At 59.0% G+C, this 84213-nt stretch carries 70 protein-coding genes and 1 tRNA gene; 25 read left to right on the forward strand and 46 right to left on the reverse strand.

All coding sequences use genetic code 11. From position 1 onward, the window contains the following. Positions 1 to 354: 354 nt before the first annotated feature. From WMO44_RS07925 to WMO44_RS07970, 10 genes are all read right to left on the reverse strand, one after another. Positions 355 to 1029, reverse strand: a complete 675-nt coding sequence (locus WMO44_RS07925) for a sigma-70 family RNA polymerase sigma factor (protein ID WP_349152258.1) — start codon at positions 1027 to 1029, stop codon at positions 355 to 357. Positions 1030 to 1050: 21 nt separating this feature from the next. Next, a complete protein-coding gene (spoIIAB, locus tag WMO44_RS07930) occupies positions 1051 to 1491 on the reverse strand; it encodes an anti-sigma F factor (RefSeq protein WP_349152259.1) in 441 nt (146 codons plus the stop codon). Beyond that, positions 1488 to 1811 carry an anti-sigma factor antagonist gene (locus WMO44_RS07935; RefSeq protein ID WP_349152260.1) on the reverse strand — a complete coding sequence of 108 codons (324 nt, stop codon included), beginning with the start codon at positions 1809 to 1811 and terminating at the stop codon, positions 1488 to 1490. The genes spoIIAB and WMO44_RS07935 overlap by 4 nt, the downstream gene beginning before the upstream one ends. Before the next feature lie 100 nt (positions 1812 to 1911). Next, the gene (locus tag WMO44_RS07940; RefSeq protein ID WP_349152261.1) at positions 1912 to 3177 is read right to left on the reverse strand and encodes a folylpolyglutamate synthase/dihydrofolate synthase family protein; all 1266 of its coding nucleotides are present in this window, start codon (positions 3175 to 3177) and stop codon (positions 1912 to 1914) included. Continuing rightward, on the reverse strand, positions 3174 to 3683 hold the full coding sequence (locus WMO44_RS07945) for a VanZ family protein (protein WP_349152262.1): 510 nt from the start codon (positions 3681 to 3683) through the stop codon (positions 3174 to 3176). Before WMO44_RS07945 ends, WMO44_RS07940 begins: the two co-directional genes overlap by 4 nt. A 5-nt stretch (positions 3684 to 3688) precedes the next feature. Further along, complete coding sequence (locus tag WMO44_RS07950; RefSeq protein ID WP_349152263.1) at positions 3689 to 6394, reverse strand: valine--tRNA ligase; 2706 nt, start codon at positions 6392 to 6394, stop codon at positions 3689 to 3691. A 322-nt stretch (positions 6395 to 6716) separates the two neighbouring features. Further along, positions 6717 to 7703, reverse strand: coding sequence for a glycosyltransferase family 2 protein (locus tag WMO44_RS07955; RefSeq protein WP_349152264.1), 987 nt, complete (start codon positions 7701 to 7703; stop codon positions 6717 to 6719). Beyond that, on the reverse strand, positions 7700 to 9229 hold the full coding sequence (locus tag WMO44_RS07960) for a lipopolysaccharide biosynthesis protein (protein ID WP_349152265.1): 1530 nt from the start codon (positions 9227 to 9229) through the stop codon (positions 7700 to 7702). The genes WMO44_RS07955 and WMO44_RS07960 overlap by 4 nt, the downstream gene beginning before the upstream one ends. 18 nt (positions 9230 to 9247) lie before the next feature. Further along, positions 9248 to 10237, reverse strand: coding sequence for a glycosyltransferase family 2 protein (locus tag WMO44_RS07965; RefSeq protein WP_349152266.1), 990 nt, complete (start codon positions 10235 to 10237; stop codon positions 9248 to 9250). Continuing rightward, positions 10234 to 12018, reverse strand: a complete 1785-nt coding sequence (locus tag WMO44_RS07970; protein ID WP_349152267.1) for a bifunctional homocysteine S-methyltransferase/methylenetetrahydrofolate reductase — start codon at positions 12016 to 12018, stop codon at positions 10234 to 10236. Before WMO44_RS07970 ends, WMO44_RS07965 begins: the two co-directional genes overlap by 4 nt. A gap of 150 nt (positions 12019 to 12168) precedes the next feature. Here WMO44_RS07970 and WMO44_RS07975 point away from each other — a divergent pair, with 150 nt between their 5' ends. The 4 genes from WMO44_RS07975 to WMO44_RS07990 all read left to right on the forward strand — a co-directional run bounded on the left by WMO44_RS07975 (position 12169) and on the right by WMO44_RS07990 (position 15726). Then, positions 12169 to 12777, forward strand: a complete 609-nt coding sequence (locus WMO44_RS07975) for a GNAT family N-acetyltransferase (protein WP_349152268.1) — start codon at positions 12169 to 12171, stop codon at positions 12775 to 12777. Further along, positions 12774 to 14039: a GTPase HflX gene (gene hflX / locus WMO44_RS07980; RefSeq protein ID WP_349152269.1), complete on the forward strand. Its 1266-nt coding sequence runs from the start codon at positions 12774 to 12776 to the stop codon at positions 14037 to 14039. The genes WMO44_RS07975 and hflX overlap by 4 nt, the downstream gene beginning before the upstream one ends. 531 nt (positions 14040 to 14570) lie before the next feature. Beyond that, entirely contained in the window at positions 14571 to 15011 is a 441-nt protein-coding gene (locus tag WMO44_RS07985; RefSeq protein WP_015536797.1) for an Lrp/AsnC family transcriptional regulator, read from the forward strand. A gap of 157 nt (positions 15012 to 15168) precedes the next feature. Further along, positions 15169 to 15726: a DUF4358 domain-containing protein gene (locus WMO44_RS07990; protein ID WP_349152270.1), complete on the forward strand. Its 558-nt coding sequence runs from the start codon at positions 15169 to 15171 to the stop codon at positions 15724 to 15726. 68 nt (positions 15727 to 15794) lie between these two features. Here the strand turns inward: WMO44_RS07990 and WMO44_RS07995 are convergent, their stop codons facing one another. From WMO44_RS07995 to WMO44_RS08005, 3 genes are read right to left on the reverse strand one after another with little or no spacing between them, the layout of a single operon-like run. Then, positions 15795 to 16598 carry a hypothetical protein gene (locus tag WMO44_RS07995; protein ID WP_349152271.1) on the reverse strand — a complete coding sequence of 268 codons (804 nt, stop codon included), beginning with the start codon at positions 16596 to 16598 and terminating at the stop codon, positions 15795 to 15797. An 8-nt stretch (positions 16599 to 16606) separates the two neighbouring features. Next, positions 16607 to 17305, reverse strand: a complete 699-nt coding sequence (locus tag WMO44_RS08000; protein ID WP_055186056.1) for an ABC transporter ATP-binding protein — start codon at positions 17303 to 17305, stop codon at positions 16607 to 16609. Continuing rightward, entirely contained in the window at positions 17298 to 17675 is a 378-nt protein-coding gene (locus WMO44_RS08005; RefSeq protein WP_112121824.1) for a GntR family transcriptional regulator, read from the reverse strand. The genes WMO44_RS08000 and WMO44_RS08005 overlap by 8 nt, the downstream gene beginning before the upstream one ends. 222 nt (positions 17676 to 17897) lie before the next feature. Here WMO44_RS08005 and WMO44_RS08010 point away from each other — a divergent pair, with 222 nt between their 5' ends. After that, complete coding sequence (locus tag WMO44_RS08010) at positions 17898 to 18899, forward strand: glycosyltransferase family 2 protein (protein ID WP_270565475.1); 1002 nt, start codon at positions 17898 to 17900, stop codon at positions 18897 to 18899. A 61-nt stretch (positions 18900 to 18960) separates the two neighbouring features. Here the strand turns inward: WMO44_RS08010 and WMO44_RS08015 are convergent, their stop codons facing one another. Both WMO44_RS08015 and WMO44_RS08020 read right to left on the reverse strand, forming a co-directional pair. Further along, on the reverse strand, positions 18961 to 19869 hold the full coding sequence (locus WMO44_RS08015; RefSeq protein ID WP_349152272.1) for an Ice-structuring protein: 909 nt from the start codon (positions 19867 to 19869) through the stop codon (positions 18961 to 18963). Positions 19870 to 19971: 102 nt separating this feature from the next. Then, positions 19972 to 20313 (reverse strand): arsenate reductase family protein, encoded by a 342-nt coding sequence (locus WMO44_RS08020; protein ID WP_005925148.1) that lies wholly within the window; start codon positions 20311 to 20313, stop codon positions 19972 to 19974. Between the two features lie 112 nt (positions 20314 to 20425). On the opposite strand from WMO44_RS08020, the gene WMO44_RS08025 reads away from it, so the two are divergent. The 4 genes from WMO44_RS08025 to WMO44_RS08040 all read left to right on the forward strand — a co-directional run bounded on the left by WMO44_RS08025 (position 20426) and on the right by WMO44_RS08040 (position 25225). Beyond that, positions 20426 to 20614, forward strand: coding sequence for a ferredoxin (locus WMO44_RS08025; protein WP_005925145.1), 189 nt, complete (start codon positions 20426 to 20428; stop codon positions 20612 to 20614). Positions 20615 to 20885: 271 nt separating this feature from the next. Then, positions 20886 to 23459 (forward strand): DNA polymerase I, encoded by a 2574-nt coding sequence (gene polA, locus WMO44_RS08030; protein ID WP_349152273.1) that lies wholly within the window; start codon positions 20886 to 20888, stop codon positions 23457 to 23459. A 1-nt stretch (position 23460) separates the two neighbouring features. After that, entirely contained in the window at positions 23461 to 24468 is a 1008-nt protein-coding gene (gene tsaD, locus WMO44_RS08035) for a tRNA (adenosine(37)-N6)-threonylcarbamoyltransferase complex transferase subunit TsaD (RefSeq protein WP_349152274.1), read from the forward strand. 22 nt (positions 24469 to 24490) lie between these two features. Further along, the gene (locus WMO44_RS08040) at positions 24491 to 25225 is read left to right on the forward strand and encodes a nitroreductase family protein (protein WP_349152275.1); all 735 of its coding nucleotides are present in this window, start codon (positions 24491 to 24493) and stop codon (positions 25223 to 25225) included. A gap of 281 nt (positions 25226 to 25506) precedes the next feature. Here WMO44_RS08040 and WMO44_RS08045 read toward each other — a convergent pair whose 3' ends face one another. The 9 genes from WMO44_RS08045 to WMO44_RS08085 all read right to left on the reverse strand — a co-directional run bounded on the left by WMO44_RS08045 (position 25507) and on the right by WMO44_RS08085 (position 37731). Beyond that, positions 25507 to 26406 (reverse strand): NAD(P)H-hydrate dehydratase, encoded by a 900-nt coding sequence (locus WMO44_RS08045; protein WP_349152276.1) that lies wholly within the window; start codon positions 26404 to 26406, stop codon positions 25507 to 25509. 150 nt (positions 26407 to 26556) lie between these two features. Then, positions 26557 to 29139 (reverse strand): NYN domain-containing protein, encoded by a 2583-nt coding sequence (locus WMO44_RS08050; RefSeq protein ID WP_349152277.1) that lies wholly within the window; start codon positions 29137 to 29139, stop codon positions 26557 to 26559. Between the two features lie 294 nt (positions 29140 to 29433). Continuing rightward, a complete protein-coding gene (locus WMO44_RS08055; protein WP_349152278.1) occupies positions 29434 to 30339 on the reverse strand; it encodes a hypothetical protein in 906 nt (301 codons plus the stop codon). An 83-nt stretch (positions 30340 to 30422) separates the two neighbouring features. After that, positions 30423 to 31739, reverse strand: a complete 1317-nt coding sequence (locus WMO44_RS08060; RefSeq protein WP_118658261.1) for a 2-hydroxyacyl-CoA dehydratase — start codon at positions 31737 to 31739, stop codon at positions 30423 to 30425. Positions 31740 to 31828: 89 nt separating this feature from the next. Further along, a complete protein-coding gene (locus WMO44_RS08065) occupies positions 31829 to 34804 on the reverse strand; it encodes an acyl-CoA dehydratase activase (protein ID WP_349152279.1) in 2976 nt (991 codons plus the stop codon). A 411-nt stretch (positions 34805 to 35215) separates the two neighbouring features. Next, complete coding sequence (locus WMO44_RS08070) at positions 35216 to 35992, reverse strand: TraX family protein (RefSeq protein ID WP_349152280.1); 777 nt, start codon at positions 35990 to 35992, stop codon at positions 35216 to 35218. Between the two features lie 113 nt (positions 35993 to 36105). Further along, positions 36106 to 36261, reverse strand: a complete 156-nt coding sequence (locus WMO44_RS08075; RefSeq protein ID WP_349152281.1) for a hypothetical protein — start codon at positions 36259 to 36261, stop codon at positions 36106 to 36108. Between the two features lie 417 nt (positions 36262 to 36678). After that, positions 36679 to 37317, reverse strand: coding sequence for a hypothetical protein (locus WMO44_RS08080; protein WP_097782421.1), 639 nt, complete (start codon positions 37315 to 37317; stop codon positions 36679 to 36681). A 159-nt stretch (positions 37318 to 37476) separates the two neighbouring features. Continuing rightward, positions 37477 to 37731 (reverse strand): hypothetical protein, encoded by a 255-nt coding sequence (locus WMO44_RS08085; RefSeq protein WP_097778774.1) that lies wholly within the window; start codon positions 37729 to 37731, stop codon positions 37477 to 37479. Positions 37732 to 38000: 269 nt separating this feature from the next. Here WMO44_RS08085 and WMO44_RS08090 point away from each other — a divergent pair, with 269 nt between their 5' ends. Then, on the forward strand, positions 38001 to 38933 hold the full coding sequence (locus WMO44_RS08090) for an AraC family transcriptional regulator (protein WP_349152282.1): 933 nt from the start codon (positions 38001 to 38003) through the stop codon (positions 38931 to 38933). A 133-nt stretch (positions 38934 to 39066) separates the two neighbouring features. Here the strand turns inward: WMO44_RS08090 and WMO44_RS08095 are convergent, their stop codons facing one another. Then, positions 39067 to 39879, reverse strand: a complete 813-nt coding sequence (locus tag WMO44_RS08095; RefSeq protein WP_349152283.1) for an AAC(3) family N-acetyltransferase — start codon at positions 39877 to 39879, stop codon at positions 39067 to 39069. A gap of 474 nt (positions 39880 to 40353) precedes the next feature. Here WMO44_RS08095 and WMO44_RS08100 point away from each other — a divergent pair, with 474 nt between their 5' ends. Then, positions 40354 to 41052: a GntR family transcriptional regulator gene (locus WMO44_RS08100; RefSeq protein WP_349152284.1), complete on the forward strand. Its 699-nt coding sequence runs from the start codon at positions 40354 to 40356 to the stop codon at positions 41050 to 41052. Between the two features lie 42 nt (positions 41053 to 41094). Here the strand turns inward: WMO44_RS08100 and WMO44_RS08105 are convergent. Then, positions 41095 to 41168 (reverse strand) — tRNA-Gln (locus WMO44_RS08105). Positions 41169 to 41578: 410 nt separating this feature from the next. Here WMO44_RS08105 and WMO44_RS08110 point away from each other — a divergent pair. The 8 genes from WMO44_RS08110 to WMO44_RS08145 all read left to right on the forward strand — a co-directional run bounded on the left by WMO44_RS08110 (position 41579) and on the right by WMO44_RS08145 (position 52719). Beyond that, complete coding sequence (locus WMO44_RS08110; protein ID WP_349152285.1) at positions 41579 to 42037, forward strand: InlB B-repeat-containing protein; 459 nt, start codon at positions 41579 to 41581, stop codon at positions 42035 to 42037. 46 nt (positions 42038 to 42083) lie between these two features. Next, positions 42084 to 42317, forward strand: coding sequence for a hypothetical protein (locus WMO44_RS08115; RefSeq protein WP_242852953.1), 234 nt, complete (start codon positions 42084 to 42086; stop codon positions 42315 to 42317). 405 nt (positions 42318 to 42722) lie between these two features. Continuing rightward, on the forward strand, positions 42723 to 43262 hold the full coding sequence (locus WMO44_RS08120; RefSeq protein ID WP_349152286.1) for a hypothetical protein: 540 nt from the start codon (positions 42723 to 42725) through the stop codon (positions 43260 to 43262). After that, the gene (lepB, locus tag WMO44_RS08125) at positions 43259 to 43849 is read left to right on the forward strand and encodes a signal peptidase I (RefSeq protein ID WP_055186076.1); all 591 of its coding nucleotides are present in this window, start codon (positions 43259 to 43261) and stop codon (positions 43847 to 43849) included. Before WMO44_RS08120 ends, lepB begins: the two co-directional genes overlap by 4 nt. Before the next feature lie 22 nt (positions 43850 to 43871). Then, positions 43872 to 49286, forward strand: coding sequence for a SpaA isopeptide-forming pilin-related protein (locus WMO44_RS08130; protein ID WP_349152287.1), 5415 nt, complete (start codon positions 43872 to 43874; stop codon positions 49284 to 49286). Between the two features lie 148 nt (positions 49287 to 49434). After that, positions 49435 to 50940 (forward strand): isopeptide-forming domain-containing fimbrial protein, encoded by a 1506-nt coding sequence (locus tag WMO44_RS08135; protein WP_349152288.1) that lies wholly within the window; start codon positions 49435 to 49437, stop codon positions 50938 to 50940. An 80-nt stretch (positions 50941 to 51020) separates the two neighbouring features. Further along, positions 51021 to 51866: a class C sortase gene (locus tag WMO44_RS08140; protein ID WP_055186078.1), complete on the forward strand. Its 846-nt coding sequence runs from the start codon at positions 51021 to 51023 to the stop codon at positions 51864 to 51866. After that, entirely contained in the window at positions 51853 to 52719 is an 867-nt protein-coding gene (locus WMO44_RS08145) for a peptidase (protein WP_349152289.1), read from the forward strand. The genes WMO44_RS08140 and WMO44_RS08145 overlap by 14 nt, the downstream gene beginning before the upstream one ends. A 549-nt stretch (positions 52720 to 53268) precedes the next feature. Here the strand turns inward: WMO44_RS08145 and WMO44_RS08150 are convergent. From WMO44_RS08150 to WMO44_RS08160, 3 genes are all read right to left on the reverse strand, one after another. Further along, positions 53269 to 55410: a polyribonucleotide nucleotidyltransferase gene (locus tag WMO44_RS08150; protein WP_055186080.1), complete on the reverse strand. Its 2142-nt coding sequence runs from the start codon at positions 55408 to 55410 to the stop codon at positions 53269 to 53271. Between the two features lie 210 nt (positions 55411 to 55620). Next, positions 55621 to 55875 (reverse strand): 30S ribosomal protein S15, encoded by a 255-nt coding sequence (rpsO, locus tag WMO44_RS08155; RefSeq protein ID WP_005925047.1) that lies wholly within the window; start codon positions 55873 to 55875, stop codon positions 55621 to 55623. A 156-nt stretch (positions 55876 to 56031) separates the two neighbouring features. After that, positions 56032 to 56868: a CPBP family intramembrane glutamic endopeptidase gene (locus WMO44_RS08160; RefSeq protein WP_349152290.1), complete on the reverse strand. Its 837-nt coding sequence runs from the start codon at positions 56866 to 56868 to the stop codon at positions 56032 to 56034. A gap of 265 nt (positions 56869 to 57133) precedes the next feature. Here WMO44_RS08160 and secA point away from each other — a divergent pair, with 265 nt between their 5' ends. From secA to WMO44_RS08190, 6 genes are all read left to right on the forward strand, one after another. Then, positions 57134 to 59974: a preprotein translocase subunit SecA gene (secA, locus tag WMO44_RS08165; protein WP_349152291.1), complete on the forward strand. Its 2841-nt coding sequence runs from the start codon at positions 57134 to 57136 to the stop codon at positions 59972 to 59974. Between the two features lie 83 nt (positions 59975 to 60057). Next, positions 60058 to 61275, forward strand: a complete 1218-nt coding sequence (locus tag WMO44_RS08170) for a M20 metallopeptidase family protein (protein ID WP_349152292.1) — start codon at positions 60058 to 60060, stop codon at positions 61273 to 61275. A gap of 35 nt (positions 61276 to 61310) precedes the next feature. Further along, positions 61311 to 61877 (forward strand): glycerol-3-phosphate responsive antiterminator, encoded by a 567-nt coding sequence (locus WMO44_RS08175; RefSeq protein ID WP_112121865.1) that lies wholly within the window; start codon positions 61311 to 61313, stop codon positions 61875 to 61877. A gap of 250 nt (positions 61878 to 62127) precedes the next feature. Next, a complete protein-coding gene (locus WMO44_RS08180; RefSeq protein ID WP_349152293.1) occupies positions 62128 to 63573 on the forward strand; it encodes an NAD(P)/FAD-dependent oxidoreductase in 1446 nt (481 codons plus the stop codon). Then, entirely contained in the window at positions 63566 to 64819 is a 1254-nt protein-coding gene (locus tag WMO44_RS08185) for an NAD(P)/FAD-dependent oxidoreductase (protein ID WP_349152294.1), read from the forward strand. Before WMO44_RS08180 ends, WMO44_RS08185 begins: the two co-directional genes overlap by 8 nt. Before the next feature lie 5 nt (positions 64820 to 64824). Continuing rightward, positions 64825 to 65172: a DUF1667 domain-containing protein gene (locus WMO44_RS08190; protein ID WP_015536825.1), complete on the forward strand. Its 348-nt coding sequence runs from the start codon at positions 64825 to 64827 to the stop codon at positions 65170 to 65172. A gap of 381 nt (positions 65173 to 65553) precedes the next feature. On the opposite strand, the gene WMO44_RS08195 is transcribed toward WMO44_RS08190, so the two are convergent. The 17 genes from WMO44_RS08195 to WMO44_RS08275 all read right to left on the reverse strand — a co-directional run. Continuing rightward, positions 65554 to 66939 (reverse strand): PTS transporter subunit EIIC, encoded by a 1386-nt coding sequence (locus WMO44_RS08195; RefSeq protein ID WP_349152295.1) that lies wholly within the window; start codon positions 66937 to 66939, stop codon positions 65554 to 65556. 104 nt (positions 66940 to 67043) lie between these two features. Further along, positions 67044 to 68093 (reverse strand): sulfate/molybdate ABC transporter ATP-binding protein, encoded by a 1050-nt coding sequence (locus WMO44_RS08200; RefSeq protein ID WP_349152296.1) that lies wholly within the window; start codon positions 68091 to 68093, stop codon positions 67044 to 67046. Then, positions 68090 to 68761 (reverse strand): molybdate ABC transporter permease subunit, encoded by a 672-nt coding sequence (gene modB / locus WMO44_RS08205; protein ID WP_113992860.1) that lies wholly within the window; start codon positions 68759 to 68761, stop codon positions 68090 to 68092. Before modB ends, WMO44_RS08200 begins: the two co-directional genes overlap by 4 nt. A 10-nt stretch (positions 68762 to 68771) precedes the next feature. Then, the gene (gene modA, locus WMO44_RS08210) at positions 68772 to 69656 is read right to left on the reverse strand and encodes a molybdate ABC transporter substrate-binding protein (protein WP_349152297.1); all 885 of its coding nucleotides are present in this window, start codon (positions 69654 to 69656) and stop codon (positions 68772 to 68774) included. A gap of 74 nt (positions 69657 to 69730) precedes the next feature. Beyond that, entirely contained in the window at positions 69731 to 70663 is a 933-nt protein-coding gene (locus WMO44_RS08215) for a molybdopterin-binding protein (RefSeq protein ID WP_349152298.1), read from the reverse strand. Between the two features lie 6 nt (positions 70664 to 70669). Continuing rightward, entirely contained in the window at positions 70670 to 71647 is a 978-nt protein-coding gene (gene moaA / locus WMO44_RS08220) for a GTP 3',8-cyclase MoaA (RefSeq protein ID WP_349152299.1), read from the reverse strand. Beyond that, on the reverse strand, positions 71640 to 72137 hold the full coding sequence (moaC, locus tag WMO44_RS08225; RefSeq protein ID WP_349152300.1) for a cyclic pyranopterin monophosphate synthase MoaC: 498 nt from the start codon (positions 72135 to 72137) through the stop codon (positions 71640 to 71642). Before moaC ends, moaA begins: the two co-directional genes overlap by 8 nt. Positions 72138 to 72208: 71 nt before the next feature. Beyond that, positions 72209 to 73228 (reverse strand): molybdopterin-binding protein, encoded by a 1020-nt coding sequence (locus WMO44_RS08230; protein ID WP_349152301.1) that lies wholly within the window; start codon positions 73226 to 73228, stop codon positions 72209 to 72211. Positions 73229 to 73241: 13 nt separating this feature from the next. Next, entirely contained in the window at positions 73242 to 73760 is a 519-nt protein-coding gene (mobB, locus tag WMO44_RS08235) for a molybdopterin-guanine dinucleotide biosynthesis protein B (protein WP_349152302.1), read from the reverse strand. Continuing rightward, positions 73750 to 74988, reverse strand: coding sequence for a molybdopterin molybdotransferase MoeA (locus WMO44_RS08240; RefSeq protein ID WP_349152303.1), 1239 nt, complete (start codon positions 74986 to 74988; stop codon positions 73750 to 73752). The genes mobB and WMO44_RS08240 overlap by 11 nt, the downstream gene beginning before the upstream one ends. Positions 74989 to 75429: 441 nt before the next feature. Next, on the reverse strand, positions 75430 to 76347 hold the full coding sequence (locus WMO44_RS08245; RefSeq protein ID WP_349152304.1) for a YdhW C-terminal domain-containing protein: 918 nt from the start codon (positions 76345 to 76347) through the stop codon (positions 75430 to 75432). 26 nt (positions 76348 to 76373) lie between these two features. Next, on the reverse strand, positions 76374 to 78530 hold the full coding sequence (locus WMO44_RS08250; RefSeq protein WP_349152305.1) for an aldehyde ferredoxin oxidoreductase N-terminal domain-containing protein: 2157 nt from the start codon (positions 78528 to 78530) through the stop codon (positions 76374 to 76376). A 12-nt stretch (positions 78531 to 78542) separates the two neighbouring features. Continuing rightward, a complete protein-coding gene (locus WMO44_RS08255; protein WP_055186098.1) occupies positions 78543 to 79187 on the reverse strand; it encodes a ferredoxin-like protein in 645 nt (214 codons plus the stop codon). Positions 79188 to 79209: 22 nt separating this feature from the next. Further along, positions 79210 to 80127 carry an FMN-binding protein gene (locus WMO44_RS08260; protein ID WP_349152306.1) on the reverse strand — a complete coding sequence of 306 codons (918 nt, stop codon included), beginning with the start codon at positions 80125 to 80127 and terminating at the stop codon, positions 79210 to 79212. Between the two features lie 178 nt (positions 80128 to 80305). Further along, positions 80306 to 81076 carry a formate dehydrogenase accessory sulfurtransferase FdhD gene (locus WMO44_RS08265; RefSeq protein ID WP_349152307.1) on the reverse strand — a complete coding sequence of 257 codons (771 nt, stop codon included), beginning with the start codon at positions 81074 to 81076 and terminating at the stop codon, positions 80306 to 80308. 179 nt (positions 81077 to 81255) lie between these two features. Continuing rightward, positions 81256 to 82995, reverse strand: coding sequence for an adenine deaminase (gene ade, locus WMO44_RS08270; RefSeq protein ID WP_349152308.1), 1740 nt, complete (start codon positions 82993 to 82995; stop codon positions 81256 to 81258). 68 nt (positions 82996 to 83063) lie between these two features. Continuing rightward, positions 83064 to 84213 (reverse strand): sodium-dependent transporter (locus tag WMO44_RS08275; RefSeq protein ID WP_349152309.1); only part of this gene is annotated, 1150 nt, incomplete at its 5' end.

Raw genomic sequence — 84213 nt, forward strand, 5'->3', positions numbered from 1 at the left:
CGTGTTTTTCCAACACGAATATAGGTTCCGTTACAAGTTCTTTCGATATTGTTCAATTTTCAAGGTCCTGTGCGCCTCAGCCTTAGCGGCTGACAGCTTAGTTATTTTATCACTTTCGTGATAAGTTGTCAAGCACTTTTTTGAAAGATTTTTGAGATTCATTTTTGATTCTGTCGAATCTCTCCGTTTGACGTCGTTTTTGAAGTATTTCATTCTGTCGGACGTCCGCCTGACAGTAATGTATTTTAGCACAGCATCCCTCAAAAAGCAAGCGCTTTTTTACAATTTTTACGCCAAAATCATTCTTTTGACTTTTTGCCCAGTTTTTTACATTTTTTATAGACACTTCCTCCCTTATTCCTCCAAAAGCCGGGTGCGCAGCCGGATCAGGATCTTGCGTTCCCGCCGGGAGATCTGTACCTGTGTAGTGTGCAGTGCCTTTGCAGTCTCGCTCTGGGTGCGGTTGCCATAAAAGCGCAGGCGGATCAGCTGCTTGTCCTGCTCCGGCAGCGCTTCGATTACCTCTGCCAGACTGATTCGATCCGCCAGTTCCTCCTCCGGGGATTCCACTGGGATATCCAACTGCCGGTCTCCATCCTCGCCGCCCTCCGGGGTCAGGCTCATGGCGGGCTTAGCGGCCTGTATGGCAAGGGCCACATTCTCTATTGGTTCGTCCAGCTGCTCTGCCAGCTGCTGCAAGGTAGGCTCTGTGCCGCATAGTTTCATGGTATGTTCCCGTGCCGCCTGCACCCGCATTCCCAGTTCCTTCAGGGAGCGGCTCACCTTGACCGTGCCACCATCCCGGAACAGCTTTTTGATCTCGCCAAGGATCACCGGCACGGCATAGGTAGAAAAGCACACGCCTCGGCTCTCGTCAAAGTTATCGTAGGCTTTGATGAGTCCCACGCAGCCTGCGCTGTACAGATCGTCGTACTCCATGCCGCGCCCACGAAATCTGCCCGCACAGGCGTGCACCAACCCCAGATTCTGCGTGATGAATGCTTCCCGCCGGGTCTTATCCGTTACCATATACCGGACCGCCTTTCCTTTTTATGTAGACTCCCGCCGGGACAGACGCTTGACCAGCAGCACCTTTGTGCCCTTGCCGGGCTTTGAGGTAACCTTGACCCTGTCCATGAAGCTTTGCATTACCGCAAAGCCCAGACCGGAGCGTTCCTCGGGGTTACCGGTGGTAAACAATGGCTGCATGGCCTGCTCCACATTGGGGATGCCGATGCCCTTATCTGTAATGGTGATGTGCACTTCCCGGTCGGGGTAGACCGCTATGGTCATACACACCGGCCCGATACGCTCCGGGTAGGCGTGGACGATGCAGTTGGTCACCGCCTCGGACACTGCCGTTTTCAGGTCGGCAAGCTGGGGCACGGTGGGGTCGTACCGCGCCAGAAAGGCTGCCGTAACGCCGCGGGCGTATGCCTCGTTGCTGCTGAGGGAATCGAACTGGATACGGGTACTGTTCTCTGCTTTCATTGTGCATTCTCCTTTTCTATGTTCTCCATACAGGGGATGCCCGCCAGCCGCAGGACTTTTTGAAGCTGTGTGGGGGCGTGCTGCAACCGCAGGGTCGTGCCCAGTACACGGGCGCAGCGCTGCCGTCCAAGGATAAGCCCGACGCCGGAGGAATCCATGAATCCCACCCCGCCAAGGTCTATGATCAAGGTGCGAGGGCTGCGGCTGACCAGTGCATCGTCCAGCTGCATCCGCAGGCTCTGGGCGGCATCGTGGTCGATCTCCCCCGCCAGATAGGCGTACAGGGTCTCCCCTGCCGCGCTGAAGGTCACTGTTGCCATTGCTTGTCCATCTCCTTTTTGCAAAATAAAAAAGATCCCGTACACATAGCTTCAGTGTACAGGATCTTCGGGTTATTTTTTAGAAAAAGCTGTCGGCAGCTTACGCCTTTGCCAGCAGAGCCGCTGCTTCCAGTGCTGCCGCCTCGCTGCCGCAGACCAGTAGACCACGGCGGGTGTTGGCGTGCGCCAGCTGCACCGCCTCGTCCAGACTGGTGCAGAGCTGGGCGTCAAAGTGATATTTTGCCTTCTCGGTCAGACGCCGGGTCAGCTGCTCCTCCACACCGGCGGGCGTGACGAGATACACCTTATCAAAGGGGCTCTCGCTCATACCGGGCATGGTAGACTTATCCTTTTTCTGCTCCTCGGGGCTCAGGCCGGTCTCCAGCGCAGAGAAGAAGGCCTCGGCGCCCTCCTCCTCGGTCAGGCCGATGATGGCGCTCATGTGGCGCACTTTAGCCATGTTCAGCACGCGCAGCAGCGCAGCAGCCTGCTGCGGGGTGCGGCAGGCGTCCAGAATGACCAGCGGGCGCTGAGAAAGCACCCGGATGCTGCAACGGTTGTCCACGGCAGCGATGCCATCCAGAATCGCCTCATCGGAGATGTCCACCCCCTTGCGGCAGAGCGCCAGTGCCAGCTCCACCGCCATGGCGGCGTTGCCCGCGGCGTGACGCCCCAGAAAGGCCAGCGGCACTGTATAGCCGCCGTAGTCCACCCGGCTGGCAAACTGTTCTGCTTCCAGAAAGGTGATATCCTCCGGGTCGGGCACTACCAGCTCACAGCCGCACTTGCCCGCAGCCACAACCAGCTCACTGAGCACCGCCTTGGGCTGCTCCGGCGCGGTGACGCAGATACTTTCCTTGCGCATCACGCCGCCTGCCAACGCAGCCAGACGCTCCACCGAGCGGCTCACGCCGTCCGGTCCCACCGCTGTGACGGCGCACACCGGCATTTTGGGCAGCACCGCAGCCAGACCTGCGTCCGGCAGTTCTACTACCGCCAGCGTGCAGCCAGCCTCGCCAAAGCAGTACGCAGCGGCGACAAGCTCTGCCGCCTGCAAAGGCAGATCCTCATGGGCAGCAAGGGCATCGGCGGCGCGGCACAGCAGCGCCTCATTCACCGGCGCGCCTTCCACCCGGATGCGGGCAGCAAGGGGCTCGCACCCGGCATGGTAGACACCGGCACGGATCCCCTGCGCGTGCAGAATGGCTGCCAGCAGACGCGCCACCGCCGTTTTACCGGCAGTGCCTGCCACGCCCACGAACTGCACCCGCTGCACCGAGGCGGGCAGCAGTGCGCCCAGCTGCGCCGGGGCGGCAAAGCCGTCCGGCAGAGCCGCAAAATACTGATTTGCCTGTTGGATGGTCATTCGTGTCTCCTTTTTATGTGATAATACAGTCCCTCGCAGGCCAGCAGCAGCACGATGGCAACAAGGATGCCGGCCAGAACACCGGCAGAATCCAGCCACACATCGGTGACCTGACTGCTGCGCCCTTCTGAGAAGAGTTGAATAGTCTCATCGGTCAGCGCCGTCAGCACACCACCCAGCATGGGCACGGTGATATGCCGCAGCGGGTGACGGCTGTACACCCGCATACAGAGCATGAGCAGAAAGCCCTCCAGCGTATACTCGCAAAAGTGTGCCAGCTTGCGCACGATGTGCATGGTCAGGCGGTCGGCCAGCCCCGGGTGTCCCAGATGGCGCAGGATGATGCGCATCCACGCCAGCACCCGGCCGCTGGAACTAGAGGAGACCGTTGCCACCGCCATGGAGTTGGAAAAGATGAACGTGATACAGGCAATGAGTGCGATGGTAAAGACCACCCGCCCGGCTATGACCCACGGCGAGATGCGTTCTCTGTTATAATATTCCACTATTTTTAACCCAGAGCCTTGATGCTCTGCTCGATGTTAGCCAGCTTGTCTTGGCTCTTGGCGAACTTTGTGCGGATCTCCTCCACCAGAGCCGCCGGGGCACGCTCCACGAACTTGGGATTGTTCAGCTGATTGCCGAACATAGCCATTTCCTTTTCAGCCTTGGCCTTTTCCTTGTTCAGGCGTGCCAGCTCCTTCTCACGGTCGATGAGCTCCATCATGGGAATGAAGCCGCGGGCGGCGTGGGTGGACACCTGTACCATGCCGTCGGTGCTGCCCTCGTACTTTTCGGTAAAGGTCACATCGGTGGCAAAGGCAAACTTGGCCAGATAGACCTGTGCGTTCTGGAAAGGAGCGGCATCGGCAGTTTCGATGATCATGCTGGTCTTTTTAGCGGGGTGCACATTCATCTCGGTGCGCATGGTACGCACAGCCTTGATATAATCCATCACCTTTTCAAAGGCTTCCTCCTCGGCTGCCCAGTTGTGAGCGGCGTCAAAGGTCGGCCAAGCCTGGGTCATGATGGTTTCGGCAGAGCCGGGCAGAGCCTGATACAGCTCCTCGGTGATGAAAGGCATGAAGGGATGCAGCAGCTTGAGCGCCTTATCCAGCACATACACCAGCACGCGGCGGGCGGTGTCGGCCTGCTGTGCATCGCCGGAGTTCAGGCGGGGCTTTGCGATCTCGATGAACCAGTCGCAGTAGACGTCCCAGATAAAGCTGTTGATCTTGGCGGCAGCCAGACCCATCTCGTAGTGCTCCAGATTGTCGGTCATGGCACCAGCCACCTGATTCAGCTTGGTCAGCACCCACTTGTCGCTCATGTCCAGCAGCTCTTCACAGGGCAGACCCGGCTCAAAGTCCTCGGGCAGGTTCATCAGCACAAAGCGGGTGGCGTTCCACAGCTTATTGGCAAAGTTGCGGGCAGCCTCCACCTTCTTTTCGATATAGCGCATATCGTTGCCCGGGGTGGAGCCATCCACCAGCATAAAGCGCAGGGCGTCTGCACCGTACTGGGCAATGACTTCCAACGGGTCGATGCCGTTGCCAAGGCTCTTGGACATCTTGCGGCCCTGACTGTCACGCACGATACCGTGGATGCAGACCGTGTCAAAGGGAGCCTTGCCGGTGTAAGCCAGACCGGAGAAGATCATGCGGCTGACCCAGAAGCCGATGATGTCGTAGCCGGTGACCAGCGTATTGGTGGGGTAGAAATACTTGAGGTCGGCGCTTTCCTCGTTGGGCCAGCCCAGCGTGCTGAAGGGCCACAGGGCAGAGGAGAACCAGGTATCCAGCGTATCGGGATCCTGGGTCAGCTTTGTGCCGCCGCACTTGGGGCAGCTGCAGGGAGCGGACTTTGCCACCACGGTCTCGCCGCAGTCGTCGCAGTACCAAGCCGGGATCTGGTGGCCCCACCACAGCTGGCGGCTAATGCACCAGTCACGGGTGTTCTTCATCCAGTTCATATAGTTCTTGGTAAAGCGCTCAGGCACAAACTTGATCTCGCCCTTCTCCACGCTCTCGATGGCGGGCTTTGCCAGCGGCTCCATCTTGACGAACCACTGCTTGGAGATCATCGGTTCAATGGTGGAGTGGCAGCGGTAGCAGGTGCCCACCTCGTGCTTCAGGGGCTCGGTTTCCTTCAGGAAGCCGCCCTCCTTCAGGTCGGCCAGAATGGCCTTGCGTGCTTCCAGTGCGGTCATGCCGGCGTACTTGCCGCAGTCCAGCACATGGGGCTCGTTGACGGTGTTCTTGCCGGCAGCAAACAGGGCATCGGCGGCAGCCTTGTCGGCAGCGCCGGTCATGTGGCCGTCGTAGGTGAACACGCGCACGATGGGCAGGTCGTGACGCAGACCAACCTCAAAGTCGTTGGGGTCGTGGGCGGGGGTGATCTTCACGACACCGGTGCCCTTGGTCATATCGGCGTGCTCATCGCAGACGATAGGGATCTCCTTGTTCAGCAGGGGCAGCACCACATGGCAGCCGTGCAGATGGGCGTAGCGGGGATCCTCGCCGTTGATAGCCACGGCGGTATCGCCCAGCATGGTCTCGGGGCGGGTGGTAGCCAGCTCCAGCATCTCGCCGGTCTCCTTGACCGGGTACAGCAGATGCCAGAAGCTGCCGTCCTTCTCCTCGTACTCCACCTCGGCGTCGGAAATGGAGGTGTTGCAGTGGGGGCACCAGTTGACCATGCGGTTGCCGCGGTAGATCAGGCCCTTGTCGTACAGGCGTACGAACACTTCCTTGACAGCCTCAGAGCAGCCCTCGTCCATGGTAAAGCGCTCGCGCTCCCAGTCGCAGCTGCTGCCCAGCTTTTTCAGCTGGCTGACGATGCGGTTGCCGTACTTGGTTTTCCATGCCCATGCGCGCTCCAGAAAACCATCGCGGCCGACCATCTCCTTGGTCAGGCCCTCGGCGCGCATAGCTTCCACCACCTTAGCCTCGGTAGCAATGGAGGCGTGGTCGGTGCCGGGCACCCACAGGGCGGCATAGCCCTGCATCCGCTTGGTACGGATGAGGATATCCTGCATAGTGTTATCCACCGCATGCCCCATGTGCAGCTGACCGGTAACATTCGGCGGCGGCATCACGATGGTGTAGGGTTTCTTGTCCGGATCGGCCTTCGTGTGGAAGTAGCCGCCATCCAGCCAGAACTGGTAGATACGATCTTCCACCTGACTGGGATCGTACTGCTTTGCAAGCTCTTTCATAGTGTCCTCCCAAAAATTTGATGAAGTGGGACGCAAAAAGCCGCCCCACGGAGCGTTCCATGGGACGGCTGTAAATACATGACCGCGGTACCACCCAAATTGCGCGGAAAGCTCCACGCCCCTTGATGCCCCTGTAACGTAGGGCAGACCCGAAAGCGGCTTACCGGCTCAGCTCACCGCTTCTGCTCCAAAGTGACAGTGCCCCGCCGGTATCCCGCCGGGTTTTCAGCTGCCCCCGGCTCTCTGTGCGGTCCCAGACGATGCACACTCTTTTTCAACGCATTTATAAAAAGAATATAGCGTTTTTTGTGGGATTTGTCAATCAGTTTTTCAAACCTTTCACCCAACGCACCAGCTTCCATACCTTTGCGCCCAGATGCGGGCAGTAGCTCACCATCAGTGCCTGCAGCTTCTGGCTTTTGTGCTCTAACGGGATCTTCCACGCAGCGCGGCGGTGCGTCTTTGCCAGTTCCAGCAGTGTTTTTTCCTTTTCCGGATCCCGCTCCGGCTGGTTGACCAGCCGGAAATATACCTCGGCGCAGGACATGACGCAGCGCTGATCCGTAGTACTGCGGAAGGGGTCCGGCTGCTCCTTTGCCAGCTGCCAGACCCGTTCCCATGCCAGTGCCGCCGTATAAAAGCGCAGGCTCGGCTTCTGCCGCACGGCAGAATCTGGTCGTTCAAGATAGGCATACAGCGGGCAGTTCAAAAACGCCAGACTGCCAGCCTCGAGAAATTCCATCACAAAAAACAGGGTATCCTCCCCATAAAGCAATGCCGGATCAAAACGGATATCCCGCAGCAGCTCCCGGTGGGTCAGCATCCGCCAGCAGTGCCCGCCGCTCCATTCCCGCATCCACGAGTAGTTTTCCGCCGTGATCCTCTGCGGTGCCGGGCATTCCGTCACTGTCCACAGGGACTCGTTTTCCCGTATGCTGCGGTAGCGGCACATAGCCATGCGAGTGCCGCAACTGCACAAGGCATCGTACAGCCATTCCAGATACTGCGGCAGCACAAAGTCATCGGAATCCACAAAGCCGATATATTCGCCCCTTGCCACATCCAGCCCAAAATTGCGCGCCGAGGACACTCCACCGTTTTCTTTGTTGAAAATGCGCACCCGGGCATCCTGCGCCGCATAGCGCTGCATGATCTGCCAGCAGTCGTCCGGCGAACCATCGTTCACAACGATCAGCTCAAAATTCCGGTAGGTCTGCGCCAGCAGACTGTCCAGACACGCGGGCAGATACTTTTCCACCTTATAGACCGGTACGATCACCGAGATCAGGGGGCTTTTTTCTGTATTCATCCGGCTCTCCTTTTCAAGATCTCCTGTACACGCCGCTTCAGCTCCGCGTACTCCGCGCTGCGCCGGTAGAGCAATACGATCACTCCTGCAAACACCGCCGTATAAAGCAGCCCGTCCAAAACAAAAACGCCGAAATTGCCCACCGGAAAGCGCTTTACCCAGAGCATGGCTACCGCCGAGACCGCCGCCACGATCATTGCACGCTTCAGGTACTCTGCAAAATAAGCCCGAAGTTTCTTCTGCCATGCATCCTGAACGCCGTATTTCAAAAAGATATAAGGCTCTATCCAAGTACAGGTGCACAGCGTGCTGATGATAGTGCCCCCGATAATGCCGGTCACGCCGTAACGCTGCACCAGCACAAGGGAGACTACTAGATTGATGGCGGACTCTGCCACAGCCTTATAGCGGTCGTTCCAGAACAGTCCCATGACCTCCCGGAACAACAGGTTCGTCTGCCGCATCCGCGTGATGTAAAATTCCGCCACGATGATCGTCACGGTCGTCATCGGGAAACAGTATTCCCTGCCAAACAGCAGGGCGATCAAGGGGTTGAACAGCATCATCAGCCCGCCGGTCAGGTAGCCGGACAACACAAAAAAGAGAAAATCCATTTCTTTATACACCTGATACAGCCGGTCAGAGTTTTCCAGTGCCGCAAAGTTGCCCACGCTGCCGGAAAAGGCTGTGACGACCTTGGTCATCAGGTTGTTCAGCGCGTTGAGCACCAGCCGGTAATTGGAGTAAATTCCTACCGTTGCCAGCCCGATGAAGGAGGACATCAGCAGGCTGTCCGTGTTGCGCACAATGACGATCGCCAGCTTGTGCATACTCATGGCGCCGATGTTTTTCAGGATACCGTTCCGCTCCTCCCTGTCCGGCAGTTCACGGTATTTCTTTAAGTAGGGAAATTCCTTATCCACCATGCGGGAGATCATGATGTTGGGTATAAACTGTATCACCAGCTGGATGGCAAGGTACAGGATAAAGTTTCCCGTCAGCAGCAACGCCACGATCTGCACGACGGTGCGGATGCACTCGCACACCAGAGTCCATCCGGTACAGAGATAGCTCTTCTGATAGGCCTGATAGATAGAGCTTTTGTAGTTCAGCAGATAGGAGCTGGCCGAGGCTGCCACATACATCATGTAGATCAGTGTGATATGCTCAATGCCCTCGCCGCCCTTGATGAGGTGTGGCAGAAACGGCAGCAACACCAGCCCGAACAGCAACACCGTGGCCGCCACCGCCCGGTACATCCACTTGTACAGGTTCATCAGCTGCGCCAGCTTCCGCTCGTCATCCCGAGCGGCCGGCTCGTACATACTGAACACCATAGCCGTACCAATGCCCAGCTCCGCAAAATTAAGGATACTGAGCACATCGGTAAACAGGCCGTTGACGCCCAGATAAGCAGCCGAAAGGCAGTGGATAAACACCATCCGGTTGATAAAGGAGAGCAGCATCGTCAGAAACTGCCCGCCGATGTTGACCATCATGTTGATGATAGAATAGCGTATTCTCATGCGTTTTTCTCTTTCTCCTCAGCCCTTGAGCTCCCGCAGCCAACTGTATATCTGCGGAAAGTGCCACAGCAGCCAGCTTTGCAGCCAAAGCCCGCCCGGGACGGCGCAGTACCTCCGGGTGCGGCTGACCACCTTAAACTGCATCCGCAGCATTTCCCGGCTGCGGGGTGCTTTGCGCAGCGCCGGGGGCAGCTGCCGGTACACCCGGCTCACGCTGCCCATCGTAAATTTTGCCGCATTTGCCAGTGCATCGTATGCAGCGTTTTCCACAAGACAGTCCCAATACCGTTGTGCCGCCTCGGCAGCGTCGAAATGGCGCAGCGTTTTATTGCCGCTCATAATACTGCCGCCGCGCTGCACATAATAATACAGCGTCTTTGGCACCACCACGGCCTTTTGGATCTGCAAACAGACCTCTGGGATCAGGAACAGATCCTCGTTCAGCTTTCCCTCCGGGTAGCGCAGCTGCGCAAAGACGGCGCGGCGGTACAGCTTGTTCCACGCAGGCTGGATCATCGAATCCGTAGCATTTTTCAGTAAATCCTGCCCGGCAAAGACCTTTTTTTCAAGACGGACGTGCATCGACTGACATGGCACTCCCGCCTCGTCCACCTCGGCGTAATCGCACAGGGCAAGGTCCGCCCCGGTGCTTTGCACGGCTTGGTACAGCACTTCATACATTTCCGGTGCAATGTAGTCGTCTGAATCCACAAAGCCGATCCATGCGCCCCTTGCTGCGTCCAGCCCGGCGTTGCGGGCGGCAGATAATCCTCCGTTTTTCTGGTGGATCACCCGGACGCGGGCATCTTTTTCGGCGGTGGCATCGCACAGCGCAGGGCAATCGTCCGGTGAGCCGTCCTCCACAAGGATCAGCTCAAAGTCCGTAAAGGTCTGCGCCAGAATGGAATCAATACATTTGGGCAGATAGTTTTCCACCTTATACACCGGCACAATGATGCTGAGCAGCGGTGCTTTTTCCCCTTCCGGCGCTCGTTTTACGTTGTTCAATCCGTCACCTCCGTGCGCAGGCGGGCAATGAGCCGCTCCATCAGCGCTACCCGGTTGAAGGGGGTCATCAGGTAAAAGCCGTCCGCATAGGGCGCAGCCGCCTTAGCTGCCTGCACCGAGACTTCCAGTCCAAGCTCCTCACCTGCGGCGCGGTCCAGCCCCTCAAACTTCTGGATGATGACCTCGTCCACATGGATGCCGTTGACCTCGTTTTCCATAAAGATAGCATTGCGCTGGCTGACCACCGGCAGGATGCCGGCCAGAATTTTTGCCCGCTCACCCAGCGTCTCCCGGGCTTTTTTCAGATTTTCCACCGCCTGTGCCGACAGCACCGGCTGGGTGAGGAAACCGCTCATGCCGTTTTCCAGCTTTTCTGCGGCGCGGCGCAGCTCCACCTCAAAATTGCGGGCGTTCAGGTTCAGCGCACCGAACACCGTGATGGGGCCGGGCATCTCCCGCCCCTCCCCGGCCAGCGATACGATATACTGCGCCAGCTTGCGGGAGTTGAACTGGTACACATTTTTCACCTCGTCCCGCTCGGCGGTGGGGATGGGGTCGCCGGTAATGGCCAGCACCTCCCGCACACCCTCGGCGTACAGTCCCAGCAGCAGTGCCTTGGTGGCGTTCAGGTTGCGGTCCCGGCAGGTCATGTGGGGCAGCACGTTCATGCCCAGCTCCCGGTGCACCCGGCACGCTACCAGCGAGGAATCCATCCGCGCCCGGGCAATGGGGCAGTCTGCAATGGTCAGCAGGTCGGCACCGGCAGCCTGCAACCGGCGGGCACCCTCGAGATACGCCGTCAGGTCGGCGTCCTTGGGGGAATCCAGCTCCACCGCGATGACCCGCTGCCCGGCGCGCAGCTTGCGCAGAAAGGCGTCGTCCATTTCCACCACAGGCTTTGCCGCTTCGGCAGGCTTTGCCGCCGGGGCGGCGGGCAGCGTTTCCGGCAGAGCATCCAGTGCGGTGCGCAGGGCAGCAATATGCTGCGGTGTCGTGCCGCAGCAGCCGCCCAGAATGCGCACGCCTTCACTGGCAAGGCGGCTCAGTTCCCGGGCAAAATATTCCGGCTTGCCCTGATAACGCACCTGCGCCCGCGCCACCACCGGGTAGCCCGCATTGGGCATGACCGAAAGGGGCAGCCCCGCATCCCCCAGCTGCTGCACCAGCGCGCGCATCGCGCCCGGGGCAGACACGCAGTTCAAACCTACGGCATCCACCACGCCGCTCTGCGCCATGCGGCGCACAAGTTCTGCGCAGTAACGACCCTCGCGGGTGTAGCCGTCCGGCAGCACTGCAAAGGACACCAGCACAAAGGCCTCCGGCACGGTCTGCTTCAGCGCACGAATCGCTTCCAGCACGCCGTCCTCGGCGCTCAGGGTCTCGAATAGAAAATTCTGTGCGCCCAGCAGTGCAAAGCGCTTTGCCACGGCAAGATACACCTGCGCCGCCGGGTTGTTCTCGGTATCCGGTGCGGGGCCAAGGTCGGCAAACACTGCCGCGCCGGTCTCCCCTGCGGCCTTTGCTGCCAGCTGCCAGCCAGCATCTGCCAGCTGCTCCCAGCCGGGCTGCTGCGCAGCCGCCAGACGCGGCAGGCTGAAGGTGTTGGTCTTGATGGCGTCCGCTCCGGCAGCAAGATACGCCCGGTGCACCGCCAGAATGCCCTCGGGGTCGGTCAGGTTTGCCTGTTCGCACTCCTGCCCCGGTTTTGTTTTATAATAGGTACCCATGCCGCCATCGAACAGCAGCGGACGCCGGGTCAACAGTTTGCGCACATCCAACATCGATACTTTCCCTTCCCTATAAAAAGATTTCATCCTTCAGTTTATCGTAGTTCACCCATCCGGTCAAGCGGTTTTCTTGATTTCGCTTGCGGCGCGGCTGTTTTTGTGCTATTTTAGGAATAACTTTTGAGAAAAGGGAGAGGATGGATCATGCGCCATACCGGCACACTAGAACTGGAGACCGACCGGCTGCTGCTGCGCCGCCTGCTGCCGCAGGACGCCCCGCAGATGTACGCAAATTGGGCAAACGACCCGGCTGTGACCCGTTTTTTGCGCTGGGAGCCGCACAAAAGCCCTGCCGAGACCCGGGAACTGCTTTCGGCGTGGGCAGAGCTGTATCCGAACCCCGATTACTACCAGTGGGCCATGGTGGAAAAGACCACCGGACAGGTGTTCGGCTCCATCTCCGTATACAACGCCCTGCTGGGTGAGCCGCAGCAAAAGATCAGGTGGCCGGGGTTAGACCTCTCCGGCGGCATCTGGGAGCCGGGCTACTGCATCGGGCAGAAGTGGTGGGGCAAGGGCTTTACCACCGAAGCGCTGCAGACTGTGGTGGATTTCTGGTTCCATCAGGTGGGCGGCACCTTTCTCACCTGCTGCCATGCGGTGCACAACCCCGCCAGCGGCCGGGTGATGGAAAAGGCCGGCTTTGTGTACCACCACGACGATGTTTACCACAAATTCGACGGCACACCGGTGGAATGCCGGTGCTATCTGCTGACAAAAGAACGCTACGATAACAGAAAGGACTTACTTTGAGCGAACTTTATGATATTTTGACCGAGACCCCTCCCACAAGGGTGGTGCTGCTGGCACTGGATCAGGGACTTTGGGACTGCGAGCGCAGTCTGGCAGAGCTTTCTGCCCTGTGCGAGGCCAACCACATGGAGGCCGTGGCGCAGATCACCCAGAAGCGCCAGACCCCGGAGACCGGTATCGTGCTGGGCAGCGGCAAGCTGGAAGAAGCCTCCCTTGCCGCCCAGACGCTGGGCGCGGAATGCGCCGTGTTTGACGGCGAGCTGACCGGCAGCCAGATCCGCAACATCTCCAACGCACTGGGCGGGCTGGAGGTCATCGACCGCACCATGTTGATTTTGGAGATCTTCCGCAGCCGCGCCGTGACCAACGAGGGCAAATTGCAGACCGAACTGGCGCTGCTGCGCTACCGTCTGCCCCGCCTGCAGGGCATGGGCGAGGCGTTAAGCCGTCAGGGCGGCGGCGGTGGCGGTGGCGGCGGTGCCCGCCGCGGTGCCGGTGAGACCAAGCTGGAGTTGGACCGCCGCCATGTGCACGCCCGCATTGATGCGCTGGCCGAGAAGCTGGCCGAGATGGAAAAGCGCCGGGGCGAAAGCCGCAAGGCGCGCGCCAAGACCGGGATGCCTGTGGTAAGCCTTGTTGGCTACACCAACGTGGGCAAATCCAGCCTGATGAACGCCCTGTGCGGCCCCAGCGTAGCCGAAGCCGATATGCTGTTTGCCACACTGGACCCCACCAGCCGCAAGCTGGTGCTGCCCAGCGGTATGGCGGTGCTGCTGGTGGACACGGTCGGCTTTGTGTCCCGCCTGCCCCACAATCTGGTGGAGGCGTTCAAGTCCACCTTGGAAGAGGCCGCATGGTCGGATGTAATCATCCGGGTGGCAGATGCCGGGGACGAGCAGCGCGAGGAGCAGCTTGCCGTTACGGACGAGGTGCTGGACGGGCTGGACTGTGCCGACATCCCCCGCCTGACCGTGTACAACAAGTGCGACAAGCCCAACACCCTGAGCTTTGACCCCGATATCCTGCTGACCAGCGCCAAGACCGGCTACGGGCTGGACAAGCTGCTGCAAAAGCTGGACGAGGTGCTCAGCGACCGGGTGCACACCATCCGGGTGCTGCTGCCCTACGACAAGCTGGGGCTTGCCGCCCCCATGCGGGAGCGCGGCAGCGTGCAGGTGGAGGAATACCGAGAGGACGGGCTGTATCTGGAGGGCATCGTCAAGACCGAGGACCTGCACTGCTTTGAGGGCTATCTGGTCTAATAGGTGCATACGTTTTAAATAGCCTCCGCTGCGCTCTGGCTATCATCAGCGGAATAATATTTTGATATAGAGCAAACCCGGAAAGTCTGCAGACTTTCCGGGTTTGCATTTTCACGGATGGGGTCGTGACCGGAAACAGCTGCTCCACGGTTCAAGTCCGTGGTTTACCGCCACTCCCTTTTGTGAAAAAGAAAAAAGCCCCAACAAACACAAAAACCCGCCTGGCAGCGGGCTTTTGTGTATAGAGGGGTGGGAAAGTATATAAAGTGGTGAATCTCAATATCATTGGCAGACTTTTGTGCATTGCGCTGCCTTGCATGATGTATTATACCCGTTTTTCTTTTCTTGTCAAACAGGATTTTCGGATTTTACTTTAAAATAATACTTTACTTTTTCGCAAAAACTTTATATAATTAACATAGAATTTCAGAAACGAAATTTTATTCCATTTCCGTGGGTTTGCACAACATAAAAACTTTACTTTCAGAAAATTTTATACAATCCAACATATTTTTGAAGGAGGCTCCTCTTATGGACGATCTTGACCGCAAAATCCTCACCCTTCTGGCAAAAAACGCACGGATGCCCGTCAAAGAAATTGCGGAGCAGGTGTCGCTTACCAGCCCGGCAGTCTCCAGCCGTATCCATAAGCTGGAAACGGACGGCATCATCAGCGGCTATACCGTTACGCTGAACCGTCCGGCAGACCGGATGTATGTGGATGCGCTCATCAGCCTTTCGGTGGCCCCCTCCAAACAAGATGCCTTTCTGGAGTTGCTGCAAAACAGCCGCGAGGTGCTGCAATGCTACCACGTTACCGGTGCGTACACCTTTCTGGTCAAGGTCAGCTGCGGCAGCATGGCACAGCTGGAGCACCTGATCTTACAGTTCCAGAAGCTGGGCACCACCAGCACCCAGATCATCCTGTCCACCCCGGTGAACCACGGCGATCTGGACGCCTTGATGCTGTAAGTAGGCGCTGTTCATAAAACTGTTACTTTTTCCCTGCAATTTTGCGGTGCGGTGGTTCGTATCCAGAATAGCAGCCCAAAACCGGCACACACTACCTGTAACGTGCGCGCCCGGCTGCGCCTTCCACACACAGCACTATGAAAGGAAATGCAATACTATGAAAAAATTCATCGCCGCCCTGCTGGCAGGGCTGACCCTGTTTACTCTGGTTGGCTGCTCCGGCGGCAGCAAGGCCGACAGTTCCACCCCCAAGGATTACTCCCAGATCATCCACGACGCCCGCAGCGACGAGGACAACGAGTACGATATGATCTTTACCAAGGGCGAGGACGGCAAGTTTACCGCCATTGACGGTTACAGCGCCGAGTACGAGCCCGACCAGCTGAACGAAGAGATCCGGGACATCCTGATGCCCCTGCTGAATCTGGAGGACGGCCAGTACACCGCCTTTGCCGCCAGCATTTCCAGCATGATGGTGCGCAGCTACGCCGTTGCCATCGTGAAGCCTGCCGAGGGCAAGACCGATGAGGTAAAGGCAGCACTGGAGGCCTACGTTGCCAGCGAGCAGCAATCCATGGAGCACTATCTGGAGGATCAGTACCTCGTGGCCAAGGCCGCCACCGTCACCGTAGCCCCCACCGGCGAAGTCATCCTTGTCTGCTGTGAGGGCAGCGATACCGTCCTTGCCAACATCAAAGCCGCTCTCGCAAAATAATTTTCCCGCATAAACCCCGGCCTTTGCAGTATGTCTCATCTGCAAAGGCCGGGGTTTGGTTTTTATGCTTATTCCAGATCCAGCTTATTTTTCATCAGCCAGCTGGTAAGGACAAAATAGACTGCGCCGATCAGAATCGTTACAAGAAGGACGAGCCAGAGATTGCCGCTGGCGGAATAAGCCATCGGCATCGCTGCCACAGAGCCAACGATCACCCGGATCCCGCCGCCTACATCCAGTTTGCCCTGAATCAGCTGCAACAGGAAGAAGGCCAGAATGCTGGCAATCGTGGAATGGTTCCTGAACTGATGCCCGATCATGCAGGCGGCGTAGATACAGAGGATGAGGACTGCAACGCCCGCCAGACCAAGGACGATGATCCACGCCAGCTCGCTCCAGAATTCACCGCCGATGCTCTGGATCTCCTTCCAGCTGAATTTCAGGACATCGCCCCAGCCCGTCGTGATCGTCTCCCCATTGATGACCGTTTTGGAATCCTCGAAGGCGCACAGGCCGACCAGCATCAGAAGGACGGATAGGATCCCGACCACTCCGCTGCAGATCACCCAGACCATGCTGGAAATGAGTTTGGACGCAACCAGCTGCTCTGGATGGACCGGAAGGGTGTGCATGAGATAGCCCTCCCGCCCCAACAGATTTTTGGTGAACCGCTGGATGATCGTCACAATACAGACCACTCCGATGGCAACCCCGATGGCAAAGTAGGCAAACATCAAGTATGCCCAGATCTGGCTGCTGCCATTGTCCCAGACTTCGTCCCGCATCGAGATCCCCATTGCCAGCGCAACCAGCAGCCAGACCAGATACAGGCCGCCATAGGTCCGTCCGGTCGCCCGGAATTCATACTTCAACAGATTTTTCAGCATTTGAATACCTCCCGGAAATATGCGTCCACGCTCATTCCCTCATTCTCACGGATCTCATCCACACTGCGGTGAGCAAAGACCGTTCCCTCTTTCAGGAAGATGGCCTCATCCAGCACCGGCTCGATATCCTCGATCAGGTGGGTCGAGATGAGGACGGTCGCGTCCTTGCTGTAATTGGACAGGATGGTGTGCAGGATATAATCCCGTGCCGCCGGGTCCACGCCGCCGATGGGTTCATCCAGCAGATAGAGCCGGGCATTCCGGCTCATGGCAAGGATGAGCTGCACCTTTTCCCGGTTGCCCTTGGAAAGGGTCTTGAGGACGTCTTTGGGAGAAAGTTCCAGATTTGCCAGCATCTCATTCGCCCGGGCCGGATCGAAGTCCTTATAGAAGTCCCCAAACATCTTCACCAGCTGCTCTACCCGCATCCAGCCGGGAAGCCAGTCGGCATCGGGCAGGTAGGATACGATCGCCTTGCTCTCCACGCCGGGCTTCATCCCGGCGATCCGGATGCTGCCGCTGTCAGGCTGCAGCAGACCGTTTGCCAGTTTGATCAGGGTGGTCTTGCCGCTGCCGTTCGGCCCCAGCAGGCCAACGATCTTCCCAAAGCCGATGTGCAAATCCACACCGTCCAGCGCGGTTTTTGCGCCGTAGTGTTTTGTCAGCCCTTCACAGGTCAGAAGTTCACTCATGATTCGGTTCTCCTTTCGTCTGACGGGCCAGCAATTCGGCGACCTGCGCCGGGCTGTACCCGATGCCCCGCATCTTTTCCAGAAATTCTTCCGCGAACTTTTCCGCGGTCGCGGCACGCAATTGTTCGATCAACATGGTATCCTCCGTCACATAGCGGCCCGCCGTCCGTTCGGTCCGGACAAGCCCCTCCGTTTCCAGCTGTGCCAGTGCACGCTGCATGGTATTCGGGTTCACCCCTGCGGCTGCGGCCATATCCCGCACCGAGTCAAGATGTCCTCCGGGCGGGTATGTCCCCGCAAGGATCTTCGCCTTCAACCGCTCTACCAGCTGCGCATAGATCGGACGGCTGGAATCAAATTGTTCACTCATCGTAGCCCTCCCTGCATTTTGTGTTTCTGTGTTAAGTGCCTAATACAATAATACTCATTTTTCGGATTGTGTCAAGGGGTTCATACAATTTTTTTAGCCAATTCTGTCACAGCTCCCCGGGCATTGCCTTGCAAACGAGGGCAGGCGTTATCCGAGAGGTTTGCATTTTTGCGATAATATGATATACTCTCTCTGTAATTGACGAAAACAGGAGTAACTTTTATGATAAAAGCGACCATCATTATCCCAAACATCAACGGCAAGGGCTGGCTGAAGGACTCCATCGAGTCCATCTACGCCCAGACCGAGCAGGATTTTGACCTGATCGTGGTGGACAACGGTTCCACCGATGAAAGTCTGGAACAAGCCCGCAGCTACTGCACCCGCCCCAACTTTACCCTGATTGAAAACGGGCGCAACACCGGCTTTTCCTACGCCGTCAATCAGGGCATTGCCCGGGCGCAGAGCAAATATGTGGTGTTGTTCAACAACGACGCCTTTGCCGAGCCGCAGTGGCTGGCAGAACTTTTGCGCACCGCCGATGCCGACCCAAAAATTTTTGCGGTGCAAAGTTTGATGATCCGGCACTTTGAGCGGGAACTGGCCGATGATGCCGGGGACTATGTAACATGGATGGGCTTTGCCTGCAAGACCGGCGATGGCCGCCGCGCCAGCCGCTACACAAAGCAAAAGCGCATCTTCTCGGCCTGCGGCGGCGCAGCGCTGTACCGCAAAAGCATTCTGGACGAGATCGGCGGCTTTGACGAGCACTTTTTTGCCTACTTTGAGGACGTAGACCTGAGCTGGCGCGCCAACAATGCCGGCTACAAAAACGTACTCTGCCCCACTGCCAAGTGCTACCACATCTGCGGTGCCAGCACCGGCGCAGTGCGCTATAACGCCTTTAAAAGCCAGCAGAGCGGCCGCAACAGCATTTTGCTGCCGCTCAAAAACGAGCCGCTATTGATGCTGGTGCTCAACTTTATCCCGCTGGCGCTGGGCTATCTGCTCAAATGCTACAAGTTCCACAAGCAGGGCTTTGGCGAGGCTTGGGACAAAGGCATGCACGAAGCCTTTGCCCTGCTCAAAGCGGGCAAGTTGGGCAAGCGTCCCTTCCGCCTGAAAGACCTACCCAACTACATCCTGATGGAACTGTGGATGATCTGGAACATGGTGCCATACCTGTGGTATCGGCTGGTGGTGGTACGGTTTGATTTAAAATAAAACGTACAAAAAACACCCGACTGCGAAAGCAAACTCACAGTCGGGTGTTTTCATTTACATTTTACGCTGCGGTGCTGGCGGCATCCTCAGCGGCGGGGGCTTCTGCCACGGCGCTGTCTGCACCCGCTTCTGCCTGCGCTTCCGGCTGGACAGCCGAGGCAGCAGCCGAATCTGCCGCAGCGGAATCTCCGGCAGTGGCCAGAATGGCGTCCTGCACATCACTTTCTGCCATAGGCTCCGGCTGCGCGGCAGCGGAACTTGCGGCGCTTTCGGGCTTGGTCTCGCTCTCGGTCAGGCCGGTCAGGTACCAGCTGCCGCTCTGGCGCTCGAACAGGTAGTCCATATACTTGGTGGGGGTGTCCGAGGAGGGATTGATGATGCTGTCATCTGCGCTGGCAGTGGGGATATAACCCACGGTAACGTGCAGTTTTCCGCTGCGCTTGAACAGCTTGACCACAGTGGCGCGGTAGTAACCCACCGTGCCGGTGATGGGGATCTTGTAGCACTGGGTGGTCTCGTCAAACTCGACGGTCATATCCTCCATGTCAAAGCTGCGGTGGGTCAGCTTGAAGCCAGGGCCCAGCAGCTTTGCCAGATAGGCATCCACTTCCACCGAGGGCAGCAGAAGCTGCTCGGTCTCGGGGTCGGTATTGTAGTTATCAAAGCCGCCCTGCGTCTCCTGAATACTGTACACACAGCCCCAAACGGCTGCTTCCCGCAGGGTCAGGTCGTCGATGTTCTCAATGCCGTCAAAGGGCATGGGGTCAAACAATACCAGGCCTTCCAGCTTGTCCTCGTATTCCTGCTTTTGTGCGGTATCGTCAAACAGGTTTGCCACAAGGCCCACACCGGCCCGCAGCACCGTAATAAACCCGATGAGCACCAGCACCGTGATCAGCAGACCCAGGGTCTGCCGCCAGCGGCGGCGCTTGATCCGGGCGTGTTCTTCCGGGGTGATCGTATTTTTCATTGGTCTGAATCTCCCAAAGTTTTTTGTCTGCCTAACAGTATACCACATCCGACCGCAGAGTGCAAAACCTGTACCGGTGGTTTTTTTGTGAAAGCAGGCTTTTTATTCCCAGTCCTTCCATATCTCGGGCTGGTAGCCCACAGTGGCCTTGCGTCCGTTGCGCACGATGGGGGTCTTGAACAGCTGCTGGTTTTCAAACAGCTTATCCTCTTTCTGCCAGTCCACCAGTGCGTCCAGCAGTGCAAGGGTCTGCTTGTCCTTTGCTGCCGGATTTACCAGCGCTTCCCAGCCGCCCAAGGCGCGCGCCACGTTATCAAATTCGCCCCGGCTCATGCCCTTTTCCTTCAGGTCGATCATCTGGAATTTAATGCCGCGCTCCTTGAAATAGCGCTGCGCCTTTTTGGTATCAAAGCACTTGCTCGTGCCAAAGATCTGGATATTCATCTTATCTCCTCCTGCCGGTTCCCGGCGGTCTTATTGTACCACACCGTAAACCGCTTGCATAGGCATAATTTGCGGCAAAACGGGCAATGCTTTCCGCAAAGGAGGTGTTTGCATGAACGCATTCGTAGACCCTGAACTGTGCATCGGCTGTACCCAGTGCGCCGGGCTGTGCCCCGCAGTGTTCCGCATGGAGGGAGTTCTGGCTGTGGCAGAGCCCGGCCCCATCCCGCCGGAGGAGGTGCCGCAGGCCGTCACCGCAGCCCAGAGCTGCCCGGTAAGCGCCATCCGCATCGAGGAATAAACCCGGCACCGATAAGGCTGCTGCACAGCTTGTGTGGCAGCCTTTTTTCGATGGAACGATTTGAAATGCCCTCCGCGCTGCTCCGGGCACAAACAGCGGAATTTATGATTTCGGTCTGGTGGAACGCCTGTCGACGTTCCACCAGACCATTTTCACGCGTGAATGCACAATAAAATGCGAAGCATTCCCTTTTTTGCGCAAAAAGTTCCCGCGCGGTACGGTTTTGTGCTATACTATAAGATGTAAGATTACGCAACGGAGGAACTGCATTATGCGTTTACTGGTCATTGACGGCAACAGCATTGCCAACCGCGCTTTTTATGGCATCAAGCTGCTGACCACCAAGGACGGACGTTATACCAACGCCATCTATGGTTTTTTAAACATTCTGCTCTCCCTGCTCAAGGAGTGCCAGCCGGACGAGGTGGCCGTGGCTTTTGACCTGAAAGCCCCCACCTTCCGGCATAAAATGTACGATGGCTACAAGGCCACCCGCCACGCCATGCCCGAGGAGCTGGCGCAGCAGATGCCGGTGCTCAAGCAGCTGCTGGCAGACCTTGGCTACCGAACCGTTACCGCCGAAGGCTGGGAAGCAGACGATATTCTGGGTACACTGGCTGCTGCCTGCGCCGCCCGCAAGGACGACTGCTTCCTTGCCACCGGAGACCGGGACAGCCTGCAGCTGGTGAGCGAGAGCACCACCGTGCTGCTTGCTGCCACCGTGATGGGGCGCAGCAAGACCGTGGTGATGGACGAGGACGCCATTCAGGAAAAATACGGCCTTGCGCCCAAGCAGCTTATCGAGGTGAAGAGCCTGATGGGCGATACCTCGGATAACATCCCCGGCGTGAAGGGCATCGGCGAAAAGACCGCCCTCTCGCTGGTGCAGACTTTCGGCTCGCTGGAGGGCGTGTACGAAAACATTGACGACAAGCGCATCAAGCCCAAGCAGCGGGAGCACTTGTTAGAAGATAAGCCCATGGCCGAGCTGAGCCACACGCTGGGCACTATCCGCACCGATGCCCCCATCGACACCGCCGAGGGTTCCTACACCGTGGGCGAGGGCAATAAGCCTGCCGCCGTGCGGCTTTTGCAGGAATTGGAGATCCACTCCCTGATTCCCCGGTTCGGGCTGGACGGCGTAGCACCGGAAGCCGCCGCCGAGGAGCAGGCCGTAGAGCTGCCGGAAGCTGACCTTGCTCCCCTGCCCCTGACCCCCGCCGGGCATTATCTGGTGGCTGCCCGCCCCGCCGTTACCGGCAAGCAGGGCACCCGTAACGTGGTATTGCAGCCGGAAAGCTGGTACGCTGTGCAGGATACTACCGTCTACCCGCTGGAGGACGCCGACCTAGTGCGACTGCTGGACAATGCGGATGTGACGCTGGATGTGTTCAACGCTGCGCCCCTGTACGCCAAGGCCATGGCTGCCGGCGGCTGGGGCAGCAGCATCGTCTGGGACGGCAAGCTGGCTGCCTATCTGCTGGACGCCTCTGCCTCCAAGTACCAGATCAGCGAGCTGATCCCCGCCTACAAGGCTGCTGCCGCCTTTACCTGCACCGATTACCCGGACGCCGGGCGGCTGGCCGATCTGTTTGCCCGGATGAAGGCCGAGATCACCGCCTGCGGAGAAGATGCACTGTACAACGAGATCGAGTTCCCGCTGGCACAGGTGCTGGCTGATATGACCCGCACCGGCGTGCTGGTGGACAAAGACGGCATCGAGCTGTTCGGTGTAAAGCTGCGGGAGGAGCTGGAACAGGTGCTGACCCGCATCCACATGGAGACCGGCAGCGCCACCTTCAACCCCAACAGCCCCAAACAGCTGGGTGAGATGCTGTTCGACACCATGGGTCTGCCCCACGGCAAAAAGACCCAGCGCGGCTGGTCTACCGATGCTGAAACGCTGGAAAGCCTGCGCGAGTACCCGCTGGTGGAGGACGTTTTGCAGTACCGCGCCTACCAGAAGCTGAACTCCACCTATGTGGAGGGTCTGCTCAAGGTCATCGGTGAGGATGGACGCATCCACTCCACCTTCAACCAGACCGAAGCCCGCACCGGACGGCTCTCCTCCGATAATCCCAACCTGCAGAATATCCCCATCCGCACCGAACTGGGCAGCCAGCTGCGCGCCTACTTTGTTGCAAAGCCGGGTTGTGTGCTGGTAGATGCGGATTACAGCCAGATCGAGCTGCGCATCTTGGCGCACATCACCGGGGACGAGCACATGCAGCAGGCCTTTTTGAACGGTGAGGACATCCACCGCAGCACCGCCGCCAAGATCTACGGCATTCCGCAGAGCGATGTGACGCCCCGGCTGCGCTCCTCTGCCAAGGCCATCAACTTTGGCATCATGTACGGCAAGGGCGCATACAGCCTTTCCAAGGATATCGGCGTGACCGTGAAGGAGGCAGACGCCTTCCTTAAAAACTATCTGGCGGCCTTCCCCAGCGTGAGCGGCTATATGGACAAGACCATCGCGGATGCCAAGGCAAACGGCTATGTGTCTACCCTGTTCGGCCGCCGCCGCACCCTGCCGGAGTTGGCCAGCACCAACTTCAATGTGCGCGCCAGCGGCGAGCGCATGGCCCGCAACACCCCCATTCAGGGCACCGCTGCGGATGTGATCAAGCTGGCCATGGTGCGGGTGTGGAAGCGCCTGCGGGACGAAAAAATGGCCAGCCGCCTGATTTTGACCGTCCACGATGAACTGATCGTGGAGGCCCCGGAGGCGGAGGCCGAGCAGGCCGCCCGCATCCTGCGGGAGGAAATGGAAGGCTGCGTGCAGTACGCGGTGCCCCTGAGCACCGATGTGCACGCAGGCAAAAACTGGCTGGAGGCACACTAAAATGATCATTCTCGGAATCGAGTCTACCTGTGACGAAACTGCCGCTGCACTGGTGGAGGACGGACGGCATCTGCTGAGCAACGTCATTTCCACCAGCGTCAAGGAGCAGGCACTGTACGGCGGCGTTGTACCGGAGATCGCCAGCCGCCGCCACTGCGAATTTATCAGTGCTACGGTCAAAAAGGCCCTGCTGGACGCCGGCAAAACCATAGACGATGTGGACGCCGTGGCTGTCACCTTTGCGCCGGGGCTCATCGGTGCGGTGCTGGTGGGCGTAAACTTTGCCAAGGGTCTGGCCTACTCGGCAGGCAAGCCGCTGGTGCCGGTGCACCATCTGCGGGGACACATCGCCGCGCTCTACCTGACCCACCCGGAGCTCAAGCCGCCGTTTTTGTGTCTGGTGGCTTCCGGCGGGCACAGCCATATCGTGGAAGTGCAGGACTACACCCACTACCACATTTTAGGTCACACCGTGGACGATGCTGCGGGCGAAGCCTTTGACAAGGTAGCCCGCACGCTGGGTCTGCCCTACCCCGGCGGTCCCAGCGTAGCCGCCGCCGCCAAGACCGGTGACCCCAAGGCCTACCGTCTGCCGGTGCCCCATGTGGAGGGCAAATACAACGTGAGCTTTTCCGGCTTAAAGACCGCCGTGCTCAACGAGGTGAACAAGGCGCAGATGAAGGGCGAGGAAGTGAACGTCCCCGACCTTGCCGCCAGCTTTCAGGAGCGCATTGCGGGCATTCTGGCCGAAAAGCTGCTGCTTGCCGCTGCCGATACCGGGGCAAAGCAGGTGTGCCTTGCCGGCGGCGTAGCCGCCAATGGCCGTCTGCGCCAGCTGGTGAACGACGGTGCCCAGAAGCTGGGCGCAAAGGTTTACCTGCCGGAGCTGAAGTTCTGCGGCGACAACGGCGCGATGATCGCCGCACAGGGCTACTACCAGTACATTGCCGGGCATACCGCCGGGCTGAAGCTGAACGGCCTGCCCACCCTGCCCATTGACTATGAATAAACACAACATCGGAGGTGTTCCCATGACTGAGCGTAATCCTATCCTGCAAAGCCTGTTCGACCGCAAGTCGGTGCGGGTGTATGAAGAAAAGCCCATCCCTGCCGAGATGAAGCAGGCCATTTTAGAAGCTGCCGCACAAGCGCCCTCCGCGGGCTGTCAGCAGCTGTATACCATTTTAGACATCACCGACCCGGCGCTGAAGGAAGCGCTGGCCGAAAGCTGTGACCACCAGCCTTTTATTGCTAAAGCACCGCTGGTACTGGTGTTCTGCGCCGACTGCAAAAAGTGGTATGACGCCTACTTAGAAGTTGGCTGCACACCCCGCACCCCGGGTGTGGGCGATTTGATGCTGGCAGTCACCGATGCCGCCATTGCCGCCCAGAACGCCGTGGTCGCCGCCGAAAGCTTTGGCATCGGCTCGTGCTACATCGGGGACATCATGGAAAACTGCGACACCCAGCGCAGTCTGCTGCACCTGCCGGACTATGTGTTCCCGGCGGTGATGCTGGTGTTCGGCTGGCCCACCCAGCAGCAGAAGGACCGCGTAAAGCCCCAGCGCTGCGCCATGGAGCATATCGTGCACGAAAACGGCTACCGCACCATGGACGGTGCAGAGCTGCGGGACACCTTTAGCTACAAGGCAGGCAACGCGCCCTTTGACCAGTGGTGCACCGCCTTCTGCAACCGCAAGTATAACTCCGATTTCTCCAAGGAGATGACCCGCTCGGTGGAGGAATATCTGAACCAGTTCCGCTAAATCCGGCGAGCATTCTGCATCCCATTTTCACCGGGTTGAATCCGCGCAGTTTTATTACAGCGCAACTGTTTCCGCAGGAAACAAGCGCTGTAAATGCCGTTTTCCTCCACGACCCTACCGTGAAAAAGTGGTTCAGAAACGTCCGCAGACGTTTCTGAACCACAAGTTGTAATAATTATTCCTCTGATTATGCCCAGAGCGCAAGCGGAGGGCATTCCAAATCGTTTCACCCCAAAAAGCGGCAGCTGCACGGCGTTTTGTGCAGCTGCCGCTTTTCTCATTTATCTCTGGTTTTCCGCAAACAGTGCGCCCAGCTCCGGCAGGATATCGTGCGGCAGCATTCCGTACTCACCGCGTTTTGCGGCGGCGCGGTCAGCGGCGGCACCGTGCAGATATACCGCACAGGCAGCAGCTTGGTAGGCGGGCAGACCGCAGGCCAGCAGCGCCGCCAACATGCCCGCCAGCACATCCCCGCTGCCGCCCCGGGCAAGCCCCGGATTGCCGGTGGGGTTCACGCACACCCGCCCGTCCGGGCTTGCTGCCACGGTGCGTGCGCCCTTCAGCACCACCACGGCATTCCACGCCTTGGCATACCGCAGGGCGGCACCCTCCCGGTCGGCGGCAAGCTCTGCCGCCGAAAGGCCGGTCAGGCGCGCCATCTCGCCGGGGTGCGGAGTGACCACCAGTTCCCCCGCCGGGTGCGGAAAGGGCTCGCCCTCTGCCAGCAGCTGCGCAGCGGCGTTCAGGCCGTCGGCGTCCAGCACCGCAGCGCCCGCAAAGCCGGGCAGAAGCTGCTGCACCAGCGTGCGGGTCTCGGCGGCCCGGGCGACGCTTTGCGCCGTACCGCCAAGGCCGGGGCCCAGCAGCAGCACGGTGGCCTTCTGCCGCCGGAGCAGCGGCACATTTTCCGGCGCAATGCCGCCCTGTGCGCCCTCTTTACAGGGGCACAGGCAGCACTCCGGCAGACGGGTCACAGCGGCGCTGACCACCGGCTCTACGCTTGCAAGGGTAACGATACCCGCCCCGGTGCGCAGCGCACCCTCGGCTGCCAGCAGGGCCGCGCCCCGGTAAAAGGCACTGCCCGCCACCGCCAGCACGCTGCCAAAGGTGCCCTTATGGCTGTCCCGGGCACGGGGCGGGATGCTCTGCCAGACAAATTCTTCGGTAATTTCCACAGCCATGGGTACACCTCCAGAGAACGGTTTTAAATGCCCTCCGCGTTGCTGTGGGCATTTCTAGCGGAATCATTATTTTAAGATTGTCGGTTTGGAAAATCTGCGGATTTTCCAAACCGACTTTTTCACAAGAGAGGAAATTTGGAGTGATAGCATTTACGCCTGCCCCTGCACAAGGGCACGGATCTGTTTTTCCACGTTCTGCACTTCTTCGTGGAACATCCGGGCAGACACGCGCAGTGCGCCGTGTCCAAGGATAATGACCTGCTCCATGCCGTCCGAGGTCGCCACGCGGACGCGGCGGCTCTTGCCGATCTCATGGGTGACCCGCTCGATGAACATATCGGCGGTCTCGGCCTCCTTGGTGTAGACCACATGGATGTTGTGGTACTGCTCGATGGCGCCGGGGCTTCCGGGCACGCGGTAAGCATCAAATACCAAGATGAGCACGCATTTCTGGTAGCCCTGATAGTTGCACAGAATGTCCATCAGCCGATGGCGGGCGGCGTCCAAGCTTTCCTTTGACAGCGCGTTCAGCTCGTCCCACGCAAAGATGATGTTGTAGCCGTCCACCAATAGATATTCCGGGGCGATTTTCCACTGTTCTGCGGCAAAATCCGGGCGTTCGGTCTTTTGCACCGGACGGAAAGCTGCCAGCGGGTCCCGCTTGATGGGGCCGTAGGTGCGCTCAAAAATTTTGAGCAGCTCGGCGTCCTCCTCCAGCGTAGCGCGGTAGGCCATGGCGCGGCGCTGGGGCGCAGCCTGCACCTCCGGGCGGGTGGGCTTTGCCTTGCCCCAGCCGCTTTCAACGTGCATGTGGCTGCGCACCTCGCTCCATGGCACCACAAAGCCCGCACCATGGGCGCAGAATACGGAATCTGCGGGGTTGTCCAGATCATGTTCCGGCTGGTAGCCGATCTCTGCAATGACCTGCTGCGCGTTGTGGCAGGGGCGGTAACCGTCCAGCGTCAGGCTCAGATGTCCCCTGCCCCGGGTGTAGCTGACCACCTCCATGGGGTAGCTGCGCATGGTGGATACCGGCGCAAAGCCGGTCAGGGTGGCGGTCTCCGCGCCGCTTTCCGGCGGGTCAAAGCTGCCCTCCATGCGCTGAATATCGCTCATGGCGCGGCCGATGTTCTCCACCGGCACTTCCAGCCGGAAGGCATACCACGGCTCTAGCAGCTGGCTTTTTGCCAGCATCAGCCCCTGCCGCACGGCGCGGTAGGTGGCCTGCCGGAAATCACCGCCCTCGGTGTGCTTGAGGTGCGCTTTGCCGGTGAGCAGGGTGATCTTTACATCGGTCAGCGGTGCGCCGGTCAGAACGCCAAGGTGCTGCTTTTCTTCCAGGTGGGTCAGCACCAGCCGCTGCCAGTTTTTGTCCAGAACCTCTTCCCGGCAGTCGGCGGCAAACTGCATCCCGCTGCCCCGGGGCAGCGGTTCCAGCAGCAGATGCACCTCGGCATAGTGGCGCAGCGGCTCGTAGTGGCCTACGCCCTCCATGGGCTCGGTGATGGTCTCCTTATACAAAATGCCGCCCGGGCCAAAGGACACTTCCAGCCCGAACCGCTCTGCCAGCAGGCTGCGCAGCACTTCCAGCTGCACCTCACCCATCAGCTGCACATGAATCTCGCCCAAGCTTTCGTTCCACACCACATGGAGCTGGGGCTCTTCCTCTTCCAGCCGGTGCAGCTTACCCAGCGCGGCGTGCACATCCGCGCCCTCCGGCAGCAGCACCTGATAGCTGAGCACCGGTTCCAGCACCGGCACATCGCTGTCCCGCTCTGCCCCAAGCCCGGTGCCGGGCTTTGCATGGATCAGGCCGGTCACGGCGCATACCTGTCCCGGGCCGATGGCCTCGGTCAGGGTATATTTTGCGCCGGAATACAGCCGCAACTGGTTTGCTTTTTCTGCCCACGGCTCGCCGTCTGCTTCGCCGGAGATCAGAGCCTTTACCTTCAGCTCCCCGCCGGTAACCCGCAGCCATGTCAGGCGTGCCCCCTGCTCGTCCTGTGATACCTTGAACACCCTTGCACCAAAGGCGTGCAGCGCCGGGGCGGGGCGGGTGTAGCGGTCAAGCCCGTCCAGAAGTACATCCACCCCGTCCAGCCGCAGCGCCGCCCCGAACCAGCACGGAAAAACGTGCCGCCGGGCAACTGCGGGGATAATGTCTGCATCGGTCAAGGTTCCCGCGTCCAGCATTTTTTCCATCAGCTGCTCATCGCACAGCGCCAGTGCTTCGTTGCGGGCGGCAGGCTCTGCGCCAAAATCCACAAAACCCTCGCCAAGGCGGTGATTCAGCTGGCTGAGTAACTGTTCCCGGGTCATGCCGGGCAGGTCCATCTTGTTCACGAATACAAAGGTGGGCACATGGTAGCGCCGCAACAGCCGCCACAGCGTTTCGGTATGGCTTTGCACGCCGTCCGTTCCGCTGACCACCAGCACGGCGTAATCCAGCACCTGCAAGGTGCGCTCGGTCTCGGTGGAAAAATCCACATGGCCGGGGGTGTCCAGCAGGGTGATGGCGGTATTGCCCGCCGTAAGCAGCGCCTGTTTGGAAAAGATGGTGATGCCGCGCGCTTTTTCCAAGCTGTCGGTATCCAGAAAGGCGTCCCCGTGATCTACCCGCCCCAGCTTGCGGATGGCTCCGGTGCGGTAGAGCATGGCCTCGGAGAGGGTGGTCTTGCCGGAGTCTACATGGGCCAGAATGCCCAGTACGATCTGTTTTTGCGTTGTTTCCATGCACTGCTCCTACGGGAAGCCGTTTTCATAAGCATTGCACGCCGCTCAAACGGCTTTTTTGCTCGCATACCGCGTTGCCTTCCCTTGCAATCCAGCAAGGATTGCTGCGGAAAATCGCCTTGTCTGCGGGCAAAAATTCTCGTCGTTCGGCGCCCCCTGCTTACGAAAGCAGCTTCCAAAAAATATTTCTCATTTATTGTAGCACGCTTTGGCGGGAAAAGAAAGTTTTCGGGTACAAATCCCGCAGGCAAAAAACAGCACCGGGCAGAAAATGGTCTGCCCGGTGCGATTTTCTTAAAAAAGATCCAGCATATTGTCCAGATAGATTGCCTCCCGCACCTGCAGCTGGTATTCCGGCTTTGTCATGTAATAAAGCAGAAATTCCAGCACCAATGCGCTGCCAAGTCCTCTGCCCTCTATCTTGAACTGGGAAAAGCCTGCGGGCAGATACCGCTGCCGGATGTCATCTGCCCCAATAAACCCGGGGCTGCGCATCGCCTTGGAAAAGCGGTAGCCCTCGGCGGCATCCGGGGCGGCGCAGCGGTGGTCCGGGCAGTCCTCGCCCAGATTCTGACGGCTGACTGTCTCATAGCAGCGCTTGCGCTCGGTGCAGCCGAACCAGCAGCACTCGTTGCACAAAAATTCCACCTTAGCCTTTTGCTCCGGCGGCAGGGTGCGCAGCTGTTCCAGTGCCGGGTTCAGCCGGAAATCCGGCACCACATACCGGAACTGCGGTTTTTCCAGTTCCTGCTGCAACTGCGCGAAATCGGTAAGCACTTTTGTGGTGGAGGACACCAGATACAGCTCCGGCCAGCGCTGTTGCAGATAGTCCACCAGCAGGTCGGAGTGGACGATCACGCCGTTTGGCACACTGCCAGCTTTGGCAAACTGTTCACACAGGGCGTTGCACTGCGGGTCGGCAAGGTGCTGGGCCCGCAGCAGGGAGTTACTGAAGGTCAGCCGCCCGGAGATGCCGTATTCCCGCAATAGCGCCAGCACCTCACGCGCAGCTGCCCCGCCGCTGGAAATGCGTCCCCCGCCCCAGATGCAGCCTGCCGGTGCACCGTAAATAGAGCCGATGGCGCACCAGTCGTAAAAATATTCCCGGTGCTCCCGGTACAGCGGCAAAAAGCGGCGGTACAGCTCGTAAAACTCGAACAGGCCGGGCAGATGATAACAGGCAGCTGCGGGCTTTTCCATAGCGGTTCCTTTCCTGCAAAAAGGGAGCTGCTGCGTAAAAATACCGTGCAGCAGCTCCCCTGTTTTTATCGTATTTGCTTTTGTTACACGGTAGCGCCGACCTGAGGGGCACCCCCGGCGAGCTGCTCTGCCGTAAGCGGCTGGGCTTCTGCGGGGGCGTTCAGGCGCTCCTTTGCCACCGCCAGCATCAGCTTGATGCGGTTTTCCTGATTGACCCGGGTAGCACTGGGGTCGTAGTCGATGGGGGTGATGTTGGCGCTGGGGTACAGCGCACGGATCTTGTTCACCATGCCCTTGCCCACGATATGGTTGGGCAGGCAGCCAAAGGGCTGCGCACACACGATGTTGCCGTAGCCGCCCTGCACCAGCTCGATCATCTCGGCGGTCAGCAGCCAGCCCTCGCCCATTTTTGCGCCCAGCGAGATAACGCCCTTGGGCTTTTCCACCAGCTCCTTGAAGGGGCCCGGCGCATAGAACCCGGCGTCCGTCTCTGCCTTGAGCATGACACGCTCCACGCTGTCCAGCCAGTTGAGGAACTGGTCGGTGCCTACCTTTACAGCCAGCTTGCCGCCGTACAGCACATGATCCTCGCCCATGTTGAAGGCGCAGTACTGCACAAAGCCCATCAGACCGGGGAAGTTCACCTCGCAGTCCTGACTTTCCAGGAATTTTTGCAGGTCATTGTTGCCCAGCGGACTGTACTTGACGTAGATCTCGCCCACAACGCCCACCTTGACCTTGGGCACCCGGGTGACCGGGATGGCGGCAAAGTCCTTTGCGATGAGCGGGAAGGTGTGCTTCATTTCCCGGGAAGTAAAGCCCTTGCCTGCCAGCAGTGCACGGCCAAGACGGGCGATCCAGCGATCCACCATGCGGTCAGCAGCGCCCTTTTCGTTCTCGTAGGGAGCCACCTGATTGCGCAGCGCACACAGCATATCGCCGTAGAAGATGCAGGCGATGCACTTGCGTGCCAGCGGGAGGGTCATCTGGAAGCCGCTGTCCTTTTCCAGACCGGAAAAGTTCAGGCTTGCCACCGGGATCTGCGGGTAACCGGCCTTGACCAGCGCCTTGCGCAGCAGATGGATGTAATTGGAGGCGCGACAGCCGCCGCCAGTCTGGGTGATCAACAAGGCAGTGTGCTCCAGATCATACTTGCCGCTGTTCAGCGCGTCCAGAAACTGGCCGATGACCAGCAGCGCCGGGTAGCAGGTATCGTTGTGGACATACTTCAGCCCCAGCTGCGCCACAGCGCTGCCGCAGTTGCCCAGCAGCTCACACTTATAGCCCTCACAGCGCAGTGCGTACTCCATGAGCCGGAACTGGGTCACGGCCATGTTGGGGATAAGGATGGTGTGGGTCTTTTTCATCTCCGGGGTAAATTTGGGATAATGATATTCCATAGGTTCCTCCTATGTTACTCTAAACAAGATAGTCCCCGCAAAGACTTCCCCCGCCGGGGGAAACCTTTCAGCCTATCTCAAGGTTTCTTTTACTCTGCCTTTTCTGCGGCGACCTCGTCCCGCTCGTCCAGTGCGGCAAACAGGCTGCGCAGACGGATGTTCACGGCACCAAGGTTCGTGATCTCGTCGATCTTCAGCTGGGTATACAGCTTGTTGCCCCGCTGCAAAATCTCGCGGGTCTCGTCGGTGGTAATGGCATCCACGCCGCAGCCGAAGGACACCAGCTGCACCAGATCCATATCCTTCTGGGTGGTGCAGTACTTGGCGGCAGCGTACAGGCGGCTGTGGTAGGTCCACTGGTTCAGCACGCTGGTGGGGAACTTCTGCACCCGGTTGGAGATGCTGTCCTCGGTGACCACCGCAGCCCCGTGGCGGGTGATCAGGTGGTCGATGCCGTGGTTGACCTCCGGGTCCACATGGTAGGGACGGCCTGCCAGCACGATGATGCGCTTGCCCTGACGGCGCGCCTCGTCGATGATCTCGCTGCCCTTTACCCGGATCTTTGCCATGTGTGCCTCATACTCCGCGTAGGCGGCGTCGGCTGCGGCCTGCACCTCTTTTTCAGAGATGCCGCCAAAGTACTTGGGCAGCACCTGTTTTGCCATCTTGTGCACAAAGTCCTTGGGGCGGTGGATGCCCACATAATCATAGATGAACTTTTTGCCCTCCAGTTCCGGGCAGTTTCCTGCCAGGACCTCCGGGTAGTAGGCCACCACCGGGCAGTTATAGTGGTTGTCGCCCAAGCCCTCGTCCACATTGTAGGTCAGGCAGGGGTAGAAGATGGCGTCCAGCTGCATCTGGCTCAGCGCCTTGATATGGCCGTGGCTCAACTTTGCCGGGAAGCAGGCGGTATCGCTGGGGATGGTAGCCTGTCCGGCCAGATACAGCCCGCGGGTGGACACCGGGCTGGTGTGCACCGCAAAGCCAAGGCTCGTCCAGAAGGCGTACCAGAAGGGCAGTAGCTCGTAGAAGCCCAGACACAGCGGAATGCCAATGGAGCCGCGCTTGCCGGGCACAGGCTTGTAGCCTGCCAGCAGCTGCTGCTTGTAGGCGTACAGGTTCAGGCTGTTATCCTCGCTCTTGCCAGTAACAGGCTTGTCGCAGCGGTTGCCGGAGATGAACTTGCGGCCATCGGCAAAGGTGTTGACGGTCAGCTGGCAATGGTTGCCGCAGCCGCCGCACTTGACGCTGACCACCTGCTGTGCAAACTTTTCCAGCTCCTGCTCGTTCATCATGGCAGAGGTAGTCTGGTTGTTTTTGTGGCTCTGGCGCAGGCCGTACAAGGCAGCGCCGTAAGCACCCATCAGACCGGCAATGTCCGGCCGGATGACCTCCACGCCCATCTCCTTTTCAAAGGCGCGGAGTACCGCTTCATTATAAAAGGTACCGCCCTGCACCACGATCTTGCGGCCCAGCTCTTCCGGGCTGGAGGCGCGGATCACCTTGTACAGCGCATTCTTGACCACGCTGATGGACAGGCCTGCGGAGATATTCTCGATGCTGGCACCGTCCTTTTGTGCCTGCTTGACCGAGCTGTTCATGAACACGGTGCAGCGGCTGCCCAAGTCCACCGGGCGGTCTGCGAACAGCCCCAGTGCGGCAAACTCCTTGACGTCATAGCCCAGCGCCTGCGCAAAGGTCTGTAAAAAGCTGCCGCAGCCGGAGGAGCAGGCCTCGTTCAGGAAGATGTTGCTGATGGCGCCATCCTCGATCTTGAAGCACTTCATGTCCTGCCCGCCGATATCAATGATGAAGTCCACGTCCGGCATAAAGTACTTGGCAGCGGTAAAATGCGCCACCGTTTCCACCAGGCCGTAATCGCAGCGGAAGGCATTCTTTACCAGCTCCTCGCCGTAGCCGGTGGTGGTAACGCTGGCCACCTGCAGTCCCGGGTGCTCCTTATAGATCTTGAGCAGCTGCTCCCGGATGAGGGGCAGCGGGTTGCCGAGGTTGGGCTGATAGTTGGTGTACAGGATCTGGCTCTTTTCGTCCACCACCACCAGCTTGACAGTGGTAGAACCGGAGTCGATGCCGATATGCACCGGCCCGCAGTGGACGCCAAAGGCCACGCGGGGCACGCTGTGGGACATATGCCGTGCATGGAAAGCCTCGTACTCCTCCTTGCTGGCGAACAGCGGCGGCTCGCTGGCATAGGTAGCGGTAGCGGCGTACTTGTCCAGCGCAGCGGCCACCTCAGTGAGCTCAAATTCCTTATCGGCGTACAGGGCAGCGCCCAGCGCCACATACAGCAGGCTGTTTTCCGGGCAGGTGCCGGTCACGTTCAGCGCCGCGTCAAAGCTTTTGCGCAGCACGGTGCTGAAGGTGAGCGGGCCGCCCAGATAAAGGATATTGCCCTTGATGGGGCGTCCCTGTGCCAGACCGGCGATGGTCTGGTTGACCACGGCCTTATAGATGCTGGCGGCGATATCCTCGGTGCGGGCACCCTGATTGATCAGGGGCTGCACATCGCTTTTGGCAAACACGCCGCAGCGGGAAGCGATGGTATAGGTGCGCTGCGCCTGCTCGGCAGCCTTGTTCATTTCCTCGGCGCTCATCTTCAGCAGGGTGGCCATCTGGTCGATGAAGGCACCGGTGCCGCCGGCACAGCTGCCGTTCATGCGCACCTCGGTACCGTTGGTCAAAAACAGGATCTTGGCATCCTCGCCGCCCAGTTCAATGACGCAGTCGGTTTTTGGCATAAAGCGCTTGACCGCCACGCGGGTGGAGAACACCTCCTGCACAAAGGGCACACCGCAGCTATCCGCTAAGCCCATGCCGGCAGAACCGGAGATGCTGAGCAGCGCCTTGCTGCCATGCAGCTGCTCGGCATCAATGCGCCGCAGCAGTTCCTGCGCCTTTTCCAGAATATGACTATAGTGTCGTTCGTATGTAGAATACAGCAGTTCATCATGCTCGCCCAGCACCACACACTTGATGGTGGTACTGCCGATGTCAAGACCTACTCTCACCTTGTTTTCCCTCCTAAGGACAAATAACCGGAGCATAACGCCCCGGCTGCCATGGCAAACAGCCGTTTGCAGCAAAGACCCGCAACGGCAGCTTTCTCTTTTCAGCAGCCCGCATTGCGCAGCTACGCTGTTTTTAAGCAGCATTCGCTATAAAAAATGCAGTAAATGCGTTTTTGCATACACTATTATTATAATCCAATCGCGGGCGGCATTCAATCCATGTTGTCTATTTTACACGAAAAAAATAGTATTTTTTGCTCAAAAGGCTGAACTTTTTGTGAACAAGTGTCTTTTTTCCCCGCAAAAAAGCCGCCGCATAGAGTTTGTGCGGCGGCCTTGTACCGACGGGATATTTTGAATGGTTTCCACGTGCGCTTTGGCTATTTCGAGCGGGAATCCCCCTCTACGCCCCACGCGTAAAAGTGCCTTTGGATCGTTCTGTTTTCCTTACCGGTTCACGAAATTCAGCACCAGAACCAGCAGCAGCATGTGCACGGGGTAAAAGGCGTAGCAGGCATACTGGAAGGGCTTGCTGTGGTAGCCCTGCCGCCCGCGGTACAGCCAGATGGGCACCAATGCCAGCAGCGCCAGCCCCTGCTGGCAAAGCTCAAAGTCCATGCCGAAGAGCTGGATTGGATACATAAGCCCGCCCAGCAGCTCCACGTTGACCCAGTACAGCGCAGCCAGCTGCCCCAGCAGGCACCACCACTTGCGCCCGTGCCCGTGAAAAAAGTAGAAGATGAACACAGTCAGCACACCGGCACCGTAGTAGTCCACCATGCCCAGCGTGCCCAGCACCGCGCCCGCCACCACCACAAGGGCGGATACCAGCAGATACGCCCATGTTTTCTGCTTTTTGTGCACCGTTTCCATCAGATGGATGCCCAGAATGCCCAGCAGCAGCGTCCAGATGACGTTCTGGTGCACCGGGTAGAACCATGTACCGCCGTACATCAAATCGAAGGGCACTTCCGAAAGCAGGGCAAACAGCAGCAGCCGCAGAGTGTATTTTTTCAGGTCATGGGTGTGAAAATAGCCCTCCACCGCCATAAAGGCAAAGATGGGAAAGGCCACCCGCCCGGCACAGGTCAGCCATTCCTGTGCCGGCAGCAACGTCGCCCACAGGTGATCCATCAGCATCAGCGCCATAGCAAGGATATGAAGAGCCGCTGCGCTCAGGTCAAAGCGGGTCGCGGCAGCTGGTTTGATAACTTTTGTTGGCATACTCGTACCTCGTCTTTGTCGAAATTTCGTTGTTCTGTCTGGAATACGAACGAGCCCCGCAAAGAATTGCAGCCCCGGCCAGATTTTTCCACCGCCGGGGCTGCAGGAATGCTTTATTTTTTCTGCTGCGAATACCCCAGACACAAATAGCTGGAGCCAAGGCAGAGCCATACCACCGCCGTAGAGTGATTCTCGCCGGTAACAAGATTCAGCGCCGCAACAAGAAAAAACAACAGTCCACTGAGATAAAACAGATTGCATTTTTTCATAGTACGTCCCTCCGGTTTTGGTTTTTTCACCGGCTATTTTGGATACGGCAAGCGCAGGGGCAGCTGTCATTTTACTCCGCGTGCAAAGGGGCGCAGAGCGCCCACCCGGCACGCAGAAAGCATGTGCCCGCAGCAGTCTGCGGGGCAAATTCATGAAGGGTGGCTTGCCTGCCTGCCCATGGAGACGTAAGCGCAAAAGCAGGAATGTGGGAAGGAGCAAGGGACGGTTTCGGCGAAAAAGCGTCTGGCGGTGGCGGAAAAGCCGAACGCAAGATTTTTTCATAATAGCTGGCTCGTAAGGTGAGCCGTACCAAAACTTCCTTGCGGAAATGTGCAGCGTTATAGTTCATCTGCACCTGAACCGGCAGCTGTGCACCCGGCGCTTGCCGCACCCAAAATAGCCGGTGGAGCGTTTATTTAGTTTTTGGCGTTTTCCAGATAGATCTCAAAGGCTTCGGCAAAGCTGGCATTTACATCAAAGGGGACAGTGTAGTCCACCTTGGAGGTCACAAGGCAGAGGTCCAGCCGGTTGGAGGTTTCGTCTGCCTGCCGGTTCAGCTTGCTCAGCGCCGCATGGATGACCTTGCGGTCGTAGTTGATGGTGGTCACCCGCTTTACATCGCAGCAGTAGGAGATCTGGTTGCCCTCGGCGTTGAAGCGGTAGCCGGTGCCCCCGCCGGAGAGCAGCTGCTCAGAACTGCGCAGGTCGTTCATCCGTTTGAAGGTGCGGGCAATGCTCTGCCGCGCGGCATTCAGGCTGACCTCGCTGTCCATATCCATGTCCAGCGCATCCTTTGCCTTGCGGATGGCGGCAAACAGGCGGCTCTTCTCCTCCAGCAGATAGAGCATGAACCGGGCAATGTCGGTGATCTGCTCCGCATATTCGGTCTGTGCCACGTCCATAACGGTCTCATCCTCGGCCTCGGGCATCACCTTATGGCGCAGATAGGTGTTGGCCACCTTGGTCACGTTGGCATCGCAATCCAGAATGCCCTGCGCCTCATCCAGCAGAGACTGGAGCTTGTTCTGGTAGCGGAATGCTTCCTTCAGGTTCATAGTCGTTCCCTCCATCTTGTTTTTTCTGCTTTCAGCTTACCACAGACTGCCCGCCTGTGCAAGCCTTCCGGTAAAATGAGCAAAACGCCCGCCCCGGCATGACCGGAGCGGGCGTTTTGCATTGCTGTGACACTTATGGGAATAAGAGATTGGCATTACTCAGCCGGCCACGCGCTCGGTGCGGCCTGCCTCCAGCATATAGCGCAGGAAGCCGGTCACGTCGGCGGGGTCGGTCACGGTGAGGTCAAAGCCCTTCTTGGGGGCAGTGTCCATCATCTGCAGCATGGAGCATGCGGTAGCGTCCTTTTTCAGGTCGCAGGTCTTGCCGTTGTCCAGATGCAGCAGCACGCTGCCGTGGCTGGCAGAAAGCTGGCGCATGAAACGTTCCTTATCAAAATACTCGATCCGAAGCATAGGAATACCTCCTTGATGAAATGGTTTATGTTACACTTGCCGTCCAGTCCTCTTTGGACAGGCGGCGGGAGAATAGCGGTTTTGCCCGGCAGTGGAAACGCTTGCACAGCTTGCGTCCCGGCTGCCTTGGTGCTATACTGAGCTTGGAAGCTCTGATAGGATAATACCACAAAACAATCGCAAATAATAGAACAGAACCGCATAGTATATGCAACAAAACCGGCATTGACAAAAAACATTCAAAGTATTGCGGAAAGGAATTGGTGAATATGGCATATCAGACAAGCTGTGCCTCTTATACCAGCGGCCGGGTAGGGCTGACCAGCGCCACCGCCGTGGTGGCCGATGCCGCCGGGCGGGAGCAGACCCAGCACGGCAGCCCGCTGTTCCCTATCGCCTGCTACGCCGAGGATCTTTCCTGTTTTTCGGTGGCGTGGCACTGGCACGAGGAATTTGAGTTCATTCTGACGGCGTTGGGGCCCATTCATGTGGATGTGAACAAGACCCGACTGACCTTGCAGACCGGGCAGGGCGTGTTTGTCAACTCCGGTGCGCTGCACGCGGTAGAGCCTACCGAGGACAGGGCGTTGCTGCACTCCGGCGTGTTCCAGCCACGGTTGGTCGGCGGCATGGACACCGTATTCTGGCAAAAGCTCATCCGCCCGCTTTTGCAGCCCGGCACACCGCCCTTCTTTTTGCTGGATGAGGCCGTGCCATGGCAGCGGCAGGTGCTGCTCTGCCTGCGGGAGGCGTGGAAGGGCGTGGCGGACGAGCCTTTCGACTACGAGAACCGGGTGCGCTACCACCTTACCGCCGCGCTGCGGCTGCTCATTACCCAATGCGTCAGCGGCAAGGTAAAGGTATCGGAGCAGGAGCAGATTGCCTCGGAGCGGATGAAACAGATGCTGCGCTATGTAGAGGAGCACTACACCGAGGAACTGACCGTGGAAAAACTGGCCGGGTGCGTTGCCCTGAGCGAAAGCGCCTGTCTGCGCAGCTTCCGGCAGTTTCTGGGCATCACGCCCATCCAGTACGTCAAGCAGTTCCGGGTGGAAAAAGCCGCCGAGCTGCTGCGCTCCACCCGGCTCAAGACCGGCGAGGTGGGGCTGGAATGCGGTTTTTCGGATGCCAGCTACTTTATCAAGACCTTCCGGGAGATCAAGCACTGCACCCCTCGGGAATACCGCATCCGCTTCTGCTAACATGAAAAAGAGGGACAGAAATGCCCGCAGGCATTTCTGTCCCTCTGATTTTAAAATGTAATTCCTTAAATAATGGCCAAAGCGCAAGCGGAGGCCATCTCCAATCGTCCGACATAAAAGAGGGCGCGCCGGTTCACCCGCCGGTTTTACCGGTGCAAAGACCCTGCCAGCGCTCCGGCGGGATGACCGGCTCGGTGACAAAGGCTTCCGGGTTCGGGGCAAGAACGTGGCGGGTGACCCGGAAAAGCCCCTCGGCGTCGCACAAAATGCAGCTTGCATCACCAAATTTCGTGTTCCGGGCTGCACCACAGTCCAGATACGCCTGCTCCAGCTTGACGAAATCCTCCGAGATATGTGGCTGCTGCGCGTTGTAATGACGGCGCATATAGACGTTGTGCTGCGCCCCGGCTTCGTCCACCACGGTCATCTGCATGGGCTTGTCGGTCAGGCGGTTCGGCACGTTCAGTACCTCCTCCACGCTGTGGATAAAGGTGTTGCGGGCGTGGGTGACCCCCAGCAGCAGCACCTTGCCGTGGGCTGCCCGCAGGCGGTCGTAGCAGCCGCCGGGGGTGCAGGGGGTGTTTGCGTCCAGTTCCCCTTCCAGATACGCAGCCGCTCCCTTGCCATAGGCCGCCATGCTGTGGGTGGGGTGCAGCGAGCGCAGCACGCCGGGGCGCTGCCGGAACAGCTCCGGCAGAATGCCCACGCAGCACGGGCTGCGGCGCACATCGAACACTCGGTTCTCCTCGTTGATGAACCGCCATGTGTGGGTGGGCAGCAGCAGCAAGCCCTCCGCAAAAAACTCCATCCATGCGTCCAGAACCGTGTCTGCGCCGCCCTCCACCGGGCCGATGGACTTCATGGAGGAATGGATCAGGATGGTCTCCGTTCCTGTCAGCCCCATCGCGGCAAGGTCGTGCTTGAGGTCAGCCTTTGTATATGCCATGTCATTTCTCCTTTTCGGGCGTTTTTGTTTACTTCCAGTTTACCGCCTTTCGGGCAGCAAAGCAAGCATGCACGCAAAAAGGCACCTGCCCTGCCGCATCTGCCGGAGACGATCCGGTATCTATGGGGTATTTGTTCTTTCAGCTTTTTCAGCAAAATCCTGTATACAATATTTCAACTCACAGTGCTGCCGCAACAGTCAGTGCCGTGCTTTTCTATTGTAATATTTGACAGTTATTCTCTGTTTTCTTTATGCATTTGATACAACAGCCGCTTGATTGCGGCATTTTATCAGCACTTTTCCCGCATTGCAAAGTGGTATATCCGTTTTTTCGTTTCACGAGCAGCTCTGTGTGTGAGTACAAATTCTTGTATACAAGTGCTCAAATAAAGTTCCGTTCCAGCATTGACATTCCGCTGTCGGAACGGTACAATGATAATAAGATTATATTTACCGGATAAATGGAGAACGACTATGGCTACATTACAGCACACGGATGAGCTCTATCATATTCTCGAGGACGAGATCTGCACGTTGAAGATCCTGCCCGGGGAAGCGCTGAGCGAGAACCAACTGTGCAAGCGGTTCGGTGTTTCGCGCACCCCCATCCGCAGCGTTTTGCAGCGGCTGGAGCAGAACCGCTTTGTGCAGATCATCCCCTGCAAGGGCACCATCGTCACCGCCATTGATATTGGCGTGGTGGATCAGCTCATCTTCCAGCGTGTTGCGGTGGAGGGCATGGTGTTCCGGGATTTTGTGCAGAGCTGCTCGCCCATGGAGATCCTTGCGGTAGAACACCTTTATAATGTGCTGCTGGAGGCCGCCGCGGGGCGCAGCGACCCGGAAAACTTTGATTTCAACCACTTCCTCAGCTGCGACCTTGCCATGCACGAGTACTGGTTCCGCAAGACCAGCAAGGAGTACCTTTGGGAGCAGATGACCCGCCCGCAGGCAGACTATTCCCGCTTTATCCGTCTGGACATCGTAGGCGCGCGCAACGTGTCCAGCGTTGTCAGCGAGCACGCCGAGATGCTGCGTATTCTGCGGGAGAAGGATCTGGACGCCATTGAGCCGCTGATGCGTACCCACCTGTACGGCGGCGTGAGCCGCATGGGCAGCAAGGTCTACTCGGACGAATACCGCGTCTACTTCAAGCTGCCAGAGGGCAAATAATAAAAAGGTCGCTGCACAGTCTCCTGTACAACGACCTTTTTCTGGTTGCGCCAGCAGGAGTCGAACCTACGATGGGGGAGTCAAAGTCCCCTGCCTTACCGCTTGGCGATGGCGCATCATGCAAGATAGTATAACATATTTTCCGCTTTTCCACAAGAGGTGTGCCGCGTTTTTGCCGCTTTTTTCTGTGCGCTGCCCGCTGCATTTGCGGCGGTTTGAGTCGTTTTTTTGGCTTTGCGGCAAAGGTTTTGCTTTTTCCATATCCTGCCATGTTTTTACGAAAGGTAAGTTTTGCGGGATGCGTTTTTCAAAAAGCGCAGTCTACACGGGCATAAATTTTATCTTGCAAAGGTGAAATTTATTTTTTTCTTGATTTTTCTTATTATTTTCTCAAAAGACTGTATTTTTTGTTGCGGTTCTGGTACACTGGATGTGATAAAAATAAGTTGAAGAAACTTCTCCTGCGTCCGGGCTGCACCCGGGCGAGGCAGTGTCTCCATCTTTGTGAAGGAAAGCGAGGGATCTCATGAAAAAATTCCTGAAAACGCTGGTGGTCGGGCTTTGCCTGTTCACGCTGCTGTGCTGCGCACTGCCGGCTGCATTTGCTGCCGACAAAACTTCAGGGAGCAAAAAGGAAGAGAACGTGTACGCCATTGGTATGGATGCTCAAGGCGGCATCTGCTCTACCGTGGTCACCTACACGAACCTGTCCGGCAAGCTGGAGAGCACGCCTGAGCAGCCTACCATGACGGGCTACACCTTTGACGGCTGGTACACCGAGCCGGTGGGCGGCAGCAAGGTGACCACCTCCACCGTGTTCACCTCCGATGCCACCATCTACGCCCACTGGACTGCCAAGGTCGGTACCTCTACTGTGCCGCAGCCCACCACCCAGCCTGCCACCGTCCAGTGGCAAAAGTATGTAGGGCCTGCCCTTGTGGCCGGTGCCCTGCTTACTACTCTGCTGGTCGCCACCATGTTCTGAACACTGCTGTAAACGCAATGATACCATTGAAGAAAGGGATCTTACCATGACTACTTCTACCATGAAAATGCCCGCCAGCTATTCCGCTATCGAAGCCGAGGAGATGACCTATCTGGACGGCGGCGCCAGCAACGCTTATCAGGCCTTTCTGGACGTTGGCAAGGTGTTCAACTACATCGCCCGCATCTTCTCCGGTGCAAGCTCCATCATCAACAACGTCAACGTCATTTACCAGTCCTTTGTATCGCTGAACAGCCTGCTGGGCAGCTTCGGCAAGTAAAAGGATCACCCCAAAGTTTGGATACGGGAGTCGCGCTTTTTTCGAAAAAGTGCGGCTCCCGTTTTTCGTAGGCGCACTGATTCAGCGCATTACTGCGCAGAACTTCGCACCCCAGAATTATGAAGGGAAATTTTAACAATTCTGTGGTATATTACCTTCTTTTTAGGTGTTTTACATATAAAATAAAAAAATTTGCGATATTTTTTCGGCTTTATCTCTTGATTTTGTGTCCGATTTGTTATATTGTTGTTACAGGGAGTGTGCTAAAATAAGATAGTTTATAAAAGGTCTCTCCAGCCGCGCAAATCGCGTGGAGACAAGCGATTTTTCAGGCATTTTCTTTAAGTTTTTTCGGTATTTTCGAAAGAAATTTCGTTATCTTTACATTCGGGAGTTTGTACGCAAATGGCAGATCGTGAACTGCGGCGGATGCACCGCGCTGAACTAATAGAGATCATCTATGCGCTGAAACAGAGCGAGGACCAGCTCAAGGCACAGAATGCCGCGCTCACCGCGCAGCTGCAGGACCGGCAGCTCCGGCTGGAAAGCGCCGGTTCCATCGCGCAGGCCGCGCTGGAGCTGAACAACGTGTTCGCCGCCGCACAGGCCGCCGCCGATGACTATCTGCATTCGGTACAGGCCAGCGTTGCGGACACCAACGCCACCGCTGCCAACACCCTTTCGCAGGCACGCAGCGAGGCTAAACGCATTCTGGAACAGGCACAGGCAGACGCCGACAGTCTGAAAGCGCAGGCGCAGCAGGAATGCGACGCCATGACCGCCGCCGCCGCGCAAAAGCGCACCCAGACCGAGGCCGACTGCAAGGCCATGGTAGAGCGCGCCGAGCAGGAGGTGCAGCAGCGCTGGCAGGCATTTGACCACAAGGCCAACGAGCTGCTGGACCAGTACCGCAGCACAGACGGCCTGCCTTCGGAGGAAACATGAAAAAACGCGATATCCGGTTCGCTTCCATCCCTTCCACCGAGGAAGTGGCCGCAGAACGTGAGCGTCTTGCGTACCAGAGCCGCTACCAGCGGGTGCTGCGCAGTACGATCTATATTCTGGTGGTGGTGGCCGCAGTAGCCGTGCTGCTGGCTACGCTGTTTTTGCCGGTGCTTCAGGTCTCTGGCGACAGCATGAACCCTACGTTGAATGACAAGGACATTATCCTGCTGGTAAAATCCAACCACATTGAAAACGGTGAGTTATGCGGGTTTTACTGGCAGAACAAGCTGCTGCTCAAGCGCATCATCGGGCAGCCCGGTGATGTGATCGATATGGACGTGAACGGCGTGGTCTCGGTAAACGGCGTGGCACTGGATGAGCCTTATGTGGACGCGCTGACCGTGGGCGAATGCGACATCCGGTTCCCCTATCAGGTGCCGGAAAACCGCTACTTCGTGCTGGGCGACCACCGCTCCACCTCCATCGACAGCCGCAGCAGCGTGATAGGCTGCGTTGAAAAAAGCCAGATCGTTGGCAGGGTGTTCCTGAGGATATGGCCCTTGTCCAGCTTCTCGTTGATCCATTGACCCCGGGAGGAGGTATTTCGTTATGAACGACATTCTTAAAACGTACATGGAGCGGTTCCGCGAGAACCGGCACACCCTGCGGCGCTACACCGCGTTTGTGCTGGCACTTGCCATGATCACCACCCTGTTCGTGAACTGGCAGCTGCATGGCGTGGGCATCTCGATGACCGCGCAGTACCAGTGCGGCGAGGAGGAGCACACCCACACGGCGGATTGCTACACCAAGGTGCTCACCTGCGGTTACGAGGAAGGCGAGCTTGAAAATGCGGACGAGGTGGCCGCCGCTGCTGCGACCAGTCAGCCCACCATTGAAGAAGAGCCCGCGCCGCTGTCGCTGGAGCCGCAGATCGAGTTTGTGCCCCACGAGCACACCGAGGACTGCTACACCGAGGTGCAGACCCTGACCTGCATGGAGGAAGAGCACGTCCACGATGACGACTGCTTCGACCCTGAGGACGGCAGCCTGATCTGCGACAAATTTGAGCATACCCACGACGAAAGCTGCTATACCACCGAGTACGAGCTGACCTGCGGCTTAGAGGAGGGCGAGCTTGTGGAGCAGGTGGTGGAGCCCACCCAGAGCGCCGCACTGGCAGCGATGGCTGTGGCCGAGCCCGTGGCGCTGGCACCGATGGTGGACACCGTGGAGCCCATCTACCACCACCATACCGATGCCTGCTACGAGGAAGTGCTCACCTGCCCCCTGCCGGAGCACCACCACACCGTTGCCTGCCTGAGCGACACCTCCGCCGACCTTGAGACCCCCGAGGAGTGGCAGGCCGCCAACGCCGAGGCCGTGATGACCGGCAACTGGGCCGAGGATCTGGTCAGCGTGGCGCAGACCCAGCTGGGCTACGAGCAGAGCGAGAAAAACTTTGAGATCGACCCCGCGGACGGCGTGACCCTGCGCTACTACTCCCGCTACGGTCAGTCCTACGGCAACCCCTACGGCGAGTGGGACGTGATGTTCCTCTCTTACTGCCTGAAGTACGCCGGTATCCCCCAGAGCGCTATCCCGCAGGAGGCCAGTGTGCTTGCCCTGCGCAGCTCCATGAGCGACATGGACTGGCTGCTGGACGGCGAGGACGGCAGCGCCGCCGATGTGGGCGACATCGTTATTTATAATAAGTACGTCACCCGCACCGTGGCTGTGGACAGCAGCGCCGACGGTGCAGCGGACGGTCTGGACGACCTGTTCAGCACGGACGCCGAGGGCGAGAACAGCGCAGAACTTGAGGAATCCGGCGCTGCTGCGTTGGATAGCGTCCCTGCCGCCGAGGACACGACCACCCTCGATACCCCTGATCTCCCCGACACCGCTGCGCCCAGCGTGGTTTCCCCCGCTGCCGAGCCGCAGACCACTACCGTAACTGACGCTCAGCCCGTGGAGACCGTGGGCATCGTGAGCAGTGTGGACAGCGACGCTGACACGCTGACCGTTATTTCCGGCGATGTGGACGGCAAGGTGGCTGAGGTAACGCTTTTCGATGCTGATGTTCTGGCCGTGGTGGATGTTGCCGCCGCTCAGTACGCCGACACATACGGCGGCCAGCTGCCTAGCCGCCCGAACCGTGCGCCCACGCTGATGACGACGGAAGAACCGACCTACCTTGATTACTTTGTGGAAACGCCTGAGGGCGAGACAACCTCCACAGGTATGAAAAAGGGCGGCATTACCAAATATACCTTTAAGATTGACAACACCGAACAGACTGATAATTTTACGGTCAAGGCTGATCAATCCGTCTATTTTACCTTCGACTATCAGATTGCCGGCGGTGTGCTGGAAAAAGTAAATGGAAAAAACGTTCTGACCTATAACCTGCCTGCCGAACTGTGCCCGAAGGCAGAAACAGACACAGAGATTTATGATCGTGCTGGCAACAAAGTAGGCACACAGTATTTTCACAAGAACGGCACCACTACGCTTGTCTTTGATATTGACTCTCCTTATTTCAACCCGGCGGAAACCTTTAGCGGCCAGTTCAGTTACGATTGGACGTACAGCAAGGAGTCTGCTACCGAGAATAAAACGTTCCACTTCCCCGGCAGCCGCACGGAGATCACGCTGGAAAAGTATCAGGATATCAAGATCGAGAAGAGCCAGCCTTCGGATAATAACGGCACGATCCAAGAAACTTCCGATGGCAAGACCAAGATCCGCTATACGGTCACGGTAAGCTCGGAGCATGGCTGGGATGAAAAGGTTCAGATCTGGGACGGTCTGAAGCGCGTAAATGGTGACATTCAGGCTGAGTATGACAAGGATTCCTTTGAGCTGAAAAAGTATAAAGCGGACGGCACTTTCGAAACCGTTTCCTGCACACCGGATTTTACAAAAAACGCCGATAGCAAATACAGCGGCTACGAAAAGACCTTCCAGATCGAAGGTCTTGACGCACTCAAGGCCGGTGAACGCTACGAGTTGACCTACGATGTTCTTACCACCCGTACCAGTTACTCAGAGCTCCAAAACACCGCAACTACCGATAACGGCAACAAACAAGACGATCGTACCGTTAAGCTGGACAGTCTTATTACAAAAGAACAGGGCGCATACGATTCCGCAAACAACTGCATCGACTGGATCGTCACTGTAAAGAACCCTACCGGCTCTGACCTGAACGGCTACATTGTAACAGATACCCTTGATAACGGTGCAACGATTAAAGGCGATGTCAAACTGTATGTGCAACTGGAGCACGATGGTTACACTTGGTCTAATCGTAAGATTGATACCGTCAATAATGCGGCTGGCACATCCACCTTTACCTACACCTTCCCTGCGGGCAGTAATGCAAAGCTGTATCAGTTCAAGTATCAGACCACTCTCCCGGCAGGCGTCACCTCGGTGAAAAACAAGGCCGAGTACAGCAAGGAGATCGGCGGCAACAAGTTTACCGACGAAAAGACGTTCAATCCCTCTGGCGGCGGTCAGGGCGGTCAAAGCTTCAGCCCGCAAAAAACTGCATCCGGCACGCTTGCCCCGAAGGACGCCGACCATCCGAACCTTCTGGCAGCACCTTGGACGATCACCGCTACGATCCCCGGCAAGGGAAAGTATGAGATCAAGGATAATATCAGCGGCTGCTCGCCCCATGGCACGAATATCCACTATGGCATCGCCAGCGAGCTGCAAAAGCAGATCGAGCAAAACCTTGACCTCACCTACATCAACGATGATCAGGAAGGCACGCTGAATTATGCTGACCTTACAGCCAAGGGTATCACGTTTAAAGTAACGTACTATCCGTATGACTGGTGCAACGGCTATCCGGTCTCTTCTGCTGATTCTACCACGCAGGTGCGGTCCTTCAAGATCGAGCTTGACACCACAAATTGCACCCTTGCCCTCAGCCAGCTGACGCTGAACTACAGCACGCAGGTGGATATAAGCGGTCTGTCGGAAGGCGACCGTATTACTATCTCCAACCAATTAGTCAACAATGGAGACACTGCCAGTTACGATTACCTTAAGCCCAGTACCGGCTTTAAGATGTCCAAGGGCGTCAAGCTGGTAAATAAAACTGACTCTGTCAACAGTATTTTCTGGTATTGCGGCGCTCCGGAACAATCCTCCGGCGGTACACTTACTCGCAATTATTCTGACTTCCAGTGGCAGGTACTCCAGTATCAGATCCTTCTGGATTTCTCTTCTGTAAGCGATACCCTGCCCGATAAGATCACCCTGACCGATACGCTTCCCAAGGGTCTCACTTTCCGCAACAACACCCCCTCGGCTGCCATCGTGTTCACCAATGGCTACGGTAAGGGTGTCCGGTCTAATGATCTGCCCTTGAAGAGTACTGGTAACATGAATATTCAGAACTACTTCGCAGATCAGAGCAAGCTTGAGATCAGCACCCCCGCCGAGGGTTCAGAGGATGGACAGACCATTACGTTCCACATTGATGGACTGGATCAACTCGACTTTGCTAAACTCAAGGCTGATGGCTATACCGAGCTGGTGCTGTGCTATCAGGCCGAGTTGACAGATTCCCGTTGGAGCAACGTCAAGTTTGATGAATTCCTCTATTCCAACGGAATCAAGTGGGAGGAGGCAAAGAAACAGGACAAGGTCGATGTAAAGGTCACCCAAAAGGTCGATGTGCTTAAAAAGGAAGCCGTGCAGATCACAAATAAAAAAGACAGCCGCGTAAAGTACACCCTGACCATCAACTCCGCCGCCAAAGACCTTGTTCCCAACAGCAACACGGTCACCCTGACCGATATTCTTACCGTGCAGCACGCAAGCGTTCAGGCATCGTTGGATATTTTCAGCGTAAAGCTGTATAATGCAGATACCAAACAAGAAATATCCAAATACGAGTACAGCTACACCCAGCCGGTGTTGGGTACAGATAGCAACGGTTACCCCACCTACACCACCACCTTTACCCTGCCGGATTCAACACCGCTTGTGCTGGAATATGAATATGTTACCAACGCTACCGCCGATATCTACCTGAACAACGAAGCAAAAGTTTATGGCGGAAGTGCTTCAGTCAAAGACTTCGAGCTTGAAAAGGTTGGTGCGACCTCCATAGTGCATCAGGCTAAGCTGACTGTTTACAAGGTGGATAAGCGCAACTATTCAAACGCCCTGACGGGTGCAACCTTCGCTCTGGATCGTTTCAATTCCAGCACCGGTGGTTGGGATCCCGTCCAAAATGAAGCTGGGGTAGATGCCAACGGCACGCTGACCTTCTACTTTGCACAAGCGGACGGCCTGCAGGAAAACACCTTGTATCGGCTTACGGAGACAAAAGCACCCGCAGGCTACAGCAAGGCATCCGCTCCGTACTACTTTATCTATCAGGCGCAAGGCTCTGACGAAGCCGAGGCCTATAACGCCGCCGTAAACGGCCACAGTGGTGAAGATATTCCCACGCAAAACGCTGCAAACCTTCTCTACTGCGCCCATAACAAAGCCAGCGAACTGTTTGTGCCCAACACCGCCGACAGCCTGACCATTATCAAGCACTGGCGCGATAAGGACAACAACACCCTGACAGCAGAGCAGGCAAAGCTGGATGAAGTAACGGTAGACTTGTACTGCTATAGGACCAATGAGGACAAGAGTACCGCAAAACTTTACGAGCCGCAATCTACCGTTACATTGCGGAAGAGTGAAGACTGGACAGCCACTGTGCCCATTGACCCCGCTTATCTGGATGGCTACACCTTCTATATTGTAGAAAAGAACGTCAACGAATCCCGCTTTACCGTAGTCTACGACCAGCCGCTTGGCGTAACGGTGGGCAACACCCTCACCTTTACCAACACCGAGACGGAAAACGCCGGCTACGAGCTCCCCTCTACCGGCGGCACCGGTACACTCCCGTACACAGCCGTGGGCGGCACAATGATGCTGTCTGCGCTGGCATATAACTTTATCCACCGCAAGCGCAGACGCGAAGGGAGGGCAGATGACTAAACTGCACTTCCCCCAGCTGGACGCCCGAGGCTGAGCCCCCGCCCGCCCAGCGCAAAGTTTACGCGATAGACCGAACAAAAACGCCCCCTCCCCCCTGTACAAAAACACAGGGGGCGGCAAGGGGCAAAAAAAGAAAGGGGCTTTTTCCATGAAAAAAGCAATGAAGAAACTCATGGCTGCGCTGCTGGCAGTTGCTATGGTTTGCGCCATGGCGATCCCGGCGTTTGCAGATGGCAGCAGCTCTACCAGCACTGCTGCTGTTACCCTGTACACGATCACCGCACCTAAAAACGGTCACACCTACGAGATCTACCAGATCTTTACCGGTGATTATGATGCACTCCAACCGTCCATGCTCGCCAACATCAAGTGGGGCAAAAACGGCACTGGTACGGCTGGCGAAGCTGTTGAGCAGACTGTTCTGGACGCACTTTCCAAGGTTGCTTCCTACACAAGCGACAGTGATAAGCTTGACGTTATCGATAAATATGTCACTCTGACCAATCCTGTAGAGACCATTACAAACGGTGGTTCTGTTGAAGTTGTTGGCGGCTATTACCTGATTAAGGACAAGGACGGCTCTGTGCCTTCCTCTGAGACTTATACCCCTTACATCGTTTCCGTTGTTGGCAATGTTACCATCGAGCCGAAGAGCAATGAGGTTCCCGAATTTACCAAAAAGCTGAAGGACACCAACGATACTACCGGCGAAGTTTCCCGCTGGCAGGATTCTGCCGACTATGATATCGGCGATAAAATCCCCTTCCGCCTGCAGGGCACTGTTTCCAAGGACTATGATTCCTATAAGACGTATTACTACGCTTTCCACGATGTGGAAGAAAAGGGTCTGACCTTTGACTCCAGCTCTGTGAAAGTTTTTGTTGGCGATGAAGAGACCGGTACTAAGATTGATGCTAGCAATTATACTGTCGTTACCAACCCGGCCGATGGCTGCACCTTTGAGATCGTGTTTGATGATCTGAAAAATATCCACAGTGTTACTGCTAAATCTATCATTACCGTTACCTACGAGTCCACGCTGAACGGGAACGCTGTTCTGGGCGCACAGGGCAACGTCAACACGGCAAAGCTGGAGTACTCCAACAACCCGCGCGGTAACGGCACGGGTACAACTCCTTGGGATAACGTCATCGTCTTTACCTACAAGGTGGTCGTGAATAAGGTCGATCAGGACAATAATCCTCTGGTAGGTGCACAGTTCACTCTGACCAAAAAGATTAATGGTGGCACGGAAGTTATCAAGACTATGACCATCGACTCTAGCGAAACTCAGTTTACGCTGTCCGGTCTGGATGACGGCGAGTACACGCTGACCGAGACTGCAACCCCCGCCCACTACAACACCATCAGCCCCATCACCTTTACTGTCAACGCTGATCATACTATCACTTGGGAAACCGAGCGTCGTGAAGATATCCTGACCTCTTTGAGCGGCGACAAGAAGGTTGGCGAAATCACCTTTACTTCTAGCAAAACCGACGGAACTCTGACTACAAATGTCATCAATAATATCGGCACTACCCTGCCCGGCACCGGCGGCATCGGCACCACCATCTTCTATGTGATCGGCGGCGGCCTGATGGTTGCAGCAGCCATCCTGCTCATTACCAAAAAGCGCATGGAGAACCGCTAAGCTCTCCTTTTCCCCTGCACAGAGCGGGGCTGTAAAGCCCCCTGCTCTGGTCCTGAAACTATAACGTTAGGGAGTAGCCCATGAAAAAGAACAAAAGCACCATTATATTGATCCTCGTCTTTTTCGTGGGTCTATCCGTGATGTTATACCCCACCATCAGCGATTACGTCAACCAGCGCAACCAGTCCCGCGCGGTGGCAAGCTACGCGCAGGACGTGGACAACATGACCGATGCGGATTACAGCGCCTACTTTGACGCCGCCGATGCCTTTAACGCACAGGTGGCCGCCAATGAAAACGCCCTTTACCGCCCGGATCAGCTTACCGGCTACAACGAAACGCTGGATATTACCGGCACCGGCATTATGGGTTACATCACCATTTCCAAAATCGGCGTGGAGCTGCCCATCTACCACGGCACCGGCGACAGCGTGCTGCAGATCGCCGCAGGCCACTTAGAGGGCACCAGCCTGCCGGTGGGCGGCGCGTCCACCCACGCGGTCATCTCGGCGCACCGCGGCCTGCCCAGCGCAAAGCTGTTTACCAACCTTGACCAGCTGGAAGTGGGCGATACCTTTACCATCACCGTGCTGGATCGGGTGCTCACCTACGAGGTGGACAAAATTTCCATCGTGCTGCCCACCGAGACCGACGAGCTGAAGATCGCCGAAGGCAAGGACTACGTTACCCTGATGACCTGCACCCCCTACGGCATCAACACCCACCGCCTGCTGGTGCGCGGCCGCCGCGTGGAGACCCCGGATCAGTACAAGCACCTCCGCGTTACCGCCGAAGCGCTTAAAATTGAACCCATTATTGTTGCGCCCATTATGGCGCTGCCCATGCTGCTGATCTTGCTGATCGGTATGCTGCTTTCTACACGCAAACCCAAGAAAACGAGAGGTGAAGAACATGAAAAGCATTGATCTGCGTCATCGTCTGGCGGCTGTGCTGCTGGCTGTGTGCCTTGTGGTATGCTGCACCCTGCCGGCCTTTGCCACCAGTGCCAACATTGTGCTGGGGCGTCTGGGCTCGCTCCACGTCCGTCTGTACGACACCCACAACGATGTGCCCCTGCGTGGCGGCGAGCTGACCCTGTATCAGGTGGCCACCGTCAAGCGCACCAACGGCAACCTGTACTTTGACTATACCGGCGATTTTGCGGGCTGCGGTGTGGTGCTGGGCGACCTTTCCGACAGCACGCTGGCTGACCAGCTGGTAAAGTATCTGCCCGTTGTGCCCGCCATTGCCGCCCAGCAGGACGTGAACGAAGAGGGTTACGCCGACATTACCAAGCTGCCGCAGGGGCTGTACTTGGTCGTGCAGACCGAGGCATCCCACGGCTACGAGGCCATTAAGCCCTTCCTTGTGTCCATCCCCATGCCCGATGGCGACAACTGGATCTACGATGTGGACGCCACCCCCAAGGTAGGTGCCACCATCCCGGAAACGCCGGACATCCCCGACACCCCGGATGTGCCAGTTACACCGCCGGATACGCCCGACACACCGGACACCCCCGATTTCCCGGAGCAGCCGGATACGCCCGACACGCCGGTAAGCCCGGACAGCCCTGACAACCCGGTAAGTCCCGGCAACCCGGACAATCCCGTAAGCCCCGAGAACCCGGATAACCCGGTCTCCCCTTCCAACCCCGATAAGCCTGTTCTGCCCCAGACCGGTCAGTTGAACTGGCCCGTGCCGGTGCTGGCTTGCAGCGGTGTGCTGCTGTTTGCCGCTGGCTGGGTGCTGAACCGTCAGGGCAAAAAGGAAAACTGACCCTGTCTCCTTTCTTTTCGGCATAGTTTGGCGTTGTGTGCCGAATTTGCTCCCCCGCAAGGGGGAGCATTTTTTATGCCCTTTCCCCTGCCGGGTACAGTACGATTTTGAATGCGCTCCGCGTTGCTCTGCGCATAATCAGCGGAAAATATATTTTTAAATTTGCAATTCTGGAAAATCTGCGGATTTTCCAGAATTGCCTTTTCACGGGTGGGGTTTTGGCACGAACCCTCTCAGGCATCTCGCTTTGCTCGATACCAGCTCCCCCGAAGGGGGAGCTTTTTGGGTGCTGCCGCAAGGCTGTACCACAGCACAAAGCGGGCTCGCTCTCTCCGTCATCACTGTGCGATGACGCCTCTCCCAAAGGGAGAGGCATTGGCATAGCGGAAAAGTTTCCGACTAAACCGCAAAGTATCCGGCAGCGCTAGAGGCTCCCTCCCCGAGGGAGCTGTCAAACCCGCAGGGTTTGACTGAGGGAGTTACACACGCAAAAGAGCCGCTGTACAAAACGTACAGCGGCTCTTATTTTATGCAATCTGTATTAGATTTTTACTGCTGCTGGGCGGCCTTTTTGGCTTCCAGTGCCAGAATGGCGTCGCGGCGGCTCAGGTTGATGCGGCCCTGCTGGTCGATGTCGGTCACCTTGACCACGATGGCATCGCCCACGGCAACCACGTCCTCTACCCGCTCCACGCGCTTGGTGTCCAGCTTGGAGATATGCACAAGGCCTTCCTTGCCCGGGGCGATCTCCACAAAGGCACCAAAGTTCATCAGGCGGGTCACCTTGCCCTTGTAGATGGCACCGATCTCGGGGTCCTCCACAATGGTCTTGATGGTAAAGATGGCGCGCTTTGCGTCCTCCTGATCCACGGCGGAGACGAACACATGGCCGTCCTCCTGCACGTCAATCTTGCAGTTGCAGGTAGCGCAGATGTCCTGAATGACCTTGCCGCCCTTACCGATCACGTCCTTGATCTTGTCGGTGGGGATCATCATGCTGAACATCTTGGGTGCCCAGCGGCTCAGCTCTGCACGCGGCTCGGCGATCACAGGCTTGATGATCTCGTCCAGAATATACAGCCGGCCCTTGCGGCACTTCTCGAAGGCCTCGGCAATGATGTCGTAGGTCAGGCCGTCGATCTTGATATCCATCTGGATGGCGGTAATGCCCTTGCGGGTGCCGCCAACCTTAAAGTCCATATCGCCGTGGAAGTCCTCCACGCCCTGAATGTCCAGCATGGTCATCCAGCGCTCGCCCTCGGTGATCAGGCCGCAGGAGATACCGGCAACCGGAGCCTTGATGGGCACGCCTGCGTCCATCAGTGCCAGCGTAGAGCCGCAGATGGAAGCCTGAGAGGTGGAGCCGTTGGAAGAGAGCACCTCGGACACGCAGCGGATGGTGTAAGGGAACTCCTCCAGAGAGGGCAGCACCGGCACCAGAGCACGCTCAGCCAATGCGCCGTGGCCGATCTCGCGGCGGCCGGGGCTGCGCGGTGCGCGTGCCTCGCCCACAGAGTACGGCGGGAAGTTGTAGTGGTGGATATAGCGCTTGGTCTGCTCATCGGTCAGGTCATCCATCAACTGGTTGTCCTTGGTGCCGCCCAGCGTGCAGGTGGTAAGCACCTGCGTCTGACCGCGGGTGAACATACCGGAGCCGTGCACGCGGGGCAGAATGCCCACCTCAGCGGCCAGCGGGCGGATCTCGTTGATGCCGCGGCCGTCCACGCGCTTGCCCTCATCCAGCAGCCAGCGGCGCACCACGAACTTCTGCATCTTGTAGCTTACCAGATCCAGGTCGGCGGCGGACAGGTCGGGGTATTCCTCGGCGATCTTGTCCATGATGGGCAGCAGGGCTGCGTCACGCACGTTCTTGTCGTCGGTGTCCATAGCGGCCTTGAAATCGTCCAAGTACTTATTCTGGATGGCGTGGAACACGTCCATGTCCAGACCCACCACCTGGAAGTCGATCTTCGGCTTGCCGCGCTCGGCCACGATCTTGTTGATGAACTCGATGATCTTCTTGATCTCAACGTGTGCGGTCTTGATGGCGGTCAGCATGGTGTCCTCGTCCACCTCGTTGGCGCCGGCCTCGATCATCACGATCTTGTCCATGGTGGCGGCAACGGTCAGGGCAAGGTCGCTCACCTTGCGCTGCTCCTGGGTGGGGTTCAGCACGATCTCGCCGTCCACCAAGCCCACCTGCACGCCGCCAATGGGGCCGTTCCACGGGATATCGGACACGGCGGTCACCAGAGAAGCGCCGATCATACCGGCGATCTCGGGGCTGCAATCCGGGTCAAGGCTCATGACGGTCATGGTGATGCACACGTCGTTGCGCATCTCCTTGGGGAACAGCGGGCGCATGGGGCGGTCCACCACGCGGCTGGTCAGGATGGCGCGCTCGCCGGGGCGGCCCTCACGGCGCATAAAGCTGCCGGGAATGCGGCCTGCGGCGTAGAGCTTTTCCTCGTACTCCACGTTCAGCGGAAAGAAATCCACGCCCTCGCGGGGCTTGGGGCTCATGACCACGTTGCACATCACGCAGGTCTCGCCGTAGCGGATCAGTGCGCTGGCATTGGACAGGCCGCACATCTTGCCCATTTCAACCTTGAACGGACGGCCGGCCAACATGGTTTCGTAGACCTTGAAGTTGTCAAAGGTCTCTTTGCGGGAACCAAATTCGATTGCCATTGTTTCTGCCTCCTTGTTTTTCGGATCGTTCTATCCAAAAAGCTGTGGCGCGCGCATTATAGCAATAAATCCAGCGTCCCTGCCCGCAGGCACAGGCGTTCGATTTACTGCTGCAATACGCTGCCACCGCTATTTTGTGCACATGGGATACATGGAGCTATCCATAAAGCAAAGGGCAGGTACCTTTGCGGTACCTGCCCTCCGTTAAAATTACTTACGCAGACCCAAAGTTGCGATCAGAGCACGGTAACGCTCGATGTCCTTCTTCTGGAGATAAGCCAGCAGATTGCGGCGACGGCCAACCATCTTCAGCAGACCGCGGCGGCTGTGGTGATCGTTAGGGTTCTTCTTCAGGTGCTCGTTCAGCTCGTTGATGTGAGCGGTCAGCAGAGCGACCTGAACCTCGGGGGAGCCAGTGTCCTTCTCGGTCAGAGCGACTTTGGCCATAACTTCCTGCTTATTCATAATACAGTACCTCTTTCAAGTAATTTATCTGCCTATGGCACAGCGGCGGGAAACGGTTCTCCCAAAAGCGGGCATACTCCCAGCCCCGTACCACGGTAACAGATACAGTATACCAGATTGCCCGGCAGATTGCAAGAAGATTTTTGTCCGCATGCCTTAATTTTTTACAATGCCGCCCCAGTACAGCTGCACTTCCGGCAGCTTCTTTTTGCGCAGCAGAAACAGGGTGGGGATCAGGTACACCGCCACCGATAGCAGCCGCGAGGCATCGTAGCCGCTTACGCTCTCGGCCACGCTGGTGGTGCCGTACAGCCCGCCGATGAGCATGGCGGCAATGTCCATGGCGCTGTGCAGGAACACCGTCACCCACAAATTGCCGGTGCGGAAGTAGATGGCAGCCAGCATCACGCCCAGCGAAGCCGCAAATACGCACTGCATCAGCACACCAAAGGGTTCCGAGCCGAGCAGGTTGCTCAGGTGCGCCGCACCAAAGAGCACACCGGACACAAGACAGGCTTTCCACACCCCCGCGCGGGCGGTGCCGTAGCGCTCCAGCAAAGTCTGGGCAATGATCCCCCGGAACACCAGCTCCTCGGCCACGCCCACAAGGATCATGTTCAGTATAAAGGTCAGAATGCGGGGCAGCGGCTGCAACGGCGTGTCCGGACGGCCAAAAGCCAACGTTCCAAAGGCTGTGTACCCGATAAAGAACAGCGGGTACATGCCCACCAGCATTCCGTTCAGAAAGCCGCAGCCGCGCCGCCGTAGCAGGTCCAGCCTGCCGGTACGGGCCAGCAACAAAAGCGCCACCGCCAGCCCGACAGCCTCCTGCACAGAGCCAAACAGGTAGCCGTCCATGGTGTCAAAGTCCGCCCCTGCCGCTGCCAGCCCGATGGTAGCCAGCAGGCTGAACACGACCATGCTGCCAAGGAACAGCACCTCGGACAGGATACAATAAAGAATGGGGTGCGCGGTGCGCAGCCGTTTGAGCATAAGTACAGCCCTCCCTATCAATGATAGCCCTATTCTACCACGATTCCCTCAAAAGCGATAGGGCGAAAATAAAGTGTGCAGCCGGGAGATCAGGGGTCTGTGAACGGCTTGCAGCATCTTTTTACAGAAAGTTCATGTAAAAACGGGCTAAAATAGCCTTGCAGATTTGACGTGTCTGCTGCTTTGGTGTATCATATATTTGTATTGTTATGCGCGATTCCGGGCGCATCACAGCCCGATTTTTAAGATTTATGAGGTGTGACCTATGTCCCTTGTTGAAAAACTTTTTGGCAGCTTCTCTGACCGGGAGCTGAAAAAGGTGAACCCCATCACCAAACAGGTGCTGGCGCTGGAGCCCAAGTATCAGGCCATGTCCGATGCCGACTTGCAGGCGCAGACTGCCGTGTTCAAGCAGCAGCTGGCTGAGGGCAAAACGCTGGACGACATCCTGCCGGATGCCTTTGCCGTCTGCCGCGAAGCTGCATGGCGTGTGCTGGGCATGAAGCACTTCCCTGTGCAGGTGACCGGCGGCATTGCCCTGCACCGCGGCGATATTGCCGAGATGCAGACCGGTGAAGGCAAGACCCTTGTGGCTACCCTGCCCGCCTACCTGAACGCCCTGACCGGCGAGGGGGTGCACATTGTTACCGTTAACGACTATCTGGCCAAGCGCGACAGCGAGTGGATGGGCAAGCTCTACCGCTGGCTGGGGCTGACTGTCGGCCTGATCGTACAGGGCATGGACGGCGATGCTCGCCGGGCCGCCTACAATGCCGATATCACCTACGGCACCAACAACGAGTTCGGCTTTGACTACCTGCGCGACAACATGGTGACCTACAAGGCAAACATGGTGCAGCGCGGCCACGCCTACGCCATCGTGGACGAGGTGGACTCCATCCTGATCGATGAAGCCCGCACCCCCCTGATCATCTCCGGCCGCGGCGAGGACTCCTCCAGCCTGTACACGCAGGTGGACCGCTTTGTGCGCACCCTGCACAAGAGCGTGGTGGTGGAGCTGGAAGATAAGGTCTCCACCGATGAGCAGGCCGATGGCGACTACGTTGTGGACGAAAAACACAAGACCTGTACCCTGACCGCCGCCGGTATCAAAAAGGCCGAGGCCTATTTTAAGGTAGAAAACCTTGCCGCCGCCGAAAACATGACCCTTGCCCACCACATCGATCAGGCCATCAAGGCCTACGGCGTGATGCAGCGGGACATCGACTATGTGGTCAAGGATGGTCAGGTCATCATCGTGGACGAGTTCACCGGACGTCTGATGATTGGCCGTCGGTACAACGAGGGTCTGCATCAGGCCATCGAGGCCAAGGAGGGCGTGAAAATCGCCGCCGAAAGCAAGACGCTGGCTACCATCACCTTCCAGAACTACTTCCGTATGTACAAAAAGCTGTCCGGTATGACCGGTACCGCCCGCACCGAGGCCACCGAGTTTACCGAGATCTACGGCCTGAACATCGTCAGCGTGCCCACCAACCGCCCGGTGCAACGCAAGGACTACCCGGACGCCATCTACAAGACCGTGGAGGGCAAGTACCGCGCCGTCATCGAGCAGGTAATGGAGTGCCACAAGAACGGTCAGCCCGTGCTGGTGGGTACCGTCAGCGTGGAAAAGAGCGAAACGCTCGCCAAAATGTTACAGCGCCACACCCGGGATTTCAACGTGCTGAACGCCAAGAACCACGAGCGCGAAGCCGAGATTGTAGCGCAGGCCGGTAAAAAGGGTGCCATCACCATCGCCACCAACATGGCAGGCCGTGGTACCGATATCATGCTGGGCGGCAACGCCGAGTTCATGGCAAAGGCTCAGATGCGCAAGGAGCACTTCTGCGAGAACCTGCTCAACCCCGACACCCCGCAGGACGCCGACCCGGCAGCTGTGGAGCTGCTGCTGACCGAAGCCAACGGCCACGGCGAGACCACCGATGCCAACATTCTGGCCGCACGTCAGCGCTTTGAGCAGCTGTACGCTCAGTACAAACCCGCCATTGACGCCGAGGCCGACGAGGTGCGCGCCGCAGGCGGCCTGTTCATCATTGGCACCGAGCGCCACGAGAGCCGCCGTATCGACAACCAGCTGCGCGGCCGTGCCGGCCGTCAGGGCGACCCGGGCGCTTCCCGCTTCTACCTGAGCCTTGAGGACGATTTGATGCGCCTGTTCGGCGGCGACCGGGTGTCCGGCCTGATGAACACCCTGAAGATTGACGAGGATACCCCCATCGAGAACCGCATGATCACCAACACGCTGGAAAGCGCCCAGAAAAAGCTGGAAGGCCGCAACTTCGAGATCCGTAAAAACGTGCTGAAGTACGACGACGTGATGAACCAGCAGCGCGAGATCATCTACGGGCAGCGCCGCAAGGTGCTGGACGGCGAGGACATCAGCACCGAGATGCACAAGATGCTGCGGGAGAACATCGATTCCAGCTGCGCCCAGTTCCTTTCCGGTGATGTAAAGGACGAGTGGGATTTTGGTGCGCTGCGCCGTCACTATCAGGGCTGGCTGACCACCGATGCCGACTTCCACTACACTGTGGCAGACTTTGATAACCTTTCCCAGCAGGGCATTGCCGATATGCTCTACGACCGCGGCATGCAGATTTTGCAGGCCAAGGAGGTGCGCTACGGTGCACCTGTCATGCGCGAGCTGGAGCGCATCTGCCTGCTCAAGTGCGTAGACCGCCAGTGGATGGACCACATCGACAACATGGACCAGCTGCGGCAGGGCATCGCGCTGCGCGGCTACGGTCAGAAGGACCCGGTGGTGGAATACCGCATCGAGGGCTTTGATATGTTTGACCAGATGGTGGATTCCATCCGGGAGTCCAGCGTCAAGATGCTGCTGACCATCGAACTGCGCGCCGCCGGTTCCGCTCCCAAGCGGGAGCAGGTGGCAAAGCCCACCGGCGAGGGTTTTGTGCCCGGCAACGGTGCACCCGGCGTCAAGGGCAGCCCCAAGGGGCAGCCGGTGCGTGTGGTCAAAATTGGCCGCAACGACCCCTGCCCCTGCGGCAGCGGCCTGAAGTTCAAAAAGTGCACCTGCGCCCAGTATCACCCCAATGGCAATAACGGCGGGGAAGAATAACCGTAAGGCAAAGCCCTCCCCGTCATGGTTCTGCTGCGGCCGAGAGGGCTTTCCGCATAAATTCAGAGGGAGTTGATTTTACAATGATCGCACCGGAAAAACTGTTGGAAGCTGCCAAGGCGCTGGAGCCCCAGCTGCAGGAATGGCGGCGCACACTGCACCGTCACCCGGAGGTGGGCTTCGACCTGCCCCAGACCAAGGCACTGGTCAAAAAGGCGCTGACTGAGATGGGCTACACCCCGCAGGACTGCGGCAAGTGCGGCGTGGTGGCGCTTGCAGGCGGCAAGCGCCCCGGCAAGGTGATCCTGCTGCGGGGCGACATGGACGCTCTGCCCCTGCAGGAAGAATCCGGCGAGGAATTTTCCTCTGAGCTGCCCGGCAAGATGCACGGCTGCGGCCACGATATGCACACCGCCATGGTGCTGGGCGCGGCCAAGCTGCTCAAGGAGCACGAGGACGAGATCGAAGGCACGGTAAAGCTGGAGTTCCAGCCCGCAGAGGAGATTTTTCAGGGCTCGCTGGATATGATCAACAGCGGCCTGCTGGAGAACCCCAAGGTGGACGCAGCGGTCATGTTCCATGTGCTGGCCGGAATGCCCCTGCCCGCCGGTATGGTGCTGGTGCCGGGCGGCGGCATTACCATGGCCAGCTGCGAGCAGTACCACATCGTTGTGCACGGCAAGGGCGGCCACGGCTCCATGCCTAACGCCTGCATCGATCCCATCACCGCAGCGGCGCACATCCACATTGCCCTGCAGGAGATCAACAGCCGCGAGCTGGACCCCGCAGGCTTCGGTGTGTTCACCACCGGCCGGTTCGAGGCAGGCAAGGCTTCCAACGTCATCCCGGATACTGCTGATATGTGGGGCACCATCCGCACCGTGGACCCGGAGCAGAAGGTCAGTGCCCTCATCCATCAGCGCATGACCGAAATCGCGCAGGGCGTGGCTACCGCCTACCGCTGCACCGCCGAGGTGGAGTTCAGCGATTACTGTCCCTGCATGGTGGTAGATACCCCGCTGGCGGGCAACGCCCTGACCTATATGACCGAACTGCTGGGCAAGGGCGCTATGGATATGACGCCGCTCACCGGCGGCAAGCCCGGCGGCGGCAGCGAGGACTTCGCCTTTGTCAGCCACGAGGTACCCACCGTGAGCATGTTCTTAGTTGCTGGCAACGCCAAGGAGGGCTACACCTACGGCCAGCACCACCCCAAAGTGCGCTTTGACGACAGCATCCTATACCGCGGCACGGCAGCCTACACCTATATGGCGCTGCGCTGGCTGGCAGAGCACCAGTAAAGTTGCCCCACAGAACGCCGGGCAGGAGGAAAAGCATGAAGCAGGAGCTGATGGATGCCATTCTGGAAACGCCGGTCATTGCGGCAGTCAAGGACGATGCAGGGCTTCGCAATGCGCTGACCAACGAGAATATCCGGGTGGTATTTGTATTATATGGAGATATCTGTAATATCTCCTCCATTGTGCGCCGCATCCACGAAGCCGGACGCTTTGCCGTGGTGCATGTAGACCTTATTGCCGGGCTGGCGGGCAAAGAGGTGGCGGTGGACTTTATCCGCAATACCACCGAGGCGGACGGCATCATCTCCACCCGGCAGTCCTTCATCCGCCGCGCCAAGGAGCTGGGGCTTGCCGCCATCCTGCGGGTATTTCTGCTGGATTCCATCGCGCTGGAAAGTCTGGATAAGATTCCCGCAAACCTGCCGGACTGTCTGGACCTGCTGCCCGGCGCTATGCCTAAGATCCTGCGCCGCGTCTGCGCCAAGGCCAAGGTGCCGGTGCTGACCGGCGGGTTGATCGCAGACAAGGAGGATGTACTGGCTGCACTGGAAGCCGGTGCTACCGCCATTTCCACCACCAATCAGGCCGTGTGGGATATGTAAGGCTGCGCATTCTGCATTCTGCGCAAAAGCGGCAGGCACTTTTTGTAAGGGTTTCACAAAAAGCGCAAAACACCTTGCTTTTTTCGCAGGGACAAGGTATCATAAGAATCAACAAGTGCTGTTTGTTTCAAGAGATATGAGCGAAACGGACAAGGGCAGTTGCCTTTGTTTCGGTTCGCTCTTTTTTTGTACAACAACAGATGCCCGGCTCCCGACGGGCCAAGGCAGAACGGACAGGAGGAAAAGAACAATGTATGATATAGCAATCATCGGCTGTGGTGTCATCGGTGCCGCCGCAGCCTACGCACTGTCGCGCTACGACAACAAGGTGGTCATCCTTGAGGCCGAGAACGATGTGGCAGACTGCACCACCAAGGCCAACAGCGCCATTCTCCACGCAGGCTACGACCCCGCCCCCGGCACCCGCATGGCACGGCTGAACGTGCGCGGCGTAGCACTGGCCAAGGAGATCTGCGCAAAGCTGGATGTCTCCTATAAGCAGTGCGGCTCTCTGGTGCTGGCACTGGACGAAAAGGAGCTGCCCCGCCTGCAGCATCTGTTTGAGAACGGCACCGCAAACGGCGTGCCCGACATGAAAATCCTTTCCAAGGAAGAGGCCCTTGCCATGGAGCCCAACCTTTCTGAAAAGGTCTGCGGCGCACTGTGGGCACCCAGCGCCGCCATCGTGAACCCGTGGGAGTACGCACTGGCCATGACCGAGGTGGCGGTACGCAACGGCGTGGAGCTGCGCCGCAGCTGCAAGGTGACCGACGCCGAGTCCATTGAGGGTGGCTACCGCCTGACCGTGCCCGGCGGCACGGTGGAGACCCGCTGCGTCGTCAACGCTGCCGGTATCTGGGCAGACAAGGTACACTCCATGGTGGAGCCCGCCAACTTCCACATCATTCCCACCCGCGGCGAGTACTATCTGCTGGACAAGAGCGAGGGCACCCGCGTGAGCCACGTCATCTTCCAGTGCCCCAACGAGCTGGGCAAGGGCGTGCTGGTAGCACCCACTGTGCACGGCAACCTGATCGTCGGCCCCAACGCAGAGCCAGTGGAGGGCAACGACACCTCCTGCACCAGCAGCGGTCTGGAATTTGTCAAGACCACTGCCCAGCGCAGTGTGCCCAGTATCAACTTCGGCGAGTCCATCCGCAGCTTTGCAGGCGTGCGCGCCAATCTGGACGTGGACGACTTTGTCATTGGTGAAGAGCCGGAAGCACCCGGCTGGATCGACTTGGCCGGCATGAAGAGCCCCGGCCTGTCCGCCGCCCCGGCAGTGGCTGAGGAAGCTGTTGCCATCCTGAAAGAGCGCGGTGTTCTGGGCGCTGAAAAGGCCGACTACAAGGATGGCCGCCGCCACATCCGCTTCAAGGAGCTTTCCACAGAGGAAAAAGCAGCACTGGTCAAGGAGCAGCCCGCCTACGGCCGCGTGATCTGCCGCTGCGAGACCATTACCGAGGGCGAGATTTTGGCAGCTCTCCACAGCGAAGTGCCCGCCAACACCATCGACGGCGTCAAACGCCGCGCCGGTGCAGGCATGGGCCGCTGCCAGGGCGGCTTCTGCGGCCCGCGTGTGCTGGAGCTTATCAGCCGCGAGCTGGGCATAGACCCCTTGGACATCCTGCAGGACAAGAACGGCTCGAACGTTCTGGTCAGCGAAACGAAGGTAGGAGGAAAGAGCAATGGTTGATCTGGTCATTATCGGCGGCGGCCCTGCGGGCCTTGCTGCTGCCTGCAAGGCATGGGAAAGCGGTCTGCGCGACATCCTCATTCTGGAGCGCGATAAAGAGCTGGGCGGCATTCTGAACCAGTGCATCCACAACGGCTTTGGTCTGCACCGCTTCGGCGAGCAGCTCACCGGCCCGGAGTATGCTGGGCGCTTTATTGCGATGCTCAAGAACACCGGCGTAAAGGTGCAGCTGGACACCATGGTGCTGGAAGTGACCCCGGACAAAAAAGTGCACTGCGTCTCCAAGGAGTACGGCTACCAGATCATCGAAGCCAAGAGCATCGTGCTGGGCATGGGCTGCCGCGAGCGCACCCGTGGTGCCATTGGTACCCCGGGCACCCGCCCTGCCGGTGTGTACACCGCCGGTGCAGCACAGCGCTATGTGAACATGGAAGGCTATCTGGTCGGCAAGCGGGTGCTGATCCTCGGCAGCGGCGATATCGGCCTGATCATGGCACGCCGCATGACCCTTGAGGGTGCAAAGGTGCTGGCCTGCGTAGAGGTGATGCCCTACTCCGGCGGCCTGACCCGCAACATCGTGCAGTGCCTGAACGACTTTGACATCCCCCTGTACCTCTCCCACACCATCGTGGATATTCAGGGCAAGAACCGCGTAGAAAAGGCCATCGTGGCCGAGATCGGCCCCGACCGCAAGCCCATCCCCGGCACCGAGATGGAGTTCGATGTGGACACCATCCTGCTGAGCGTGGGTCTGATCCCCGAAAACGAGCTGACCAAGCAGGCCGGTATCGAGATGGACCCCCGCACCAAGGGCGCCATCGTGTACGAAAACATGGAGACCAGCATTCCCGGCGTGTTTGCCTGCGGCAACGTGGTGCAGGTGCACGATCTGGTGGACTTTGTTTCCGGCGAGAGCGAGCTGGCCGGTGCGGCCGCTGCCAACTACGTCCAGAACGGCCCCGTGGCCGAGGGACGCGTGCTGACCGTGAAGCCCGGCGCAGACCTTGGCTACACCCTGCCGCAGCGCATCCGTCTGGAGGGCGTGGAAAAGAGCACCAACGTTTCCTTCCGCGTCCGCCGCATCTGCGGCAAGAGCACCATCCTTGTCAAGAGCGGTGACACGGTGATCGCACGCTTTAAGCGCGACCGCCTTGCCCCCGGCGAGATGGAGCACATTGCCCTGCCCAGAGTGCTGCTGGACAGAGCCCCCGTGGACGAAGTGACCATTGAGATCGAGGAGGCATGAGCGATATGAAAGAAGTAATTTGCACCTGCTGCCCTCAGGGCTGCCATCTGCAGGTAGATGAAGCCAACGACTACAAGGTGACCGGCAACGGCTGCCCCAACGGCATCGCCTACGGCAAGGAAGAGCTGACCCACCCCACCCGCATCATCACCAGCACCGTGCGCGCCGAGGGCTGCCTGCACTCCCGCTGCCCGGTCAAGACCTCCAAGCCCGTGCCCAAGGGACAGATGGCTGAGGTTGTCGCTGCGCTGGACAGCGTGGTGCTGCACGCTCCCATCCATGTGGGTGATGTGGTGCTGACCGACGTCTGCGGCACCGGGGCTGACATTGTGACCTGCCGCGATATGGCATAAATTCCCCCTTTACTCCGACAGCATTTTTCAACCTTCCTATACACAACACCATAAACAAAGCAGCCGCTACACCTTGCCGTGCAGCGGCTGCTTTGCGTGTAGGGAAATTCCCCTGTGTAAACACGATTTGGAATGCGCTCCGCTAGATGAGGGGCAGCGCCCGTTAGCCTCAATACCCCCTCAGGCTCACTACGTTCGCCAGCTCCCCCAAGGGGACGCCTTTGCACTATGCCGGAAACTTTCCCGCCACCGCTAAAAGCCGTCCCCTTGGAGCCGTCCCCTTGGGGAAGGTGGCTTGACGCGAAGCGGCAAGACGGAAGGGGTACCCCCGCATCGCAGCAAATGCCGTTTCCCCGCTCTTGAACACTCTGCCGAAACTGCTCAGCCGGGCGTTTTGTCCTGCGCGGGCGCATCCTGCCAGAACAGCCATGTGGCGGCAAAGGCCACCCCGCCGGAAAGCGCCAGCAGCTCGGCATAGGGCAGAATGTAGCCGCCCACGATCAGAAAACCCGGCAGACCGGTAACGCCGTAGGCCGTTGCGCCGATGCCCGTTACCGTACCGAACCACGCCCCCACCGCGCCGCCCACCATAGCGCAGACGAACGGCCGGACATAGCGCAGGTTCACGCCGAAGATGGCGGGCTCGGTAATGCCAAGGGCTGCGGACAGCGCCGAAGGGATGGCAACGGCCTTGTTTTGGGGGGCGCGGGTCTTAAAGGCGACCGCAAGACAGGCACCGCACTGGGCAAAGTTGGCGGCAGAGGCAATGGGCATCCAGATATTCAGCCCGCCCGCAGAGAGCAGCCCCGCCTCGATAACGTTATACATGTGGTGCAGGCCGCAGACCACCGTAACGGGGTACAGCGCCCCCATGACCAGCGCACCGATGCCATGCCCCACCGTGCTGAGCTGCCTTGCAAGGCCGATCATGTAGTTTTCCGCAAAGGAAAAGCAGGGGCCGAGGATGGTAAAGGTGACAAAGGTGGTAATAAGCACCGTGCACAGCGGCGTAACAAAAAGATCCAGCGCCGCAGGGACGCGGCTGCGGAACCACCGCTCCAGCCGGGACATGAGCCAGACTGCCATGATCACCGGGATAACGTGTCCCTGATACCCCACTTGTTTTACGTTGAAACAGAGCAGATGCCAGACCGGGACGTTCTCCGCTGTGCCCACAGACCACGCGTTGAGCAGCGTGGGGTGCACCATGCACAGCCCTACCACCCCGCCGAGGAAAAGATTGCCCCCAAACACCCGGGCGGAGGAGAGCGCCACCAGCACCGGTAGAGACACAAAAGCTGTGCCGGACACCATCTTTAAAAAGCTGAACCAGTCGGCGGCGGCAACGGCGGGCAGCGCCCTGCCCAGTGCGTCCAGAATGCCGGTCAGCAGACCGGCAGCCACAATGGCGGGCAGGATGGGCACAAACACATCCCCCAGCGTTTTTACCAGCCGCTGCGGCAGCGGCAGTACCGGGGCCGTACATTTCTGCGCCGCCGGGACACCGGGCAGACCAGACAGCTTTATAAATTCCTCGTACACCCGGTTCACCGTGCCGGTGCCAAGGATGATCTGAAGCTGTCCCCCGGCGCAGAACACTCCCATCACGCCTGAGAGGCTTTCCAGCCGTTTTTGATCGACCTTGTGCGCATCTACTACTACCAGACGCAGCCGGGTGGCGCAGTGCGCGGCGGAAACCAGATTTTCCCCACCGCCAATGCTTTCAAAAATCGCTCTGGCGCAGGCGGCGTGATCCAATGTCCTCATGCTTTTCTCCTTCGTTGTAAAAGTGAGCCGGAAACACCCGCAAGCGTTTCCGGCTCATAGCAGAATATGGCTAGAGCACAGCGGAAGCCATTTCAAATCGTTTTTCAGCCTTGCAGCGGCATGATGCTCTCCGGTGCGGCACACAGGTACTGCGGCGCGGCGGGCGCTGCCGAGCAAAGGCTTTTTTTGCTTACCTTCCACCACAGCTGCGCCGTGCCCTCCGGCGGAGTGCAGATGAGGTTCCAGTCAAAGGGGTTCTCACTGGTGGAAACGGCTTTTACCGGGATGGCGTTGGGTGCATCGGCGGTGCAGGGCGTAAAGTCGTGGGCGCGGATGCCCACAGCGGTGCAGCCCGCCGGGACGGGCAGCGCCAGCCGCAGGGTGGTGTCCCAGCCGTCCAGACGGACGGTGTGACTGTCCAGCGGGGTGCAGGGCAGAATGTTCTTGCAGCCGGTCAGCCGCGCGGCAGCAACGCTCTGCGGGTCGGCAAACACCTCTTTTGTGCTGCCGGTGCGCAGCACCTGCCCCTCGTTCAGCACGATCATCTCTTTGCACAGGCGGTAGGCCTCGTCCCGGTTGTGGGTCACCAGCAGGGCGGTGCCCGCAAAGCTTGCCAGCAGGCTGCCCACCTCGCCCTCGACCTCCTCCCGCAGGTAGCTGTCCAGCGCACTGAAGGGCTCGTCCAGCATCAGGATGCGGGGCTTGCCCACCAGAATGCGTGCCAGCGCGGCGCGCTGCTGCTGCCCGCCGGAAAGCTGGGCGGGGTAGCGCTTGGCAAACGGCTCCAGCCGCATGGCGCGCAGCATTTCGGCGCAGGCGGCACGGCGGGCGGCTGGGTCTTTTTCCGCCTTCAGTCCACAAAGGATATTCTGCTCCACAGTCATATTGGGGAACAGGGCGTAGTTCTGGAACAGCAGTCCCACGCCCCGCTGCTGCGGCGGCAGGTCGATGTGCCGGTCACTGTCAAACAGCACCCGCCCGTCCAGCACGATGCGTCCGCAATCCGGCTTTACAATGCCTGCAATGCATCGCAATGTCATGCTTTTGCCGCAGCCGGAAGCGCCCAGCAAAGCGGTGGAGGTGTTGCCGGCGGTAAAGGCAGCACGGAGGGTGAAGCCGTCCAGCTTTTTTTCAATGTTGATTTCAAGGCTCATTTCCGGGCACCCGCTTTCTGTTTTTTCTCCAGCAGGTTCACCGCCAGCAGCACCACCGCCGAGATGGCGATATCCACCAGCACCCACCGCATGGCACCAAGCTCATCGTTGGTGCGCCAGAGCTGGTAGACTGTGGTGGCAATGGTGGCGGTCTTGCCGGGGGTGTAGCCCGCGATCATGCTGGTAGCGCCGTATTCGCCCAGTGCCCGGGCAAAAGCCAGCACTGTGCCCGCCAGAATGCCCTGACGGCAGGCGGGCATCCGCACCCGCCAGAAGATCCATGTATCGGACTGTCCCAGCGTCTGCGCTGACCACGCCAACGTTTCGTCAAAGCTTTCAAACGCGCCGCGCGCGGTGCGGTACATCAGTGGAAAAGCCACCACGATGGAGGCAAAGATGGCGCTATACCAGTTCATTACCAGCTTTACCCCGAAATGCTGCATGAAAAAGATGCCCAGCGGCCGCTTTGCGCCGAAGAGCAGCAGCAGAAAGTAGCCCACCACCGTGGGCGGCAGCACCATAGGCAGGGTGAGCAGCACATCCAGCACACCCTTGACCACCCGGGGCAGACGGGCGATATAATAGGCGGCAAAAATGCCAAGAAAGAACACCGCCGCGCAGCTGATCAAAGCAATGCGCAGGCTGTTCCACAACGGATACCAGTCCATGCCTGCTCCTTTATACGGCGCTGAAGCCCACGCCCTCGAACACGGTCATGGCCTTGTCGGTCTGTAAGTAAGCCAAAAACTCCTTGGCAGCCTCGGCGTTGGGGGCAGCTTTCAGCACAGCGGCGGGATAGATGACCTGACCGCACATCTCCTTGGTGGCCTCGTCCACGGGGGTCAGACCGGCGCTGTACGCATCAGTGCAGTAAACGACACCGGCATCCACGCTGCCTTCGGTGACCTGCGTGGTCACCTCCTTGACGTTGGAGCCGTAGGTGATCACGCCCGCAGCGGCCAGTGCAGCTTCGTCCAGCTGGTAGTAGGCAAGGATCTTCTGGGTGTACTGCCCCACGGGCACATCGCTGTTGCCCATGCAGAACAGGATATCCTGCGCCTTCAGGTGCTCGGCCAGTGCATCAAAGCTGTCAATGCCCTTGTCGCTGCCCTCCGGCACGCAGAGCACCACCTTGTTTTCCAGCAGATTCACGCGGCTGTCGGCATCCACAAAGTCCAGACCATCCTTGTTCACATCGGCAGAAGCGGTGATGTCCAGCTGGTTCATCTGCTTCTGACCGGCAGAGATGAACAGATCGCAATCCGCGCCCTCCTGGATCTGGGTCTTGAGGGTGCCGGAAGAGTCGAAGTTGAAACGGAAGGTCACCTCCGGGTGCTCTGCCGTGTAGCTCTCACCGATCGCATTCAGTGTCTCGGTGAGGGAGGCGGCGGCAAACACGATCAACTCCACGCTCTGGGCTGCTTCCGAGGAAGCGGCGGCAGAGGAAGCCACGGACGATGCTGCGCTGGAAGCAGCACCGCCGCAGGCGGTGAGGGCAGCGACTGCACCGGCCATACCGGCAGCGGCCAGAAAACTCCGGCGGGAAATGCGATGGTCGTTCATCTCTGTTTCTCCTTACTTTAAGTGAAAAAATAGTATATTTCTACGCCCCGTAAAGGAAAACAGGGCAGGAAACCTTACTTACGGGCGCACTCGCCGTCCAGACCCGCGGCGATGCGTACCCCGTGCTCCAAGCTGGGCAGGATGTACTCGAGGTTCTCCTGCACTGCCTTGGGGCTGCCCGGCAGGTTGACGATCAGGGTCTTGCCGCGCAGCACGCTGACGCCACGGCTCAGCATCCCGCGCGGGGTGATGCTCAGGCTGTGGTAGCGCATAGCTTCGGCAATGCCGGGGACGTTGCGGTCGGCCACAGCGCAGGTGGCTTCCGGGGTGATGTCACGGGGGGAGAAGCCGGTGCCGCCGGTGGTGAGCACAAGGTTCACCTGACGGCCGTCTGCCATACGGATGAGCTGAGTCTTGAGCGCCTTTGCCTCGTCCGGCAGGATCATGGTCTCTTCCACCACATAGCCTGCGGCGGTGAGCATTTCCACAATCAGCGGGCCGCTTTTATCCTCCCGCTCACCACGGCTGCCCTTATCGGAAAGGGTGATGACGGCAGCGCGCAGGGGCGGGTTTTCCAGTGCGGGCAGCAGGGTCACCTCGTCCCCCACATGGATCTCGCCGCCGGTGAGTACCCGGGCAAACACGCCCTCGTGGGGCATGATGCACTCGCCGGTCTGCTGCTTGATGACGCAGTCGTTGTGGCACTCTTTGCCGATCTGGGTCATTTCCAGCACCACGTCCCCGATGGCGAACCGGCTGGTCACCGGCAGATTGCGGAAATCGAAGCCCTCGATGACCAGATTTTCGCCGAAGGCACCGTAGTCCACCCAGATCTTCTTGCGGAACGCCTCGATCTTTTCGGCGCTGAGCATACTGACCTGACGGTGCCAGTTGCCGCCGTGGGCGTCCTCCACGATGCCCCACTCCGGGGTCAGGACGGCGCTGGGCACCTCGGTTTTTACGGTGCCCCGCTTGGGGCTGGTGCAGATTGCCAGAAGCTTACCCATAGTTATTTATCCTCCAATGCGATACATCCCGCGGGTAGCGGGCATGGAACTGTCGTTAAAATGGTGTTCCCGGGGCTTTGCCCAGATGGTCTCCCGGATGGCGGCCAGCAGCTGTGCGTCGTCCGCGCCGCTGCGCAGCAGGGCGCGCAGGTCGCACCCGGTCTCGCTGGCAAGGCAGGGGCGCAAAAAGCCCTGGCTGGTCAGCCGCACACGGTTACAGGAAGCGCAGAACTTGCCGTGCACCGCTGCAATAAAGCCGATGCTGCCCTGCCAGCCCGGCACGGTGTAGTACACCGCCGGGCCGTCACCCAAGGCGTGCTCCTGCGCCGGGGAAAGGGGCGCAAGCTCCGGCCAGCGCCGGGCAAACCGCGCCCGCAGTTCCGGGCCGGAGATGCAGGGCATGGCAGCGCCGTAGCCGATGGGCATCATCTCGATAAACCGCACCTGCATGGCGTTGTCCTTTGCCAGCGCGGCAAGCGCTTCCAGCTCACCCTCGTTGACGCCCGCCTGCGGCACGCAGTTCAGCTTGACCGGCAGGCCGCTTTCCAGCGCCGCCTGCAAGCCCGCCTGCACGGCGGCAAAATCGTCCCGGGCGGTGATCTGCCGGAACACCTCCGGGCGCAGGGTGTCCAGACTGATGTTCACACTGTCCAGCCCGGCGTCCAGCAATGCGGGCAGCTGCTCTGCCAGCAGCACCGCGTTGGTGGTCAGGGTGACCCGGCGGATGCCCGGGGTCGCTTTGAGTCCAGCCACCAGCTGCGCCACGTTCTTGCGCACCAGCGGCTCGCCGCCAGTCACTCGCACGGTGTCGATGCCGCACTGGGCAAACAGCGCAGCTAAGCGCAGAAACTCTTCGTAGGTCAGCACTGCTTCCCGCTCCAGCTTTTCCACGCCGTCCGGCATACAGTAGCGGCAGCGCAGGTTGCACAGGTCGGTCACCGACAGGCGCAGGTAATGGATCTCGCGCTGGTAACGATCAAACATAGCCGCCCTCCGCCCGGATATAGTGGCCGCTCTTGCCGCCGGTCTTTTCCACCAGATGAATCTCGCCCAGCTCCATGCCCTTATCCACGGCCTTGCACATATCATAGATAGTCAGCAGCGCGGTGGAAACGCCGGTCAGCGCTTCCATCTCCACGCCGGTCACGCCGCTGGTCTTGACGGTGCACAGGGCTTCCACCGCCTGCCGCTCGGGCAGCAGACGGAACTCGATGCCCACCTTAGTCAGGGGCAGCGGATGGCACAGGGGGATCAGCTCGCTGGTGCGCTTGGTGGCCATGATGCCCGCAATACGTGCCACGCCCAGCACATCGCCTTTTTTCACGGTGCCGCTCTGCACGGCGGCAAAGGCTTCGGCGTTCATGGTAATGATGCCGTGTGCAGTTGCTTCCCGGGCGGTGACGGGCTTTGCGCTCACGTCCACCATCACGGCATTGCCGGCGGCATCAAAATGCGTCAGATTATTTTCACTCATATTTTTTCACCTTAGTAAAGCTCCCCCTTCGGGGGAGCTGGCAAAGCCGAAAGGCTTTGACTGAGAGGGTTTCAGCAGTGCCCAAAGCCGCAGTTTGGCCAGTGGCACACTTCGCAGTTCAGGCACAAGCCGCCCTCGCCCAAGCGGGCAATATCTTCGGCGCTGATGGGGTCATCCGCCAGCAGACGGGGCAGCAACAGGTCAAAAATGGTGCGCTTGGCGTACATCACGCAGCCGGGCAGGCCGCACACCGGCACACCGTCCAGATAGCTGACAAGGAACATGGCTCCCGGCAGCACCGGTGCGCCGTAGGTAATGATGTCCGCCCCGGTGTTCTTGATGGCCAGCGGGGTGCGGTCGTCGGGGTCTACGCTCATGCCGCCGGTGGTAAAGATCAGCTCGCACCCTGCGGCCTTGGCCTCCAGAATGGCGGCAGTGATCCCGGCGGGGTCATCATCACAGACCTTATGGAAAACCATCTCGCAGCCGTAGACAGCCAGCTTGCTTTGCAGGATGGGGGTGAATTTATCCTCAATACGTCCCTTGAACACCTCGCTGCCGGTGGTGATGATGCCCACCTTCTTGGCCTGCATGGGCAGCACGTTCAGGATAGGCTCTGCCCCGGCAGCGGCCTGCATGGCGTCCATCTTCTCCTGCTCGATGACCAGCGGGATGATGCGGGTACCGGCCAGCTTCTGCCCCTTTTTCACCGGCAGGTCGCCGTGGATGGTGGCGATCATCATCTGCGGGGTGCTGTTTACAGCCATCAACGCCTTGCGGTTGATCTTTAGCAGCCCGTCGCAGTCCGCAATCAGTTCGATTTTCCCCTCTTTCGGCGCAGTGCCGTGGATATTTTTGCCCGCAGCGGCTTTGTACAGCAGGGCGGCTGCTTCGTCCTCGTGGAGGATGCCGGGGTGCTTTTCCCAGACGTAGAGGTTCTCCTTGCCGATGGAAAGCAGCACAGGGATATCCTCGGGCTGGATGACGTGCCCCTTGCGGAAGCGGGCATCCTTGTACTCGCCCGGGATGATCTGGGTGATATCATGGCAGAGCACCTGCCCTGCAGCGTCAACAGTACGGATCAGTTTCATGATGGCATTCTCCTTACAGCGCGGGCATCTGGGCTTCGATCCAGTCTGCCAGTGCCGGAATATCGTTCAGGTCAAAATCTGCGCCGGGGATATCCCCCACCACCGCCAGCGGCTGGAAGGAAGCGGGCGCATCCGAAATGGCGCTGCGCACCACCTCGATCTTCGGCCAGCCGCTGGATTTGAACCCTTCCAGCAGCACAAGGTCGTAGCCGTGACGCTCGAACAGGGCAAGCAGGTCCTGCTCAGTCAGGTGGAATTCTTCGGTCAGCAGGTAGCGCGTGCCGGAATAGACCGCCACGCCCTCGGCACCGGCTTCCCGCAGACGGTAGCTGTCGGTGCCGGGCACGTCCGGGGTAAAATCGTGGCCGTCATGCTTGATGGCACCTACCTTCAGCCCACGGCTGCGCAGCACGGGCAGCAGTTTTTCCAGCAGGGTGGTCTTCCCGCTGTTGTGCACCCCGCTGACAGCCAGCACCGCCGGGCGTTTGAGCGCCTGTGTTTCCGCCAGCGCCTGTTTTTGTTCACTGTACAAAGCAAAGCACCTCCACTTCTGTACCGGGTCCAACCGGGCCGCTGCCGGCGGGGATCTCCACCAGACAGTTACAGCCCATCATGGCAGACAGCGCACCAGAGGAGTGCGCCTCGGCGTTGCCCGCACCGGGCAGGGTCACCTTGCCGCCGCAGGCAGTCGCCCGCAGGTAGCGGTTGCCCTTGCTGGGTTTGGAAAAGCCATTGGTCAGGGTGCAGACGGTGCGGGCGGGGATGCAGCTCTCCTCCCGCCGTCCGGCGGCGCGCAGCAGCGCAGGGATGGCGTACTGCTCCAGCGTAGCGGCGGCGGCAAAGGGGTTGCCGGACAGGCAGAACACCAGCTTACCGCCCAGTGTTGCCGCCAGCATGGGGCTGCCGGGCTTCTGGGCTACGCCCTCTACCAGCAGCTGTGCGCCCAGCTTTTCCAGCACAAGGGGCAGATAATCCTTCTGCCCTACGGAGACGCCGCCGCTGGTGATGACGGCATCGCAGCGGGTCAGCAGCTCCTGCATTTTACCGGTGATGACCTCCGGGTCGTCGGAGCACTGCTGCCGTTCCACGGCAAAGCCCAGCTGACGCAGCCGGGCTGCGTTCTGGATGCCGTTGGCATCGTAAATTTTACCGGGTGCCCACGGTGCGCCGGGTTCCAGCAGCTCGCTGCCGGTGGAAAGGATACCCACGGTCAGCGGGCGACAGACGGCTACTTCGGCGTAGCCCTGCCCGGCCAGCACGCCCAGATGGGCGGGGGTGAGCACCGTCCCGGCGGGCGCAATGACCGCACCGGCGGCTACATCTTCCCCCCGGAACACTACGTTTTGCAGCGGTTTTACGGCGGCATAGAGCTGCACGGTCTCTTCGCCGCTGTCGGTCAGCTCCTGCATCAAAACGCAGTCCGCGCCCTCCGGCAGGGGGGCACCGGTCATGATGCGGGCAGCGCAGCCTGCGGGCAGCGCCGCAGCCGGGGCATCGCCCGCGTAAAGCTTCATCACCACCGGCAGGGCGACCGGGGTTTCCCGGCTTGCTCCAGCGGTATCCGCGCTGTGCAGGGCGTAGCCGTCCAGCGGGCTGCGGTCAAAGGGGGGCTGGTCCATCCGGGCGCAGAGGTCACCGGCGGCAATGCGCCCGCAGGCGGCTTCCAGCGGGATGGTCTCCGGGGACGGAGAAGGCAGAAGCGCTGCCGCGTCCAGCACGCTGCGCAGCGCCTGAACGGGGGAGCAGAAAGGCTGGTTCATTATAACTTCCTCCATAGACCCGCCGCTCTCCCCTTCTGCTATGGCTCAGGCAGGGACACCGGCGGGGGTATTCTTTTTTCAAAAAGGCAGGTGAAAAAGAAGCGGAGACGTCTTGACCGGAAAATCAAAACGCCTCCGCAGAATATCCCCACGAAACCGGCTGCGGCAATTTGCAGTCTGCTACGCCGGTGGCAGCCCTTGGCCATGTGCCGCCCTTGCAGCGGCAGCACACAGCCAAAAAGCACCTGTGAAGATGGGAGGAGTTCTTTTTTTCAAATTGCAGCGTTTCTTCTGCGGGAAGGCGGTGGGGTTTCCCCCGCCACCCTTGAATGCCCGCCCTTGCGGGTGCAGCATTGCGGCGCGGTGCCCTGCTCTTTGTGGGAGTTTAGACACCTTTGCTCAAAGAAGCTCTTATACCCTGATTCAATTGTAGTTTATGGTTTAATCGCAGAAATCGTCCACGTCGCTGATAGCCTTGGCGTAGCGGCGGGTGAGGTGCTTGGTGGAAAAGAGGAACCGCTCGTTCTGGTTGTTGGTCAGCTCCTCGATATCGGCATACTCCGGGTTCTCCTGCATGGCCTTCCAAGTCTGCTCGATGACCTCCGGCGCAAGGCCGTAGGGGGAGCGCTGGAAGTACTTGAGCGGAGTAGCGCTGGGGTAGATGCGGGCGTTGAACCGCACCATCTCGGCGAACATCACGCACAGATCCTTGTCCTCGATGAGCTGCGCGATCATGGCGTAGTTATCGCTCATGTTGGCGTTGGAGTAGTAGTAGGTGTCCTTTGCGCCCGCGCGGGTGACGATATCGGTGCACTGGGGGTCTGCGGGCATCTGCGCCAGCAGCTCGTCGGCGTTTTCCACTTCCTCCAGCAGCAAAGCGTGGGGAGTAATCAGCGCAGCCGCAGAGCGGGCACGGATGTAACCGGCCAGCTCCTGTGCAGGGGTAAGCTCCGGCAGCTCCGGGGCGGTCTTGGTGGGCTGATCCGCAAAGGGATCGTTTTCTGCCTCCGGTTCACCGGCCAGAAAATCCAGCAGCTCCGGCTTTGCAGCATCGGGCTGCACAGCTTCGGCGGCTTCGGGTGCGGCCTCGGCGGCCTGCTTTGCGGCAAGTTCGGCGGTCTCCCGCTCCACTGCGGCGATCACATCCTCGCCGGTCTTGGCGGCGCTGCCGTCAAAGGTGCTGCCGGTCTCCTTCAGGCGGCGGGCAGTCTCGCTTGCGGCGTCGATGTCAAACACCTCTGCCTTGGGCTTTTTCTTGGCGGCCAGCTCTGCCTTTTGCAGTTCCAGAACGGCCTGCTCCGGGTCTACGCTGCCATCCACCGTGGTGGTGTAGCCGGGTTTACGTCTGCCAAACAACATGACGGTCTTTCCTCTTTCTATGGGATTTATTCAGCTGCTGCGGTGTTCTGGGCGTAGATGCCGCGCTTTTCCAGATCATCGGCCATGTCAGCCAGATCATACTTCTCCAGCGTCTCGCGGGTGGGCACACCGGTGGTGCGGTCCCAGCCAAAGATGTCGTAGAACAGATCCTTAGCCTTCTCCATGTCGGCGCGGTCCAGCTTGGTGGTGCCTTCCTCGAATGCCTTGAAATCGGGGTCCTTATCAAACACCCAATCGCAGATGGCATCGTGCTCCTGACGCAGGTTTGCGCTGCCGCAATTCTGCTGGAAGCTGATGGCGGTCATCGCGCGCAGCATCTGGGTGATGCGGGCGCCGTCCTCCTGCAGACCGGCCTGGGTATAGGTCTCGCCGGTAACAGCAGTCATAAAGTCTGCCTGCAGGTCCAGATCGCCGTGGTAGTCGCGCTCCTTGGAGGGAGACTGGGTCATGGGCCACATCCAGTTGCACAGGGTAGCGGAGTCGTGGAAGTTCTTATCGTTGACGCAGTATGCAGCCAGCTTTGCCTTGTTCTCGTTGATGGGAGTGTAGGCCTTGGCCTTATCGTAGCAGCCCTCGCCGAAGAAGTCCTCCATGACCTTCTTGGTCACTTCATACGGAGCGCCGGAACCGGTCTCGCAGACGATCTCGTGGATCATGCAGTCGCGGTTGTAGACGAGGTTGTACAGCATACCCACCTGCCATGCCTCAGCAGGGCCGTGGTGGTTGGGGAAGCCGTTGTAGATCAGGTTGGAGTTGGTAGCACCGTCGTCGCGGTCCAGCCAGCTCTTGGGCAGGCCGAACTTTTCCATCATGGCCAGCGTGCCCTTGGCGATAACGGACAGGTCGCCCTCGCCGTAAGCCATGCGGCGGATCAGCTCGACCTCCCAGCGGGGATCGCCGGCCTTCTCCCACTCCCAAGGCAGAGAGTCGTACTCGGCCTCGCTGATGTACTTGGTGGCCTCCTCGCGCGGCATCCGCAGGATCCACAGCAGGTCGCGGTTCAGGTTGCCGTAGTTGTCCCACAGGCCCATATCGTCCACTGCATGAGACCATGCCAGATTGATGACCATGGTGCCGTCGCCCTCGTACTTGAAGTCGTGCACGCCGTCCGGGTAGACGCGGGTGCCGTACAGCACGGGCATACAGGTGTTGGAGTTGTGGGTGGGCAGATCGTAATCTGCCAGCGGATCCACATCATACTCGGTGTAGCAGCGGATGGGGCAGGAAGAGCAGCCGCCGTTCTTCACGGTGTACTCGGCAGCGGGAGCGCCGAAGTCGAAGTAGCCCTTGAAGCAGCGCAGAGCCACTTTGTTAATATCGTTGTAGGGCTGCTCGCCGGTATCCACGGGGCCGCCGGGAGCCTTCTTCCACATACGGCCGGGGGCGCCGGACCAGCGGTTCTTGCCGGAGGTGGCGCTGTACTCTGCCCAGCTCTGGGGCTGTGCGGGCACGTTGTGGTTGTTGTTGCCGCCGATCAGGTTGCCCATCATGTAGTTGGAGAGCTCCAGCACCTTCTTGGGGTCAGCGACCTTGACACTGCCGGTGCCGCGGATGGCCAGACCCTTCAGCTTCTTGTTGCCCATGGCAGCGCCCAGACCGGCACCGCCGGAGTTGCCGAAGCTGGTGTTCAGGGTGGAGTAGTCCACCAGATTTTCACCGGCAGGGCCGATGGAAGCGGTCTCGAACTCGCGGCCGTTCTGCTCTACCATCCACTTATTGGAAGCAAAGGTGCCCTTGCCCCAGATCTCGGTTGCATCCTCCAGAGAGACCGCGCCGTCCTCGATGCGCAGATAGACGGGCTTCTCAGAGATGCCGCTGATCACGATGCCATCGTAACCGGCATACTTCAGCATGGAGCCGATGTGGCCGCCCATGTGTGCGTCAATAATGGAGTGACCCTTGGACCAGGTGGAGCGGAAGGTCACGTTCATACGGCCGGAGCAGGGCACGCCTGCGCCGGTCAGGGGGCCGACACCAAAGATGACCAGAGCCTTCTCGTCATAGGGGTCCAGCTCCATGGGAGCTTCCTCATACATAATGCGGTAGGCCATGCCCATACCGCCGATATACTTATGGTACTTTTCGTCATCCTGCGTGGTGATCTCGCCGGTGGTCAGGTTGACGCGCAGGATCTTGCCTGCCCAGCCATAACTTTCAGCCATTGTAGTTCCTCCTTACAGATCCAAGTATGCAGCCTGTGCTGCGCTGGTAACGGCATCCCAATCCACGATGGACAGAGCGCCGGACGGGCAGCCTGCCACGCAGGCACCGCAGGCGATGCACTTGGAGGACTTGCCGGTCTCGGGGTTGACGGTGGGCATATGCCACGGGCAGGCATCATGGCAGGCACCGCAGCCGATGCACTTGTCGGTATCCACTACGCGGATGCCGCGGTCATCGGTGGTGATAGCCTTCTGCGGGCAGGCGTTGCCGCAGGCGGGGTCCTCGCACTGGCGGCAGGTATCCGGGAAGTAGACAAAGCAGTTATCGGTGCCGGACAGCAGACCGTTGCCTGCGCCGTCCAGATTCAGACGGCGCTGGATCTTGACGCGGCTGATGTAAGAGGAGCACACGCCATCGTTGGTCAGGGTGCAGTTGATCTCGCAGCGCTGGCAGCCGGTGCACAGGTCTGCGTTGACCACCAGCAGGCCCTGCGGCAGTGCCCAAGTGGCCACTGCGCCGGAATCCACCTGCTGCTGAGAGCAGCCGAACAGGGACAGCATGGAAGCGGACAGGGTGAGCCCTGCAAGGCTCTTGCCCGAGATCTTCATGAATTGACGGCGGGTCATGTCAGCCGTCAGGAAATCAGTTTTTGCCATAGGTTCCATTCCTCCGTTGAGGTCACTCTGCGCTGAGCACCTCGGTCACATAGAAATACGAGTTGTTGACGATGGTCGTCACAGCCGAAGAGGTGATGGTCGCACCGGAAAGGGCGTCCACCTCGGTCAGGTCTGCGCTGACGGCACCGGACGCATTGCCGGTAGTGGTCAGGCTGGCCTGCTCCAGACGCGCCTTGGACTGCTCCTCTGCCGAGAGATCCGCAAAGGGGATCGCCATCGGCTCGCCGTCCAGTGCACTCTTGCTGAGCATGGCTGCGTACAGCTTGCGCCGTGCCACGGCCTCTGCGCTGGAATCCAGCGGCGGAGCCAGCTCATCGCCCAGTGCCTCGCCCTTCAAAGCCGAGAAGGTAAGCCCCGCAGCATACATCTTGCGGGTAGCCTCGGCCTCGGGAGAGGTATCGAAGGTGCGCCACTGTGCGGGGTCAAAATCCCCGGCAGCAGCGGGCTGCTCCTCCGCCGCACCGGCAGCGGCATAGGCGGCACCGGTAACGGGGTCCGTTACGGTGTAGCTTTTGCCCGCCAGCGTGAAGGGAGCTGTGCCCTGATACTGGGACGTGAACTCCGGGTTGACGCACTGGCCGCCAAGGCTTTCGGTTTCTTCCTGAGAGAGGATCTCTACTGCGGAAACATTGCCCTCGGCGTCAATGGTCACGGCAGCCTGCACATCGCTCTGGAAGCCCTTCTGAGAGCCCTCCACGCGGTAGCTGCCATCGTCGAGCTGGTACACTGCGCTGATGCCGTAGGTGGCTGCATCCGCCTCCGACACCGGCAGCAGGGTACCGGCAACCGTGGTGCGTGCGCTTTGCAAGGTGGTCAGACCGACCGCCAAGGCGATGGTCGCAACGCCCATGGCTGCATAGCCCGGCAGCCGCTTGCGCCACAGCGGTACGGGCGCAAACGGGTTGGTTGCCTGCTTCATGTTATCACCTGCCTGTTTTTTATTTTGCCGGGTAACCCCGGACAACAATTGAGGCCGCTCTGGCTGCTGCAACAGCGGAGCGGTCTCTTCGATAATATATTAACATGCGTGCGCGGAGTATGTCAACAGAAACAGACAGGCTTTTCCGTTTTGTAACTATTGTTTTTGTAATATTTGCTTAAACTTTAGGGATTTTGCGTCCGCACACCAGCTGCAGGCCGTATTCTGCTGCAAGCTCTGCGGATTGCACCGTGGGCATGCTTTTGCTTACCAGCACCGGCACTCCGGCGCGGATGGCCTTGCGCACCATATCCAGCGGCACCCGGCCGCTGGTGTACAGCACGCATTCTGCCAGCGGAAGCCCTGCCAGCACCGCGCAGCCCACCGCCTTATCCAGCGCGTTGTGCCGTCCCAGATCCTCACAGGCAAAAACAATTTCCCCTTTGTGCAGCACAAAGCAGCTGTGCACCGCCCGGGTGGCGCGGTACAGCGGCAAACCGGCGTGCATGGCGGCGGTCAGGGTCTGCACCCATTCCGGCTGCAAGGCCAGCCCCGGCACAGGGCGCAGGGGCTGCAGTTCCACCGGACTGCCCAGCGCGATATTATCGGTGCAGCAGCTGGCAACCTCCTGCGCGGCGGCGCGGCGGGTGGGCAGCGGGTGACGCAGATATACCTGCACCTTTGCGCCCTCAGCGCAGACGGCGATCTGTTCCACCTCGTCCGCAGATGCGATCCACCCTTCGGTGAGCAGCCGCCCCAAGGCCAGCTGCGGCAGCAGCGCCGGGGTGCATACCACCCGGAAGGCGGGCTGCTCGTTTACATAGATAGCGGCGGCGTGCTCTGCCGGCACGGTGGCTTCGGTGCCGTCCGGCAGGCGCAGGCTGGCAAAAGCCGCCTGTGCACCAAAACGGTCGGTGATCTGCAAAGAGGGTGTGCTGCGTTTTTCCATAAAGCTTCCTTATATTATAAATGCAATGCTGTGTGTCAGACGGACAGTATCAACATACCGGTTCTGTGGCAAAAAGTCAAGAGTCCTCTTGCCGTAAAACGCAATGCCGGACAGCCCGCAGACTGTCCGGCATTGCGATAAAACGTCAGTTTTAAAATTTGCCCTCTCAGGCGGCGTTCTCAGAACACCGCCGGGACAATCTGCTGGGCATCCACATCCACGATGCCGTAGGTGTTCAGCCGCAGCTTCGGGATGACCGGCAGGCTTACAAAAGCAAGGGTCATAAAGGCGTCGATGTCCTCCGAGATGCCGTGGGCTTTCAGCGCCGCCTTGAGCGCTTGCAGCTTTTCCTCCACAGTCTCGGCGCTCTCAGTGCTCATAAGCCCTGCCACCGGCAGCGGCAGCTCCCCTATCACCTGTCCGTTCAGTGCAAAGGCAAGGCCGCCCTTATTTTTGCGCACCGTGTTGCCCGCCAGCACCATGTCGGCATCGTTGGTGCCCGCCACGATGAGGTTGTGGGAGTCGTGGGCGATACTGGAAGCCACTGCGCCGCATTGCAGGCCGTAGTTGCCCAAAAAGCCCAAACCCACATGACCGGAGCGCTGATGCCGCTCGAACACCGCCAGCTTGACGATCTTTTGTGCCACGTCCACGCCGGGTGCTGTGCCCGGGTGCTGGCAGAACGGAACGATCTTTTCCGTGGTCAGCAGGGCGTGCGGGGTCAGGCAGATCACCCGCTGCCGGGTGCCGGTCTGCTTCAGCTGCAATTGCTCCGGGGTGATCTCGTCCATGTTAAAGGAATCAAACACCCGCGCAAAGCGTGCTTTGTCCACCGCAAGGGCGGCGGGGTGCAGCATTCTGCCCTGCTGCGCCACCAGTTTGCCCTTTTTGTACACCTGCTCCACCGTGAACTGTTCCAGATTTGACAGCACGATCAGGTCTGCGGTGTAACCGGGAGCCACCGCGCCGCTATGCGCAAAGCCGAAGTACTGACACGGCACAAGGGTGCCCATCCGCACCGCCACCACCGGGTCTACCCCGGCGGCAATGGCCTTGCGGATGATATAGTCGATATGCCCGCCCTGCAACAGGTCCCCGGGGTGCTTGTCATCGGTCACCAGCATACAGCGGCTGCAATAGGGCTCCCGGAACAGGGGCAGCAGGCTTTCCATATTCTGGGCTGCGGTGCCCTCCCGCACCATGATGTACTGTCCGCGCCGCAGCTTTTCCATGGCTTCATGGATGTCCGAGCACTCATGGTCGGACTGCACCCCGGCGGCGATATAGGCGTTCAGCTCCTCCCCGCTGAGGAAGGGTGCGTGCCCGTCGATGCGTTTACCCGCGGCGGTGCAGTCGCAGATCTTCTGCAGGATCTTTTCGTCCGCGCGCACTGTGCCGTAGGAGTTCATCAACTCTGCCAGCCCCAGTACCCGGGGCTGCTGATAGTAGGGGCGCAGCTGCTCCGCTTCCAGCACCGCGCCGGACTCGTCCAGTCCGGTGGCGGGCACGCAGGAGGGCAGCATGAAGTAGACCGAAAGTGCCAGATCTTTGGTAGTTTCCAGCATAAAGTCCAGCCCCGCCGTACCGGCCACATTGGAGATCTCGTGCGGGTCGGTGACCACCGCCGTGGTGCCGTGGGGCAGCACCGCCTGTTCAAAGGCCGGGCCGCAGAGCATGGAGCTTTCAATGTGGATGTGCCCATCCACAAGCCCCGGGCAAACATACTTGCCCTGCAAGTCCAGCTCAGTCTCGCCGGTATAGTGTCCCACGCCAAGGATGACCCCCTGACGGATGGCTACATCGGCCTGCTCGATCTCGTTTGTGAACACGTTGATGACCCGGGCATTTTTCAGCACAAGCTCTGCCCTCACGTCACCCTTTGCCGTCAGGATCTGCTGCTTCAAGGTTTCCATTTTCATAAGAGCCCCCTTGTCCTGCTTTTACTGTTAAAAACTTGCGTTCTGCTGCCGGAAATACTGTTTTTGGTTTACATGGCGATCCAGCCAAAGGCGTTTGCCACCGAACTTGCCAGAATAATGGCTGCAAAAATGGGGCACAGCCAGCGGATCATAAAATTGAACACCGGCTTGCGGCGGAACCGCTGACCGTCCTGCTCCACCTCCTGCGCGATCTGCTCCACGCCGATGACGCGGGACACCAGCAGGCAGGTGGCAATGGCGGCAATAGGCATCATGACCGAGTTGGTCAAAAAGTCGAAGAAGTCCAAGAACTGCATCCCGAACACGGTCACCTCAGCCAGCGGGCCGTAGCCCAGCGCCGACAGACTGCCCAGCGCTACCATGATAGCACCGATGAGCACAGTGGAGCGGGTACGATCCCAGCCCAGCTCGTCCTCAAAGGTGGAAACAGCGCTCTCGGTCAGGGCAATGGAGCTGGTAATGGCTGCAAACAGCACCAGCACAAAGAACAGCACGCCCACCACGGTACCCAGACCCATGCTGGCAAACACCTTGGGGATGGTAATGAACATCAGCGCAGGGCCGGCCTGCAGGGTGTCCGGGTCGCCGCCGGAGAAGGCAAACACCGCCGGAATGATCATCAGACCTGCCATGATGGCAATGGCGGTATCGAACACCTCCACGTTCTCGGTGGACTCCTCGATGGAGACGTCCTTCTTCATATAAGAACCGAAGGTGACCAGAATGCCCATGGCAATGGACAGAGAATAGAACATCTGTCCCATGGCGGTGACCACGGTCATCCAGGAGAAGTTTTTGAGGTTGGGCACCAGAAAATACTTTACACCCGCCAGTGCGCCGGGACGGGTAACAGAGTAGCCCGCAATGACCAGCGACAGCACCACCAGCACTGGCATCATCACCTTGGAGACGCGCTCCACGCCGTTGCGCACACCGGCAAAGATAATGCCCAGCGTGAACAGGCTGAACAGCAAAAAGGCCAGTTCGGCCTGCAAGCCGTTGGTGATAAATCCGGAGAAGTAACCGTCCGCTGCCAGATTACTGCCGCGGCCGCACAGGTACTCGGCCAGATAGTGGATGACCCAGCCGCCGATGACCGAATAGTACGGCACGATCAAAATGGGGATGATGGCGTTGATCCAGCCGCCGAACCGGATGCCCTTGCCCTTACCGAAGTGGGCATAGGCGCTGACCGGG

The organism is Faecalibacterium tardum, from assembly GCF_040096515.1.
Classification (GTDB): Bacteria; Bacillota; Clostridia; order Oscillospirales; family Ruminococcaceae; genus Faecalibacterium; species Faecalibacterium tardum.

Coding starts and splice junctions, on each gene's coding strand:
- WMO44_RS08005 (WP_112121824.1), bottom strand. CDS start 17,675: ATGAGTGAACAATTTGATTCCAGCCGTCCGATCTATGCGCAGCTGGTA.
- WMO44_RS08070 (WP_349152280.1), bottom strand. CDS start 35,992: ATGCCAACAAAAGTTATCAAACCAGCTGCCGCGACCCGCTTTGACCTG.
- WMO44_RS08040 (WP_349152275.1), top strand. CDS start 24,491: ATGACTGAGCGTAATCCTATCCTGCAAAGCCTGTTCGACCGCAAGTCG.
- lepB (WP_055186076.1), top strand. CDS start 43,259: ATGAAAAAACGCGATATCCGGTTCGCTTCCATCCCTTCCACCGAGGAA.
- WMO44_RS08250 (WP_349152305.1), bottom strand. CDS start 78,530: ATGGCTGAAAGTTATGGCTGGGCAGGCAAGATCCTGCGCGTCAACCTG.
- moaA (WP_349152299.1), bottom strand. CDS start 71,647: ATGTTTGATCGTTACCAGCGCGAGATCCATTACCTGCGCCTGTCGGTG.
- WMO44_RS07990 (WP_349152270.1), top strand. CDS start 15,169: ATGAAAAAATTCATCGCCGCCCTGCTGGCAGGGCTGACCCTGTTTACT.
- WMO44_RS08065 (WP_349152279.1), bottom strand. CDS start 34,804: ATGCTCCGGTTATTTGTCCTTAGGAGGGAAAACAAGGTGAGAGTAGGT.
- WMO44_RS08025 (WP_005925145.1), top strand. CDS start 20,426: ATGAACGCATTCGTAGACCCTGAACTGTGCATCGGCTGTACCCAGTGC.
- WMO44_RS08195 (WP_349152295.1), bottom strand. CDS start 66,939: ATGAGGACATTGGATCACGCCGCCTGCGCCAGAGCGATTTTTGAAAGC.
- WMO44_RS08000 (WP_055186056.1), bottom strand. CDS start 17,305: ATGAGTGAACTTCTGACCTGTGAAGGGCTGACAAAACACTACGGCGCA.
- WMO44_RS08170 (WP_349152292.1), top strand. CDS start 60,058: ATGATCGCACCGGAAAAACTGTTGGAAGCTGCCAAGGCGCTGGAGCCC.
- WMO44_RS08115 (WP_242852953.1), top strand. CDS start 42,084: ATGACTACTTCTACCATGAAAATGCCCGCCAGCTATTCCGCTATCGAA.
- WMO44_RS07925 (WP_349152258.1), bottom strand. CDS start 1,029: ATGGTAACGGATAAGACCCGGCGGGAAGCATTCATCACGCAGAATCTG.
- WMO44_RS08095 (WP_349152283.1), bottom strand. CDS start 39,879: ATGGCATATACAAAGGCTGACCTCAAGCACGACCTTGCCGCGATGGGG.
- secA (WP_349152291.1), top strand. CDS start 57,134: ATGTCCCTTGTTGAAAAACTTTTTGGCAGCTTCTCTGACCGGGAGCTG.
- WMO44_RS07960 (WP_349152265.1), bottom strand. CDS start 9,229: ATGAGAATACGCTATTCTATCATCAACATGATGGTCAACATCGGCGGG.
- WMO44_RS08080 (WP_097782421.1), bottom strand. CDS start 37,317: ATGAACCTGAAGGAAGCATTCCGCTACCAGAACAAGCTCCAGTCTCTG.
- WMO44_RS08010 (WP_270565475.1), top strand. CDS start 17,898: ATGATAAAAGCGACCATCATTATCCCAAACATCAACGGCAAGGGCTGG.
- WMO44_RS08200 (WP_349152296.1), bottom strand. CDS start 68,093: ATGAGCCTTGAAATCAACATTGAAAAAAAGCTGGACGGCTTCACCCTC.
- WMO44_RS08015 (WP_349152272.1), bottom strand. CDS start 19,869: ATGAAAAATACGATCACCCCGGAAGAACACGCCCGGATCAAGCGCCGC.
- WMO44_RS08240 (WP_349152303.1), bottom strand. CDS start 74,988: ATGAACCAGCCTTTCTGCTCCCCCGTTCAGGCGCTGCGCAGCGTGCTG.
- WMO44_RS07975 (WP_349152268.1), top strand. CDS start 12,169: ATGCGCCATACCGGCACACTAGAACTGGAGACCGACCGGCTGCTGCTG.
- WMO44_RS08185 (WP_349152294.1), top strand. CDS start 63,566: ATGGTTGATCTGGTCATTATCGGCGGCGGCCCTGCGGGCCTTGCTGCT.
- WMO44_RS08110 (WP_349152285.1), top strand. CDS start 41,579: ATGAAAAAATTCCTGAAAACGCTGGTGGTCGGGCTTTGCCTGTTCACG.
- WMO44_RS08045 (WP_349152276.1), bottom strand. CDS start 26,406: ATGGCTGTGGAAATTACCGAAGAATTTGTCTGGCAGAGCATCCCGCCC.
- WMO44_RS08230 (WP_349152301.1), bottom strand. CDS start 73,228: ATGAAACTGATCCGTACTGTTGACGCTGCAGGGCAGGTGCTCTGCCAT.
- WMO44_RS08020 (WP_005925148.1), bottom strand. CDS start 20,313: ATGAATATCCAGATCTTTGGCACGAGCAAGTGCTTTGATACCAAAAAG.
- WMO44_RS07935 (WP_349152260.1), bottom strand. CDS start 1,811: ATGGCAACAGTGACCTTCAGCGCGGCAGGGGAGACCCTGTACGCCTAT.
- WMO44_RS08175 (WP_112121865.1), top strand. CDS start 61,311: ATGAAGCAGGAGCTGATGGATGCCATTCTGGAAACGCCGGTCATTGCG.
- WMO44_RS07985 (WP_015536797.1), top strand. CDS start 14,571: ATGGACGATCTTGACCGCAAAATCCTCACCCTTCTGGCAAAAAACGCA.
- WMO44_RS08120 (WP_349152286.1), top strand. CDS start 42,723: ATGGCAGATCGTGAACTGCGGCGGATGCACCGCGCTGAACTAATAGAG.
- WMO44_RS08140 (WP_055186078.1), top strand. CDS start 51,021: ATGAAAAAGAACAAAAGCACCATTATATTGATCCTCGTCTTTTTCGTG.
- WMO44_RS07955 (WP_349152264.1), bottom strand. CDS start 7,703: ATGAATACAGAAAAAAGCCCCCTGATCTCGGTGATCGTACCGGTCTAT.
- WMO44_RS08050 (WP_349152277.1), bottom strand. CDS start 29,139: ATGGAAACAACGCAAAAACAGATCGTACTGGGCATTCTGGCCCATGTA.
- ade (WP_349152308.1), bottom strand. CDS start 82,995: ATGAAAATGGAAACCTTGAAGCAGCAGATCCTGACGGCAAAGGGTGAC.
- modA (WP_349152297.1), bottom strand. CDS start 69,656: ATGAACGACCATCGCATTTCCCGCCGGAGTTTTCTGGCCGCTGCCGGT.
- WMO44_RS08150 (WP_055186080.1), bottom strand. CDS start 55,410: ATGGCAATCGAATTTGGTTCCCGCAAAGAGACCTTTGACAACTTCAAG.
- WMO44_RS08100 (WP_349152284.1), top strand. CDS start 40,354: ATGGCTACATTACAGCACACGGATGAGCTCTATCATATTCTCGAGGAC.
- WMO44_RS08265 (WP_349152307.1), bottom strand. CDS start 81,076: ATGGAAAAACGCAGCACACCCTCTTTGCAGATCACCGACCGTTTTGGT.
- WMO44_RS08085 (WP_097778774.1), bottom strand. CDS start 37,731: ATGCTTCGGATCGAGTATTTTGATAAGGAACGTTTCATGCGCCAGCTT.
- WMO44_RS08135 (WP_349152288.1), top strand. CDS start 49,435: ATGAAAAAAGCAATGAAGAAACTCATGGCTGCGCTGCTGGCAGTTGCT.
- WMO44_RS07940 (WP_349152261.1), bottom strand. CDS start 3,177: ATGACCATCCAACAGGCAAATCAGTATTTTGCGGCTCTGCCGGACGGC.
- WMO44_RS08245 (WP_349152304.1), bottom strand. CDS start 76,347: ATGTTGTTTGGCAGACGTAAACCCGGCTACACCACCACGGTGGATGGC.
- spoIIAB (WP_349152259.1), bottom strand. CDS start 1,491: ATGAAAGCAGAGAACAGTACCCGTATCCAGTTCGATTCCCTCAGCAGC.
- WMO44_RS08090 (WP_349152282.1), top strand. CDS start 38,001: ATGGCATATCAGACAAGCTGTGCCTCTTATACCAGCGGCCGGGTAGGG.
- polA (WP_349152273.1), top strand. CDS start 20,886: ATGCGTTTACTGGTCATTGACGGCAACAGCATTGCCAACCGCGCTTTT.
- WMO44_RS08145 (WP_349152289.1), top strand. CDS start 51,853: ATGAAAAGCATTGATCTGCGTCATCGTCTGGCGGCTGTGCTGCTGGCT.
- tsaD (WP_349152274.1), top strand. CDS start 23,461: ATGATCATTCTCGGAATCGAGTCTACCTGTGACGAAACTGCCGCTGCA.
- WMO44_RS08075 (WP_349152281.1), bottom strand. CDS start 36,261: ATGAAAAAATGCAATCTGTTTTATCTCAGTGGACTGTTGTTTTTTCTT.
- WMO44_RS07970 (WP_349152267.1), bottom strand. CDS start 12,018: ATGTTGGATGTGCGCAAACTGTTGACCCGGCGTCCGCTGCTGTTCGAT.
- moaC (WP_349152300.1), bottom strand. CDS start 72,137: ATGAGTGAAAATAATCTGACGCATTTTGATGCCGCCGGCAATGCCGTG.
- WMO44_RS08130 (WP_349152287.1), top strand. CDS start 43,872: ATGAACGACATTCTTAAAACGTACATGGAGCGGTTCCGCGAGAACCGG.
- modB (WP_113992860.1), bottom strand. CDS start 68,761: ATGGACTGGTATCCGTTGTGGAACAGCCTGCGCATTGCTTTGATCAGC.
- WMO44_RS08180 (WP_349152293.1), top strand. CDS start 62,128: ATGTATGATATAGCAATCATCGGCTGTGGTGTCATCGGTGCCGCCGCA.
- WMO44_RS08160 (WP_349152290.1), bottom strand. CDS start 56,868: ATGCTCAAACGGCTGCGCACCGCGCACCCCATTCTTTATTGTATCCTG.
- WMO44_RS08055 (WP_349152278.1), bottom strand. CDS start 30,339: ATGGAAAAGCCCGCAGCTGCCTGTTATCATCTGCCCGGCCTGTTCGAG.
- WMO44_RS08190 (WP_015536825.1), top strand. CDS start 64,825: ATGAAAGAAGTAATTTGCACCTGCTGCCCTCAGGGCTGCCATCTGCAG.
- WMO44_RS08215 (WP_349152298.1), bottom strand. CDS start 70,663: ATGGGTAAGCTTCTGGCAATCTGCACCAGCCCCAAGCGGGGCACCGTA.
- WMO44_RS08255 (WP_055186098.1), bottom strand. CDS start 79,187: ATGGCAAAAACTGATTTCCTGACGGCTGACATGACCCGCCGTCAATTC.
- WMO44_RS08060 (WP_118658261.1), bottom strand. CDS start 31,739: ATGGAATATCATTATCCCAAATTTACCCCGGAGATGAAAAAGACCCAC.
- WMO44_RS08260 (WP_349152306.1), bottom strand. CDS start 80,127: ATGAAGCAGGCAACCAACCCGTTTGCGCCCGTACCGCTGTGGCGCAAG.
- WMO44_RS07950 (WP_349152263.1), bottom strand. CDS start 6,394: ATGAAAGAGCTTGCAAAGCAGTACGATCCCAGTCAGGTGGAAGATCGT.
- rpsO (WP_005925047.1), bottom strand. CDS start 55,875: ATGAATAAGCAGGAAGTTATGGCCAAAGTCGCTCTGACCGAGAAGGAC.